Below are 112925 nucleotides of genomic sequence, written 5' to 3'. Positions count from 1 at the left end.
TCAACCCGGCGGTCGAGCACACCCTGTCCGTCGTGGACAAGAAGGACCCCAAGCCCACTGCGCAGGTGAACGCCGTGCCCGGCAGCGGCCGGACCGGTCACGCCGCGAGTGATCAAGATGTGGAGGCCGCGAAGTGAGTTCCGTGGCAAGTGTCCACAGCCTGTGGACAGCGGCGGCCGGAGCACCGGGCAAGATCCCGGGGCCGCACATCGAATACGCCCAGCTCTCGCCCACCCTGATCGTCCTCGGGGCCGCGGTGCTCGGCATCATGATCGAAGCCTTCGTCCCGCGCCGCGGCCGCTACTACTCCCAGCTGCTGCTGTCCCTGGTGGCGCTGGCCGCCGCGTTCGCCGCGGTGATCGGCCTGGCGGCCGCCGGATTCGGCTCGTCCAAGGCCCATGTCGCCGCGATGGGCGCCGTCGCCGTCGACGGCCCCGCGCTGTTCCTCCAGGGCACGATCCTGCTGGTCTCCCTGATCGCCGTCTTCACCTTCGCCGAACGCCGGCTCGACCCCGCGGCACACGGCAGACACGTCGACTCCTTCGCCGCCCAGCCCGCGGCCGTCCCGGGTGGCGAGGCCGAACAGGCCGCCGTGAAGGCCGGGTTCACCACCACCGAGGTCTTCCCGATCCTGCTCTTCGCGGTCGGCGGCATGCTGATCTTCCCGGCGGCCAACGACCTGCTGACGCTCTTCGTCGCGCTGGAGGTCTTCTCCCTCCCGCTGTACATCCTGTGCGCCCTCGCCCGCCGCCAGCGGCTGCTGTCCCAGGAGTCCGCGCTCAAGTACTTCCTCCTCGGCGCGTTCTCCTCCGCCTTCCTCCTGTTCGGCGTCGCCCTGCTCTACGGCTACGCGGGCACGGTGTCGTACGCAGGGATCGCCGAGGTCGTCTCGGACGGCGCCAAGCAGATCGACCCGGCCCTGGCCGGCACGATGAGCAACGACGCACTGCTGCTGATCGGCGGGGCGCTGGTGCTGATGGGCCTGCTGTTCAAGGTCGGCGCGGTCCCGTTCCACATGTGGACCCCGGACGTCTACCAGGGCGCCCCGACGCCGGTCACCGGCTTCATGGCGGCCGCCACCAAGGTCGCCGCGTTCGGTGCGCTGCTGCGGGTGCTGTACGTCGTCCTGCCCGGCATGCGCTGGGACTGGCGGCCGGTGATGTGGGGCGTCGCGATCATCACGATGCTGGGCGGCGCGATCGTCGCCATCACCCAGACCGACATCAAGCGGCTGCTGGCGTACTCCTCCATCGCACACGCCGGGTTCATCCTCGCCGGTGTCATCGCCACCAGTAAGGACGGCGTCTCCTCGGTGCTGTTCTACCTGGGCGCGTACTCCTTCGTGACGCTCGGCGCGTTCGCCGTCGTCACCCTGGTGCGGGACGCGGGCGGCGAGGCCACCCAGCTGTCCAAGTGGGCCGGTCTCGGCCGGCGTTCGCCGCTGGTCGCCGCGGTCTTCGCGGTGTTCCTGCTGGCCTTCGCCGGCATCCCGCTGACCTCCGGTTTCGCCGGGAAGTTCGCGGTCTTCAAGGCGGCCGCGCAGAGCGGCGCGGGCTGGCTTGTGGTGGTCGGTGTGATCTCCTCCGCCATCGCCGCGTTCTTCTACATCCGCGTCATCGTCCTGATGTTCTTCAACGAGCCCAAGGCCGAAGGCCCGACCGTGGCGGTGCCCAGCCCGCTGACCTCCACGGCCATCGCCATCGGCGTCACCGCCACCCTGGTCCTGGGCCTGGCGCCGCAGTACTTCCTCGACCTGGCCGGGCATGCGGGAGTCTTCGTGCGCTGAACGCCGGCCGGTCAGCGCCGGTCGGTCGGCCTCGGTTGGTGGGTCTCGGTTGGTCGGCCGGCCGTTGGACCGGTACTGCAGGGATGTACGCACGGTGCATCGCTCACTGCGTGCGGCAACGGCCGCCGTCCGGAGCCCTCGGGGGGTTCCGGACGGCGGCCGTTCGCCGTGCAGGGCTGGTCGCCGTGCAGGGCTGGTCGACCGTCCAGTGGTCGGTCCGGCGGGGCCGGTGGTCAGCTCTTGGGCATCCCGCTCGGCAGCTCGGGCATGTCGGGGATCTTCATGCTGCCGTCGCCGGTCTTGGTGTACTTCTCGGTGGGACCGTTCTTCCAGTCGACGGTCAGGGTCTTGCCGTCCGAACCGGCCTTGAGCGTGCCCATGGTGCGGGTGGTGTCCCCGTCGGTGCACTTGAGGGCGGCCATGGTCATCCCGGCCATCTCCTGGACCTTGCCCAGACACGCGGACTTGTGTCCGTTGCTGAACGCGACCGTGCCCTTGGTGATCACCAGGACCAGCGGGCTGCTGTCCGTACCGGCCTTCCAGGCGCCCTCGACCGCCTTGGGGCTCGCGGGCTTGTCCGCACCTCCCGGAGTTGACGTCGGAGCCTCCGGCGTCTTGCTCGGCTTGCTGTCGCTGCCGTTGTCGCCGTTGCTTCCGCAACCGCTGAGCAGCATCGCGGCGATGGCTGCCGCCCCGGCGATCTGTGCTGCCTTGCGCACGTACGTCTCCTCCGTTGTGGGTCAGGGACCGTGAGGCTAACAGCGCCCCCGCCCCACCGTCCGCCCCGTCATCGCTCTTGCATCAACGCCGGTACGCAGTTGGTGTGGGGCTGTGACGTAGCGGGTGGGCGGGTGGGCTGGGGAGGGGCGTGGGGGAGGGGTGCGTAGGGGGAGGGGTGGTGCGGAGGGCGGGGTGGGGTGCGGGCGGCTTCGTCTTCCTCGGGGGGCTCCCCCTCCCCCGCCCCCCTCCCACCCCACCCCTCCACCCCAGCCCCTAACCCCCCGCCGCGCTCTTGTCCTGCTGTACCGCGTGGTGGACGGCGCGGGACGTCCAGCACTCCTTGGCCAGGCCGCGCAGGGCGCGCCGGTGCGGGCGTCCGGCGGCGCCGGGCAGGAGCCTGGCGTCCAGGTCGCAGGCCGCCACCTGCGCGGCCAGCAGCCGGTCACGCCACCCGGGCAGCCCGGCCTCGACGGCTGCCGTGAAACGGGCCCGGGCCGGCCCGGTGAGGTCCACCGGCCCCACGGGGAACCGTTCGTAGGGGAACAGTCCCAGCGCCCGGTGGGTCTCCCTGCGCAGCGCCCCGCGCTTCTCCAGCACGCGCAGGCACAGCCCGTACAGGGAGCGGCCGGCGCCGTGGACCCAGCGGTGTGCCTTGACGCCCTTGCCGCCCTTGGCAGGGGCGGGCAGTGCCGCCAGTGCGCCGTCCCATATCGCGTTGCCCAGCGGCAGCGGATTGGTCACCGTGATGCGGTCACCGCGCTCCACGGTGATCCGCCCGGCCGCCTCCAGGTCCGCCAGCGCCGCGCCGGCCAGCCCGTAGTGCAGGTACTTCGGGTTGGTCAGTGGGCGGCCGCGCACCGGGTCGAGGCCGAGGAGGAGCAGTTCCTCGGGGAGGGTGAGCGGGGCGCCGGTCATGTCGCGTCGCGGCCCGGGAGCGTGGGTGCGGGCAGGATGCGGCCGGTGACCTCGCCCAGACCGATCCGGGCGCCGTCCGGGCCGGGTGCCCAGGCGGTGAGGGTGACCTCGTCGCCGTCCTGGAGGTAGGGGCCCTTGCCCTGGGTGAGTTCGAGCAGACAGCCGAGCTGGTCGGGTTCCGGGCCGGAGACCGTGCCGGAGGCGAACAGATCGCCGGTGCGCAGCGAGGCACCGTTGACCGTCATATGGGCCAGCTGCTGGGCGGCGGTCCAGTACATGGCGGAGAAGGGCGGGTGGGAGATCGTCTCGTCATTGATCCGCACCTCGATACGGATGTCGATGCCGCCCGGTTCCACGCTCGCGTCGTCGAGGTAGGGCAGCAGCGGGTGGTCGCGGGTGGGCGGGGGCGTACGGGCGTGGTCGAGGGCGTCGAGCGGGGTGATCCACGCGGAGACGGAGGTGGCGAAGGACTTGCCCAGGAACGGGCCGAGCGGGAGGTACTCCCAGGCCTGGATGTCGCGCGCGGACCAGTCGTTGACGAGGCAGACGCCGAAGACGTGGTCGCGGAAGGTGTCGAGGCCGACGGGTTCGTGGAGGACGGAGGGGGTGCCGACGACGAAGCCGACCTCGGCCTCGATGTCGAGGCGGGTGGACGGGCCGAAGACGGGGGCGTCGTCGGTGTCGGTCTTGCGCTGCCCGTTGGGCCGGACGACCGGGGTGCCGGTGGCGACGATGGTGCCCGCGCGGCCGTGGTAACCGATCGGCAGGTGCTTCCAGTTGGGCGGCAGGGCCGCGCCGTTGGGGCGGAAGATCCGGCCGACGTTGGTGGCGTGGTGCTCGCTGGAGTAGAAGTCGACGTAGTCGGCGACCTCGAAGGGGAGGTGCAGGGTGACCTCGGCCAGCGGGTGGAGCAGGGGGGCGACCTCGTCGCGGTGTGTGGGGTCGGTGACCGCGCTGTGGACGGCCGCGCGGATCTGCTGCCATACGGGCCGGCCGGCCGCCAGCAGCGGGTTGAGGGTGGGTGCGGTGAGCAGCTCGGCGTGCGGGTGGATGGCGGCGGGCAGGGCGCTGGGCAGTGCGCTCAGGTCGAGGACGTGACTGCCGTAGCGGACGCCGATCCGGTGTTGTCCGGGTGCGTCGGTGGTGCTGAAGACGCCGTAGGGGAGGTTGTGCGGGCCGAAGGGATCGCCTTCCGCCAGGTCGAACGGGCTCTGCTCGGGCATGGACAGCTCCTCGCGTTCGTCGTCGCCGGTGAGCGGCCGGTCCGGCCGGGGCGAGGGGCCCCGGGCCGGTGGCTCGGTGATCAGAGTACGGCTGGCGGCGGCGCGGCGAAGGAGCCTGTGGATAACTTCCGAAAGGCGTGGTCGGCGCGGTGAGCGGCGGGCGGGAAGACGGCTCTCGGACGGCTCAGGAAGGCCCGTTGGCCGGTCCCGGCGGGCGTGCCGGGCCGGCGGGGCGGGTGGGGGTGTGAGGGGGCCGGCGGGCCGGGACCGGCCCGAGTGGCGGGAGGAGGGAGGCGAGGCGGCGGCAGGGCGGCGGGGGGAGGCGTGGCGCGTCGGGTCGGCGGGGGTGTGAAGGGCGCGCGGCGTGGTGGGGTGGTGGACGGGCAGGTGATCGCGCACGCCCCAACTCCTGGCAATGTCCTGAAAAGCCTTGCCGCACTGCGCAATTCGGGCCTAGCTTCCTTTCCTGGCACGGGCCGGGGCGGGACCGTTCCGAGGGGGGACACGTGGCTCGCAGTGGCGCACGGCTCGCGGTCGACCGGAGCGTTCCGGGCCTGATCGTGAAGATCGGCGCCTACCCCCTGCATCACGGCGGTGTGGGCGCCATCCGCAGCCTGGGGCGGCTGGGCGTCCCCATGTATGCGGTGACGGAGGACCGTTTCACGCCTGCTGCGGCCTGCCGCTATCTGTGCGGCCGCTTCGTCTGGCCGACCACGGGCCGCGAGGAGCCGGAGCGGCTGGTCGCGGGGTTGCTGCGGATCGGGCGCCGGATCGGCCGGCCGGCGGTGCTGCTGCCCACCGACGACGAGGCGGCCGTGCTGATCGCCGAGCACGCCGAAGCGCTCACCGGGTCGTTTCTGTTCCCGCGGCCGGCCCCCGGCCTGCCACGCCGACTGGCCAGCAAGCAGGGGCTGCACGAAATGTGCGCCACGCACGGCGTCCCGTCGCCGGCCGCCGTCTTCCCCGCGTCGTACGCGGAGGTCGAGGCGTACGCCGGGCGGGCGCGCTTCCCCGTGGTGGCGAAGAACCGGGAGGCGTTCGTCCGGCGCAGCCGGCCCGCGGTCGCCGGTACCACCCGGATCACGGGGCGGGAGCACCTGCTCGATCTGGCCCGGGACTGGGGCCCGCGGCCCGCCGTGGTCCTGCAGGAGTACCTGCCGCGGGAGCAGGCCGAGGACTGGATCGTGCACGCCTGCTTCGCGGCGGACGGCGCGCCGCTGGCACTGTTCACCGGGGTCAAGGTGCGCTCGTGGCCGCCGCACGCGGGCATGACTGCCTGTGCGTGGGGGGTCGACAATCCCGAACTGGCGCGGCAGGCCGCGCGGTTCGCCCGCCGGATCGGGTTCGCCGGGACCGCCGACCTGGACTGGCGGTTCGACCGGCGCGACGGCCGGTACAAGCTGCTGGACTTCAACCCCCGTATGGGCGCGCAGTTCCGGCTGTTCGAAACCACGGCCGGTGTCGATGTCGTCCGCGCCCAGCATCTGCACCTCACGGGGCGCGCCGTTCCGGAGGGTGTCCAGCGGGCGGGGCGCCGCTTCGTCGTCGAGAACGTCGATCTGCCGGCCCGTCTCGCCTACGGGGGCGGCGGTGGCGGTGGGCCGCACGTACCGGCGCGCCCGCGCGGCACCGAGACGGCGTGGTTCGCCGCCGACGATCCGCTGCCGTTCCTCGCCATGCTGGCGCGGTCCGCCGTGCCGGGCGCCCGGCACCTGTGGCAACTGCACCGGGCGGCCCGCCGGGCGGCCACCACCCGGCCCCCGAGGAGCGACGCACCACCCGGTCAGGCCCCCGGGCGCGCCGCCCCGCCCCGGCAGGCACCCCCGAGGCGCGAGCCACCACCTGGGCACGAGGCACCACCGAGGCAAGGGGAGGAACCGCAGTGAGCACTCCGGTAGCGGTCATCGGGGCCGGTCCCTACGGCCTGTCGACGGCGACCCATCTGCGGGCGCAGGGCGTGCCGGTGCGGGTCTTCGGCCACCCGATGGCCAGCTGGCAGGAGCAGATGCCCGCGGGCATGCTGCTGAAGTCGACGCCCGCGGCGTCGAGCATCGACGTCCCGTTGGAGGGCCACACCCTCGCCGACTACTGCGCCGCGGCGGGCGAGCCGCGGTACGAGTCGGACTGGGACCTCCTGCCCGTCGAGACGTTCGTCCGTTACGGGCGGTGGTTGCAGCGGCGGCTGCTGCCCGATGTGGAGCCGGTCCGGGTGGTGTCGGTGGACAGGCGGGCGGACGGTTTCGAGCTCAAGCTGGACAGCGGCGACCAGGTGGGCGCCCGGGCCGTGGTCGTCGCCACCGGGCTGAGCGGGCTGGCGCATCTGCCCCGCCGCCTGGCTGCCGCGGTCCCGGACGGGCCGTCCGCCACCGGACCGGTCTCGCACAGCTCCCAGCACCACGACCTGGCCGCGCTGGCGGGCCGGGACGTGGTGGTGGTCGGTGCCGGGCAGTCGGCGCTGGAGAGCGCGGTCCTGCTCGCCGAGACGGGCGCGGCAGCCGTACGGGTCGTGGCGCGCGGGCCCGCCGCGGTGGGCTTCGGGGCGCCGCCGGACCGCCAGCCGCGGCTGCGGCCCGCCTCGCCGTTCGGCAACGCCTGGTCGCTGTACGCGCTGACGCAGCACGCCGGGGCGTTCCGGTTGCTGCCGCCGCCGGTGCGGCGCGCCCTGGTGCGGCGGGTGCTCGGTCCGCTCGGCGCCTGGTGGCTGCGGGACCGGTTCACCGGCCGGGTGCGGGTCACGCAGGGCCGGCGGATCGTACGGGCCACGGTCCGCGACGGCCGCCCCGTACTGGCGCTGCGCGGCGCCGACGGGCACGGGGGCGAGCTGGCCGCGGACCATGTGCTGGCGGCGACCGGCTACCGGATGGACCTGGCGGCGCTGGACTTCCTCGGGCCGGGGCTGCGCACCGGGATCGCCGCGCGGGCCGGCGGTCCTCTTCTGGACGGCGGGTTCGGCTCGTCGGTACCGGGGCTGTACTTCACGGGGCTGCCGGCCGCCGCGTCGTTCGGCCCGGTGATGCGGTTCGTGTGCGGGACGGCCTTCGCCGGGCCGCGGCTGGCCAGGGCGGTGGCGCGGGCATACGGCTGACGGCCCGTGGGGGCCGGTGGCGCCGCGTCGCCGGTGAGGCCGGCGGGTCGCGAAGATGGCTGAAGTACGTGTGGTCGGGGTGGATATCCGGCTCATCGGTAACCCCTGTGCCTGCTGGGATTCACGGGGTTCTGCCGGCCTCCGCCGGGCCCGCCCTCCGACGTCAAAGCCACGCCAAAACGTGATCAACGGTGATCAACAACGTGTCGGGCCGGGCGTTGCTGTGCTTCCCCGGTGGTTCGGGGGGCGGGCGCTCACGGTGATCGAACTGCGACCGGATACGCTGGCCAATGGTGGAGACAGCGACAGATCGACATTCAGTTTGATCGTCAGCAGACAGGAGTACCCCTCGTGACCGTCGTCGGGCCCTTCGGGCTGAGCGTGCGGGACCAGGCTCTTGAGGCCGATGTCCAGGCCGGGTTGGCGGCTGTCGAGGAGGGCCTGCTGGAGGCCACCAAGAGCGACGTGCCGTTCATCACCGAGGCCGCGCAGCATCTCGTGCGCGCGGGAGGCAAGCGGTTCCGGCCGCTGCTGGTGATGCTGGCCGCCCAATTCGGTGACCCCTACAGCCCGGGCGTGGTGCCCTCCGCCGTCGTCGTGGAGCTCACGCATCTGGCGACGCTCTACCACGACGACGTGATGGACGAGGCGGAAGTGCGCCGCGGGGTGGCCAGCGCCAACGCCCGCTGGGGCAACTCCGTCGCGGTGCTGACCGGCGACTTCCTCTTCGCCCGCGCCTCGCACATCCTCGCCGACCTCGGGCCCGAGGCCGTCCGGATCCAGGCCGAGGCGTTCGAGCGCCTGGTGACCGGCCAGATCCTGGAGACCGCCGGGCCGCGCGACGGCCGCGACCCCATCGACCACTACCTCGACGTCCTGGCGGGCAAGACCGGCTCGCTGGTGGCCGTCGCCTGCCGCTTCGGCGCCATGATGTCGGGCGCCGAGGAGTCCACGGCCAACATCCTCACCCAGTACGGCGAGCGGCTGGGGACCGCCTTCCAGCTGGCCGACGACGTCCTGGACATCGCCAGCGACTCGCACGAATCGGGCAAGACGCCCGGTACGGACCTCCGCGAGGGCATTGCGACGCTGCCGGTGCTGCGGCTGCGGGCCCGCGCCGAGAGCGATGCCGGCACGCCCGAGGACCGGGCGCTGTGCGAACTGCTCGCCGGCGACCTCACCGACGACGTCCGGCACGCCGAGGCGCTCGCCGGGCTGCGTGCCCACCCGGCCCTCGAAGAGGCCCGCCGGGACACCGTCCGCTACGCGGAGGAGGCCCGCGCGACGCTGGCGCCGCTCCCGGCCTGCACGTCCAAGGCGGCCCTGGAGGGCCTCTGCGACGCGGTGGTCCACCGGGCGGGCTGACACCCCTAAGGGTTCAATCCCCCTCTCCTCAGGGTTCGGTCAACCCCAGGTCGTACGGGTGGCGTCGTGCGGTGACCGGGCGTCATACCTCAGCAGTAGGACGAGTTGGACCCGCGGGCTGACGCGATGCGCCGCGCGAATTGGTGAGATGGAGAACACCACAGCGCGGCGGTCGGTCCACAATGAGCCCCAGGGGAGGGCGAGTGGACAGCTCGGCGGCCGCCGCAGACGACGGAGGTAGGCAGATGCCAGGGTTCGAACCGACAGAGGTCACCGGCGAGACGGACGGGGGGCGCTCCCCGAAGCGCCGGAAAGCGGTGCGGTACGCCGTACCGGTCGCGGTGGCGGGGGTGGCGGCGGCGACGATCGGGCTGGTCCCGGCATTCGCCGGATCGGGTTCCCCGGACCTGCCGAAGATCTCGGCCCAGGACCTCATAGCCAAGATCGCCAAGTCGGACGTCCAGCAGCTGTCCGGCACGGTCCGGGTCAGCACGGACCTCGGCCTGCCGTCCCTGCCCGGCGGTATGGCGGCCGGCGGCTTCGGCGGCGGCCAGGGCGGCGAGAAGGGCGGGCACGGCCAGGACGGCGCGTCCGCGGCACCCCAGAGCAAGCTGATGGAGCTGGCGTCCGGTGCGCACACGCTCCGCGTCGCCGCCGACGGGCCCGAGAAGCAGCGGGTGTCCATCGTCGACAAGGCCGCCGAGTACAGCCTCGTGCACAACGGCAAGGAGGTCTGGGCGTACGACAGCGGCAGCAACACCGCCGTGCACAGCACCGCACCCGACGCCGGCCGGCACGGCACGCACAAGCGGGCCCCCGAGGGCCTTCCGGGCGACCTGAAGAACGCCACCCCGCAGGACCTGGCGAAGAAGGTCCTCCAGGCCGCCGGTGACACCACCTCGGTCACCGTCGACGGCACCGCCCGGGTCGCCGGACGGGACGCCTACCAGCTGCTGATCAAGCCCAAGCAGGCCGCCTCGACGGTCGGCTCGATCCGGGTCGCGGTGGACGCCGCCAACGGCGTCCCGCTGAAGTTCACCCTGACTCCGAAGAGCGGCGGCGCGGCCGCCATCGACGTCGGCTACACCAACGTCGACTTCGCCAAGCCGGCCGCGGACCTCTTCTCCTTCACGCCGCCCAAGGGCGCCAAGGTCGTCGACGGCAACAAGCAGCGGGCGGCGGCCCAGCGCGAACACGGCAAGAAGTTCAAGGACTTCGGGTCCCGCAAGGACGCGAAGGACCTGCGGAAGGACTTCGGCGGGCTGAACGTCATCGGCAAGGGCTGGACGTCCATCGCCACGATCAAGGGCGCCGGCGGAGGACTGCCCTCCGGCAAGGACCAGGCCGCCGCCGGCGACGCCGGGAAGTTCCTGGACAGCCTCGGCGAGAAGGTCAACGGGTCGTTCGGCTCCGGCCGGATGTTCAGCACCCGCCTGGTCAACGCCCTGATAACGGACAACGGCACGGTCTACGTCGGTGCCGTCGACAAGCAGGCCCTGATCCACGCGGCCGACGCCGCGAAGTAACGGGCCCCTCAAGCACAGGACCGCCGTACCGCCCGTCCGGGCGGGGCGGTGGCCCAGCCGTACGACATGGGGGAGCCGATGCCACAGCAGCCCGCCACGGGACCCGACGGCGCGCCGCCCGCAGAGGAGCGGGCGATCGAGACGCGGGGGCTGACCAAGGCGTACCGAGGGGGTCAGCTCGCGGTCGACGGGCTCGACCTGATCGTGCCGCGCGGCAGCGTCTTCGGGTTCCTCGGGCCCAACGGCTCCGGCAAGACCACCACCATCCGGATGCTGATGGGCCTGATCGACGCGACCGCCGGCAGCGCCCGGGTGCTCGGGCAGCCGATGCCCGCCGCGGGCCGCCGGGTGCTGCCCAAGGTGGGAGCGCTCATCGAGGGCCCGGCGCTCTACGGCTTCCTCAGCGGCCGGGAGAACCTCCGGCGCTTCGACGCCGCCGACCCGGACGCCGATCCGCGCACCCGCGACGCGCGGGTGGACCGCGCCCTGGAGCGGGTCGGCCTCGGGGCGGCGGCCGGGAAGAAGGCACGGGCCTACTCCCTCGGCATGAAGCAGCGGCTCGGACTGGCCGCGGCGCTGCTGCAGCCCCGCGAGCTGCTGGTGCTGGACGAGCCGACCAACGGCCTGGACCCACAGGGCATGCGGGAGATCCGCGCGCTGGTCCGTGAGCTGGCCGCGGACGGCACCACGGTCTTCCTCTCCTCGCACCTCCTCGACGAGATCGAGCAGGTCTGCACCCACGCGGCGGTGATGGCCCGCGGCCGGCTGATCACCCAGGGCACGGTCGCCGACCTCTCCGCCACGGTCCTCGGCCCGCGCGGACCCGGCCGGCTGACGGTCACCACACCGGACCCGGCGGACGCGGTCCGGGTGCTGAAGGAGCACGGCCTGACCGGGCTTCGGACCACCGACGACCGGGTCACGGGCGAGCTGCCGGAAGCCGACGACGGGACCGGCCCGCCCGAGCTCGCCGACCTCAACGCCGCGCTGGTGCACGCCGGGGTCCGGGTGCGCGGCTTCGGCACCGAACGGGCCACGCTGGAGGACGTGTTCGTGCAGCTGACCGGGGAGGGCTTCGATGTCGCAGGCTGAGGGTGTGCTGCGCCGGCCCCGACCGCTGTGGTCGCTGGGCCTGCTGCGCAACGAGATCACCACGACCTTCCGGCGCTGGCGGACGCTCGCCCTGCTGGCGGTGCTCGCGGGCGTACCGGTGCTGGTCGGTGTCGCCGTCAAGATCGAGACGGCGGACGGCGGTCCGGGCGGCGGGGGCGGCCAGGGCGGCCCGGCGTTCATCTCCCAGGTCACCCACAACGGCCTGTTCCTGGTGTTCACCTCGCTCGCGGTGACGCTGCCGTTCTTCCTGCCGATGTCCATCGGCGTGATCGCCGGCGACTCCCTGGCCGGGGAGGCCCACGGCGGCACCCTGCGCTACCTCCTCGTCGCGCCCGCCGGCCGTAGCCGCCTGCTGCTGGTCAAATACGCCACCACCCTGACGTTCTGCCTGGTGGCCACCCTGGTCGTGGCGTTCTCCGCGCTGGCCACCGGGGCACTGCTCTTCCCGCTGGGCGAGGTCACTCTGCTGTCCGGGACGTCCATATCCTTCGGCGAGGGGCTGCTGCGGGCGCTGGCCATCGCCGTGGCGGTGGCGCTGTCCCTGATAGGCGTGGCCGCCGTGGGCCTGTTCATCTCGACGCTCACCAGCAGCGGTATCGCCGCGATGGCGACCACGGTCGGCCTGCTGATCACGGTGCAGATCCTGGACACCATCCCGCAGCTCAGCGCCGTCCAGCCGTATCTCTTCCCGCACTACTGGCTGTCGTTCGCGGACCTGCTCCGGGACCCGGTCTACTGGGACCAGCTGCAGAAGAACCTCGGCCTGCAGGCGCTCTACGCCGCGGTGTTCGGCTCGGCGGCCTGGGCGCGGTTCACCACCCGCGACATCACGGCGTAGGGCCGGTGGCGTCCGCCGGCCCGGTGGCCGCGGCCTCCGCCGCCGACGCCGGCGCGGCTCCGGTCGGCGCGGGTTCGGACACTGTGGCCTCAACCTGCGGGGCACCGGACTGCGGGGCGCCGGTCTGCAGTGCACCGGACTGCGCGGTCCCGGCCGCCCGGGCCTGCTCCGCGACCGCCTCGCCCGCGCGGGCGGCGGCATCGGCCAGCGCCACCCGGGCCCGCCGTGCCGTGCGCAGCGCGTCCCAGGTCAGCACCACCAGCGCGACCCACACCAGCCCGAAGCCGGCCCACCGCTCAGCCGGCATCTCCTCGTGGAAGACGGCGAGGCCCAGCGCGAACTGGAACGTCGGCGCCAGGTACTGCATCATCCCGATCACGGTCAGCGGCAGCCGGACCGCCGAGGCGCCGAAGCAGATCAGCGGCACCGCGGTCGCGACCCCGCAGCCGGCCAGCAGCAGCGCCTGGCCCACCCCGCCGCTGACGAAGGCCGACTCACCGCGCGCCCCCAGGTAGATCAGGAAGCCCAGCGCGGGCAGCAGCTGCATCGCCGTCTCGGCGCTGAAGCCCTCGATGCCGTCGAGCTTGATGCCCTTCTTGACCAGCCCGTACGTCGCGAACGTGAAGGCCAGGCCGAGCGCGATCCAGGGCATCTTGCCGTAGGCGACGGTCATCACGACGACGGCGAGGGCACCGACGCCCACCGCCGTCCACTGCAGCGGCCGCAGCCGCTCGCGCAGGAAGAGGACGCCGAAGGCGATGCTGACCAGCGGGTTGATGAAGTAGCCGAGCGAAGCCTCCAGGACATGACCGGAGTTGACCGCCCAGATGTAGAGGAACCAGTTCGTCGAGATCACCAGGGCGCAGACCAGCACCAGCGCCAGCCGCTTGGGCTGCCGCAGCAGCGGCCGTATCCAGGCCCAGCGGCGCATCGCGGCCAGGATGACGACCGCGACCGGCAGCGACCACGCCATGCGGTGCGCCAGGATCTCCGACGGCGAGGCGGCGTCCAGCAGATGCCAGTAGAGGGGCAGCAGGCCCCACATGGTGTAGGCGGCGATGCCGAAGACGAGGCCGGCGCGCTGATCGCTTCGAGACTGCAAGAGGCCCTCCTGGTTGTGCTGCGCCGGCTCGGGTGACGGTCGACCCTGTGAAGGTAGCGCCGGACCGGGCCGCGTGTCATGTGTGTATGCAAAAAACGGTGATGACAGGCGGCGCCGCAGGTCGGAGGCGGGTCGGACTCAGGTCACACGAGGGACGGGCATGGGGTGGGCACGAGAGGGCCGCGGGCCGCCCGGGCCCTTGCGTGACCGAACCCTTCCCGATCGCCCGCCCCTGGGCCCCCGCCCCGGGCCACGCAAGCCGCATCGCCCACGCAGCGCGCAAGCCGCATCGCTCCCGCCGCCGCGCAGCCCCGCTCAACGCTCCAGCCGCGCCAGTGCGTCCGCGATGGCCTCGGCGATCGGGGTGGTGGGGCGGCCGATGAGTCGGGAGAGGTCGCCGGGGGTGGCGGCCAGTTCGCCGCGGGCGATCCCGGCGTCCGACTCGGCGGCCGTCCGGGCGCCCAGCGCCGGCATGCCCGCCTCGATCATCCGCGCCACGTATTCCTTCTGCGGCAGGTCGCGGTACGGGATCCGGCGGTCGGTCTGCCGGGACACCTCGGCGGCGTACTCGGCCATCGACCAGGCGGTGTCGCCGCTCAGCTCGTAGACGGTGTTCTCGTGGCCGGTGCCGGTGAGCACCACGGCGGCCGCCTCGGCATAGTCCCGGCGGGCGGCGGTGGCCACCCGGCCCTCGCCGGCGCAGCCGAACACCGCGCCGTTCTTGAGCGTCGTGGCGAGCGCCCCGGTGTAGTTCTCGTGGTACCAGCCGTTGCGCAGCAGGCAGTACGGCACACCCGAGGCGAGCAGCGCCTGTTCGGTGGCGAGGTGTTCCTCGGCGAGGGAGAAGGTGGCGGTGGGGCCGCCCAGCACGCTGGTGTACGCCAGCAGCGCCACGCCGGCCTCCCGGGCGGCGTCGATCACCGTGCGGTGCTGGGTGACCCGTTGCCCGGCCTCGTTCCCGGAGATCAGCAGCACCCGGTCGCCGGCCGCGAAGACGTCCTCCAGGGTGTCGGGCCGGCCGTAGTCCGCGGGCCTGATAGCGACACCGCGCGCCTGAAGATCGGCGGCCCTGGACGGGTCCCGGGCGAGGCCGACGATGCCGGCCGGGGCGGTGCGGGTGAGCAGTTCCTCGATGACGAGCCGGCCGAGCGCTCCGGTGGCGCCGGTGACGACGATGCTCATGTTCTGCCCCCTGGTTCGGAGGCCGCCAGCATGGCACCCGTACCGGACGCGCAGAAGGGACGCGCGCCGGAAGCCGGAGCCGAGCCCCGGAACGGCGGGTGCCCGTGGAAACGGCGGGTGCCCGTAGGCGGGACGCCGTATGACGCCTCCCCTACGGGCACCCGCAAGAGGTCGCGAGCAGCTGCTGAGCAGCCCCTCAGGCCTCAGCAGTACCTCGGGTCCTCAGCAGCCCCTCAGGCCCCCTCAGGTCCTCAGCCGACGACCGTCCAGGTGTCGGTGCCGGTCAGCAGGGCGGACAGGTCGCCCTTGCCCTTCTGCTCCACGGCGGTGTCCAGCTGGTCCGCCATCAGCGTGTCGTAGACCGGCCGGTCGACGTTGCGCAGCACACCGATGGGGGTGTGGTGCAGGGTGTCGGGGTCGGCGAGCCGGGACAGGGCGAAGGCGGTGGTGGGGGAGGGGCTGTGGGCGTCGTGCACCAGCACGCTGTCGGCGCCCTCCTCGGTGACGTCGATGATCTTGAGATCGCCGGTGGCCGGGTCGCGGACCACGCCCTTGGAGCCGAGACCGTCCTCGGCCGGCGTGCCGAAGCGGATCGGCCGGCCGTGCTCCAGGCGGATGACGGCTTCCTGGGCCTGCTCCTTGTCCTTGAGTGCCTCGAAGGCGCCGTCGTTGAAGATGTTGCAGTTCTGGTAGATCTCGACCAGGGCGGTGCCGGGGTGGTCGGCGGCCGCGCGCAGCACCGAGGTGAGGTGCTTGCGGTCGGAGTCGACCGTGCGGGCCACGAAGGTCGCCTCGGCGCCCAGGGCCAGCGAGACCGGGTTGAACGGCGCGTCCAGGGAGCCCATCGGGGTCGACTTGGTGATCTTGCCGACCTCGGAGGTGGGGCTGTACTGGCCCTTGGTCAGGCCGTAGATCCGGTTGTTGAACAGCAGGATCTTGAGGTTGACGTTGCGCCGCAGGGCGTGGATGAGGTGGTTGCCGCCGATGGAGAGCGCATCGCCGTCACCCGTGACGACCCAGACGGACAGATCGCGCCGCGAGGAGGCCAGGCCGGTGGCGATGGCCGGGGCGCGGCCGTGGATGGAGTGCATCCCGTAGGTGTTCATGTAGTACGGGAAGCGGGAGGAGCAGCCGATGCCGGAGACGAAGACGATGTTCTCCTTCGCCAGGCCGAGCTCGGGCATGAAGCCCTGCACGGCGGCGAGGACGGCGTAGTCACCGCAACCGGGGCACCAGCGCACTTCCTGGTCGGACTTGAAGTCCTTCATGGACTGCTTGGCCTCGGCCTTGGGCACCAGGGAGAGCGCCTCGGGGTGTGAGGCCCGCTCCGAGATCGTCTCAGTCATTGATGGCCTCCTTAAAGACCTCCGCGAGCTGCTCGGCCTTGAACGGCATTCCGCTGACCTGGGTGTGCGAGCGCGCGTCGACGAGGTACTTGGCGCGCAGCAGGGTGGCGAGCTGTCCGAGGTTCATCTCCGGCACGATCACCTTGTCGTAACGCGCCAGCACCTCGCCGAGATTCCGCGGGAAGGGGTTGAGGTGGCGCAGATGGGCCTGCGCGATGCGCTCCCCTGCGCCCCGTACGCGCCGTACCGCGGCGGTGATCGGGCCGTACGTCGAGCCCCAGCCCACCACGAGGGTGCCGGCACCTTGGCCGCTGTCGTCGGTGGGGTCGTCGACCTCGATGTCGGGGACCTCGATGCCGTCCACCTTCGCCTGGCGGGTGCGCACCATGAAGTCGTGGTTGGCCGGGTCGTAGGAGATGTTGCCGGTGCCGTCCTGCTTCTCGATGCCGCCGATGCGGTGCTCCAGGCCCGGCGTGCCGGGGACGGCCCAGGGGCGCGCGAGGGTGTGCTCGTCGCGCTTGTAGGGCCAGAACACCTCGGTGCCGTCCACCGTCACGTGGTTGGGACCGGAGGCGAACTGCACGCGCAGGTCGGGGAGTTCGGTGACCTCGGGGATCCGCCAGGGCTCGGAGCCGTTGGCCAGGTAGCCGTCGGAGAGCAGGAAGACCGGGGTGCGGTAGGTCAGCGCGATGCGGGCCGCCTCCAGTGCCGCGTCGAAGCAGTCGGCGGGCGTCTTCGGCGCCACGATCGGCACCGGCGCCTCGCCGTTGCGCCCGTACATCGCCTGCAGCAGGTCGGCCTGCTCGGTCTTGGTCGGCAGACCGGTCGAGGGGCCGCCGCGCTGGATGTCGACGATCAGCAGCGGCAGTTCCAGGCTGACCGCGAGCCCGATGGTCTCGGACTTCAGCGCCACGCCCGGGCCGGAGGTGGTCGTCACCGCCAGCGAGCCGCCGAACGCCGCGCCCAGCGCCGCGCCGATACCGGCGATCTCGTCCTCCGCCTGGAACGTCCGCACACCGAAGTTCTTGTGCTTGGACAGCTCGTGCAGGATGTCGGAGGCAGGGGTGATCGGGTACGAGCCCAGGTACAGCGGCAGGTCGGCCTGCTGGGAGGCGGCGACCAGGCCGTAGGAGAGCGCGAGGTTGCCGGAGATGTTGCGGTAGGTGCCGGTCGGGAACGCCTTGGTGGCCGGCGCGACCTCGTAGGAGACCGCGAAGTCCTCGGTCGTCTCGCCGAAGTTCCAGCCCGCCCGGAAGGCCGTGACGTTCGCCTCGGCGATGTCCGGCTTCTTGGCGAACTTGTCCCGCAGGAACTTCTCGGTGCCCTCGGTCGGCCGGTGGTACATCCACGACAGCAGACCCAGCGCGAACATGTTCTTGCTGCGCTCGGCCTCCTTGCGGGAGAGCCCGAAATCCTTGAGCGCCTCGATGGTCAGCGTCGTCAGCGGCACCGGGTGGACGTTGTACGCCGACAGCGAGCCGTCCTCCAGCGGGCTGGTGTCGTAGCCGACCTTCGCCATCGGGCGCTTGGTGAACTCGTCGGTGTTGACGATGATCTCCGCGCCCCGCGGCACGTCCGCGAGGTTCGCCTTCAGCGCGGCCGGGTTCATCGCGACCAGCACGTTCGGAGCGTCACCGGGCGTGAGGATGTCGTGGTCGGCGAAGTGCAGCTGGAAGCTGGAGACACCGGGCAGGGTCCCGGCGGGGGCCCGGATCTCGGCGGGGAAGTTCGGCAGCGTCGACAGGTCGTTACCGAACGACGCCGTCTCCGATGTGAACCGGTCCCCGGTGAGCTGCATTCCGTCACCGGAGTCACCGGCGAACCGGATGATCACCCGGTCCAGGCGCCGGACTTCTTTGCCCTCGCCGCCACTGCCGGAGGAGCGCTGTCCCCCGACGAGCGCTGCGTCGGCCTGCTCGGCTGGGCTACTGACCTGGCTGGTCACTGCTTCGGACCTCCCTCTAAGGGGTGCGGCGTCCCCGCCGGAGGCAGGGCTCGGGACGTGTCGTACCGACCGGTTGTCCCATAACCATCGTACGTGGGTAAGGGTGCCCTTCCCTGGCTCGATCACATGGTGGACGTCACCATGAGACACCGATCTGGTGCGTTTTGTCATGAAATCACCGCCCCCGTGACCCCTTCTTCATGACGCTCCGGACTCCGCCCCCGGTTCTCCGTCCGGGGGCCCGGTCCGGCGGTGAACACCCCGTGAACTGGACGTCTGACAGCCTGTCAGGTCCTCAGGAATTGAGGTAGGTCAGGACGGCGAGCACTCTGCGGTGATCCCCGTCACTCTGCGCCAGGCCCAGCTTCAGGAAGATGTTGCTGACGTGCTTCTCGACCGCGCCGTCGCTGACCACCAGCGCACGGGCGACGGCGGAGTTCGTCCGGCCCTCGGCCATCAGCCCCAGCACCTCCCGCTCCCGCGGCGTCAGATGCGCCAGCACGTTCTGCTTGCGGCTGCGGCCCAGCAGCTGCGCCACCACCTCCGGGTCCAGGGCCGTACCGCCCCCGGCGACCCGCACCACCGCGTCGACGAACTCACGGACCTCGGCCACCCGGTCCTTCAGCAGATAGCCCACGCCCTGGGTCGACCCGGCCAGCAGCTCCGTGGCGTACTGCTCCTCGACGTACTGCGAGAGCACCAGAACGCCCAGGTCGGGGTGGTCCCGGCGGAGCCGGATCGCGGCCCGTACGCCCTCGTCGGTGTGCGTCGGCGGCATCCGTACGTCCGCCACGACCACGTCCGGCAGTGCGCCCTCGTCCGCCAGCTCCCCGATCACCTTGATCAGCGCCTCGGCGTCGCCCACCCCCGCCACGACCTCGTGCCCCCGGTCGGTGAGGAGCCGGGTCAGCCCCTCCCGGAGGAGCACCGAATCCTCGGCGATGACCACCCGCACCTTGTCGTCCTCCACGGATCCCCCATGCCTCGTACGCGCCCGCCCTGTCGGGCCCCAGCATCTCAGGATCCGGACGGGGCGGGGGAGGCGGGCGGGGAGTGCGAGGTGGGTGGGGCGTCCGGGGTGCCCGGGGGCGGGCGCGGTTTCGGGTCGGCGGGTCCGGGTCAGCCGCGCCAGGGCAGTTCGGCGGTGATGTGCGTCGGGCCGCCGACCGGCGAGTCGACGATCAGCAGGCCCTCGACGGCGGCGAGGCGTTCGGCGAGTCCGGCCAGCCCGGTCCCGTCGTCCGTATGGGCGCCGCCCCGGCCGTCGTCCGTCACCAGGACCATCAGCCGGTCCCCGGTGCGCCAGACGTCCAGCGTGGCGCCGGTGGCCCGGGCGTGCTTGGAGACGTTCTGCAGCAGCTCGGACGCGGTGAAGTACGCGATGCCCTCGATCGCCGCGGCCGGCCGGTGGTCCAGGTCCACGGTCACCGTCACCGGGACCGTGCAGCGCGCGGCCAGCGCCGACAGCGCCGGGCCCAGCCCCCGGTCGGTGAGGATCGCCGGGTGGATGCCGCGGGCCAGGTCACGCAGCTCCTGGAGGGCGATCTTCACCTCGCCGTGCGCCTCGTCGACCATCTTCGCGGCGGCCTGCGGATCCTCCGCCAGCTTCTCCTTGGCCAGGCCCAGGTCCATCGCCAGCGACACCAGCCGGGCCTGCGCCCCGTCGTGCAGATCCCGCTCGATGCGCCGCAGGTCGGCGGCCGCGGTGTCCACCACCACGCCGCGGTCCGACTCCAGCTGCGAGACCCGGGTGGCGAGGGACGAGGGCCCCAGCAGGCCGTGCACCAGGACCCGGTCCACCTGGGTCAGCCCGCGGATCACCCACGGCCCGGCCAGCACGAGCAGCAGCCCGGCCCCGCTGACGATCCCGACCTCCGCCGGGGTGTCGACGTAGAGGCCGTTGCCCAGGCCGTCGCCCCACAACTGGATGCCCGGCTGCCCCACGTACGCCGGGAAGACCCACCGCCACAACGGGTACGACAGCAGCGTCCAGCCGAGCGTCCAGAACGTCAGCGAGAAGATGAAGGCGAAGATCGCCCACGGGAAGCGCAGCAGGCAGTACAGGAGGTGCCGCCAGGACACCCCGCTCTTCAGGACGGCCCCGATCCACGCCATCAGACCCGGCTTCGCGGGACGCACCGGCTCCGGGGTGGCCACCTCCAGCCCCAACAGCGCCCGGGCCCGCGCCCGCTCCACGCCGCCCAGCCCCCGGGCCCCGGCCAGACCGCCGGCCAGCACCGGGATGCCGAGGAACGTGACCAGCAGGCCCGCGCCGACCGTGAGCACCCCGATCGCGTAGACGAACAGCACGCAGGCGATCGGGTAGCTGAGGAAGAGGTACAGGAACTCCCGCCAGGTGCGCCCGGAAAAGGGGGCGCGCAGCGCCACCGGCACCCGGGAGGGGTGGGGGTGGGGCTGCGGGGTGTATGCGGATTCCATCGTCTCGTCGTCCGTTCTGCCGGGTGGCCGGGTGGCCGGGTGCGGTGCGGGCCGTCTGCGGTGGGGGCCGTCTGCGGTGTGCGGCGCCGTGACCAGCGTCCGCGACCCGCCCTTCCCCGCACCATGAGGCTGCTCGCAGTCCGTTCCGGGGGTTTTCCCCACCCCGCACCGCGGGCCCGGCACGATCCGCTGGTCAGCGGCGCTTCCGCCGCCGCTCGGCCGGGGGACCGGATGCCGCCCGTCCGGTCGTGGCCGCGGGCTGTGCGCCCGCGCCCGGCCGGGCCCGCCACGGCAGTTCCGCGGTCACCCGGGTGGGCCCGCCGTCCGGCGAGCTCAGCAGGAACACCCCGTCCACCGCCCCCAGCCGTTCGGCCAGCCCGGCCAGCCCGCTGCCGCCGTCCAGCCGCGCCCCGCCCTTGCCGTCGTCCGCGACCTGGATCAGCAGCCGGTCCGCGGACCGCCACACCTCGACGGACGCCTGCCGGGCCGCGCTGTGCTTGGAGACGTTCTGCAGCAGCTCCGAGACGGTGAAGTACGCAATGCCCTCGATCGCCGGCGCGGGCCGCTCGTCCAGGTCCACCGCCACCGTCGCGGGCACCGTGCAGCGCCCGGCCAGCGAGGCCAGGGCCGGCCCCAGCCCGCGGTCGGTCAGGATCGCCGGGTGGATGCCCCGCGCCAGGTCCCGCAGCTCCTGCAGCGCCAGCTTCACCTCGCCGTGCGCCTCGTCCACCATCGCCGCCACGGTCTCGTCGGCCCGGCCCTCCAGCAGCTTCTCCTTCGCCAGGCCCAGACCCATCGCGAGCGCCACCAGCCGGGCCTGCGCACCGTCGTGGAGGTCCCGTTCGATCCGCCGCAGATCGGCGGCCGCGGTGTCGGTGACCGTCATCCGGTCCGCCTCCAGTTCGGCGATCCGCCGCTCCAGCTCGTCCGAGGGTGACAGCAGCCCGCGCACCATCGCCCGGTCCACGTTCGCCAGCCCGCGCGCCACCCAGGGCAGCACCGGCCAGCCCACGAAGAGCGAGACCAGCACGACCGCGAAGGTGAGCACGGACCACGGCAGCCGGACGAACGCGAACAGCGCGTGCCGCCAGGCGACCGGATCCGCAAGACTCGCCCGCAACCACGGGAAGAACCCCTTGTCGCGCGGGCGCAGCGGGCTCGGCTCGGCGACCCGCACCCCGAGCAGCGCCCGCGCCCGGGCCCGCTCCAGCCTCCCGTACCGGCGGCACGCCTTCAGGCCGAGAGCCAGCAGCGGCAGCCCGATGACGGTCACCGACAGCCCGGTGCCCAGCGTCAGCCACACCACCAGCACCACGAACGCCGCGATGCCCAGCGGCAAGTTGGCCAGCAGATGGCCGATCTCCCGCCAGGTCACGGTGTCGAACGGCGCTCGCGGCGGCGGAGGTGACATCTCGTCAAGGGCGTCGTCGGCGGCACGGGGTCGGGAACTCACGGTCATGCGCCCAGCCTGCCCGGCCGCGGTCCGCTGTGCCATGGGGTGGCCGGGGCGGCCGCGGTGGGGTTTTCCCCACCCCACGCGCCGCGCGCCGGGCCGGACGACGGACCATCCCCCCCCCGCCTCGCGCCGCGGACCTTCCCGCAGGTCATCGGCGCGGCGGCGGGGGCGAGGGGGAAGGCAACCTGATCCGCGACCGATCCGCGACCGGTCCGCGCCCCGATCCGCGAGCCGGTACGGGGCGTTGGTGCAGGTTGGTGCCGGTCTCGTTATCCACAGCGGTGGACACGGCGCGCCGGCGGGACCTTATTGTGTGGCGATGCACAACGGGAGGGGCGAGTGGCGATGGCGCGGGGCGACGACGGCCTGGTGGTGACGCCGGAATCCGCCGTACGGCAGCCGGCTGACGCGGCGCCGCATGCCACCGGCACGGTGGCCGCCTCCCTCGACGTCCGCGGCTGGGGCTGGGGCGACCGCAGCAGGACATGGACGGCGGCGACGGCGAGCGTGCTGCTCGCGGCGGTCGCCGGGGTCTGTGCGCACAGCTGGTTCGGGGACGGCGCCGCATCGGCGGCCGGTATCGCCGCCGTCGTCACCGTGGCCGGAGCGGCCGTCGGCGCGCTCGCCGGGAAGGACGCACAGGGTTCCCCGGGTGTCGTACGGGGCGGGCAACACGCCCCCGCAGGCGCCCTGTTGCTGCTCGGCGGCACCCTCGGGGTGGCCGCCGCCTGGCAGGCCACCTCCGGTGGCGGCGCCCGGCTCGCCGCCGTCGGCCTCACCGCCGCGGCCGTGCTCGCGCTCCTCGGACTCTGCACGACCGCGGGCCGCGCGGCCCTGATGGGCGCCGCGTCGGTGGTGCTCGCGGTCGGCGGGTGGGAGCTGGGGCTGGCGCTGACCACCCCTGCCCGTACGGGAGTTGCGCTCGCCTTCGTCTCCGTACTGGTCCTCGGGTACCTCCCCCGGCTCGCCCTGATGACGGCCGGCCTGACCCGGCTCGACGACCAGCGCTCCGGCGGCACCCCGGTCAGCCGCCACCAGGTGGGGGCCGCCCTCGGCGGCGCACACCGGGAGCTCTCCCTGGTCACGGTGGCGACGGCCGTCTCGGCGGGCGCGGGCGGGGTGCTCGCGGTGCAGACCCCCGGCCTGTGGACGGTGCTCTCGGCGCTGCTGCTGAGCATCGTCCTGTGCTCGCGGGCGCGGGCGTACCCGCTGGCGGTGGAGGTCGTCGCGCTGCTCGCGGCCGGCCTGGCGACAGCCGTCCGGCTGGTGCTGCTCTGGGCCACCGACGGCGGCGCCCCGGCGCCCGCACTGGCCGCCCTCGGAGTGCTGGCGGTGCTGCCCGTCGTGGTCCCGGCGATACGGACGCCCGAGCCGCTGCGGACCCGTCTGCGCCGCTGGCTGGACCTGGTCGAGTCGGTGAGCGTGGCAGCGCTGATCCCGGCGGCCCTGGGCGCCTTCGGGCTCTACGGCCTGCTGTCCGGCGCGTCCTGACCGGGAGGGGGCAGCATGTCGGCTTCGGGAGCGCCTATGGGTGCGCCTGCGGGTGGGTCTGCGGGGGTGCCTACGGGTGGGGCTGCCGGGGCGCCGGGGGGCGCGGGGGCGGGGGCGGATGAGTGGCCCCGGCCGGATGCGGAGGCGGTTGCGGGGGCGGGAGCGGGCCTGCGCGCGGATGCGGGACCGGGGGCGGATGCGGGCAGGTATGCGGGCACCTATCTGGAGATGGGGGCGCGGAGAGCCGAGGGAGCTGGGGGAGCGGGGGAGCACGGGGGTGGGACCGTACGGCAAGCAAGAGGGGACGTGGACGCGGTGACGACGAGGGACGGGGCTGCGGGAGCGAGTACCGGCGCCCTGCCGACGGCCGGGTCCGTGCCGGGGGCTGAGTCCGTACCGGTGGCCGGGGCGGCGCCAGTGGCCGGAGCCGTGCCGGTGGCTGAACAGCGAGCGGGTCATGGTCAGGCGGCTGCGGGCGGGCAGGTGCCGAGCGCCGGCCAGGAGTTGAACGGCGGGCAGGGGCTGTCCGGTGGCCAGCAGTCGGCCGGCGGGCAGGTTCCTGGTGCCGCGGGTGCCGGGCCGATGCCCGCCGCGGCGCAGCCTGCCGTAGCCCCGTCGGTGTCGTCCGAGGCATCCCCGCAGATGCCCACCACACCCCCACACGCGCCCACCGCACCCCTCCAGGCTCCTGCCCCTGGGCCGATGCCGGTGTCCGGGGCGATGGCGGCGCCCGGTCCCATGCCTGCTTCCGGGCCGGCGCACGCTTCCGGGCCGGCGTCTGCCGCCGGCCCGATGCCGGTGCAGCCGACCGCTGCCGCCACCCCTGCCCCCATCGCCGACCCCGGCACCGGCCCCGTCTACACCCCCACCCCCCTCTACAGCCCCACCCCCGTCCACAGCCCCGCCCCCACACCGACACCCACACCGGCCCCCACCCCCCACCAGCCCCAGATTTCAGCTCCTGCGTCTGCTCCTGCTCCTGCTCCCGGGCGGTATGGGCGGCCGGGGCCCGGGCTGCCGGCGCGGACGCCGGTCTCCGTTCCGCTCCTGCCGCCGGAACTGGCCGACGGCGGTCCGCGGCCGCGCCGTGGCGACCCGCTGTCCCGGCGTGCGGGCCGTGCGCTGCGCCGGGTGTTCGCCTCGTCGCCGGCCGCCGAGACGGCCGCTGTCACGCAGGCCGCGTACGCCATCCAGCAGCCGGTGACGACCGGCCGGCAGATAGCCGTGTCGAGCATCCGTGGGGGCGCCGGCAAGTCCACCATCGCCGCCCTCCTGGCGCTCACCTATGCCCACTACCGGCCCGACCCGGTGCTCGCCGTGGAGGCCGACCCGGCGCTCGGCACCCTGCCGCACCGCCTCGGCGCCCGCGAGGTGCGCTGGTCCGGGACGGACCTGGCACAGATCGTCGACCCATCGATGCTGATCACGGACCTGACCGGCTATCTGCTGCCGTTCGCGGGCGGCGGCTGGCTGCTGCCCGGCAGCCAGGGCTCCATCGGCGCCCGCCTGGACCTCGACACGTACCGCATCGTGATGACCTCCCTGCGACGGCACTTCGCGGCCACGGTGGTCGACTGCGAGACGCTGCCCGCCGAGGTGGCGCGTACGGCGCTGGTGACGACGCAGGCGCGGGTGCTGGTCACCCCGGCGACCCCGGAGGGCGTCGCGGCCACCCGTTCCGTACTGAACTGGGTCGGCGGGCTGCACCCCGGCCTGCTGCCCACCACGGTCGTGGTGCTCACCCACTCCTCGCCCGACAGCGGCGTCGACGTGCGCAAGGCCGCCGACCACCTCGGAGCCGGTGGGGCGGCGGTGCTGCCGCTGCCGTACGACCGCCATCTGGCGGCCGGCGGTGCCATCCGGACCGAACTGCTCGGGGAGCGGACCCGGGAGGCGGCGGCCCGGATCGCGGCCGAGGCGATGGACCGCGCGGTGTCCCGGGATCCGATCCGCCGCCAGCACCAGGCACGGCAGCCGGCCCACCAGCCGAGCCCATCGGCCCACCAGCAGGGCCAGCCGAACCAGTCGGCCCAGCAGCCACACCAGCCGGGCCAGTCGGCCCACCAGCCGAGTCAGCCGAACCAGCAGGCCCACCAGGCCCACCAGCCGAGTCAGCAGCCGCCTCAGCAGAACGGGCAGCCGCCGCAGCCATACCAGCCACACCCGCAGCAGCCACATCCGGCGCCGCCTCAGCCGCAACAAGCAGCTGCGCCCCACCAGCCGCCACCGGTGTACGCACCCCCTGCGGCCCCACCGGCCCCGGCCCCTGCTGCACCACCACCGGCCTCAGCCCCGGCGCCGGCCGCATCCCCGGCCCCCGCTCCGGCGCCCCCCGCCCCCGACCGGCGCAGCCCCTTCGACGGTGGCCCGATCCACTGATATGGATCATCGTCGGCAGGTTCGTCCTCCGGTGGGGATCACCGTCCGCTGATGGGGATCATCGTCCGCAGCTCCGCCGCCCTCCGCAGCGCGCTCGCCCCTTGGGCTGCCGCGGGCTGCCCGCGGCAGCCCGTTCGTCCGGTCCGTGAGACAGCTTCTGAGACAACCGGGTCCGCCGTCTACGCTGCCAGCCGCCCAGGTAGGGCGAAGTACGGACAAGCTCACCGTCGGCGACGACGCGGCTTCTCGGGGCGGGCCGACCAGGGCCTAGACTCCGGTTCGTACAGATCGCAGATCGTCGAAGTGGTTTCGTCGAAGTCGTTTCGGCGAAGTCGTTGAACAAACGCAGTCAGGGAGCGAGGGGCGGACGTGCCGGACGCGACCGTACGCACCACCGTCGCCGCGGACTACTTCCAGGGCTACTCGGTCGTCGGGCTCATCGCCGTAATCGGTGTGCTCTTCGTGGCCGTGGCCTTCGGGGCCGGGCGGCTGCTGCGGCCTGTCGTACCGACGCCCGAGAAGATGCTGACGTACGAGTGCGGCGTGGACCCGGTCGGCGAGGGCTGGGCGCACACCCAGGTCCGCTACTACGTGTACGCCTTCCTCTACGTCATCTTCGCCGTCGACTCGATCTTCCTGTTCCCCTGGGCGACGATCTTCGCCGCCCCCGGTTTCGGCGGCACGACGCTCGTGGAGATGTTCATCTTCCTCGGCTTCCTCACCGTCGGCCTGCTCTACGCATGGAAGAAGGGCGTCCTGGAATGGACGTGACCCCCGCCGCCAACGGCTCCGCGGCCGCGGCCGGGGGCGCCGCACCGGAATTCCTTCCGGAGCCGCGCCGCCTGGGCACCCTGGCCCGGCTCGCGCCCGAACCGATGAAGGTGGTCCTCAACTGGGGCCGCCGCTACAGCCTGTGGGTCTTCAACTTCGGGCTGGCCTGCTGCGCGATCGAGTTCATCGCCGCTTCCATGGCCCGCCACGACTTCATCCGGCTCGGGGTGATCCCGTTCGCGCCCGGCCCGCGCCAGGCCGACCTGATGGTCGTGTCCGGCACCGTGACGGACAAGATGGCCCCGGCCGTCAAGCGCCTCTACGAGCAGATGCCCGAGCCCAAGTACGTCATCTCCTTCGGCGCCTGCTCCAACTGCGGCGGCCCCTACTGGGACTCGTACTCGGTCACCAAGGGCGTCGACCAGATCATCCCGGTCGACGTGTACGTGCCGGGCTGCCCGCCGCGCCCGGAGGCGCTGCTCCAGGGCATCCTCAAGCTGCAGGAGAAGATCGCGCGCGAGTCCCTGGGCGAGCGGTACGCGAAGGGCGGCGCGGCCCGGCCTTCGGCTGCCGCCCTGCGCAGCGGCCTGGTGACGCCGCCCGCGCCGACGCCCGCGGGGGAGGAGCCCCGATGAGCGACCAGCCCCAGCAGCCGGATCAGTCCCAGCAGCCGGATCAGTCCCAGCAGCCCGATCAGTCCCAGCGGCCCGACCAGCCCCAGCCGGCTGACCGGCCCGAGCAGCAGCCTGAAGCCGTCGAGCCGGTCGAGCCGGTCGGGTCCGCCGAGCCCGCGGAGCCCGCCGAGCCGGTCGTCGGGTGGCTGCCGCGGCCCGCGAGCGAGATCTTCGGCGCCGGTGCCACCGCGGAGCTGGCCTACGACCTGCTGACCGTCGACGTCCCGGTGGACGGCTGGCTCACCGCGCTGACCGCCGCCCGGGACGACCTGGGCTGCCGCTACTTCGACTGGCTCAGCGCCGTGGACGAGCCCGGCACCGGCTTCCGTATCTGCGCCCACCTCGCGGACGTCGCCCGCCCGGGCACCGTCCACCGGCTGGTCGTCCGGACCACGGTGCCGCACGACGCGGCCGCGTTGCCCACCGCCGTCGGCGTGTACGCGGGCGCGGGCTGGCACGAGCGCGAGACGCACGAGATGTTCGGCGTCGACTTCACCGGCCATCCCCACCTCGTACCTCTGCTCCTCCCGGAGGGCTTCGAAGGGCACCCGCTGCGCAAGGACTTCGTGCTGGCGGCCCGGGTGGCCAAGGCGTGGCCGGGGGCCAAGGAGCCGGGGGAGTCCGAACACGGTGGGCCCAAGCGGCGTCAGATGCTGCCGCCGGGCGTCCCGGACCCGAACGAGTGGGGCCCGCTGAAGGGCCAGCTGCCGCCCGCGCCGGCACGTCCGGCGCGGGGTGCGCGGGCGGCCGGCGGCGCGGCGGGCGAGCGTCCGGTACGGCGTGCGCGGTCGGCGAGCGCGGGCTCGGCCAGCCAGCAGGCGGCGGAGACCACGTCGTCCGGAGCCACGGCGTCCGCGGCTCCGGCAACCCCGGAGGCCCCGGCGGCCCCGACGCGCGCCGAGCGGCCGGAGCGGCCGGCACGCCGTACCCGGTCCGCGAGCCAGGGTTCGGCCAGCCAGCAGCAGGCAGCGGAGAAGGCGGCGGAAAAGGCGGCACCCCCGGCGACCACCGAGCCTCCGGCGACCACCGAGCCTCCGGCGACCACCGAGCCTCCGGCCAAGGCCCAGCCCCGAGCGAACGCCGAGCCCCCCAAGGCTCCGGCGGCCGCCCCGCGTTCCTCCGACGCACCGTGGCACCACGCCCGCCCGGCCTTCGACGAGCCGCAGAAGCAGCCCGAGGCCGAGCCGAAGCCGAAGCCGGAGCCCGAGCCCGAGGCGAAGCCCGCCCCCGAGGCGAAGCCGCAGCCGGACGACCCCCAGACCCCGGACGACCCCCAGACCCCGGACGACCCCCAGGCCCCGCACGACCCCCAGGCCCCGCACGACCCCCAGACCCCGCACGACCCCCAGGCCCCACAGGAGCCCCACGACCCGGCAGGAGGCGACACCCCATGAGCGACGCGCTCGACATCGCGCTGCGCCTCATCGCCGTCTTCGTCGTGTTCCTGGTGTTCCCGCTGGTCATCGGGCAGACCGAGCACAAGGTCATGGCCCATATGCAGGGCCGGCTCGGGCCGATGTACGCGGGCGGGTTCCACGGCTGGGCGCAGCTGGTCGCCGACGGCGTGAAGTTCGCGCAGAAGGAAGACATCGTGCCGGCCGGCGCCGACCGGCGGATCTTCCAGCTCGCCCCGGCCGTCGCCCTGCTGCCGTACCTCCTGGTCCTGGTCGCCATCCCGATAGGGCCGCACAACGCCGTCGGGCAGGCCCTGGACGCGGGCATCTTCTTCGTGCTCGCCGTCATGGGCGTCGGCGTGCTCGGCTCGCTGATGGCCGGCTGGGCCTCCGCGAACAAGTTCTCGCTGCTCGGCGCCCTGCGGACGGCCGCGCAGCTGCTCGCGTACGAGCTGCCGATGCTGCTCGCCGCGGCCTCCGTCGCGATGGCGGCCGGCACGCTCTCGCTGCCCGGCATCGTCGAGGCGTTCCACTGGTGGTGGGTGCCGTGGCAGCTCGTCGGCGGCGTGGTGTTCTTCACCGCGGGCCTCGCCGAGCTGCAGCGGCCGCCGTTCGACATGCCGGTCGCCGACTCGGAGATCATCTTCGGTGCGTACACCGAGTACACCGGCCTGCGGTTCGCGCTCTTCCTGCTCGCCGAGTACGCGGGCATCGTCGTCCTCTGCGCGCTGACCTCGGTGCTCTTCCTGGGTGGCTGGCACGGCCCGTTCGGCGCCGACGGCCTGGGCTGGCTGTGGACGCTGCTGAAGACCGCGCTGCTCGCCTTCGGCGTCATCTGGCTGCGGGTCACCTACCCGCGGCTGCGCGAGGACCAGCTGCAGAAGCTCGCCTGGACGGGGCTCATCCCGCTCGCGCTGGCCCAGATCGCCCTCACCGGCGTCGTCAAGGTGGTGATCTCCTCATGAGCTTCCCCGGTTCCGGTCTCGCCAAGGGCCTGGCCGTCACCCTGCGGACGATGACGAAGCGTTCCGTCACCGCGCAGTACCCGGACGTCCAGCCCGATCTCGCGCCGCGCACCCGCGGCGTCATCGGGCTGTTCGAGGAGAACTGCACGGTCTGCATGCTGTGCGCCCGCGAGTGCCCGGACTGGTGCATCTACATCGACTCCCACAAGGAGACGGTGCCGCCGGCCGCGCCCGGAGGCCGTGAGCGCAGCCGGAACGTGCTCGACCGCTTCGCCATCGACTTCGCGCTGTGCATGTACTGCGGGATCTGCATCGAGGTCTGCCCCTTCGACGCGCTCTTCTGGTCACCGGAGTTCGAGTACGCCGAGACGGACATCCACGACCTCACCCACGAGCGCGACAAGCTCCGCGAGTGGATGTGGACGGTGCCCGAGCCGCCGGCGCTCGACCCGGCGGCCGAGGAGCCCAAGGAGATCGCCGCCGCCCGTAAGGCCGCGGACAAACTCGCCGCCCAGCAGGCGGCCGAGGCCGCGGCGCGGGACGAGAGCCAGAACCAGAACCCGGACACCGAGGAGGAGGGGACGTGACGCTCGCCGCCACGGCCGCCGGGCACGGCTTCCTGTCGCCCACCGGCGTCGAGATCGCGTTCCTGCTCGTCGGCATCGCCACCCTGGGCGCGGCCGTCATCACCGTCACCACCCGGCAGCTGGTGCACGCCGCCCTCTGGCTGGTCGTCGCGCTCGGCGGGGTCGCGGTCGAATACCTCCTGCTCACGGCCGAGTTCATCGCCTGGGTGCAGGTGCTCATCTACGTCGGGTCCGTGGTCGTCCTGCTGCTCTTCGGGCTGATGCTGACCAAGGCACCCATCGGACGTTCCCCGGATGCCGATTCCGGCAACCGCTGGGCGGCGCTCGTGGTCGCGCTCGCCGCGGCCGGCTCCCTGGTCTGGGTCGTCGTCGACGCCTTCCGTACCACCTGGATCAACTTCGAAGGGCCCGTCCAGGGCTCCACCGAGGCCTCCGGCCGCAGCCTCTTCCAGTACTGGGTGCTGCCCTTCGAGGCGCTGTCCGTGCTGCTGCTCGCCGCGCTCGTCGGGGCGATCGTGCTGTCCCGCCGGGGCGGTGAGGGCAGGGCACCGGCGGCCGCCCTGCCGGACGCCGCGGCCCGCGCCTCCGCGGCCCCCGCCACCGCCCCACGAGAGGAGCAGCGCTGATGCATCTCGCCTATCCGGCCGTCCTCGCCGTCCTCCTCTTCTGCACCGGCCTGTACGGCGTGCTCGCCCGCCGCAACGCGATCCTGGTGCTGATGTCCGTCGAGCTGATGCTCAACGCCGTCAACCTCAACCTCGTCGCCTTCGACGTCTGGCTGCGCGACACCCTGCACTCCGGCCAGGCGCTCACCCTCTTCACCATCGCCATCGCCGCCGCCGAGATCGGCATCGGCCTGGCGATCGTGCTGCTCGTCTACCGCAACCGCGGCAGCTCCGACATCGACCGGCTCCGTGACCTCGCCGAGCGGCCGGACGGCGCCGACGCCGACGGGACCCCGCAGCCGGACACCAAGGCGGAGGCCACCGCGTGACCCTCACGACCACCGCCGTTCTCGTTCCTCTCCTGCCCTTCCTCGGGGCCGTCGCCGGTCTCCTCCTGGGGCGGCGCACGCCCGGTTTCGTACGGCCGCTGGCCGTGCTGCCGACGCTCGCCGCGGCCGGGCTGACCGTCGCGGTCGCCGTCGGCCAGGGCGGCGGACCGGCCACCGACGTCGCCACCCGGCTCACCCCGACCGGATCGATCCCGATCGACCTGGCGCTGCACATCGACGGCTTCGCCGCGTTGATCGCCGTACTCGTCGGCGTCGTGGCGACCTGTGTGCAGATCTACTCCACCGGCTATCTGCGCGACGATCCGCGCTACCCGTCCTACGCGGCGCTGGTCTCGCTCTTCACCGCCGCGATGCTGCTGGTCGTCTACACCGGCGACCTGATGGTGCTGCTGGTCGGCTGGGAAGTCATGGGCATCTGCTCGTACTTCCTCGTCGGCCACTACTGGGAGACCGAGACCGCCCGGGCCGCCTCCCTCAAGGCCTTCCTGGTCACCAAGCTCGGCGACGTCCCCTTCCTCTTCGGCATCTTCGCGCTGGCCGCCGACACCGGCACCTTCCGGATCACCGGCATCCTCGGCTCGGTCGCCAACCGCGGCCTGGACCACCCGACGCTGATCGCGCTGCTGCTACTGGCCGGCGTCGCGGGCAAGTCCGCGCAGTTCCCGCTGCACACCTGGCTCCCGGACGCGATGGCCGGCCCGACGCCGGTCTCCGCGCTGATCCACGCCGCGACGATGGTGGCGGCCGGCATCTACGTCGTGGCCCGGCTCCTGCCGGTCTTCGCGGCCTCCGCGGCCGCCCTGGTCGTGATGGCCGTCATCGCCGCGATCACCATGGTCGGCTCCGGCCTCGCCGCGCTGGCCCAGGACGACATCAAGCGCGTACTGGCCTATTCGACGGTCGGCCAGCTCGGCTACATGCTGGGCGCACTCGCCGTCGGCGACCGCGGCGCCGCCTTCTTCCACCTCCTGGCGCACGGTGCGTTCAAGGCCCTCCTCTTCCTCGGCGCGGGCGTGATCATCCACGCCGCGGGCACCAACTCGCTCGCCGCCATGTCCCGGATGAGCGGCCTGTCCCGGCGCATCCCGGACGCCTACTGGACCGTGACCGTGGCGCTGCTCGCGCTCGCCGCGATCCCGCCGTTCGCCGGCTTCTTCTCCAAGGAAGCCGTCCTCGGCGCCGCCGAGCACGCCGCCACCGGCGCCGCCCACGGCATCCCCGGCGCGGCCGGCTGGACCGTCCTGGTCTCCGGCCTGCTCACCGCCCTCCTCACCGCGGCCTACGCCGCCCGCCTGTGGCTGCTCGCCTTCAAGGGCCGGGGCGTCGAGGCCCCCGACCACGGTCCCCAGCCGGTCGTCATGAACGCCGTCCTGTGGGTGCTCTTCGTCCCCACCGTCGCACTGGGCCTTTCCGCCCCCCTCCTGCCCGACTGGTTCGACGGGCGCTCGCTCGCTCCGACCCTGACCACCTCCGTCGTCGGCACCGGTATCGCGGTCGTCGGCGGCCTGGTCACCTACGCCGCCTGGCGCCACACCACCGCGCTCGCCGCCCGCACCCCCATCGGCGCGGTCGTCGTCGACCCGGACGCGGCCCCCGGGCTCGCCGAGGAGACGGCCCTCGCCACCCACGCCCCGGTCTACGGCGACGACGCGAGCGCCGCGGACCCGGCCGACCCGGGCCGCCTCCTCCTCGGCCCGCTGCACCGCCACGCGGCCGTCGGCTTCCACCTGGACGCCGTCTACTCCGCGCTGTTCGTACGGCCCGTACGCGCCGCCGCCACGCTCGTCCGCTTCCTGGACCGCGAGGTCGTCGACACCTACGTCCGCGGTGCGGGCACCGCCCCGCGCTGGCTGGGCGCCGCCGTCCGCCGCGCCCAGACCGGCAACGTGCAGACCTACCTCGGCGCGCTGCTGGCGGGCTCACTCGTCCTGGCGATCGCCGCCGTCCTCGTCGCCACGGGCACGGGAGCCTGACCGATGCACCTGACTCAGACCACCCTGCAGATCCTCCTCGTGGGCGTCGTCGCCCTGCCCCTCCTCGGCGCGCTCGCCGCGCTGCTGCCCGCACCGCCCGGACTGCAGGGCAAGAACCCCGACCAGGCCGTACTGCGCCACGGCGTGACCGTCACCGGTGTCGTGCTCGCCGCCAGCATCGCGCTGGCCGCCGGCTTCGACCACGCTCAGCCGGCGCGTATGCAGGCCACCACCGACATCAGCTGGATCCCGGCGCTCGGCATCCGCATCCACCTCGGCGTCGACGGCATCTCGCTCCCCCTCGTCGTCATGACCGCGCTGCTGACCTTCCTCTGCGCGCTCTACTCCTACTTCCACATGCCAACGGGCCCGTCTCCCAAGGCATTTGTGGCCCTGCTGCTCGTCCTGGAGGCCGGCACCCTCGCCACCTTCGCCGTCCTGGACCTGATGCTCTTCTTCCTCGCCTTCGAGATGGTCCTCATCCCGATGTACTTCCTCATCGCCCGCTGGGGCGGTGCGGGGAAGCAGGCGGCGGCGTGGAAGTTCATCCTCTACACGCTGCTCGGCTCCGTCGTGATGCTGCTCGGCCTCCTCCTCATCGGCGTGAAATCCGGCACGTTCGACATGGTCGCACTCGCCACTGACAACGGCCCGAAAGCCCAGCTCAGCCATACCGTCCAGCTCCTCGCGGTGCTCGCGATCGGGATCGGACTGGCCGTCAAGTCCCCGATGTGGCCGCTGCACAGCTGGCTGCCCGACGCGCACACCGCCGCCCCCACCGTCGGCTCGGTGCTGCTGGCCGGCGTCCTGCTGAAGATGGGCACCTACGGGTTCGTCCGGATCGCGCTGCCCATCACCCCGGAGGGCATGCACACCTACGCGCCCTACCTCGCCGCGTTTGCCGCCGTCGGCATCATCTACGGCTCGCTCGCCTGCCTCGCCCTCGTCCGCAAGGGCGCCAAGGGCGACCTCAAGCGCCTGATCGCCTACAGCTCGGTCGGCCACATGGGCTTCGTCCTGCTCGGCATCGCCAGCATGACCCCCACCGGCGTCAACGGCGCCCTGTTCGCCAACATCGCGCACGGCCTGATCACCGGCCTGCTGTTCTTCCTCGTCGGCGCCCTCAAGGACCGCACCGGCACCACCGACCTCGACGCCCTCGCCGGCACCACCGGCGCCGCCCTCTACGGCAAGGCCCCCCGCTTCGGCGGCCTGCTCGCCTTCGGGGCGGTCGCCTCGCTCGGCCTGCCCGGACTGGCCGGCTTCTGGGGCGAGATGCTCGCCATGTTCGGCGCCTTCCGGCCCGCCGCGGGACTGAGCCGCCCGGCCTTCCTGACGTTCATGGTGCTGGCCGGCCTCGGCACCCTGCTGACCGCCGCGTACCTCCTCCTCGTCGTCCGCCGGGTCTGCATGGGCGGCACCCCGCACCTCGCCCCCACCGCCCCGCTCGGCGGCGCCGACGGCGACCCGGAGCGGCCCGCGGCGGCCACCCCCGCCCCCGCCCCAGCCGTCCCCGACCTCGCGGGCTACGAGTACGCGTCCTGGTCGCCCCTGGCCGCCCTCACCGTCCTCGCCGGCCTGTGGCCCGCGGCCCTCCTCGGCCTCACCGACCCGGCCGTCCAGCAGCTCCTCGGAGGCGGTAAGTGATGAGCTCGATCACCTCTCTGGTCCAGTCCGTCGACTGGGTCGCCGTCGCCCCGCCCACGATCACCGCGGTCGTCGCCCTGGTGGTGCTGGTCGCCGACCTGTTCGTGCCCGCGGCCCGCAAGCCGCTCCTGGGCTGGGCCGCCACCGCCGGCCTCGTCCTCGCCGCGCTGTCCCTGCTGCCCCTCCTGGGCGGCGACCGCCGCACCTTCTGCCTCCCCGGGCACCCCGACGTGTGCAGCTACGTCGCCGACCCGTTCACCCTGGTCATCCAGTTCCTGGTGCTCGGCGGCGCGCTGCTGACCGCCCTGCTGTCCCTCGACACCATCAAGGACCACGACCTGCCCGCCGGCGAGTACTGGTTCCTGCTGCTGTCCTCGGCCGCCGGCGCCGCCCTGCTGCCCGCCTCCCGGGACCTGGCCACGCTCGTCATCGCCCTGGAGGTCGCCTCGCTGCCGGCCTTCGCCCTCGTGGGCCTGCGCCGCGGCGACCGGCTCTCCTCCGAGGCGGCGCTGAAGTTCTTCCTCTCCTCTGTGGCCGCCACCGCCGTGATGCTGCTCGGCGTCAGCTTCGTCTACGCGGCCACCCGCAGCCTCTACCTCTCCCGGGTGGCGCACGCCCTCACCGACCTCCCCGACGCCCGCCTCGCCACCCTGGCCAGCGCCGGCGTCGCGCTCACCCTGGTCGGCTTCGCCTTCAAGACGGCGGCCGCCCCGTTCCACTTCTGGGTGCCCGACACCTACGTCGGCGCGCCGCTGCCGATCGCCGGCTACCTCTCCGTGGTCGGCAAGGCCGTCGGCTTCTCCGGCCTGATCCTGGTCACCGTCCAGGGCTTCCCGGCGTACGCCGACGTCTGGGGCCCGGCGCTGGCCGTCCTCGCCGCGCTGACCATGACCGTCGGCAACGTCGCCGCCCTCCGCCAGGACCCGCGCCGGGAGCACAGCGCGGTCCGCCTGCTCGCCTGGTCGTCGGTCGGCCAGGCCGGCTACCTCCTGGTGCCGCTGGCCGCCGCGGGCTACACCCACCGGCCGGCGCATGCCATCGGCGCCACCGTCGCCTACGCCCTGATGTACGCGGCCGTGAACCTCGGCGCGTTCGCCGTCGCCGCCCTGGTGGCCCGTACGCGCCCCGCCAACCGCATCACCGACTACCGCGGCCTGTACGCCCGCCGGCCGCTCGTCGCGCTCGCCATGGGCTTCTTCCTGCTCTGCCTGGCCGGTCTGCCGCCGGGCATCATCGGGCTGTTCGCCAAGGTCACGGTGTTCTCCGCGGCCGTCGACGCCGGGCTGGCCTGGCTCGCCGTGCTCATGGCCGTCAACGTCGTGATCGCGCTCTACTACTACCTGCAGTGGACGGCGGTGCTCTTCCGGGGCGCCGAGGAAACCGCACCCGCACCCGCCGGGCCGCGGCCGCCCGCCCCCCGGATCCCGGCCCCGCTGGCCACCGCCATCGCCCTGGCCACCGTCCTCGGCCTCGCCCTCTCCGGCGCGCCCCAGCTCGTCCTGCGCTTCGCCTCCGGCGCGCTGCTCTGACCGGCCGCGGCGGGCCTCGGCCGCCCGTACGGCGGCAGCGGCGCCCAAGGCCCACGGACGGGTCCCTGACGCCCGTCCCGGCCCGTCGCCCGGCCAGCGGGAACCCGGCCCGTTCATCTCGCGTTGACCAGTGAGTAAGGGTCCACTGGAGAGTGGAGCAACGCAGCACAGGGTTCCCCTGCCGCACCGCTTGGAGGGCGTACCGTGCACCGCCGGCACAACGGGCTCAAAACCGCCGTACTCCTCGGGGGACTGTCCGCACTCATCATCCTCATCGGCAGTTTCTTCGGGCGTACTGGCCTGATCGTCGCCGTTCTCGTCGCCCTGGCGACCAACGCCTACGCGTACTGGAACAGCGACAAGCTCGCCCTGCGCGCCATGCGGGCCCGCCCGGTGAGCGAGTTCGAGGCGCCGCAGCTCTACCGCATGGTCCGCGAGCTGTCGACGGCCGCCCGCCAGCCCATGCCGCGGCTGTACATCTCCCCGACCCAGGCACCGAACGCCTTCGCCACCGGCCGCAACCCCCGCAACGCCGCGGTCTGCTGCACCGACGGCATCCTCCGCCTCCTCGACGAGCGCGAGCTGCGCGGCGTCATCGGCCATGAGCTCAGCCACGTCTACAACCGCGACATCCTCATCTCGTCCGTCGCGGGCGCGCTGGCCTCCGTCGTGATGTTCCTGGTCAACTTCGCCTGGCTGATCCCCATAGGCCGCTCCGAGGACGACGAGGGCCCCGGCCTGCTGGGCATGCTGCTGATCGCCATCCTCGGCCCGATCGCGGCCTCGCTCATCCAGCTGGCGGTCAGCCGCTCCCGTGAGTACCAGGCCGACGCCTCCGGCGCCCAGCTCACCGGCGACCCGCTCGCCCTGGCCTCGGCCCTGCGCAAGCTGGAGATCGGCACCCAGCAGCTGCCGCTGCCGCCCGAGCCGCGGCTGGAGACCGCCGGCCACATGATGATCGCCAACCCGTTCCGGGCCGGCGAGGGCATGTCCAAGCTGTTCTCCACCCACCCCCCGATGCGCGAACGCATCGCCCGCCTGGAGCAGATGGCCGGCCACCACCGCCCCTGACCCCCGCGGACACCGCTGGCCGACCCCTGGTCACCGGCGCATCATGAACGCAACGCTCCACCGGCCCCGGTGCGTCTAGCACGGCAGTTACCCCGTTCGCCGTGCCCGTGGAAGGCTGCCGATCATGAAGCTCATCCTCAACGTCCTCTGGCTGATCCTAAGCGGGTTCTGGCTGGCCCTCGGCTACCTCCTCGCGGGCGTCATCTGCTGCATCCTGATCATCACGATCCCGTTCGGCATCGCGTCCTTCCGGATCGCCGGCTACGCCCTGTGGCCCTTCGGCCGTACGACCGTCGTCCGGCGGGACGCCGGTGCCGGCTCCGCCATCGGCAACGTCATCTGGATCATCTTCGCGGGCTGGTGGCTGGCGCTCGGTCACATCGTCACCGGCCTGGCCCTGTGCGTGACGATCATCGGCATCCCGTTCGGCATCGCCAATTTCAAGATGATCCCGATCTCCCTGCTGCCGCTCGGCCGCGAGATCGTGCCCACGGACCAGCCTTTCGCGACCCGCTGAGCACGCCGGGCGGGTGCTCCGGTCACCTGCCCTGACCTGCGGATACGCCAGTAGGAGGTCGTGTCCTGAGCCGGTTCTTCCCGGCCGGGGCACCGCCCGCCGGGACCAGCAGCCCGTTCCTGGGCGCATACTGGCGACAATGACAAAGCCAGCCGCAGCCCGGCGTCATCTGTCGTCCAGTCCCTTCAAGCCCCCGGTCGCGCCGCCACTCAAGCACTTCGCGAGCGGTGATCGGGTCACTCACGATGAGCACGGCCTCGGCCGCGTGATCGCTATCGAGGACGAGGTCGCGGTACTTGTCGACTTCGGTTCGCTCCAGGCACGGATCGTGAGTCCGTACGCCAAGTTGACCAAACTCTGAGCCCTGGCGGCCGTCGGGGCGCGGCGGATGTTCCGCCCCGTCCCGGCGCCGCCACCACCTCTCCGCACGTTGCTGCGGGGCCCCCACCGAAAGGGAGACGACCCATCGACACCACGTCGCTGTTCTCCGCACCCGAAACGGTGCTCCCGCGGGTCACGACGCCGCCGCCACCGCCGGCGACGGACCCGTTCCGGAGCCCGGTCGACGAGGCTCCGGGCGGACCTCCCGCCGCCGCGGCCGTGCCTCCCGGCACCGCCGAGTAACTACGCAGCCGGCGGTCACACCCGCACCAGCCCCCGCGGCCCCACGTACCGCCGGAAGCCGAGCGGTTCCACACCGGCCAGGCCCGCGATGAAGGACATCACCGGCCCGCCGCGCCGGAGGCTCCCGGCGATCTCCCGCTCGTGGGCCTCGGCGGTCGTCCACTCGCTGTAGTTGACGACCCGGGTGCCGTCCTCGCTGATGTGGAAATGCGAGGCGATCCCGCCCCGGCCCGGCTGGACGTCACCGATCAGGTCCAGCAGCCCGTCGACGAGCTCCCTGGCCGCGTCGTGCCCCGTCGTACGGAAGGCGACCCGCACGATGCAGCCCGGGGTTTCCGGCTCACCCTGGGGCAGCAGACTGCGGTGGAGCCGGTAACGGGTGGGACCGGTGCGGCCGCCGTCCTCCACGGCGGCCGGCGCGCCGCCCGCGATCCGTTCCCGCGGTCCGGTGTTCCCGCCGCGCACGAACTCCTCGTACGCCGCATCGCTCGTCCACTGCGCGTAGCCGAGCACGCTGCGCCCGTCCGTCCCGGCGAACAGCACCCGCGACACAAAGCCCGCCGGCAGCGGCGTCCCCTCCCACGCCCGGGCCGCGCCGTCCAGGACGGCCCGCTGCCCCTCCGGGCTCCCGGCATCCCACTCACTGATCAGTACGGTCCCCACACCCGCCCTCCTGACCTGCGGAAACACATCGGTGCGCAAGCCCGCGCGGGGACCGGTCACGAGGCTCTTGCCGCTCTGCACGTTCTCCTGAGAAGTCATGCCGGAAGCCTGCTATCTCAACCAAACTTGAGGTCAAGAGAGATCCCTGAAAGGGGGTCGGAGGCCGGGCAGCAGGTGCCCGGAACGCCGGTGGGGCGGCACGCCCGTGGCGCGCCGCCCCATCCCGAAGGCCGAAGCCCTGCCCTACCGGCTACCGGTAGTTCACGAACTGCAGGGCGAAGTCCAGGTCCTTGCCCTTCAGCAGCTGCTGCACCGCCTGCAGGTCGTCCCGGCTCTTGGAGCTGACCCGCAGCTCGTCGCCCTGCACCTGCGCCTTGACGCCCTTCGGGCCCTCGTCGCGGATGATCTTGGCGACCTTCTTCGCGTTGTCCTGCGAGATCCCCTCCTGGAGGGAGGCGGAGATCCGGTACTCCTTGCCCGAGGCCTGCGGCTCACCGGCGTCCAGGGCCTTCAGTGAGATCCCGCGCTTGACCAGCTTGGACTGGAAGATGTCGAGCACGGCCTTGACCCGCTCCTCGGCGTTGGCGCGCATCTCGATCTTCTCGCCCGACCATGCGATCGAGGCGTCGACGCCCTTGAAGTCGTAGCGCGTCGAGATCTCCTTGGCGGCCTGGTTGAGTGCGTTGTCGACCTCCTGCCGCTCTACCTTCGAGACGATGTCGAAACTGGAGTCGGCCATGTTGAGTTGGCTCCTCGTGCGTAGATCCGTCAGGGGTGCGGACCGTCCCCGGACCGCTTGCCAAGCCTAGCCACCCCACCAAGATCCAGCGCTCGCGAATCGAGTGGCGAACCACCCCCAGCCATCGGGTATGGTTTACGTCGTTGCCACCGAGCACCGCCGAAAAGCGGCTCTCCCGGCAGCAAACCCCGGCGGTGTGCCCGAGCGGCCAAAGGGAGCAGACTGTAAATCTGCCGGCTCAGCCTTCCCAGGTTCGAATCCTGGCGCCGCCACAGTGAGGAACCCCCTCCACTGCGAATCAGCAGTGGAGGGGGTTTTCTCGTGCGTGGGGAGCTTTCGCGGGGGCGCGCCCCCGCCGCCCCTCAGTGCGCCGCGACCGTCCGCACCGCGTCCACCACCGGTACGTCGCCGCCGATCAGCTCCAGCGTGCGGCCGGTGGTGCGGGGCTCGTCGAGGAGTTCCACCAGGGTGGCGGCCACGTCGTCGCGGGGGACGTCGCCGCGGCCGGTGGCGTCGGCCAGGGTGACCAGGCCGGTGCCGGGGTCGTCCGTCAGGCGGCCCGGCCGCAGGATCGTCCAGTCCAGACCGGCCCGGGACCGTACGTCGGCGTCCGCGGCGCCCTTGGCCCGCAGGTACGCGGCGAAGACCGGATCGGTGCCCTCCGGGGGCTCGCGGTCGGCGCCCATCGACGAGATGACCAGGAAGCGGCGCACACCCGCCGCCTCGGCCGCGTCCGCGAAGAGCGCCGCCGCACCGCGGTCCACGGTGTCCTTGCGTTCGGTGCCGCTGCCCGGGCCGGCACCGGCCGCGAAGACGGCCGCGTCGGCGCCCTCCAGGTGCCGGGCGACGTCCTCGACCGACGCCGACTCCAGGTCGCAGACCACCGGTTCGGCGCCCGCGGCCAGCAGATCGCCGGCCTGTTCCGGCCGGCGGATGATGCCCGCGACCTCGTCCCCGCGCTTGGCGAGCAGCCGCTCCAGCCGCAGCGCGATCTGACCATGTCCACCTGCGATGACAATGCGCATGGTGCCGACCGTACGCCGAAGGTCCGCCGCGGCGCGGGGGACCCGGCCGGGGGAGCGGCGCTTCTCACCGCGTTCTGCGTTCTGCCGTGGGGCGGGCCGGCCCCGCGGCGTCAGCGCTGCGACTGCCGGGGAAGCTCCAGCGCCACCTCGGCCGCCGAGTCGCAGTACTCGCGCACCGCGCTGGTCCGGGCCACCACCCGCCCCCGGTGGACCACGATCCGGCTGTACGCCAGCGAGAGCACCCCCGCGATCCGCTCGCCGCGCACCGCCAGCAGCTCCGCCGGGAAGCCCGCCTCGACCCGCACCTCGGGCAGCCCCAGCGTGGTCCGCGCCGCCGAACTCACCGTCTCGTACGCCGCCTCCGGCGTGGCCTCCCCGAGGGACGCCAGGAGATACGCGGCCTCCAACGGGTCGCCGCGCCCCACCGGATTCGCCACGTCCCGCAGCGCCCCGCTGCCGGCCGCCACCCGCACCCCGGCCGCCCGCAGCAGCCGCACCGGAGCCGGCCGCGACACCCGGGAGCCGTAGCGCTCCAGGCCGGTGCAGTCGCCCTGCGGCAGACACACCACGGTGACGTCGGCCGCGGCCAGTTGCTCGGCGACCCGCGAGGCCACACTGCGCGGCATCCGGGCCATCCCGGCGCACGGACCCAGCGCGACGCCGGACCGCAGCCCGCCGGACATCGCCGCGAACCGGGCCAGCCGGGCCGGGTCGTCACCGTCCGTGTGCAGGTCCACCGGGCAGCCGTGCTCCCCGGCCAGCTCCAGGACCGTCTCGACGTACCCCGCCGGATCGGGGTCCAGGTCCGGGCAGCCGCCGATGACCGAGGCGCCCATCTTGACGGCGTCCCGCAGCATCGCCAGCCCGTCGGCCCCGGCGAGCCCGGTCAGCACCCGCGGCACCGCCACCGCCGCCAGGTCCGCCAGTCCGCGCAGCGACCGGCGGGCCTGCAGCACCGCCTCCAGCGAGCGCAGGCCCTGTACGTCGCCGATCCTGACGTGGCTCCGGGACGCGGTGGCCCCGTGCCCCAGCTGGAGCAGCGCGGCCTCCGTGGTGCGCCGCTGGACGTCCTCCGGGGAGCCGGAGGCCGGGCCGTCGGAGTCCGCGGTCAGGGCGGTGTCGCAGTGCGCGTGCGGCTCGGCGGGGGCGGGCAGCAGCAGATAGCCGGCCAGGTCGACGCGGGCCCCCTGGGGGGCGAGGCTGCCGGCCGTGCCCACGGCCTCGATGCGTCCGCCGCCGAGCCGTACGTCCACGGTGCGGCCGTCGGCGAGCCGGGCGCCGCACAGGACCAGCGCGCCACCGTCCGACCTGATGTACCGGCCGGGTCCGCCGGGCTTTCCCGGCTGGGGGTGCGGCTGCGGCGAACTGCTCTCGGACATCGCGCTCCTCGAAGCCACGGGCGTGCAAGATCACGCAGCGTTGACCCGAGCGTAGGGCGCCGCCGGGGGAGCTTCGCGCAGGCGCGAAATAGTCGTACCGGTGTGGTGCGCGGGGCCGTTGGGGCGCGGAGCGGATACGGATTTCACGTTTGGCGGCGGGCCGTGTAATGTCTTCATCGCTCGCCCCAATAGCTCAGTCGGCAGAGCGTCTCCATGGTAAGGAGAAGGTCTACGGTTCGATTCCGTATTGGGGCTCTGATGTGTGAGGTACCCGCCTTCGGGCGGGGGCCACTCGCATCGCAGCGGTGTAGCTCAGTCGGTAGAGCAAGCGGCTCATAATCGCTGTGTCACCGGTTCAAGTCCGGTCACCGCTACTGACAGTAGCCGATTGTGGGGTCGGTCCTTCGATCGGCTACTCTTTTCTGCGTTCATCCGTCCATCCGTCCGTCAAGGAGCACTCACGTGGCTGCCACCGACGTCCGCCCGAAGATCACGCTGGCCTGCGTGGAGTGCAAGGAGCGGAACTACATCACCAAGAAGAACCGGCGCAACGACCCGGACCGTCTTGAGATGAAGAAGCACTGCCCGCGCTGCAACTCGCACACCGCGCACCGCGAGACGCGATAACACAGGCTCGTCCGTGAGGCCGTCCCCATTCCTGGGGGCGGCCTCACGGCGTTAGCACCATCAGTACACGGAGGTTGCGAGCCCATGGCGCTCGACCAGTCTTTTGTCGGACGCACGTACCCGCCCACCGACCCGTACGAGGTCGGCCGCGAAAAGATCCGGGAATTCGCCGAGGCGATCGGGGACCCCAACCCCGCCTACACCGACGCGGATGCCGCCAAGGCGCTCGGGTATCCCGATGTGATCGCACCGCCGACTTTTGTGTTCGCGATCACATTCAAGGCCGCGGGGCAGGTTATCGAGGACCCGCAACTGGGCCTGGATTACAGCCGGGTGGTGCACGGCGACCAGAAGTTCGCCTACACCCGGCCGGTGCGCAGCGGCGACCGACTGGCCGTCACCTCCACCATCGAGGCGATCAAGACCATGGCGGGCAACGACATCATCGACATCCGCGGCGAGGTGCACGACGAGGCGGGCGAACACGTCGTGACCGCCTTCACCAAGCTGGTGGCCCGGCGCGCCGAGGAGGCCTGAGATGACCGCGAAGATCTCTTACGACGACGTCGAGGTCGGCACCGAACTCCCGGCGCAGACCTTCCCCGTGAACCGCGCCACACTCGTCCGCTACGCGGGCGCCTCCGGCGACTTCAACCCGATCCACTGGAACGAGAAGTTCGCCAAGGAGGTCGGCCTGCCCGACGTCATCGCCCACGGCATGTTCACCATGGCCGAGGCGATCCGGGTGGTCACCGACTGGGCCGGCGACCCCGGCGCGGTCGCCGAATACGGCGTGCGCTTCACCAAGCCCGTGATCGTCCCCAACGACGACCAGGGCGCGCTGATCGAGGTCAGCGCCAAGGTCGCGGCCAAGCTCGACGACGACGCCCGCACGGTCCGGGTCGACCTCACCGCGATGAGCGCGGGCCAGAAGGTGCTGGGCATGTCCCGCGCGGTCGTCCGCCTGGCCTGAGCCCGCCGGAGTAGCGGAGCCGGAGGCGGCAGAAGCGGAGCCGGGGGCGGCCGGACGGGATTGTCCGACCGCCCCCGTACCCTTGTGCGCGTGCAGGAACGCCACGGAGAAGCAAACGCCCCGCTCGCCCCGCTGACCACCTTCCGGCTCGGCGGACCGGCGAACCGCCTCGTCACGGCCACCACCGACGACGAGGTGATCGCCGCCGTCCGCGCCGCCGACGACGCCGGCACGCCACTGCTGATCATCGGCGGCGGCAGCAACCTCGTCATCAGCGACAAGGGCTTCGACGGCACGGCCCTGCGCATCGCCACCACCGGCTTCGAGCTGGCCGGCACCGCCCTCACCCTCGCCGCGGGCGAGAACTGGTCCGACGCGGTCGCCCGCACCGTCGCGGCCGGACTGGCCGGCGTCGAGTGCCTGGCCGGCATCCCCGGCTCGGCCGGCGCCACCCCGGTGCAGAACGTCGGCGCGTACGGCCAGGAGGTCGCCACCACGATCACCGAGGTCGTCGCCTACGACCGCCGCGCCGGCGAGACCGTCACCCTCACCAACGAGGAGTGCGGCTTCGCCTACCGCGACAGCCGCTTCAAGCAGGACCCCGACCGCTTCGTGGTCCTGCGGGTCCGCTTCGCCCTGGAGGACGCCGGCGGCCTCTCCGCGCCCCTGAAGTACGCCGAGACCGCCCGTGCCCTCGGCGTCGAGGTCGGCGACCGGGTCCCGCTGGACATCGCCCGCAAGACCGTCCTGGCCCTGCGTGCCGGCAAGGGCATGGTGCTGGACCCCGACGACCACGACACCTGGTCGGCCGGGTCGTTCTTCACCAACCCGATCCTCACCGAGGCCCAGCACGCCGCCTTCCTGGAGCGCGTCCGGGACCGCCTCGGCCCCGACACCGCCCCGCCCGCCTTCCCGGCCGGCGACGGCCTGGTGAAGACCTCGGCGGCCTGGCTCATCGACCGCGCCGGCTTCACCAAGGGCTACGGCAGCGGCCCGGCCCGCATCTCGACCAAGCACACCCTCGCGCTCACCAACCGCGGCGAGGCCACCACCGAGGACCTGCTCGCCCTGGCCCGCGAGGTCCGGGACGGCGTCCACGCGGCCTTCGGCATCACCCTGGTCAACGAACCCGTGACGGTCGGGGTCAGCCTCTAGACGGGCTCCAGGGGGCCGCCACGGGCCGCTGAGGCAGTACGAGCCCGCTGGGGCTCCTGTGGCGTCCGCCGGCGCCCTACGCGGCCAGCCAGGCGTCGATCTCCGCCAGCAGCCGCCGCTGCTCGTCCTCGGGCGCGCGCGAGCCCCGGACCGACTGCCGGGCCAGCTCGGCCAGCTCCGCGTCGCTGAAGCCGTGCGTGGTACGGGCGAGCTCGTACTGCGCGGCCAGCCGCGAGCCGAACAGCAGCGGATCGTCCGCCCCCAGCGCCATCGGCACCCCGGCGTCGAAGAGCGTCCGCAGCGGTACGTCCTCGGGCTTCTCGTAGACGCCCAGCGCCACGTTGGAGGCCGGACACACCTCGCAGGTCACCTGGCGCTCGGCCAGCCGCCGCAGCAGCGCGGGATCCTCCGCGGCCCGTACGCCGTGCCCCACCCGGCCGGCGTGCAGATCGTCCAGGCAGTCCCGGACGCTGGCCGGCCCGGACAGCTCACCGCCGTGCGGCGCCGCCAGCAGACCGCCCTCCCGGGCGATCGCGAACGCCCGGTCGAAGTCCCGGGCGAAACCCCGGCGTTCGTCGTTGGAGAGCCCGAAACCGATCACCCCTTGGTCCGCGTAGCGCACCGCCAGCCGCGCCAGCGTCCGGGCGTCCAGCGGGTGCTTCATGCGGTTCGCCGCGATCACTACGCGGAGACCGAGGCCGGTGTCCCTGGAGGCGGTGTGCACCGCGTCCAGGATGATCTCCAGGGCCGGGATCAGCCCGCCCAGCCGGGGCGCGTACGAGGTCGGGTCGACCTGGATCTCCAGCCAGCGCGAGCCGTCCCGGACGTCCTCCTCGGCGGCCTCGCGCACCAGCCGCTGGATGTCCTCGGGCGCGCGCAGGCACGAGCGCGCGATGTCGTACAACCGCTGGAAGCGGAACCAGCCCCGCTCGTCCGTGGCCCGCAGCCGGGGCGGCTCACCGCTGCGCAGGGCCTCGGGCAGATGGACGCCGTACTTGTCGGCGAGGTCCAGCAGGGTCGCGGACCGCATCGAACCGGTGAAGTGCAGGTGCAGATGGGCCTTCGGCAGCCGGCGCAGGTCTCGGGCGGCGGCCCCGTCGCGGTCACGAGAGCTCTCCATTCCAGGATCTTGCCGTATCAGGGCGGCACGCCGGTAGGCCCTTTCCCGAAGGGGTGTCCGGAAGAACGCACGAGCGGGCGGCCGGAACGCGTCCGGCCGCCCGCTCAGCCACCAAAACCGGTGGTCCCTACTTGGCCTCCGCCAGCAGCTTCTGGATCCGGGACACGCCCTCGACCAGGTCCTCGTCGCCCAGCGCGTAGGAAAGCCTCAGGTAGCCGGGGGTGCCGAAGGCCTCACCCGGAACGACGGCGACCTCCGCCTCCTCCAGGATGAGCTCGGCCAGCTCCACGCTGCTCTGCGGGCGCTTGCCGCGGATCTCCTTGCCCAGCAGCTCCTTCACCGACGGGTACGCGTAGAACGCGCCCTCGGGCTCCGGGCAGAGCACCCCGTCGATCTCGTTGAGCATCCGCACGATCGTCCTGCGCCGCCGGTCGAAGGCGACCTTCATCTCCTCGACGGCCGTCAGATCGCCGGAGACGGCCGCGATGGCCGCCACCTGCGCGACGTTGGAGACGTTGGAGGTGGCGTGCGACTGGAGGTTCGTCGCGGCCTTGATGACGTCCTTGGGCCCGATCGCCCAGCCCACCCGCCAGCCGGTCATCGCGTACGTCTTGGCCACGCCGTTGACGATGATGCACTTGTCGCGCAGCTCGGGCACGACCACCGGCAGCGACGCGAACTGCGCGTCGCCGTAGACCAGGTGCTCGTAGATCTCGTCGGTGAGGACCCACAGCCCGTGCTCCGCGGCCCAGCGCCCGACCGCCTCGACCTGCTCGCGGGAGTAGACCGCACCGGTCGGGTTCGACGGCGAGACGAACAGCAGCACCTTCGTGCGCTCCGTGCGCGCCGCCTCCAGCTGCTCGACGGTCACGCGGTAGCCGGTGGTCTCGTCCGCGACCACGTCGACCGGCACACCGCCCGCCAGCCGGATCGACTCCGGGTAGGTGGTCCAGTACGGAGCGGGCACGATGACCTCGTCGCCCGGGTCGAGGATCGCCGCGAACGCCTCGTAGATCGCCTGCTTGCCGCCGTTCGTCACCAGGACGTTCGCGGCCTCGACCTCGTAGCCCGAGTCGCGCAGCGTCTTCGCGGCAATCGCGGACTTCAGCTCGGGGAGGCCGCCGGCCGGGGTGTAGCGGTGGAACTTCGGGTTGCGGCAGGCCTCCACGGCGGCCTCGACGATGTAGTCGGGCGTGGGGAAGTCGGGCTCACCGGCGCCGAAGCCGATCACCGGGCGTCCGGCGGCCTTGAGGGCCTTCGCCTTGGCGTCGACGGCGAGGGTCGCGGACTCGGAGATCGAACCGACGCGGGCCGAGACCCGGCGGTCGGCGGGGGACGAAACGGAAGGGTTCGCAGCGCTCATACATGCATCGTTGCAGACCTCCGCCGGGCCCGGTACGCGGGTTTGTGGCCACCACCCGGAGGGATCCTGTTCGACGCCCGGCCCGGAAACACGTACACTCGCTGACCGTTGGCCCTCAACAGGCAGCCGCGGCGAACGCACTTAGTGCAGTCGCCCGCATGCGGTAGGTTGGGGGAACCACAAAGGGTCGTAGCTCAATTGGTAGAGCACTGGTCTCCAAAACCAGCGGTTGGGGGTTCAAGTCCCTCCGGCCCTGCTACACGCACTCTCACCGCAGTGCGTGCACGTGTACGTATGAAATGCACCGCCGTGCGGCAGGGCAGGGCGCGGCACGGCCACGAACCGGATTCAGGTGAGGACGAGTGACGGACGCCCTGGGCTCCATCGACATGCCTGAGCGCGGTCGCTCCGAGGACGAGGCCGCCGAGTCCCAGAAGAAGCCCCGGCGCGGCGGCAAGCGCGGCAAGAAGGGTCCCTTCGCGCGTCTCGCGCTTTTCTACCGCCAGGTCATCGCGGAGCTCCGCAAGGTCGTCTGGCCCACGCGCAACCAGCTCTCGACGTACACCAGTGTGGTGATCGTCTTCGTTGTCATCATCATCGGTCTCGTAACCGTGATTGACTTGGGAATCAACCGAGTCGTCGGGTACGTCTTCGGCTGATCCCGCGGAGGGCGCCTGCGCGGGCGCCATTTCGCATGTTCAACCCCTTGAAGCCAGGAAGAAGCAGCCACCGTGTCTGACCCGAACCTGAACGACGCCGCCGAATCCGCCGAGACGGCAGCGGCCGACGTTGACGCGGCTGCCTCGGCCGAGGTCGAGGGCGAAGACACCGCGCAGGAGATCGTCGAGGGCGCCGACACCGTCGACGAGCTCGACGCCGAGGAAGCCGCCGCCGGCGAGCCCGCCGAAGAGGCCGCGGTGCACGTCGAGGAGGACGCCGAGGCCACCGCCGAGGTCGCCGAGGACGAGTCGGCCGAGGAGCAGGAGCCGGTCGACCCGGTGGCCGCCCTCCGCGACGAACTGCGCGGTCTGCCCGGTGAGTGGTACGTCATCCACACCTACGCGGGCTACGAGAACCGCGTGAAGACCAACCTCGAACAGCGCGCCGTCTCGCTGAACGTCGAGGACTACATCTTCCAGGCCGAGGTGCCGCAGGAAGAGGTCGTCCAGATCAAGAACGGCGACCGCCGCACCGTCCGCCAGAACAAGCTCCCGGGCTACGTGCTCGTGCGCATGGACCTGACGAACGAGTCCTGGGGCGTGGTCCGCAACACCCCGGGCGTCACCGGCTTCGTCGGCAACGCCTACGACCCCTACCCGCTGACGCTGGACGAGATCGTCAAGATGCTCGCCCCGGAGGCCGAGGAGAAGGCCGCCAAGGAGGCCGCTGCGGCCGAGGGCAAGCCGGCGCCGTCCCGCAAGGTCGAGGTCCAGGTCCTGGACTTCGAGGTGGGCGACTCCGTCACGGTCACCGACGGTCCGTTCGCGACGCTCCAGGCGACGATCAACGAGATCAACGCCGACTCGAAGAAGGTCAAGGGCCTGGTCGAGATCTTCGGCCGGGAGACCCCGGTCGAGCTGTCCTTCGACCAGATCCAGAAGAACTGATCGAGTTCCCCTGATCCGGGAGGGCCGCAGGGCCTTTCCGGACCACCAGCCACCGGCCAGGTCAGACGGGCGCCAGCCTGTCTGACCTGTCGGTTTTTGGCCGCGCGACCATACCCGTTATCGTTGTGCGGTATGCCTCCATCCGGATGACCGGATGGATCGGCGAAACACCTCTCACTAGGACCCGGAGAGAGCATGCCTCCCAAGAAGAAGAAGGTCACGGGGCTCATCAAGCTCCAGATCCAGGCCGGTGCGGCCAACCCGGCTCCGCCGGTCGGCCCCGCGCTGGGTCAGCACGGCGTCAACATCATGGAGTTCTGCAAGGCCTACAACGCCGCGACCGAGTCGCAGCGTGGCATGGTCGTGCCGGTGGAGATCACGGTCTACGAGGACCGTTCCTTCACCTTCGTCACCAAGACCCCCCCGGCCGCGAAGCTCATCCTGAAGGCCGCGGGCGTGGAGAAGGGCTCCGGCGAGCCGCACAAGACCAAGGTCGCCAAGATCACCCGCGACCAGGTCCGTGACATCGCCACCACCAAGATGCCCGACCTGAACGCCAACGACCTGGACGCCGCCGAGAAGATCATCGCCGGCACCGCCCGTTCCATGGGCATCACGGTCGAGGGCTGATCCCAGCCCCTTTGGCACCCCGTGGCAGGACCACGCGCTGGTCCGGACCACGACTCCATCCCACTGCATCAGGAGCAGAAGTGAAGCGCAGCAAGACTCTTCGCAACGCGGACGCGAAGATCGACCGGGAGCGTCTGTACGCCCCGCTCGAGGCCGTCCGTCTCGCCAAGGACACCGCGTCCGTCAAGTTCGACGCGACCGTCGAGGTCGCCATGCGTCTGGGTGTCGACCCGCGCAAGGCCGACCAGATGGTCCGTGGCACCGTGAACCTCCCGCACGGCACCGGTAAGACCGCCCGGGTCCTGGTCTTCGCGACCGGTGACCGTGCTGCGGCCGCGGAAGCCGCCGGCGCCGACATCGTCGGCTCGGACGAACTGATCGACGAGGTCTCCAAGGGCCGTCTGGACTTCGACGCCGTCGTCGCCACCCCGGACCTGATGGGCAAGGTCGGCCGCCTCGGCCGCGTGCTCGGTCCGCGTGGTCTGATGCCGAACCCGAAGACCGGCACGGTCACCCCGGACGTCGCCAAGGCTGTCACCGACATCAAGGGCGGCAAGATCGAGTTCCGCGTGGACAAGCACGCGAACCTCCACTTCATCATCGGCAAGGTCTCCTTCGACGAGACCAAGCTGGTGGAGAACTACGCCGCGGCCCTTGAGGAGATCACCCGCCTCAAGCCGTCCGCCGCCAAGGGCCGGTACATCAAGAAGGCCACCATCACCACCACGATGGGCCCCGGCATCCCGGTGGACAGCAACCGCACCCGCAACCTCCTCGTCGAGGACGAGGCCGTCTGATCTCCCTGATCGACGCCTCACAGCGCGCGTAACGCCTTCAGGCCCCGCTCTCCCGCACGGAGGGCGGGGCCTGACGCATGCGGTGTCACCCGTCTGGTCTAAAGTCCTCCCGACGCCCAGTACGGGATTTCTAAGGGGGAGCCCAGTGCGCAGCACGCGTATGACCGCCGTGGTGGCGGGAGTTGTCATGATGGCCGGCCTGACCGCCTGTAACGGCGGCAAGAGCGACAACGCCGGTGGCAGCGGCGGATCGGGCTCCGGCCAGTCCCCGCTCCAGGTCGCGCTGGCGTCGCTGAAGACGGCGGCACAGCAGACGGGTGGCAAGAAGTCCGCCCAGGTCGACGGCACGCTCAAGAACGCCACCTCCACCCAGTCGATGAAGGGTGCGATGGACTGGTCCCAGGGCATGCGGATGAACCTCGACATCACGCAGTCCGCGGGGATGCTGGCCGGCCGGCCCACGAAGGCGGTCTACACGTCCGACGCGATGTACATGAACATGGGCACGCCGGTGGGCGGCAAGTCCTGGGTCAAGTACGACTACGACGTCCTGGCCAAGAAGATGGGCCCGGCCGGCGCCCTGATCAAGGACCAGATGAACAACAACAACCCGACCCGGGCGATGGAGCTGCTGATCGCCTCCGGCAAGGTCAAGGAGACCGGCAAGGAGGACGTCCGCGGCGTCCAGGCCACCCACTACACCGGCACCCTCTCGATCTCCGAGCTGACCCGCATGCAGTCGAAGAACGTCAGCGAGTCGGACATGCAGGCGCTGCAGCAGCAGCTCAAGGCGTCCGGTGCGGGCCAGGAGGCCATCGACCTGTGGATCGGCTCGGACAACCTGCTGGTCAAGAAGCGTGAGCACTTGGTCGGCGGCAAGGTTCCGTACGACTCCACGGTCTTCTACTCGAACTACGGCACCAAGGTCCCCGACCAGGTGCCGGCGGCCGGTGACACGGTGGACTTCGACAAGGTCGGCAAGCCGTAAGTGAGCCGCTGAACGGCGGGCAGGGGGCGCGGCCGGCGCCCCCTGTCGGCCGATTTGCCTGACGCAGGTCGCTCCCGTACCGTATGCGGGAAGCCAAAGACCGCTGGTTGTCGTCGTGCGTCCGAACCTCGGGCGTGTTGCGGCCGAAGGATCCGCTAGCTGCGGACGACCTGCGCAGGTGACTGGAAGAAAGCTCCCGGGCGTCAGCCTGGTCGAGTTCTCGCCCCGTGCGCCTGCGCCGGGGCGTTTGTTTTGCCCAGCCCCTTCTGCGCGGTCCTCATCACCCGGAAGGAGGCCGAGGCTCATGGCGACGTCCGACAAGATCGCAGCCGTTGAGGAGATCACGGAGAAGCTCCGTAACTCCAACGCAGCTGTTGTGACCTCTTACACCGGACTGACTGTGGCGCAGCTCAAGCAGCTGCGTCGTTCGCTCGGCGAGAACGCTCAGTACCGTGTGGTGAAGAACACGCTGACCAAGATCGCGGCCAATGAGGCCGGGATTCAGCTGGACGAGCACCTCAGTGGCTCGACGGCTGTCGCCTTTGTGACCGGTGACCCGGTCGAGGCGGCGAAGGGTCTTCGTGACTTCGCCAAGGACAACCCCGCTCTCGTCATCAAGGGCGGTGTCCTTGAAGGCAAGGCGCTGTCCGCCGACGAGATCAAGAAGCTTGCGGACCTCGAGTCCCGCGAGGTTCTGCTCAGCAAGCTGGCCGGTGCCATGAAGGGCAAGCAGTCGCAGGCTGCCGCGCTCTTCCAGGCGCTGCCGTCGAAGTTCGTCCGCACCGCGGAAGCGCTTCGCGCCAAGCAGGCCGAGCAGGGCGGTGCCGAGTAATTCGGCTCGCACATTGGCACCCCGCGCCCAGGTACGCCTAGGCCGGGAGGCCACAGCGGGCCCGAACGTACGCCCGCCTCACATGTACATCCGGCACCAGCCGAATTAGTGGAAGGACCGCCCATCATGGCGAAGCTCAGCCAGGAAGACCTGCTCGCGCAGTTCGAGGAGATGACCCTCATCGAGCTCTCCGAGTTCGTGAAGGCGTTCGAGGAGAAGTTCGACGTCACCGCCGCCGCCCCGGCCGCCGTCGTCGCCGCCGGTGCCCCGGGTGCCCCGGCCGCCGCCGCCGAGGAGGAGAAGGACGAGTTCGACGTCATCCTCACCGGTGCCGGCGACAAGAAGATCCAGGTCATCAAGGTCGTGCGTGAGCTGACCTCCCTGGGCCTGAAGGAGGCCAAGGACCTCGTGGACGGCACCCCGAAGCCGGTCCTCGAGAAGGTCGCCAAGGACGCCGCCGAGAAGGCCGCCGAGGCCCTCAAGGGCGCCGGTGCCTCCGTCGAGGTCAAGTGACCCCACTGAGTCTCCGACTCACGTCCGTGTCACCTGAGGTGTAACGGACACCCAGCCAAGGGCGATCACCCATACGGGTGGTCGCCCTTCGGCGTGCTCGCCCGGGCTGCGTTGTCTCCGGCCGGAGTGCGAGTATGGTGATCTTCGTTGCCCGGACGTGCTCCCATGTGACGATCTCGCAGAGGTGGGGGGCCTTGACGAACCGGACGCGGCGCGCAATTCTCGGGACGCGACGCTGAAGCGATCCAGGGTTCGAGGCATGGATCGCCGACGAAGAGGGAAGCATCGGTGTGCGCCACTGGCGCAGGGCTTTCGGCAGGCGCAGGGCATTGAGAAGAACAAACGAGGGGATCCTCCGGCGCGACGGAGGACGCGACTTCCCGGAGGGAGAAGATCGGTATCACGGTGCTGAACCGGTCTCCGGAAACTCGCCCTGGACATCAGTGGGCCTTGTGGCTACACTGACCCTTTGCGCTGCCTGTTAGCTGCTCCCTGCCCGTCACCAGGGGCATATCCGAGCCCGAGCAAAGCTGGATGATCCGCCCTGACCTGGGCTTTCCCTCAGTCTGCTCGATTCGGGACCGGTACGCGCGTAGTGAGTCCGAGCCCTCGGAAGGACCCCCTCTTGGCCGCCTCGCGCAACGCCTCGACTGCCAATACGAACAACGGCGACAGCACCGCCCCGCTGCGCATCTCTTTTGCGAAGATCAAGGAGCCCCTCGGGGTTCCGAACCTCCTTGCGCTGCAGACCGAAAGCTTCGACTGGCTGCTCGGCAATGCCGCATGGAAGGGTCGCGTCGAGGCTGCGCTGGAGAGTGGGCAGGAAGTTCCCACCAAGTCCGGTCTTGAAGAGATCTTCGAAGAGATCTCCCCGATCGAGGACTTCTCCGGGTCGATGTCGCTGACGTTCCGCGACCACCGCTTCGAGCCCCCGAAGAACTCCATCGACGAGTGCAAGGAGCGCGACTTCACGTACGCCGCCCCGCTCTTCGTCACGGCGGAGTTCACCAACAACGAGACCGGTGAGATCAAGTCCCAGACGGTCTTCATGGGCGACTTCCCGCTCATGACGAACAAGGGCACCTTCGTCATCAACGGCACCGAGCGTGTCGTGGTGTCGCAGCTGGTCCGCTCGCCGGGCGTGTACTTCGACAGCTCCATCGACAAGACGTCCGACAAGGACATCTTCTCCGCCAAGATCATCCCGTCCCGGGGTGCCTGGCTGGAGATGGAGATCGACAAGCGTGACATGGTCGGTGTGCGCATCGACCGCAAGCGCAAGCAGTCCGTCACCGTCCTGCTCAAGGCGCTCGGCTGGACCACCGAGCAGATCCTCGAGGAGTTCGGCGACTACGAGTCCATGCGCGCCACCCTGGAGAAGGACCACACCCAGGGCCAGGACGACGCGCTGCTGGACATCTACCGCAAGCTGCGTCCGGGCGAGCCGCCGACCCGCGAGGCCGCGCAGACGCTGCTGGAGAACCTCTACTTCAACCCGAAGCGCTACGACCTCGCCAAGGTCGGCCGCTACAAGGTCAACAAGAAGCTCGGTGGCGACGAGCCGCTGGACGCCGGTGTGCTCACCACCGACGACGTCATCGCCACGATCAAGTACCTGGTCAAGCTGCACGCCGGCGAGACCGAGACGATCGGCGAGAACGGCACCACGATCGTCGTCGAGACCGACGACATCGACCACTTCGGCAACCGTCGTCTGCGCAACGTCGGCGAGCTCATCCAGAACCAGGTCCGCACGGGTCTGGCCCGTATGGAGCGCGTCGTGCGCGAGCGCATGACCACCCAGGACGTCGAGGCGATCACGCCGCAGACGCTGATCAACATCCGGCCGGTCGTCGCCTCCATCAAGGAGTTCTTCGGCACCAGCCAGCTGTCCCAGTTCATGGACCAGACCAACCCGCTGTCGGGTCTGACCCACAAGCGCCGTCTGTCGGCGCTGGGCCCGGGTGGTCTCTCCCGTGAGCGGGCCGGCCTGGACGTCCGTGACGTGCACCCGTCGCACTACGGCCGCATGTGCCCGATCGAGACGCCGGAAGGCCCGAACATCGGTCTGATCGGCTCGCTCGCCTCGTACGGCCGGGTCAACGTCTTCGGCTTCATCGAGACCCCGTACCGCAAGGTCGTCGACGGTCAGGTCACCGAAGAGGTGGACTACCTCACCGCCGACGAGGAGGACCGCTTCCTCATCGCCCAGGCCAACGCGAAGCTGACCGACGACATGCGGTTCGCCGAGCAGCGTGTCCTGGTCCGCCGCCGCGGCGGCGAGGTCGACCTGGTCCCCGCCGACGAGGTGCACTTCATGGACGTCTCGCCGCGCCAGATGGTGTCGGCCGCGACCGCCATGATCCCGTTCCTCGAGCACGACGACGCCAACCGCGCGCTCATGGGATCGAACATGATGCGCCAGGCCGTTCCGCTGATCAAGGCGGAGTCGCCGCTGGTCGGCACCGGCATGGAGTACCGCTGCGCGGTCGACGCCGGCGACGTCATCAAGGCGGAGAAGGACGGTGTGGTCCAGGAGGTCTCCGCGGACTACATCACCGTCGCCAACGACGACGGCACGTACACCACGTACCGCGTCGCCAAGTTCACCCGCTCCAACCAGGGCACCTCCTTCAACCAGAAGGTCGTCGTGGACGAGGGCGCGCGGGTCATCGAGGGCCAGGTCCTCGCCGACGGTCCGTCCACGGACCAGGGCGAGATGGCGCTCGGCAAGAACCTGCTCGTCGCGTTCATGCCGTGGGAGGGCCACAACTACGAGGACGCGATCATCCTGTCGCAGCGCCTCGTGCAGGACGACGTCCTCTCCTCGATCCACATCGAGGAGCACGAGGTCGACGCCCGTGACACCAAGCTGGGCCCCGAGGAGATCACCCGGGACATCCCGAACGTCTCCGAGGAGGTCCTCTCCGACCTCGACGAGCGCGGCATCATCCGGATCGGTGCCGAGGTCGTCGCCGGCGACATCCTCGTCGGCAAGGTCACGCCCAAGGGTGAGACCGAGCTGACCCCCGAGGAGCGCCTGCTCCGCGCGATCTTCGGTGAGAAGGCGCGCGAGGTGCGCGACACCTCGCTGAAGGTGCCGCACGGTGAGATCGGCAAGGTCATCGGCGTCCGCGTCTTCGACCGCGAGGAGGGCGACGAGCTGCCCCCGGGCGTGAACCAGCTGGTCCGCGTCTACGTCGCGCAGAAGCGCAAGATCACCGACGGTGACAAGCTCGCCGGCCGCCACGGCAACAAGGGCGTCATCTCGAAGATCCTGCCGGTCGAGGACATGCCGTTCCTGGAGGACGGCACCCCGGTCGACATCATCCTCAACCCGCTGGGTGTCCCGTCCCGAATGAACCCGGGACAGGTCCTGGAGATCCACCTCGGCTGGCTCGCCAGCCAGGGCTGGAAGGTCGAGGGCGGCGAGGAGTGGCAGCAGCGACTCCAGGCGATCGGCGCCGACGACGTCGCGCCGCGCACCAACGTCGCGACCCCGGTCTTCGACGGTGCGCGCGAGGACGAGCTCGCCGGCCTCTTCGAGTCGACGCTCCCCAACCGTGACGGCGAGCGGATGGTCAAGAGCTCCGGCAAGGCCCAGCTCTTCGACGGCCGCTCCGGTGAGCCGTTCCCGGACCCGATCTCGGTCGGGTACATGTACATCCTCAAGCTCCACCACCTGGTCGACGACAAGCTGCACGCCCGCTCGACCGGTCCGTACTCGATGATCACCCAGCAGCCGCTGGGTGGTAAGGCCCAGTTCGGTGGCCAGCGCTTCGGTGAGATGGAGGTGTGGGCGCTGGAGGCTTACGGCGCCGCATACGCCCTCCAGGAGCTGCTGACGATCAAGTCCGACGACGTCACCGGCCGCGTGAAGGTCTACGAGGCCATCGTCAAGGGCGAGAACATCCCGGAGCCCGGCATCCCCGAGTCCTTCAAGGTCCTCATCAAGGAGATGCAGTCCCTGTGCCTCAACGTGGAGGTGCTGTCCTCGGACGGCATGTCCATCGAGATGCGCGACACCGACGAGGACGTCTTCCGCGCTGCGGAGGAGCTCGGCATCGACCTGTCCCGGCGCGAGCCGAGCAGCGTCGAAGAGGTCTGACGGGTCTGGCCGGGAGCTTCTGCCCAGGAGTTCCCGGCCGCTCCCCGGACCCCGTTCAGACCATCTAGATACGACCCTGAGAGGGATTGACGCATAGTGCTCGACGTCAACTTCTTCGACGAGCTGCGGATCGGCCTCGCCACCGCTGACGACATCCGTCAGTGGTCCCACGGTGAGGTCAAGAAGCCGGAGACCATCAACTACCGCACCCTCAAGCCCGAAAAGGACGGCCTCTTCTGCGAGAAGATCTTCGGCCCGACCCGGGACTGGGAGTGCTACTGCGGTAAGTACAAGCGCGTCCGCTTCAAGGGCATCATCTGCGAGCGCTGCGGCGTCGAGGTCACTCGCGCCAAGGTGCGCCGTGAGCGGATGGGCCACATCGAGCTGGCCGCTCCCGTCACCCACATCTGGTACTTCAAGGGCGTCCCGAGCCGGCTGGGTTACCTGCTGGACCTGGCCCCGAAGGACCTCGAGAAGGTCATCTACTTCGCCGCGTACATGATCACGTTCGTGGACGAGGAGCGCCGCACCCGCGACCTGCCCTCGCTGGAGGCCCACGTCTCCGTCGAGCGCCAGCAGATCGAGCAGCGCCGCGACTCCGACCTGGAGGCCCGCGCCAAGAAGCTCGAGACCGACCTGGCCGAGCTGGAGGCCGAGGGCGCCAAGGCCGACGTGCGCCGCAAGGTGCGCGAGGGTGCCGAGCGTGAGATGAAGCAGCTGCGCGACCGAGCGCAGCGCGAGATCGACCGCCTCGACGAGGTCTGGAACCGCTTCAAGAACCTCAAGGTCCAGGACCTGGAGGGCGACGAGCTGCTCTACCGCGAGCTGCGTGACCGCTTCGGCACGTACTTCGACGGTTCGATGGGTGCCGCGGCGCTGCAGAAGCGCCTCGAGACCTTCGACCTGGAGGAGGAGGCCGAGCGCCTCCGCGAGATCATCCGGACCGGCAAGGGCCAGAAGAAGACCCGTGCGCTCAAGCGCCTGAAGGTCGTCTCCGCCTTCCTGCAGACCCGCAACAGCCCCAAGGGCATGGTGCTGGACTGCATCCCGGTGATCCCGCCGGACCTGCGTCCGATGGTGCAGCTGGACGGTGGCCGCTTCGCGACCTCCGACCTGAACGACCTGTACCGCCGTGTCATCAACCGCAACAACCGCCTGAAGCGGCTTCTCGACCTCGGCGCGCCCGAGATCATCGTGAACAACGAGAAGCGCATGCTCCAGGAGGCCGTCGACGCGCTCTTCGACAACGGCCGCCGCGGCCGCCCGGTCACGGGCCCCGGCAACCGTCCGCTGAAGTCGCTGTCCGACATGCTCAAGGGCAAGCAGGGCCGCTTCCGTCAGAACCTGCTCGGTAAGCGCGTCGACTACTCGGCCCGTTCCGTCATCGTCGTCGGCCCGCAGCTGAAGCTGCACCAGTGCGGTCTGCCCAAGGCCATGGCGCTGGAGCTCTTCAAGCCGTTCGTGATGAAGCGCCTGGTGGACCTGAACCACGCGCAGAACATCAAGTCGGCCAAGCGCATGGTCGAGCGCGGCCGCACCGTCGTGTACGACGTCCTCGAAGAGGTCATCGCCGAGCACCCGGTGCTGCTGAACCGTGCGCCCACCCTGCACCGCCTCGGCATCCAGGCCTTCGAGCCGCAGCTGGTCGAGGGCAAGGCCATCCAGATCCACCCGCTCGTCTGCACCGCGTTCAACGCGGACTTCGACGGTGACCAGATGGCCGTCCACCTCCCGCTGTCCGCGGAGGCGCAGGCCGAGGCCCGCATCCTGATGCTGTCCTCGAACAACATCCTCAAGCCGGCCGACGGCCGTCCGGTCACCATGCCGACCCAGGACATGGTGCTCGGCCTCTTCTTCCTCACCACGGATGAAGAGGAGCGCGAGGTCAAGGGCGAGGGCCGGGCCTTCGGCTCGGTCGCCGAGGCGATCATGGCCTTCGACGCCCGCGAGCTCTCGCTGCAGGCGAAGGTCGACATCCGCTTCCCGATCGGCACGGTTCCGCCCCGCGGCTGGACCCCGCCGGTTCCGGAGGAGGGCGAGCCCGAGTGGCAGCAGGGTGACAGCTTCCGGCTGCGGACGACCCTGGGCCGTGCGCTCTTCAACGAGCTGCTGCCCGAGGACTACCCGTTCGTCGACTACTCGGTGGGCAAGAAGCAGCTCTCCGCGATCGTCAACGACCTGGCCGAGCGCTACCCGAAGGTCATCGTGGCGGCGACGCTCGACAACCTGAAGGCGGCCGGCTTCCACTGGGCGACCCGTTCCGGCGTCACCGTCGCCGTGTCGGACATCGTCGTGCCGGAGGCCAAGAAGGCCATCGTCGCGGGCTACGAGGCCCAGGACGAGAAGGTCCAGAAGCAGTACGAGCGCGGTCTGATCACCAAGGACGAGCGCACTCAGGAACTGATCAACATCTGGACCAAGGCGACCAACGAGGTCGCCGAGGCGATGAACGAGAACTTCCCCAAGACGAACCCCATCTTCATGATGGTTGACTCGGGTGCCCGAGGAAACATGATGCAGATGCGGCAGATCGCCGGTATGCGTGGTCTGGTGTCGAACGCGAAGAACGAGACCATCCCGCGTCCCATCAAGGCGTCGTTCCGCGAGGGTCTGTCCGTGCTGGAGTACTTCATCTCCACGCACGGTGCCCGTAAGGGTCTGGCGGACACCGCCCTTCGTACCGCCGACTCCGGTTACCTCACCCGTCGTCTGGTCGACGTCTCCCAGGACGTCATCATCCGCGAGGAGGACTGCGGCACCGAGCGCGGCCTCAAGCTGCGGATCGCCTCGAAGGACGCCGCCGGTGTCCTGCGCAAGGCGGACGACGTGGAGTCCAGCGTCTACGCCCGCATGCTGGCGGAAGACGTGGTCGTCGACGGCAAGGTCGTCGCCTCCGCGAACGTCGACCTCGGTGACGTGCTCATCGACCAGCTGGTCGCGCACGGCGTCGAGGAGGTCAAGACCCGCTCGGTCCTGACCTGTGAGTCCGCGGTCGGCACCTGCGCCTTCTGCTACGGCCGTTCGCTGGCCACCGGCAAGCTGGTCGACATCGGTGAGGCGGTCGGCATCATCGCCGCCCAGTCCATCGGTGAGCCCGGCACCCAGCTGACGATGCGTACCTTCCACACCGGTGGTGTGGCCGGTGACGACATCACCCTGGGTCTGCCGCGTGTCGTCGAGCTCTTCGAGGCCCGTACGCCCAAGGGTGTCGCCCCGATCTCGGAGGCGGCCGGCCGCGTCCGGATCGAGGAGACCGAGAAGACCAAGAAGGTCATCGTCACGCCGGACGACGGCAGCGACGAGACGGCCTACGGCGTCTCCAAGCGCGCCCGTCTGCTGGTGGGCGAGGGCGACCACGTCCAGGTCGGCCAGCCGCTGACCGTGGGTGCGATCAACCCGCACGACGTGCTGCGGATCCTCGGCCAGCGTGCCGTCCAGGTCCACCTGGTCGGCGAGGTCCAGAAGGTCTACAACAGCCAGGGCGTGGCGATCCACGACAAGCACATCGAGATCATCATCCGGCAGATGCTGCGCCGCGTGACGATCATCGAGTCCGGCGACGCGGAGCTGCTGCCGGGCGAGCTGGTGGAGCGCACGAAGTTCGAGAGCGAGAACCGTCGCGTCGTGGCGGAAGGCGGCCACCCGGCCTCCGGCCGTCCGCAGCTGATGGGTATCACCAAGGCTTCGCTGGCGACGGAATCCTGGCTGTCGGCCGCCTCCTTCCAGGAGACGACCCGAGTCCTGACGGACGCGGCGATCAACGCCAAGTCCGACAGCCTCATCGGCCTCAAGGAGAACGTCATCATCGGTAAGCTCATCCCGGCCGGTACGGGCCTGTCCCGTTACCGCAACATCCGGGTCGAGCCCACCGAGGAGGCCAAGGCCGCGATGTACTCGGCCGTCGGTTACGACGACATCGACTACTCGCCCTTCGGCACCGGCTCCGGCCAGGCGGTCCCGCTGGAGGACTACGACTACGGCCCGTACAACCAGTAATCCTGGTCCGTACACCGTCCACAGGGCGGCCACCCTCCGGGGTGGCCGCCCTGCGGCATTGGGGGCCGCGCGGGGGAACTTGTCCTCCCATCCCTGCGTCTCTGATGAGAAGATGGGGAGAACTGTCGAGCGGGGGGAGGGTCGCGACGTGGCATTCCAGCCGTGGCAGGGCGGGCAGCCCGCTCAGCCGTGGAATCAGGTGCCTGCCATGCGTGCCTCGCACGCCGATCGTGAGCGGACGGTCGATGTGCTCAAGGCGGGGTTCGCCGAGGGGCGGCTGTCGCAGCCGGAGTACGAGCAGCGGCTGACCCGGGCGTACAAGGCGCAGACCCACACCGAGTTGCAGATGCTGGTCTCGGACCTGCCGATGGGGCCGGTGCCGCAGGCCCAGTTCGTACCGCAGCGGCCGGTGCCGGCGACGTTCATGCCGATGCAGATGCCGCCGCCGCAGGCGACCAACGGTTCGGCGACCGGTGCGCTGGTCTGCGGGCTGATGACGCCGGTGACCTGGGGGCTGACCGCGATCCCGGCGGTGATCCTGGGCCACAAGGCGCGCGCCGAGATCCGCCGCACCGGGGAGCGCGGGGACGGGCAGGCGCTCACCGGACTGATCCTGGGCTGGCTGGCGATCGGTGGCTGGGCGCTGATGTTCCTGGTGTGGATCCTGCTCGCGGCGGTCAATCTCTGACGGTGTTGCGGGGCCGCCCGCGCCTTCTTCCGTACGCGCCGCTCGCGCACTACGGTGGCGGCAGCGCCGTGACGAGTCCGGCGTGTCCTTCGCGTGTGCATTTGTTTTGACCGCAGCCAATGCGGTAGGTACGCTCTGACCTTGTGCCTGGGGTGTCCCTGGGCTGCCGTGCGCGCAATCTCCCCAAGCCACCGGCCGGGAGGCCACCAGCACGGAAGCCGGGTCTCGACACCGCAATCTGCCGCCTTCTCGTTCCAGCGGGGACCGGACTGCAGTATTCGACACACCCGACCGCGTGGGTCGGGAGCGTTCCAGGTTAGCTTTACCGAGACTGGCACACAGAAACCGGAGAAACGGTGCCTACGATCCAGCAGCTGGTCCGCAAGGGCCGGCAGGACAAGGTCGAGAAGAACAAGACGCCCGCACTCGAGGGTTCCCCCCAGCGCCGCGGCGTCTGCACGCGTGTTTTCACCACCACCCCGAAGAAGCCGAACTCGGCCCTGCGTAAGGTCGCGCGTGTGCGTCTGACCAGCGGGATCGAGGTCACCGCTTACATTCCGGGTGAGGGCCACAACCTCCAGGAGCACTCGATCGTGCTCGTGCGTGGCGGCCGTGTGAAGGACCTGCCGGGTGTTCGGTACAAGATCATCCGCGGCTCCCTCGACACGCAGGGCGTCAAGAACCGCAAGCAGGCTCGCAGCCGCTACGGCGCCAAGAAGGAGAAGTAAGAATGCCTCGTAAGGGCCCCGCCCCGAAGCGCCCGGTCATCATCGACCCGGTCTACGGTTCTCCTCTGGTGACCTCCCTCATCAACAAGGTGCTGCTGAACGGAAAGCGCTCCACCGCTGAGCGCATCGTTTACGGCGCCATGGAGGGGCTGCGCGAGAAGACCGGCAACGACCCGGTCATCACCCTCAAGCGCGCGCTCGAGAACATCAAGCCGACCCTCGAGGTCAAGTCCCGCCGCGTCGGTGGCGCGACCTACCAGGTCCCGGTCGAGGTCAAGCCCGGCCGTGCCGCCACCCTCTCGCTCCGCTGGCTCGTGGGCTACTCGCGCGCCCGTCGCGAGAAGACCATGACCGAGCGCCTCATGAACGAACTGCTCGACGCCTCCAACGGCCTCGGCGCTTCGGTCAAGAAGCGTGAGGACACGCACAAGATGGCCGAGTCCAACAAGGCCTTCGCGCACTACCGCTGGTAGTCGCAACCCACATCGAGACCGAGAGAAGATTGAGCCACTATGGCTACCACTTCGCTTGACCTGGCCAAGGTCCGCAACATCGGGATCATGGCCCACATCGACGCGGGCAAGACGACCACCACCGAGCGGATCCTGTTCTACACCGGTGTTTCTTACAAGATCGGTGAGGTCCACGACGGCGCTGCCACGATGGACTGGATGGAGCAGGAGCAGGAGCGCGGCATCACGATCACGTCTGCCGCGACGACCTGCCACTGGCCGCTGGACAACGTCGACAACACCATCAACATCATCGACACCCCGGGCCACGTCGACTTCACCGTCGAGGTGGAGCGCTCGCTGCGCGTGCTCGACGGTGCGGTGACGGTGTTCGACGGTGTTGCCGGTGTGGAGCCCCAGTCCGAGACCGTTTGGCGTCAGGCGGACCGCTACGGCGTTCCGCGCATCTGCTTCGTCAACAAGCTCGACCGTACGGGCGCCGAGTTCCACCGCTGCGTCGACATGATCACGGACCGCCTCGGCGCGACCCCGATCGTGATGCAGCTGCCCATCGGTACCGAGATGGACTTCAAGGGTGTCGTCGACCTCGTCAAGATGAAGGCTCTCGTCTGGTCGGCCGAGGCCGCCAAGGGCGAGATGTACGACACCGTCGACATCCCGGACACGCACATCGAGGCCGCCGACGAATGGCGCGGCAAGCTCCTCGAGGTCGTCGCCGAGAACGACGAAGAGATCATGGAGCTGTACCTGGAGGGCCAGGAGCCCACCGAGGAGCAGCTCTACGCGGCGATCCGCCGGATCACCATCGCCTCCGGCAAGGCTGACGTCACCACCGTCACGCCGGTGTTCTGCGGTACCGCGTTCAAGAACAAGGGCGTCCAGCCCCTGCTCGACGCGGTCGTGCGCTACCTCCCCTCCCCGCTCGACGTCGAGGCCATCGAGGGCCACGCCGTCAACGACCCGGAGGAGGTCGTCAAGCGCAAGCCGTCCGAGGACGAGCCGCTGGCCGCCCTTGCGTTCAAGATTGCGAGCGACCCCCACCTGGGCAAGCTCACCTTCATCCGGGTGTACTCGGGCCGCCTCGAGGCCGGCTCGCAGGTGCAGAACTCGGTGAAGGGCAAGAAGGAGCGCATCGGCAAGATCTACCGGATGCACGCGAACAAGCGTGAGGAGATCGACTCGGTGGGTGCCGGTGACATCGTCGCCGTCATGGGTCTGAAGCAGACCACCACCGGTGAGACCCTCTGTGACTCCGCCAACCAGGTCATCCTGGAGTCGATGGAGTTCCCGGCCCCGGTCATCCAGGTCGCCATCGAGCCCAAGTCCAAGGGCGACCAGGAGAAGCTGGGTGTCGCCATCCAGCGTCTCGCCGAAGAGGACCCCTCGTTCCAGGTGCACACCGACGAGGAGACCGGCCAGACCATCATCGCGGGTATGGGCGAGCTGCACCTCGACGTGCTGGTCGACCGTATGAAGCGTGAGTTCCGGGTCGAGGCCAACGTCGGCAAGCCGCAGGTCGCCTACCGCGAGACCCTGCGCAAGGCGGTCGAGCGCCTGGACTACACGCACAAGAAGCAGACCGGTGGTTCCGGTCAGTTCGCGAAGGTCCAGATCGCGCTGGAGCCCCTCGAGGGCGACGGGTACGAGTTCGAGAACAAGGTCACCGGTGGCCGTATCCCGCGGGAGTACATCCCGTCCGTGGACGCGGGCTGCCAGGAGGCCATGGAGTTCGGTGTTCTCGCCGGCTACCCGCTGACCGGCGTCAAGGTCACGCTGCTTGACGGCGCGTTCCACGAGGTCGACTCGTCCGAGATGGCCTTCAAGATCGCCGGCTCGATGGCCTTCAAGGAGGCCGCCCGCAAGGCCTCCCCGGCCCTGCTCGAGCCGATGATGAAGGTCGAGGTCACCACGCCCGAGGACTACATGGGCGACGTGATCGGCGACATCAACTCCCGCCGTGGTCAGATCCAGTCCATGGAGGACCGCAGCGGTGCCAAGCTCGTCACGGGCCTGGTTCCCCTCTCGGAGATGTTCGGCTACGTCGGAGACCTCCGCAGCAAGACGTCGGGTCGCGCGAGCTACTCGATGCAGTTCGACTCCTACGCCGAGGTTCCGCGGAACGTCGCCGAGGAGATCATCGCGAAGGCCAAGGGCGAGTAACTCCGGTCCCGTAAGAACCGGAGCGCAACACGCTTTAGGCTTGACACCGTCTGATGGGGGTAATCCCCGCAAACCGTGAGGATTGCCCCCGTCAGCCGGCACCCCAGCAAAGATCACCTGGCGCCGATGAGTAAGGCGTACAGAACCACTCCACAGGAGGACCCCAGTGGCGAAGGCGAAGTTCGAGCGGACTAAGCCGCACGTCAACATCGGCACCATCGGTCACATCGACCACGGTAAGACGACCCTCACGGCCGCCATTACCAAGGTGCTGCACGACGCGTACCCGGACCTGAACGAGGCCTCGGCCTTCGACCAGATCGACAAGGCTCCTGAGGAGCGCCAGCGCGGTATCACCATCTCCATCGCGCACGTCGAGTACCAGACCGAGTCGCGTCACTACGCGCACGTCGACTGCCCCGGTCACGCGGACTACATCAAGAACATGATCACCGGTGCGGCGCAGATGGACGGCGCCATCCTCGTGGTCGCCGCGACCGACGGCCCGATGCCGCAGACCAAGGAGCACGTGCTCCTGGCCCGCCAGGTCGGCGTTCCGTACATCGTTGTCGCCCTGAACAAGGCCGACATGGTGGACGACGAGGAGATCCTGGAGCTCGTCGAGCTCGAGGTCCGTGAGCTCCTCTCCGAGTACGAGTTCCCCGGCGACGACGTTCCGGTCGTCAAGGTCTCGGCGCTCAAGGCGCTCGAGGGCGACGCCGAGTGGGGCAAGTCCGTCCTCGACCTGATGAAGGCCGTCGACGAGTCGATCCCGCAGCCCGAGCGTGACGTCGACAAGCCGTTCCTGATGCCGATCGAGGACGTCTTCACGATCACCGGTCGTGGCACCGTCGTCACCGGTCGTATCGAGCGCGGTGTCCTGAAGGTCAACGAGACCGTCGACATCATCGGCATCAAGACCGAGAAGACCACCACCACGGTCACCGGTATCGAGATGTTCCGCAAGCTGCTCGACGAGGGCCAGGCCGGTGAGAACGTCGGTCTGCTGCTCCGCGGCATCAAGCGCGAGGACGTCGAGCGCGGCCAGGTCATCATCAAGCCGGGCTCGGTCACCCCGCACACCGAGTTCGAGGCGCAGGCCTACATCCTGTCCAAGGACGAGGGTGGCCGCCACACGCCGTTCTTCAACAACTACCGTCCGCAGTTCTACTTCCGTACCACGGACGTGACGGGCGTTGTGACCCTCCCCGAGGGCACCGAGATGGTCATGCCGGGCGACAACACCGAGATGTCCGTCCAGCTGATCCAGCCGGTCGCCATGGAGGAGGGCCTGAAGTTCGCCATCCGTGAGGGTGGCCGGACCGTCGGCGCCGGCCAGGTCACCAAGATCGTCAAGTAAGACGGTCCGCTCGACCTGGTAGCTCCCCGGAGCACCCCAAGGAGCCCCGCACACCGCAAGGTGGGCGGGGCTCCTTGACAGTTGGGGATCGATTGGCCTTGGGTGCCGGGCGTATGGCACACTGTCCAGGTTGCTCGGTTGAGTGCCGATGCTGCGCGCCTCCCGCCGGGAGGACCGGAAGCGAGTCCCAGGTATTCGTCGTCCCTCTTCAGGGGCGGAAGTACGGGAATCTTCCGGGAAGCGTCAGCGGGGTGCCTCGGCCAGGCGCCCGGTGGGTGTCCTTCCCCCGCCTCCTCCTTCTTGAGGGATCTTCCGTGCGGAGATTTACGAGAAGGGGTGCGACACGCCCGACCGCGTGGGTCGGAGAAGGACGGTGCTTCTTCTGAGGCGCAGCACACCGGGTCCCAGAGCGTTACGAGAGACAGGACTACGAAGTAGCCATGGCGGGACAGAAGATCCGCATCCGGCTCAAGGCCTACGACCACGAGGTCATCGACTCCTCGGCGAAGAAGATCGTCGAGACGGTGACCCGCACTGGTGCGTCGGTCGCGGGCCCGGTGCCGCTGCCCACTGAAAAGAACGTGTACTGCGTCATCAAGTCGCCGCACAAGTACAAGGACTCGCGCGAGCACTTCGAGATGCGCACGCACAAGCGCCTGATCGACATCCTCGACCCGACGCCGAAGACCGTTGACTCCCTGATGCGACTCGACCTCCCGGCCGGTGTCGACATCGAGATCAAGCTCTGAGGGTCGGTGATCTGAGAGATGGCTAAGCAGATCAAGGGCATCCTGGGCGAGAAGCTCGGTATGACGCAGGTGTGGGACGAGAACAACCGCGTTGTTCCGGTCACCGTCGTCAAGGCCGGGCCCTGTGTCGTTACCCAGGTGCGCACCAATGACCAGGACGGCTACGACTCCGTCCAGATCGCCTTCGGCGAGATCGACCCGCGCAAGGTGAACAAGCCCCTCAAGGGCCACTTCGCGAAGGCCGACGTCACCCCCCGCCGTCACCTCGTCGAGGTCCGTACTCCCGACGCCGGTGAGTACACCCTCGGCCAGGAGCTGACCGCTGAGACCTTCGAGTCCGGCGTCAAGGTGGACGTGACCGGCAAGAGCAAGGGCAAGGGCTTCGCCGGTGTCATGAAGCGTCACGGCTTCGGCGGCGGCAAGGCCTCGCACGGTGCCCACCGCGTGCACCGCAAGCCGGGCTCCATCGGTGGCTGCGCCACCCCGGGCCGCGTGTTCAAGGGCATGCGGATGGCCGGCCGTATGGGCAATGAGCGGGTCACCACCCAGAACCTGACCGTCCACGCCGTTGACGCGGAGAAGGGTCTGCTGCTCATCAAGGGCGCAGTTCCTGGTCCGAACGGCGGCCTCGTCCTGGTCCGTACCGCGGCCAAGGGGGCCTGAGGTAACCGATGAGCACCATTGACATCCTTTCGCCTGCTGGCGACAAGGCCGGGTCCGTCGAGCTCCCTGCGGAGATCTTCGACGCCAAGGTCAGCATCCCGCTGATCCACCAGGTCGTTGTTGCGCAGCTGGCCGCGGCCCGTCAGGGCACGCACAAGACCAAGACCCGCGGCGAGGTCCGCGGCGGTGGCAAGAAGCCTTACCGCCAGAAGGGCACCGGCCGCGCGCGCCAGGGTTCGACCCGTGCGCCGCAGTTCGCCGGCGGTGGCATCGTCCACGGCCCCGTGCCGCGTGACTACAGCCAGCGGACCCCGAAGAAGATGAAGGCCGCCGCCCTGCGCGGTGCCCTCACCGACCGGGCCCGCAACAGCCGCATCCACGTCGTTTCCGGCGTGGTCGAGGGCGACATCTCCACCAAGGCCGCCAAGGCTCTCCTCGGCAAGGTCAGCGAGCGCAAGAACGTGCTCCTGGTCGCCGAGCGCAGCGACGAGGCCGCGTGGCTGTCCGCCCGCAACCTGCCCCAGGTTCACATCCTGGAGCCGGGCCAGCTGAACACGTACGACGTGCTCGTCTCCGACGACGTGGTCTTCACCAAGGCCGCCTTCGAGTCCTTCGTGTCCGGCCCCAAGGCCAACGCTGAGACCGAAGGGAGCGACGCCTGATGACTGAGGCCGTCGTCACCAGCAAGACCTTCACGGACCCGCGTGACATTCTCGTCAAGCCGGTGGTTTCCGAGAAGAGCTACGCGCTGCTGGACGAGAACAAGTACACGTTCGTCGTCGACCCGCGTGCCAACAAGACCCAGATCAAGCAGGCCGTCGAGGCGGTCTTCTCGGTCAAGGTCACCGGGGTCAACACGATCAACCGGCAGGGCAAGCGCAAGCGCACCCGCACCGGTTACGGCAAGCGCGCCAACACCAAGCGCGCCATCGTGACCCTCGCCGAGGGCGACCGTATCGACATCTTCGGCGGCCCGGTCTCCTAACGGAGTCCGAGTCGTCCGGAATCGGACGAGGACTGAGAAATGGGTATCCGCAAGTACAAGCCGACGACCCCGGGCCGTCGTGGCTCCAGCGTCGCCGACTTTGTCGAGATCACGCGGTCCACGCCGGAGAAGTCGCTGGTCCGCCCGCTGCACAGCAAGGGCGGCCGTAACAACGCCGGTCGTGTGACCGTTCGCCACCAGGGCGGTGGCCACAAGCGCGCCTACCGCGTGATCGACTTCCGTCGTCACGACAAGGACGGCGTGCCGGCCAAGGTCGCGCACATCGAGTACGACCCGAACCGCACCGCGCGCATCGCGCTGCTGCACTACGCAGACGGCGAGAAGCGCTACATCATCGCGCCCCGTGGCCTGGTCCAGGGTGCTCGGATTGAGAACGGCCCTGGCGCCGACATCAAGCCGGGCAACAACCTGCCGCTGCGCCACATCCCCGTGGGTACGACGATCCACGCGATCGAGCTGCGTCCGGGCGGCGGTGCGAAGTTCGCCCGCTCGGCCGGTGCCTCCGTGCAGCTGCTGGCGAAGGAGGGCGCGATGGCCCACCTTCGTATGCCGTCCGGTGAGATCCGCCTGGTCGACGTGCGCTGCCGCGCCACCGTCGGCGAGGTCGGCAACGCCGAGCAGTCGAACATCAACTGGGGCAAGGCCGGCCGCATGCGCTGGAAGGGCGTCCGCCCGACCGTGCGTGGTGTCGTGATGAACCCGGTCGACCACCCGCACGGTGGTGGTGAGGGCAAGACCTCCGGTGGTCGCCACCCGGTCTCGCCCTGGGGCCAGAAGGAGGGTCGTACTCGCTCGCCGAAGAAGGCCAGCAACAAGTACATCGTCCGCCGCCGCAAGACGAACAAGAAGCGCTAGGAGCGGGTTTAGATGCCGCGCAGTCTCAAGAAGGGGCCCTTCGTCGACGACCACCTCTCCAAGAAGGTGGACACGCAGAACGAAGCCGGCACCAAGAACGTCATCAAGACCTGGTCCCGCCGCTCCATGATCGTCCCGGCCATGCTCGGCCACACGATCGCGGTGCATGACGGCCGCAAGCACGTCCCGGTGTTCGTCACCGAGTCGATGGTCGGCCACAAGCTCGGCGAGTTTGCGCCGACCCGCACCTTCCGCGGCCACGAGAAGGACGACCGCAAGTCGCGTCGTCGCTGATCGACCGGAGTGCGAAGACTATGACTGACACCGAAGGGACAACCATGGAAGCCAGGGCCCAGGCGCGGTACATCCGCGTCACGCCCATGAAGGCCCGCCGCGTGGTGGACCTTATCCGTGGCATGGATGCCACGGAGGCTCAGGCGGTCCTGCGTTTCGCCCCGCAGGCCGCGAGCGTGCCGGTGGGCAAGGTGCTGGACAGCGCCATTGCCAACGCCGCGCACAACTACGACCACACGGACGCCTCTACGCTGGTCATCAGCGAGGCGTACGTCGACGAGGGCCCGACCCTGAAGCGGTTCCGTCCGCGTGCCCAGGGCCGTGCCTACCGGATCCGCAAGCGGACCAGCCACATCACCGTGGTCGTCAGCAGCAAGGAAGGAACCCGGTAATGGGCCAGAAGGTAAACCCGCACGGGTTCCGCCTCGGCGTGACGACGGACTTCAAGTCCCGCTGGTACGCCGACAAGCTGTACAAGGACTACGTCAAGGAAGACGTCGCCATTCGTCGCATGATGACGAAGGGCATGGAGCGCGCCGGTATCTCGAAGGTGGAGATCGAGCGCACCCGTGAGCGCGTCCGCGTTGACATCCACACCGCTCGCCCGGGCATCGTCATCGGCCGCCGCGGCGCCGAGGCCGACCGCATCCGCGGTGAGCTGGAGAAGCTGACCGGCAAGCAGGTCCAGCTGAACATCCTCGAGGTCAAGAACCCCGAGACCGATGCCCAGCTGGTGGCCCAGGCCGTCGCCGAGCAGCTGTCCTCCCGCGTCTCCTTCCGTCGCGCCATGCGTAAGAGCATGCAGTCGACGATGAAGGCCGGCGCCAAGGGCATCAAGATCCAGTGCGGTGGCCGTCTCGGCGGCGCCGAGATGTCCCGCTCGGAGTTCTACCGCGAGGGCCGTGTGCCCCTGCACACGCTCCGCGCGAACGTCGACTACGGCTTCTTCGAGGCCAAGACCACCTTCGGCCGCATCGGCGTGAAGGTCTGGATCTACAAGGGCGACGTCAAGAACATCGCCGAGGTGCGTGCCGAGAACGCCGCCGCCCGTGCGGGCAACCGCCCGGCCCGCGGTGGTGGCAACGACCGCCCGCGCCGCGGTGGCGAGCGTGGCGGCCGCGGCCGCAAGCCGCAGCAGCAGAGCGCCGCTGCCGAGGCCCCCAAGACGGAGTCGTCGGCGGCTGCTGCCTCTGCACCGGCTGAGACCCCCGGAACGGAGGCCTGACCGACATGCTGATCCCTCGCAGGGTCAAGCACCGCAAGCAGCACCACCCGAAGCGCAACGGCATGGCCAAGGGTGGCACCGAGCTGGCCTTCGGTGAGTACGGAATCCAGGCCGTCACCCCGGCCTACGTGACGAACCGGCAGATCGAGTCCGCTCGTATTGCCATGACCCGTCACATCAAGCGTGGCGGCAAGGTGTGGATCAACATCTACCCCGACCGTCCGCTGACGAAGAAGCCGGCCGAGACCCGCATGGGTTCCGGTAAGGGTTCTCCGGAGTGGTGGGTCGCGAACGTCAAGCCCGGTCGGGTGATGTTCGAGCTGTCCTTCCCGAACGAAAAGGTTGCCAAGGAGGCGCTGACCCGCGCCGCCCACAAGCTTCCGATGAAGTGCCGCATCGTGCGGCGCGAGGCAGGTGAGTCGTGATGGCGGCCGGTACCAAGGCGACCGAGCTGCGCGAGCTGAACAACGAGGACCTCGTTGCCAAGCTTCGTGAGGCCAAGGAGGAGCTGTTCAACCTCCGCTTCCAGGCGGCGACCGGACAGCTTGAGAACCACGGTCGGCTCAAGTCCGTCCGTAAGGACATCGCCCGGATCTACACCCTGATGCGGGAGCGCGAGCTCGGCATCGAGACGGTGGAGAGCGCCTGATGAGCGAGAAGAATGTGACTGAGACGAACGAGCGCGGTTTCCGCAAGACCCGTGAGGGTCTGGTCGTCAGCGACAAGATGGACAAGACCGTCGTCGTCGCCGTCGAGGACCGCGTCAAGCACGCGCTGTACGGCAAGGTCATCCGCCGTACCAACAAGCTCAAGGCGCACGACGAGCAGAACGCTGCCGGTGTCGGCGACCGCGTCCTCCTGATGGAGACCCGGCCGCTGTCCGCCACCAAGCGCTGGCGCATCGTCGAGATCCTCGAGAAGGCCAAGTAATCCCTCCTAGGGGGACCCCCTAGGAACAGTTCCGCCAGGCTCGGCGAGAAGCGCGAAGCACTCGCGCTTCTCGCCGGGAACCGGCAGACATTCAGGAGATAGACGTGATCCAGCAGGAGTCGCGACTGCGTGTCGCCGACAACACTGGTGCGAAGGAAATCCTTTGCATCCGTGTTCTCGGTGGTTCCGGTCGCCGCTACGCGGGCATCGGTGACGTCATCGTCGCCACCGTCAAGGATGCGATCCCCGGTGGCAACGTGAAGAAGGGTGACGTCGTCAAGGCCGTCATCGTTCGCACCGTCAAGGAGCGCCGCCGTCCGGACGGCTCGTACATCCGCTTCGACGAGAACGCGGCCGTCATCCTCAAGAACGATGGCGACCCCCGCGGCACCCGCATCTTCGGCCCCGTGGGCCGGGAACTGCGCGAGAAGAAGTTCATGAAGATCATCTCGCTCGCGCCGGAGGTGCTGTAACCGATGAAGATCAAGAAGGGCGACCTGGTCCAGGTCATCACCGGTAAGGACAAGGGCAAGCAGGGCAAGGTCATCCAGGCCTTCCCCCGCGAGGACCGCGTCCTGGTCGAGGGTGTCAACCGGGTCAAGAAGCACACCAAGGCCGGCCAGACCGCTCGTGGTTCGAAGACCGGCGGCATCGTGACGACCGAGGCCCCGATCCACGTGAGCAACGTTCAGCTCGTGGTGGAGAAGGACGGCCAGAAGGTTGTCACCCGCGTCGGATACCGCTTCGACGACGAGGGCAACAAGATCCGCGTTGCCAAGCGGACCGGTGAGGACATCTGATGACTGCCACCACCAACGCGCCGCGTCTCAAGACGCGCTACCGCGAAGAGATCGCCGGGAAGCTGAAGGACGAGTTCTCCTTCGAGAACGTCATGCAGATCCCCGGTCTGACCAAGATCGTGGTCAACATGGGTGTGGGCGACGCCGCCCGCGACTCCAAGCTGATCGAGGGCGCCATCCGCGACCTCACCACGATCACCGGCCAGAAGCCGGCCGTCACCAAGGCCCGTAAGTCCATCGCGCAGTTCAAGCTGCGTGAGGGCCAGCCGATCGGTGCCCACGTCACCCTCCGCGGTGACCGCATGTGGGAGTTCCTGGACCGTCTGCTGTCGCTCGCGCTCCCGCGCATCCGCGACTTCCGTGGTCTGTCCCCGAAGCAGTTCGACGGTCGGGGCAACTACACCTTCGGTCTCACGGAGCAGGTCATGTTCCACGAGATCGACCAGGACAAGATCGACCGTACCCGGGGTATGGACATCACCGTGGTCACCACGGCGACCAACGACGATGAGGGCCGCGCTCTCCTTCGTCACCTCGGCTTCCCGTTCAAGGAGGCGTGAGCGAGATGGCGAAGAAGGCTCTGATTGCCAAGGCTGCTCGCAAGCCGAAGTTCGGTGTGCGCGCGTACACCCGCTGCCAGCGCTGCGGCCGTCCGCACTCCGTGTACCGCAAGTTCGGCCTGTGCCGCGTGTGCCTTCGTGAGATGGCTCACCGTGGCGAGCTGCCGGGCGTGACCAAGAGCTCCTGGTAATCCCCCAGTTGGGATAACCCGGAGACTCTCGGTAAGCAGTCGGTCGGCGGGCACCTGCCCCCTTTTCCCGTAGGGTGGAGGGGTTTGGGTGTCCCGCCGCCCGAGACCGACCGCGGGCCGAGCCCGCATAACGTCGCTTACTACGCCGTAGGTCCCCGCGCCGCACCCGTCCCGACTCTGATCGGGGAGAGGGATGGCGCACATAGGAAACCCCGGCGAGAGAGGCCGAAGGCCAATTCATGACCATGACTGACCCCATCGCAGACATGCTGACCCGTCTGCGGAACGCGAACTCGGCGTACCACGACACCGTCGTGATGCCGCACAGCAAGATCAAGTCGCACATCGCGGAGATCCTCCAGCAGGAGGGTTACATCACCGGCTGGCGCGTCGAGGACGCCGAGGTCGGCAAGAACCTCGTCCTCGAGCTGAAGTTCGGCCCGAACCGCGAGCGCTCGATCGCCGGCATCAAGCGGATCTCGAAGCCGGGCCTGCGGGTCTACGCAAAGTCCACCAACCTGCCGAAGGTGCTCGGCGGCCTGGGCGTGGCGATCATCTCCACGTCGCACGGTCTCCTCACCGGCCAGCAGGCGCAGAAGAAGGGCGTGGGTGGGGAAGTCCTCGCCTACGTCTGGTAACCCGGGAACGGAGGAAGAGCTAATGTCGCGCATTGGCAAGCTGCCCATCCAGGTTCCCGCTGGCGTGGACGTCACCATCGAGGGCCGCACGGTCAACGTGAAGGGTCCCAAGGGTTCCCTTTCGCACACCGTCGCGGCTCCCATCGAGGTCGCCAAGGGTGAGGACGGCGTCATCAACGTCACCCGCCCGAACGACGAGCGTCAGAACAAGGCCCTGCACGGCCTGTCCCGCACGCTGGTGGCGAACATGATCACCGGCGTGACCCAGGGATACAGCAAGGCGCTCGAGATCAGCGGTGTCGGTTACCGCGTCCAGGCGAAGGGCTCCAACCTGGAGTTCTCCCTGGGCTACAGCCACCCGATCCTGATCGAGGCCCCCGAGGGCATCTCGTTCAAGGTCGAGTCCCCGACCAAGCTCAGCGTCGAGGGCATCGACAAGCAGAAGGTCGGCGAGGTGGCGGCGAACATCCGCAAGCTGCGCAAGCCTGACCCGTACAAGGCCAAGGGCGTCAAGTACGCCGGCGAGGTCATCCGCCGCAAGGTCGGAAAGGCTGGTAAGTAAGCCATGGCATACGGTGTGAAGATCGCTAAGGGCAACGCGTACAAGCGCGCCGCTGCCAAGCGTCGCCACATCCGCATCCGTAAGCGGATTTCGGGTACCCCGGAGCGTCCGCGTCTGGTCGTGACGCGGTCCAACCGCGGCATCACCGCTCAGGTCATCGACGACATCCAGGGCCACACCCTGGCTTCGGCGTCGACCCTGGACGCGTCCATCCGTGGTGGCGAGGGCGACAAGAGCGCCCAGGCCCAGAAGGTCGGCGCCCTGGTTGCCGAGCGTGCCAAGGCCGCCGGTGTCGAGGCCGTCGTGTTCGACCGCGGTGGCAAGCAGTACGCCGGGCGGATTGCCGCTCTGGCCGACGCCGCCCGCGAAGCCGGGCTGAAGTTCTAAGCCCCGGTTCCGGAGCTAGCGGACGTAACAGAGAGAGGTAAATCCAATGGCTGGACCCCAGCGCCGCGGCAGCGGTGCCGGTGGCGGCGAGCGGCGGGACCGGAAGGGTCGCGACGGTGGCGCTGCCGCCGAGAAGACCGCGTACGTTGAGCGCGTAGTCGCGATCAACCGCGTCGCCAAGGTTGTCAAGGGTGGTCGTCGCTTCAGCTTTACCGCGCTGGTCGTGGTGGGCGACGGTGACGGCACCGTGGGTGTCGGTTACGGCAAGGCCAAGGAAGTTCCGGCTGCCATCGCCAAGGGCGTGGAAGAGGCCAAGAAGAACTTCTTCAAGGTCCCCCGTATCCAGGGCACCATCCCGCACCCCATCCAGGGCGAGAAGGCTGCGGGCGTCGTCCTGCTCAAGCCGGCTTCCCCCGGTACCGGTGTGATCGCCGGTGGCCCGGTGCGCGCCGTTCTGGAGTGCGCGGGCATCCACGACGTGCTGAGCAAGTCGCTCGGTTCGTCGAACCCGATCAACATCGTGCACGCCACGGTGACCGCGCTTCAGGGCCTGCAGCGCCCCGAGGAGATCGCGGCCCGTCGTGGCCTGCCGCTGGAGGACGTGGCTCCCGCCGCTCTGCTGCGGGCGCGTGCAGGGGTGAGCGCGTAATGGCTCGCCTGGAGATCACGCAGACCAAGTCCTACATCGGCAGCAAGCAGAACCACCGCGACACGCTGCGTTCGCTCGGCCTGAAGCGGCTGGGTGACGTGGTTGTCAAGGAGGACCGCCCCGAGTTCCGCGGCATGGTGCACACCGTCCGCCACCTCGTGTCGGTCAAGGAGGTCGACTGACATGGCGGAGCAGAACCCGCTGAAGGTCCACAACCTCCGGCCCGCCCCGGGCGCCAAGACCGCCAAGACCCGTGTCGGTCGTGGTGAGGCGTCCAAGGGTAAGACCGCCGGTCGTGGTACCAAGGGCACCAAGGCCCGTTACCAGGTTCCGGAGCGCTTCGAGGGTGGGCAGATGCCCCTCCACATGCGCCTCCCGAAGCTGAAGGGCTTCAAGAACCCCGCCCACAAGCAGTTCCAGGTCGTGAACCTGGCCAAGCTGGCCGAGCTCTACCCGCAGGGTGGCGAGGTCACGGTGGCCGACCTGGTTGCCAAGGGCGCGGTGCGCAAGAACGAGCTCGTCAAGGTCCTGGGCCAGGGCGAGGTCTCCGTGGCGCTGCAGGTTTCGGTTGACGCCGTCTCCGGCTCCGCCAAGGAGAAGATCGCCGCCGCCGGCGGCACCGTCACCGAGCTCATCTGAGTTCGTTGGTTCAACTGACCGGGGATGCCCATCGATTGGGGCATCCCCGGTTGGTCGTTCCACGGGGGTACGGTCGCCGGTAAGGTGGCATGCACTGTTGTTTTCCGGGGCCAATGCCCCGGGCCCCCGCCGCATGGGCCGTGCCCGTGCGGTTTCCGGCCGTTACGTATTCGTCGATCCTCAAGACCGTTACCTCTCGCCCGCGGGGCGGGGGGCGCAGGAGGCACCGTGCTCACCGCGTTCGCCCGAGCGTTCAAGACGCCCGACCTGCGCAAGAAGCTGCTGTTCACGTTGGGCATCATCGTGCTCTACCGGATCGGAGCGCACGTCCCGGTCCCTGGGGTGAACTACGCGAACGTCGAGACCTGCATGAAGCAGGCCGGCGGCAACAGCGGGTTGTTCGCCCTGGTGAACATGTTCAGCGGTGGTGCGCTGCTGCAGATCACGATCTTCGCGCTGGGGATCATGCCGTACATCACGGCGAGCATCATCCTCCAGCTGCTCACCGTGGTCATCCCCCGGCTGGAGGCCCTCAAGAAAGAGGGGCAGTCGGGCCAGGGGAAGATCACCCAGTACACCCGCTATCTGACCGTGGCGCTCGCGGTCCTGCAGGGCACCGGCCTGGTGGCCACCGCCCGCAGCGGCGCGCTCTTCCAGAGCTGCCCGGTCGCCAGCGAGATCGTGCCCAGCGACTCGATCTTCACCACCATCACGATGGTCATCTGCATGACCGCCGGCACCTGCCTGATCATGTGGCTCGGTGAGCTCGTCACCGACCGCGGCATCGGCAACGGCATGTCCATCCTGATGTTCATCTCGATCGCCGCCGGATTCCCGGGCGCCCTGTGGCAGATCAAGCTCACCGGCAAGCTCGCGGACGGCTGGATCGAGTTCTTCTCGGTGATCGCGGTGGGTCTGGCGATGGTCGCCCTGGTGGTCTTCGTCGAGCAGGCCCAGCGGCGCATCCCGGTGCAGTACGCGAAGCGGATGATCGGCCGCCGGTCCTATGGCGGTACGTCCACGTACATCCCGCTCAAGGTGAATCAGGCGGGTGTGATTCCGGTCATCTTCGCGTCGTCGCTGCTCTACATTCCAGCCCTGGTTGCACAGTTCAGCGGGTCGAAGGCGGCATGGGCGACCTGGATCGCCACCAACTTCACCAAGGGAAATCACCCGGTTTACATCGTTACGTACTTCCTGCTGATCGTCTTCTTCGCCTTCTTCTACGTCGCCATCAGCTTCAACCCCGAAGAAGTTGCCGACAACATGAAGAAGTATGGTGGCTTCATCCCGGGTATCCGGGCTGGTCGCCCGACGGCCGAGTACCTCAGCTACGTGCTCAACCGGATCACGTGGCCGGGCTCGCTGTACCTGGGGCTGATCGCGCTCGTACCAACAGTGGCGTTGGTGCTGTTCAACGCGAACCAGAACTTCCCGTTCGGCGGGACGAGCATCCTCATCATCGTGGGTGTGGGTCTGGAGACCGTGAAGCAGATTGAGAGCCAGCTTCAGCAGCGCAACTACGAAGGGTTCCTCCGCTGATGCGAATCGTCCTCGTCGGGCCCCCGGGGGCCGGCAAGGGTACGCAGGCTGCGTACCTTGCCAAGAACCTCGTGATCCCGCACATCTCCACGGGGGACCTGTTCCGGGCCAACATCAGCCAGGGCACCGACCTCGGCAAGCAGGCCAAGGCGTTCATGGACGCCGGTGAACTCGTTCCCGACGAGGTCACCATCGGCATGGCCCGCGACCGGATGAACCAGCCGGACGCCGCCGGCGGCTTCCTGCTGGACGGCTTCCCCCGCAACGTCTCGCAGGCCGAGGCGCTCGACGAGGCCCTCAAGGAGGACGGCGTCACGCTCGACGCGGTCCTGGACCTGGAGGTCCCCGAGGAAGAGGTGGTCAAGCGCATCGCCGGCCGCCGCATCTGCCGCAAGGACTCCAGCCACGTCTTCCACGTGACCTACAGCGCGCCGGAGCGGGAGGGCGTCTGTGACGTCTGCGGCGGCGAGCTGTACCAGCGTGACGACGACAGCGAGGAGACCGTCCGCAAGCGGCTGGAGGTCTACCACACGCAGACCGAGCCGATCATCGACTACTACAAGGCCCAGGACCTGGTCGTGACCATCCCGGCACTCGGGAAGGTCGAAGAGGTCACGGAGCGCGCGATGGCCGCGCTCCAGGGCGGCAAGTAGCGGACAGCTCCGTACGGCCGCGGTGTCCAGCACGGGCACCGCGGCCGTACTGTTGGTCGGGTACGACGTCAGACAGCACGGATCGGAAGGGCGTAAGCCGCGATGGTGGAGATCAAGACCCCCGAGCAGATCGCGAAGATGCGCGAGGCGGGGCTGGTGGTCGCCGCCATCCACGCCGCGACCCGGGAGGTCGCGGTGCCGGGCGCCACGACCAAGGACCTGGACGACGCGGCGCGCAAGGTGCTCGCCGAGCACGGTGCGAAGTCCAACTTCCTCGGCTACGGCGGCTTCCCCGCGACGATCTGCACCTCGGTGAACGACGTCGTGGTCCACGGCATCCCGGACACCGACACCGTGCTGGCGGACGGCGACATCATCTCCATCGACTGCGGCGCGATCGTCGACGGCTGGCACGGCGACGCCGCGTACACCGCGTTCGTCGGCTCCGGTCACTCCGCGGAGCTGGTCGAGCTCAGCCGGGTCACCGAGGGCTCGATGTGGGCGGGCATCGCCGCGGTCGCCAAGGGCAACCGGCTCGTCGACATCTCCAAGGCGATCGAGGGCTACATCCGCCGCCAGCCCCGCCCGGCCGGCGGCAAGTACGGCATCGTCGAGGACTACGGCGGCCACGGCATCGGCTCGCAGATGCACATGGACCCGCACCTGCTGAACTACGTCGACCGCAAGCGCGGCCGCGGCCCCAAGCTGGTGCCCGGTTTCTGCATCGCGATCGAGCCGATGGTGAACCTCGGCACCCCGAAGACCCATGTCCTTGAGGACGACTGGACCGTGAAGTCGAACGACGGCAGCTGGTCCTCGCACTGGGAGCACTCGGTCGCGCTGACCGAGCAGGGCCCGCTGGTGCTGACCGCGCCCGACGGCGGCAAGGCCCGGCTCGCGGAGCTCGGGATCACCGCGGCGCCGGACCCGCTGGCGTAACGATCTCCCCGCATGGGCAATAATCCTGGATTCGTCTTTTCCCGGACCCTGACGTAGACTGACGCGTCGGCTCTCGTGCATCCGTATGCCTGTTAAAGGGTCCGGACGCATTGCAGGTGTTTCACCTGCGAATGACAGCCGCCAAAAGGTAGCCGATTCGAAGGGCGAAGCGTGGCCAAGAAGCAAGGTGCCATCGAGATCGAGGGCACCGTGATCGAGTCCCTCCCGAACGCGATGTTCAAGGTGGAGCTTCAGAACGGTCACAAGGTCCTCGCGCACATCAGCGGCAAGATGCGGATGCACTACATCCGTATCCTTCCGGATGACCGGGTCGTCGTGGAGCTCTCTCCCTACGACCTGACGCGTGGGCGGATCGTCTACCGCTACAAGTAGATCTTGTCGGCACCCCGCTCCCGTGGGGTGACGGCACTGACCCGGAGAACCTCACATCCCATGAAGGTCAAGCCGAGCGTCAAGAAGATCTGCGACAAGTGCAAGGTGATCCGCCGCCACGGCCGGGTCATGGTCATCTGCGACAACCTGCGCCACAAGCAGCGCCAGGGCTGACGCACGCCGACCACCTGCATTTCGCAGTTCGCGCGACGCAAGCACCACACGTTCATACGCAGTCACCCGACCCCCCGCACCAGCGGCGTGGGGACGACACCCCCGGCTCGGAGGCCGGGGACCCGGCTCGTAATTCTGCAGAGTCTTACGGGAACGGTGCTGCGGAAGACCTCCGAATAGCCATCAGGAGCCACATCAATGGCACGCCTCGCAGGCGTTGATCTCCCGCGCGAAAAGCGTGTGGAGGTCGCCCTCACCTACGTCTTCGGTATCGGGCGGACGCTCTCGCAGCAGACCCTCGCCGCCACCGGCGTGAACCCGAACACCCGGGTCCGCGATCTGGCCGAGGAAGACCTCGTCAAGATCCGCGAGTACGTCGACAACAACCTCAAGACCGAGGGTGACCTCCGTCGCGAGATCCAGGCCGACATCCGCCGCAAGGTCGAGATCGGCTGCTACCAGGGTCTGCGTCACCGTCGCGGTCTGCCGGTGCACGGTCAGCGCACCAGCACGAACGCCCGTACCCGCAAGGGTCCGCGTCGCGCGATCGCCGGCAAGAAGAAGCCGGGCAAGAAGTAGTCCTCAGCAGGACGCTCACCAGCGGTCTTCGCTGTAGGACCGACCACCTCCACGGGAGAAATTCATGCCTCCGAAGGGCCGTACGGCCGGCGCCAAGAAGGTGCGCCGCAAGGAGAAGAAGAACGTCGCCCACGGGCACGCTCACATCAAGAGCACGTTCAACAACACGATCGTCTCGATCACCGACCCGACCGGGAACGTGATCTCTTGGGCCTCGGCCGGCCACGTCGGCTTCAAGGGCTCGCGCAAGTCCACCCCCTTCGCCGCGCAGATGGCCGCCGAGTCGGCCGCCCGCCGCGCGCAGGAGCACGGCATGCGCAAGGTCGACGTCTTCGTCAAGGGTCCCGGCTCCGGCCGTGAGACCGCGATCCGCTCCCTCCAGGCCACCGGCCTCGAGGTCGGCTCGATCCAGGACGTCACCCCCACCCCGCACAACGGATGCCGCCCGCCCAAGCGCCGCCGCGTCTGACCATCTGAAGTAGGAGACAACTAGACAATGGCGCGTTACACCGGGGCCGACTGCAAGCGTTGCCGTCGGGAGAAGCAGAAGCTCTTCCTCAAGGGGAGCAAGTGCGAGAGCGCGAAGTGCCCGATCGAGATCCGTCCTTACCCCCCGGGTGAGCACGGTCGCGGGCGCACCAAGGACAGCGAGTACCTGCTCCAGCTTCGTGAGAAGCAGAAGTGCAGCCGCATCTACGGTGTCCTTGAGAAGCAGTTCGTGAACTACTACAAGGAAGCGAACCAGAAGACCGGCAAGACCGGTGAGAACCTTCTGCGCATCCTTGAGACCCGCCTCGACAACGTGGTCTACCGGGCCGGCTTCGCCAAGTCCCGCGACCACGCCCGTCAGCTGGTCCGTCACGGACACATCACCGTGAACGGCCGCAAGACCGACATCCCGTCGGCCCGTGTGGCAGTGAACGACATCGTCGAGGTCCGCGAGGGCTCTCGGAACCTGACCCCCTTCGAGGTGGCCAAGGCCGAGGCCGGCGAGAAGACCGTTCCGGCGTGGCTGGAGGCGATCCCCTCGCAGCTGCGGATCCTCGTGCACAGCCTGCCCGAGCGCCAGGTGATCGACACCCAGGTGCAGGAGCAGCTGATCGTCGAGCTCTACTCGAAGTAAGGCTCGTCGGCCCCCGTCACGTCGGGGGCCGCTGGGTGTGGGCGGTACGGAGCTTCGGCGTCGTACCGCCCGTACCCTTGTCGGTACAGCGGGCGTCAAATAGCGGGCGCCCACGACTGAAGGACCGAAAAACATGCTGATTGCTCAGCGTCCCTCCCTGACCGAAGAGGTCGTGGACGAATACCGCTCCCGGTTCGTGATCGAGCCGCTGGAGCCGGGCTTCGGCTACACCCTCGGCAACTCCCTGCGTCGTACGCTCCTCTCCTCGATCCCGGGTGCGGCGGTCACGTCCATCCGCATCGACGGTGTCCTGCACGAGTTCACCACCGTGCCGGGCGTCAAGGAGGACGTCACCGACCTCATCCTCAACATCAAGCAGCTGGTCGTCTCCTCGGAGCACGACGAGCCGGTCGTGATGTACCTGCGCAAGCAGGGCCCGGGCCTGGTGACCGCCGCGGACATCGCGCCGCCGGCCGGTGTCGAGGTGCACAACCCCGACCTGGTCCTCGCCACGCTCAACGGCAAGGGCAAGCTGGAGATGGAGCTGACCGTCGAGCGCGGTCGCGGCTACGTCTCCGCCGTGCAGAACAAGCAGGTGGGCCAGGAGATCGGCCGTATCCCGGTCGACTCCATCTACTCGCCGGTGCTCAAGGTCACGTACAAGGTCGAGGCGACCCGTGTCGAGCAGCGCACCGACTTCGACAAGCTGATCGTCGACGTCGAGACCAAGCAGGCGATGCGTCCGCGCGACGCCATGGCCTCCGCCGGTAAGACCCTGGTCGAGCTGTTCGGTCTCGCCCGCGAGCTGAACATCGACGCCGAGGGCATCGACATGGGCCCGTCCCCCACGGACGCCGCCCTGGCCGCCGACCTGGCGCTGCCGATCGAGGAGCTGGAGCTCACCGTCCGCTCCTACAACTGCCTCAAGCGCGAGGGCATCCACTCCGTGGGTGAGCTCGTCGCCCGCTCCGAGGCGGACCTGCTGGACATCCGCAACTTCGGTGCGAAGTCCATCGACGAGGTCAAGGCGAAGCTGGCCGGCATGGGCCTGGCCCTCAAGGACAGCCCGCCCGGATTCGACCCGACCGCCGCTGCCGACGCCTTCGGCGCCGACGACGACGCGGACGCCGGGTTCGTGGAGACCGAGCAGTACTGAGTTCGACCGGCAGGGGTCCGGGAGCCTTCCCGGGCCCCTGCCGTGTGATCTTCCGCGGGGCGGCCGCCTCGTGGGAACTGACACCGGTACCTGATACGGCCGGTGCAGCAATGAAGGAGATACACCATGCCGAAGCCCACCAAGGGTGCCCGTCTGGGCGGCAGCGCTGCGCACGAGCGTCTCATGCTGCGCAACCTGGCCACCGCGCTCTTCGAGCACGGCCGCATCACGACGACCGAGGCCAAGGCCCGCCGTCTGCGTCCGTACGCGGAGCGTCTGGTGACCAAGGCGAAGAAGGGCGACCTTCACAACCGCCGTCAGGTCATGCAGCTGATCTCGGACAAGAGCGTCGTGCACACGCTCTTCACGGAGATCGCGCCGCGGTTCGCGGAGCGTCCGGGTGGCTACACCCGTATCACCAAGATCGGCAACCGTCGTGGCGACAACGCCCCGATGGCCGTGATCGAGCTGGTCGAGGGCGAGATCGCCAAGAAGGCGACCGTCGCCGAGGCCGAGGCCGCGACCAAGCGCGCGGTGAAGGAAGCCGATGAGGCCGCGGCGACCGAGGCTCCGGCCGAGGCGCCCGCCGAGGAGTCCAAGGACGCCTGAGGTTGACCTCGCGTGAAGCGGGTCCGTCCGAGAGGGCGGGCCCGCTTTCGTGTCTTTCCCAAGGGATCTGCCCGGAGAGGATCTCCCCGTGAGTGACGAAGTACGGCCCGGACACGTCCGGATCCGCCTGGACCTGTCGTACGACGGCTCCGCCTTCCACGGCTGGGCCAAGCAGGCCGGCGGCCGGCGCACCGTGCAGGCCGAGATCGAGGACGCCCTGCGCACCGTGACGCGGTCGGGGGAGACGACGTACGAGCTGACGGTGGCCGGGCGGACGGACGCCGGGGTGCACGCGCGGGGCCAGGTGGCGCACGTCGACCTGCCCGGGGAGCTGTGGGCGGAGCACCGGGAGAAGCTGCTGAAGCGGCTCGCCGGGCGGCTTCCGAAGGACGTGCGGATCTGGCGCCTCACCGAGGCCCCCGAGGGCTTCAACGCGCGTTTCTCGGCGATCTGGCGGCGCTACGCCTACCGCGTCACCGACAACCCCGGCGGGGTCGACCCGCTGCTGCGCGGGCACGTCCTGTGGCACGACTGGCCGCTCGACGTGGACGCCATGAACGAGGCGGCCCGGCGGCTGCTCGGGGAGCACGACTTCGCGGCGTACTGCAAGAAGCGCGAGGGCGCGACGACCATCCGCACGCTCCAGGAGCTGAGCCTGGTGCGGGGCGAGGACGGGATCGTCACCGCCACGGTGCGGGCCGACGCCTTCTGCCACAACATGGTGCGCTCGCTGATCGGGGCGCTGCTGTTCGTGGGGGACGGGCACCGGCCGGCCGACTGGCCCCAGAAGGTGCTCGCGGCCGGCATACGCGACTCGGCCGTGCACGTGGTCCGGCCGCACGGGCTGACGCTCGAAGAGGTCGGGTACCCGGCGGACGGGCTGCTGGCGGCCCGCAACAAGGAGGCCCGGAACAAGCGGGCACTGCCGGCGGGCGGCTGCTGCTGAGCCGCCCGCCGGGGAGCCGGCCGGTCAGGACGACCGGCCGGCCTTCTTCCGGGCTTCCGCCAGCTGCCGTTCGGCGGCCTTGGCGGCCTGGTCCTTGCCCCGCTGGGTGATCTGGGTGAACGCGTAGGAGCCGCCGTCCCGGGCGATCTGCCGGGCCTTGGTCTCCGAGGTGGTGACGTCCTTGCCGTTGAGGTAGCCGGCGATCGTGAAGTAGGCGTAGCGGCCGGTGGCGTTGGTGGCCATCCGGCACTTGTGGCCCTGGCAGAAGTCCGAGGGGACGCCTCCGCCGGGCAGCGGCATGAGGTTGGTCCGGTTCTCGTTCATGACCTTGGTGGCCTTGGCGGGCGAGTCGAAGACCGCGATGCCGATGGTGACCGCCACTCCGCCCTTGGCGTAGGTGGCGCGCAGCAGCTGCTTGCAGCCGTTGTGGGACAGCGAGGAGACCAGCGCGCCCTGGGCTCCGGCGGTGCAGTCCTTGGTCGAGGCGGTGCTGGTGCGCGGGTAGCTGTGCTCGCCGACGACCATGGTCTTCTGCGGGAAGAGCGTGGCCGGGGTGAGCGGCGCGGTGTCCTTCTTGGGGTCGGAGATGTAGTCCTGCGGGTTGGGCGGCGGCGGTACGGAGACGTCCGGGAAGGACGGCTTGTCGTCCGGGGCCGCGGCCTGGCCGGACGAGGTGGGCGCGGCGGTCGGGTTGCCGCCGGGGGAGTCGCCGCCGGCCATCACCGCGGCGGCGACGATGCCGGCCACCGCGACGGTCGCCAGTGCTCCGCCGCCGATCCACATCCACCGCTTGCGGCGGGACTGCGCCTCGCTTTCCTCCGCGAGCGCGTCCCAGTCCGGCGTGGACGAGAAAGATCCCCCGGGGCCGTCGAAGGGCCCGCCTTGCCCAAAACTCATGGCGCGCATCCTAATGCGGTTGGTGGAACGCTTATAGGCCGGTCACAATCCCGCTCATGGGACATCTGGAAGCCGGGCACCTGGAGTACTACCTGCCGGACGGGAGGGTCCTGCTGGGGGACGTGTCCTTCCGGGTGGCGGAGGGCGCGACGGTCGCGCTGGTGGGGGCCAACGGCGCGGGCAAGACGACGCTGCTGCGGCTGCTCGCCGGTGAGCTGGCGCCGCACGGCGGAGCGGTGACGGTCAGCGGCGGGCTGGGCGTGATGCCGCAGTTCGTCGGCTCGGTGCGGGACGACCGGACGGTGCGGGACCTGCTGGTGTCGGTGGCCCAGCCGCGGATCCGGGAGGCGGCCGCGGCGGTGGACGCCGCGGAGCTGGCGCTCATGACCGAGGACGACGAGGCCGCGCAGATGGCGTACGCGCAGGCGCTCAGCGACTGGGCCGAGGCCCGGGGCTACGAGGCCGAGACGGTCTGGGACATCTGCACCACGGCCGCGCTCGGCGTCCCGTACGAGAAGGCGCAGTGGCGCCAGGCGCGCACGCTCAGCGGGGGCGAGCAGAAGCGGCTGGTGCTGGAGTCGCTGCTGCGCGGCACGGACGAGGTGCTGCTGCTGGACGAGCCGGACAACTATCTGGACGTCCCGGGCAAGCGCTGGCTGGAGGAGCAGCTGCGGCAGACCCGTAAGACGGTGCTGTTCGTCTCGCACGACCGGGAGCTGCTGGCCCGGGCCGCGGAGAAGATCGTCAGTGTGGAGCCGGGCCCGGCGGGCTCGGACGTCTGGGTGCACGGCGGTGGCTTCGACACGTACCACGAGGCGCGCCGGGAGCGGTTCGCCCGCTTCGAGGAGCTGCGGCGGCGCTGGGACGAGAAGCACGCCCAGCTCAAGAAGCTGGTGGTCACGTTGCGGCAGGCGGCCGCGGTGAGCCATGAGATGGCCTCGCGCTATGCGGCGGCGCAGACCCGGCTGCGGAAGTTCGAGGAGGCCGGGCCGCCGCCGGAGCCGCCGCGGGAGCAGGACATCACGATGCGGCTGCGCGGCGGCCGTACCGGCGTCCGGGCCGTGACCTGCGAGGACCTGGAGCTGACCGGCCTGATGAAGCCGTTCTCGCTGGAGGTCTTCTACGGCGAGCGGGTCGCGGTGCTGGGCTCCAACGGCTCCGGCAAGTCGCACTTCCTGCGCCTGCTGGCCGGGGACGCCGACGACCCGGTGGCGCACACCGGCAGCTGGAAACTGGGCGCCCGGGTCGTGCCCGGCCACTTCGCCCAGACCCACGCCCACCCCGAGCTGGTGGGCCGCCCCCTCCTCGACATCCTGTGGACCGAACACGCCAAGGACAAGGGCCAGGCGATGTCCGCGCTGCGCCGCTACGAACTGGAGAAGCAGGCCGAGCAGCCCTTCGACCGCCTCTCCGGCGGCCAGCAGGCACGCTTCCAGATCCTTCTCCTGGAGCTCTCCGGCACGACGGCCCTCCTCCTGGACGAGCCGACCGACAACCTGGACCTGGAGTCGGCGGAGGCGCTGCAGGAGGGCCTGGAGGCGTATGAGGGGACGGTGCTGGCGGTGACGCACGACCGGTGGTTCGCGCGCTCCTTCGACCGGTTCCTGGTGTTCGGGGCGGACGGGGTGGTGCGGGAGACGGCGGAGCCGGTGTGGGACGAGCGGAGGGTGGAGCGGGAGCGGTAGCCGGCAGGCCCGGGGAGGGGCCGGAGGGGGGTCGGGGAGGGGCGCCGGGAGGCGGTTCGGGGGGCGTTTTGACCCCGCCGGGGACGGCCCGGTATTCTGCTGGTTCGTTATGCGTATTGGCTTGCTCTATCTCACGTGAGGGGCCCTTACGCCGGTCCACCGGACCGATCACCAGCGGCAGACGATCGGGTTGCGTCACCCGTAGTGCCGCCCTGCTGCGTGATCGATCGTGGTGACCAGTACAGGACCCACCCCCGAGTCCTCACGGCCCGGGGGTCCCATCACTGAAGAAGCGAAGGCTACGACCGTGCGTACGTTCAGCCCCAAGCCCGGCGATGTCCAGCGCCAGTGGCACATCATTGACGCGCAGGACGTTGTCCTGGGCCGTCTGGCCAGCCAGGCCGCGTCCCTCCTGCGGGGTAAGCACAAGCCGGTGTATGCACCGCACGTTGACACCGGTGACTTCGTCATCATCATCAACGCCGACAAGGTGCACCTGTCCGGCAACAAGAAGACCCAGAAGATGGCCTACCGTCACTCCGGCTTCCCGGGTGGTCTGCGCTCCGTCCGTTACGACGAGCTGCTCGACAAGAACCCCGAGAAGGCCGTCGAGAAGGCCATCAAGGGCATGCTCCCCAAGAACACCCTCGGCCGTCAGATGCTCTCGAAGCTGAAGGTCTACGCGGGCGCCGAGCACCCGCACGCTGCGCAGCAGCCGGTGCCGTTCGAGATCACCCAGGTCGCGCAGTAAGTCCGGCCACCCCCTAAGACGACAGAGAATTCTTAAGGAGCATCGTGGCTGAGACCACCCCCGAGACCCCGCTGGACGAGGTCGAGGAGTACACCACCGAGACCGAGGTCGTGGAGTCGGAGTACACCTCCGAGTCCCTCGCGTCCCGCTTCGGCGACCCGCAGCCGGCCGCCGGCCTGGGCCGTCGCAAGAACGCCATCGCCCGCGTCCGGATCGTTCCGGGCTCCGGCCAGTGGAAGATCAACGGCCGCACCCTTGAGGGCTACTTCCCGAACAAGGTGCACCAGCAGGAAGTCAACGAGCCCTTCAAGGTGCTCGAGCTCGACAACCGCTACGACGTCATCGCCCGCATCGCCGGCGGCGGCATCTCCGGCCAGGCCGGTGCGCTGCGCCTGGGCGTGGCCCGTGCGCTGAACGAGGCGGACGTCGAGAACAACCGCCCCGCGCTGAAGAAGGCCGGGTTCCTCAAGCGTGACGACCGTGCGGTCGAGCGCAAGAAGGCCGGTCTGAAGAAGGCCCGCAAGGCGCCGCAGTACAGCAAGCGCTAATCACGCGCTGCATCATGCAGCTCGTGGCGTACGCCCCGGTGGCACTTCCCGTGCTGCCGGGGCGTTCGGCTATCCGGGACCGGGCGGCGTAGATCCACGTCCAGGGGCGTATACCTGGACGTGACGCTCTGGTCCAAGCTCAGAAACTCGGAGGACACCAGTGGGACGACTCTTCGGCACGGACGGTGTGCGCGGCGTCGCCAATGCGGACCTGACGGCGGAGCTGGCGCTCGGTCTCTCGGTCGCTGCGGCGCATGTGCTTGCGGAGGCGGGCACATTCGAGGGTCACCGGCCGGTGGCCGTGGTCGGGCGGGATCCGCGGGCGTCGGGGGAGTTCCTGGAGGCGGCGGTGGTGGCCGGGCTGGCCAGCGCCGGAGTGGACGTGCTGCGGGTGGGCGTGCTGCCGACCCCGGCGGTGGCGTACCTGACCGGCTCGCTGGGCGCGGACCTGGGTGTGATGCTCTCCGCCAGCCACAACCCGATGCCCGACAACGGCATCAAGTTCTTCGCCCGCGGCGGCCACAAGCTCGCCGACGAGCTGGAGGACCGGATCGAGGAGACCTACCGGGCGCACAGCTCCGGCGAGCCGTGGGAGCGCCCGACCGGCGGCGGCGTGGGCCGGGTCACCGTCTACGACGAGGGCTTCGACAACTACGTCGCGCACCTGGTCGGTGTCCTGCCGAACCGCCTGGACGGGCTGAAGGTCGTCATCGACGGTGCGCACGGCGCGGCGGCGCGGGTCTCGCCCGAGGCGTTCGCCCGGGCCGGTGCCGAGGTCGTCACCCTCGGCACCGACCCCGACGGCCTGAACATCAACGACGGCTGCGGCTCCACCCACCTCGCGCAGCTGCGCGCGGCCGTCGTCGAGCACGGCGCCGACCTCGGCGTCGCCCACGACGGGGACGCGGACCGCTGCCTGGCCGTGGACCGCGAGGGCAACGAGGTCGACGGGGACCAGATCCTGGCCGTGCTGGCGCTCGGCATGCGGGAGGCCGGGGCGCTGCGGAAGAACACCGTGGTCGCCACCGTCATGTCCAACCTGGGCTTCAAGCTGGCCATGGAGCGCGAGGGCATCGACCTGGTGCAGACCGCGGTCGGCGACCGGTACGTCCTGGAGGAGATGAAGGCGCACGGCTTCGCGCTGGGCGGCGAGCAGTCCGGGCACGTCATCGTGCTGGACCACGCCACCACCGGCGACGGCACGCTGACCGGGCTGATGCTGGCCGCCCGGGTCGCGGCGACCGGCCGTCCGCTCGGGGACCTGGCGGGCGTCATGGAGCGGCTGCCGCAGGTCCTGGTCAACGTCCCCGACGTCGACAGGTCGCGGGTGGCCACCTCGCCCGAGCTGACCCAGGCGGTCGCCGAGGCCGAGCGGGAGCTCGGCGGCACCGGGCGGGTGCTGCTGCGGCCGTCCGGCACCGAGCCGCTGGTCCGGGTGATGGTGGAGGCCGCGGACGAGGAGCAGGCGCGGGCGGTGGCCGGCCGGCTCGCGGACGTGGTCAAGTCCGCGCTGGGATAAGGCACTTGGGCCCCGCCCGCCCGGCGTGCCGTCAGTGGCGCAGCCGGCGGGCGGGGCCCGTGTCGTGCCGGGCCCACAGCAGTTTCTGGGCGACCAGGGTCAGGGTTCCGGCCACGATGATCCCCGCCAGGTTCAGCAGCAGCTGCTCCATGGAGTGCCAGGCCTGGCCGTACGCCCCGTAGGCGAGCGCGACCGCGGCGTTGGCGGCGGCCGGGACGGTCGTCACGGAGATCGCCACTCCTACCAGGGCGCCCGATTTCGCGGACGTCAAGGAAAGCACCCCGGCGATCCCGGCCAGCACGGCGACGACGAACGAGAACCAGTCCGGCCGGTAGATGAAGTTCGTGTTGGGCCGCTCCGCCGCCAGCGCCCCGGCGTGGAACAGGCCCATCGCGTCCATGAAGAGGCTGAAGCCCACCGTCAGGACCATGGCCGCGGCGAAGCCCACGACCAGTGCCGTCACCGAGCGCCAGGCCAGCCGCGGTGCCCGCTGCACCAGCGCGGTGCAGATACCGGCCAGTGGGCCGAACTCCGGGCCCACCGCCATCGCGCCGACGATCAGGATCGCGTTGTCGAGGACCACACCGCAGGCCGCGATCATCGTGGCGACCGTCAGGAACGCCAGGTAGGTGGCGGAGAGCGTGGACTCCTCGTGGGTGGCGTCGGTCAGCGACTCCCACAGCACCGCGTCGGCCCCCTCGCCGGGCGCCTCGTCCTCGGCCCGTTCGGCCCGTACGGACAGCGACAGGTCGATGTTCTCGATCGCGATCGAGCCGTCCTTGTGCAGGCCCAGCGCCCGCAGCCCGGCCAGCAGCCCGTCGGCGGCCTCCCGGGCGACGTCGCACAGCACCACGTCGCCCCGCGGGTCCCGGGCGGCCCCGGCCAGTACCGCCACATGGGCCGTACCGACCGTCGTCCCCAGCAGTTCCAGGGTCGCGTCGGTACGGTCCGCCGGCACGATCAGTCGCAGATGCAGCACGGTCCGCGCACCCTTCCTACAGCTTGCGCAGCGACAGCCGCTGCACCTTGTGGTCCGGCCCCTTGCGCAGCACCAGGCTGGCGCGGCCGCGGGTGGGGGCCACGTTCTGCTGCAGGTTGGGCCTGTTGATGGTGCGCCACATCATGCGGGCGTAGTCGAGGGCCTCGTCCTCGGAGACCTGGGTGTACTTGCGGAAGTACGAGAACGGGTTCTGGAAGGCGGTCTCGCGCAGTTTCCGGAACCGGCCGAGGTACCACTGCTCGATGTCCTCGGTGCGGGCGTCGACGTACACGGAGAAGTCGAAGAAGTCGGCAAGACCGAGGCGGGTGCGTCCGTCCTTGCCGGGCAGCGCCGGCTGCAGGACGTTGAGCCCCTCGACGATGAGGATGTCCGGACGGTGCACGGTGAGCCGCTCGCCGGGCACGATGTCGTAGATCAGGTGCGAGTAGACCGGCGCGGACACCTCCGCCTTGCCGGACTTCACGTCCGCGACGAAACGGGTCAGCGCGCGGCGGTCGTAGGACTCCGGGAAGCCCTTGCGGGACATCAGGCCGCGCCGGTGCAGCTCGGCGTTGGGGAACAGGAACCCGTCGGTGGTGACCAGCTCCACGCGCGGGTGCTCCGGCCAGCGGGCCAGCAGTGCCTGCAGCAGCCGGGCGGTGGTCGACTTGCCGACCGCGACGCTGCCCGCGACCCCTATGACGAACGGGGTGCCGGGCTGCGAGCCGTGGCCGTCGCCGGCGTCGCCCAGGAAGGTGTTCAGCGCGCCGCGCAGGTTGCTGGTCGCGCCGACGTAGAGGTTCAGCAGCCGGGACAGCGGGAGGTAGACGTCGCGGACCTCGTCCAGGTCGATGACGTCGCCCAGGCCGCGCAGCCGCTCCACCTCTTCGGCGGTCAGCGGCAGCGGGGTCTTCTCCCTGAGGGCGCTCCACTGGGCGCGCGTCAGATCGACGTAGGGGGAGCTGTCGGCGCGGCGGCGCGCGGGCGGATCGGTCGTCAGGGGCACGCGCCCATTGTGCGCAGCCGTCACACGCCGTTCATGCCGGGGTGTCATACGCCACCCCGGCCCGGCGTGTGGCCTTCGCCACCTGCCCCTCTGTACCGGACGGATCCGGCCCGGTACGGTCGGCCCGGGGGCGGCCCGCAATCCGGGCCGCGAAGAAGACACAGGGGGTGGCTGTGCGCACGCGCAAGCCAGCACTGCCGGGACTGCGGTACCGGCGCAGGAAGAACGGACCGGACGGCACGGCGACGGACCTCTTCGTCGCCCGGGTGCACGCCGAACTCGCCGAGGAACTCCCCGACGAGGACCTGGGCGAGGACCTCGCCGACTTCCTGGAACGGTACGAGCCGGCCGGCGGACCCGGAGCCGACGCGGAGGCCGACGAGGAGTTCCTGGAGACGGTGCGGGAGGCGCACCACCGGATAGCACGCGGGTATTGAGGGGCCGCGTCGTAGGCTGCCCCCATGTGCGGAATCGTGGGTTATGTGGGCGGGCAGAGCGCCCTGGACGTCGTCCTGGCCGGGCTGAAGCGGCTGGAGTACCGCGGCTACGACTCGGCGGGCGTCGCCGTGCTGGCCGACGGCGGGCTGGCCGCGGCCAAGAAGGCCGGCAAACTCGCCAACCTGGAGAAGGAGCTGGCGGACCGTCCGCTGCCGGCCGGCTCCACCGCCATCGGGCACACCCGGTGGGCCACCCACGGCGGGCCCACCGACGAGAACGCCCACCCGCACCTGGACAACGCCGGGCGGGTCTCGGTGGTGCACAACGGCATCATCGAGAACTTCGCCGCGCTGCGCACCGAACTCACCGAGCGCGGCCACACCTTGGCGTCCGAGACCGACACCGAGGTCGTGGCCCATCTGCTCGCCGAGTGCTACTCCTCGTGCGGTGAGCTCGCCGAGGCGATGCGGCAGGTGTGCCGGCGGCTGGAGGGCGCGTTCACGCTGGTCGCGGTGCACGCCGACGAGCCCGACGTGGTCGTCGGTGCGCGCCGCAACTCCCCGCTGGTGGTGGGCATCGGCGACGGCGAGGCATTCCTGGCCTCCGACGTCGCGGCGTTCATCGCGCACACCCGCGAGGCGATCGAGCTGGGCCAGGACCAGGTCGTCGAGGCCCGCCGGGAGGGGGTGACGGTCACCGACTTCGACGGTGCGCCCGCGGACGTCCGCGAGTACCACGTCGACTGGGACGCCTCGGCCGCCGAGAAGGGCGGCTACGACTACTTCATGCTCAAGGAGATCGCCGAGCAGCCCAAGGCCGTCGCGGACACCCTGCTGGGCCGGATCGACGGTTCGGGGGTGCTCTCCCTGGACGAGGTGCGGATCCCGCCGGAGGTGCTGCGCGAGGTCGACAAGGTCGTCATCGTGGCGTGCGGGACCGCGTACCACGCCGGCATGATCGCCAAGTACGCGATCGAGCACTGGACCCGCATCCCCTGCGAGACGGAGCTGGCCAGCGAGTTCCGCTACCGCGACCCGATCCTGGACCGGCGCACGCTGGTGATCGCGATCAGCCAGTCCGGCGAGACCATGGACACCCTGATGGCCCTCCGGCACGCCCGCGAACAGGGCGCGAAGGTGCTCGCCATCTGCAACACCAACGGCTCGACGATCCCCCGCGAGTCGGACGCGGTGCTCTACACGCACGCCGGTCCCGAGGTCGCCGTGGCGTCCACGAAGGCGTTCCTGACCCAGCTGGTCGCCTGCTACCTGGTCGCGCTGTACGTCGCGCAGGTACGGGGCACGAAGTGGGGCGACGAGATCCGGGCGGTGGTGCGCGAACTGGCCGCCATCGGCACCCAGGTCGACCAGGTGCTCGGAACGATGGAGCCGGTACGGGAGCTGGCCCGCAGCCTCGCCGACAAGGACACCGTGCTGTTCCTCGGCCGGCACGTCGGCTACCCGGTGGCGCTGGAGGGCGCGCTCAAGCTCAAGGAGCTGGCGTACATGCACGCCGAGGGCTTCGCCGCCGGTGAGCTCAAGCACGGCCCGATCGCGCTGATCGAGGACGATCTGCCGGTCGTCGTCGTGGTCCCGTCGCCGCGCGGCCGGTCCGTACTGCACGACAAGATCGTCTCCAACATCCAGGAGATCCGGGCCCGCGGCGCCCGCACGATCGTGATCGCCGAGGAGGGCGACGAGGCCGTGGTGCCCTACGCCGACCACCTGGTGCGCATCCCGCACACACCCGTGCTGCTGCAGCCGCTGGTCTCCACCGTCCCGCTGCAGGTCTTCGCCTGCGAGCTGGCCACCGCCCGCGGCAACGAGGTCGACCAGCCGCGCAACCTCGCCAAGTCGGTGACGGTGGAGTGATCATCGGGGTGGGGATCGACGTCGCCGAGATCGACCGGTTCGCCGCGGCGCTGGACCGCACGCCCGAGCTGGCCGACCGGCTGTTCGTCGCGTCGGAACTGCTGCTGCCGAGCGGAGAGCGGCGCGGCACGGCGTCGCTCGCGGCCCGGTTCGCCGCCAAGGAGGCGGTGGCCAAGGCGCTGGGCGCGCCGGCCGGGCTGCACTGGACCGACGCCGAGGTGTACGTCGAGGACAGCGGGCGGCCCCGGCTGCGGGTGCGCGGCACGGTCGAGGCGTGCGCGGCCCGGCTCGGCGTACGGTCGTGGCACCTCTCGCTGAGCCATGACGCGGGGGTCGCTTCGGCCGTGGTGATCGCCGAGGGGTGACACTGGGGCCATGAGGACTGCCTACAGCGTGTCGACCGTGCGGGCCGCCGAGCGGGACCTGATGGCCCGTCTGCCGGAAGGGGCCCTGATGCAGCGGGCGGCGGCCGGACTGGCCGCCGCCTGCCGGGAGTTGCTGGGCCGGGTCTACGGCAGCCGGGTCGTGCTGCTGGTCGGCAGCGGGGACAACGGCGGGGACGCGCTGTACGCCGGGGCCCGGCTGGCCCGGCGCGGGGCCGGCGTGGTCGCCGTCCTGCTCTCGCCGGAACGGGCCCACCCGGGCGGCCTCGGCGCCCTGCGGGCGGCCGGCGGCCGGGTGTCGGACGACGCGCTGCGGGACCTCGCCCGGTGCGATCTGGTCGTGGACGGGATCGTGGGCATCGGCGGCCGCGGCGGACTGCGGCCGGACGCCGCCGAACTCGCCCGCGTGGCCTGGGAGTCGGCGCCCGTCGTGGCGGTCGACCTGCCCAGCGGGGTGGACGCGGACAGCGGCGAGGTGCGCGGGGAGGCGGTACGGGCCGATGCGACGGTGACGTTCGGGGCGTACAAGCCGGGCCTGCTGATCGATCCGGCCCGGGAGCGGGCGGGGGCGCTGCGGCTGGTGGACATCGGCCTGACGCTGCCCGGGGAGGCCGAGTTCGAGGCGCTGCAGCACGCGGACGTGGCGGAACTGCTGCCGCGCCCGGCGGCGGAGAGCGACAAGTACCGGCGGGGCGTGGTCGGTGTGGTCGCCGGGTCGGCGCGCTATCCGGGGGCGGCGGTGCTGGCGGTGGCCGGTGCGCTGCGCGGCGGGGCGGGGGCGGTCCGGTACGTCGGCCCGGCCGCGGACGCGGTGCTGGCCCGCTTCCCCGAGACGTTGGTGCACGCCGGGCCGCCGCACAAGGCCGGCCGGGTGCAGTCCTGGGTGATCGGTCCCGGCATCGGCGACGAATCGGACGCCCTGGAGGACGTGCTGGCCTCCGACGTACCGGTCCTGGTGGACGCGGACGGGCTGCGCTTCCTGACGCCGGAACGGGTCCGGGCGCGCACCGCCGAGACGCTGCTGACGCCGCACGCCGGGGAGGCGGCGGCGCTGCTGGGCCGCGGCCGCGACGAGGTCGAGGCGGAACGGCTCGCGTCCGTACGGGAACTGGCGGCGCGTTATGCCGCGACGGTGCTGCTGAAGGGCTCGACGACGCTGGTCGCGCGGGAGAGCGGCCCGGTGCGGGTGAACCCCACCGGCACCGGCTGGCTGGCCACGGCCGGCAGCGGTGACGTCCTGTCGGGCGTCACCGGCTCACTCCTCGCCGCCGGCCTGCCCGCCCGCGACGCGGCATCCGTCGGCGCGTACCTCCACGGCCTGGCGGCCCGCCGGGCGGCCGGCCCCGAGGGCGCCCCCATCCTCGCCACGGAGGTGGCGGACCATCTGGGGGCGGCTTGGCGCGATGTGACGGGGTGACAGGTACGGGGCCGGTTCGGCGCGGGGCCGTCCGGGGGGGGCTGTTGGGAATACCTGTCCTCCGCGCAGCGTTGTGGCCCCGCAGGGGGCGCTCGTGACCCTTACGGGGTCTGTTCGACCACCCCGTAGGGGCCCAAGCCGCCCCGCCCCCTCCCCGAGCCCCAAGCCGCCCGCCCCCGCCCCGCGTTACCCCGCCACCCGCCCCCTCCGCGCCTGACGCCTCCCGCCGCCGCCCACCTTCCGCCCCGCGTGACGCCGTTACGCGTTACGCCCCGCGGGGGAATGCCGCGGGCAGCAGGGCGAACCTCGTGGCCGGGCGGGCGGGACGGGGGTCCGGCCACGGCATGCGTGAGGGCATGAAACGCACGCTTGTGGCGCTGCTGGCCGGCGCCTCGCTGTTCCCGCTCGCCGGGCCGCCCGCGGTGGCCGTCGCCCCGTCAGCCGCCCGGCCCGCGGCCCCTGCCCGGTACGCGCCCTCCGCCGGACACGCACCCGGACACGCACCCGGGTACCCGGCCCGCACCCGGACCGCGGCCGCCGACCTCGTCCCCGGTGTCCCGCGCGGCCCGCAGCGCCCGGCGCCCGGGGGGCGGCTGCACATCGAGTACGTCCCCCGGTCCGAGGCGGGCCACGCTGCCCGGTCGGCGCGCTGCACCCGCTTCACCGGGCCGTTCCAGCGGCAGGCCGAGCGCTATCTGCGGCGGAAGCCGGACGGGCGGCAGAGCCGGGGGGACTGCCGGGCGATCCGGCGGTTCCAGCAGGCGCACCGGATCGCCCCGGCGACCGGTTACGCGGGGCCGGTCACCGGCGCCGTGGTGCGGCTGCTGCGGGCCGGGAAGGACCCCAACCGGGCCGGTCACTGCCCGGTCCGCGCGGAGCGGACCGCGTGCGTCGACCTGGACCGGCAGCTGATGTGGGTGCAGCAGGCCGGACGGGTGATCTTCGATCCGGTGCCGATCCGTTCCGGGCAGCCGACGATGGAGACCCGTATCGGGACGTACCGGATCTATCTGCGGCGCAGGAACCACATTTCGAACCTGTACCACACGCCGATGCCGTTCGCGCAGTTCTTCGACCGTGGGGAGGCGTTCCACGGCGTCGAGGACGACATCTACGAGGGACCCGGCTCGCACGGGTGCATCAATCTGACCTGGTCGGACGCGCGCAACCTCTGGTACGTGCTCAGGAAGCACGACCTCGTGTACGTCTGGGGGCGGAAACCCAGCGGGTGAGCACGGTTTTCGTGCCGGTCCCCCGGGGCGCCGGGCGAGCGCCTGCGACACTGAGGGGGATGAACGAGACAGCGAACCGTGCCCGTGCCGTCGTCGACCTCGCCGCCGTGCGGGCGAACGTCCGTGCCCTGCGGGAACGCGCCCCCGGGGCAGAGCTGATGGCCGTGGTCAAGTCCGACGGCTACGGACACGGCGCGGTGCCGTGTGCCCGGGCGGCCCGGGCGGCCGGCGCGACCTGGCTGGGCACCGCGCTCCCCGAGGAGGCGCTCGCCCTGCGCGCGGCCGGTGACACCGGGCGGCTGATGTGCTGGCTGTGGACGCCGGGCGGGCCCTGGCGGCGCGCGGTGGAGCAGGACATCGATGTCTCGGTGAGCGGCCTGTGGGCCCTGCGTGAGGTGACCGACGCGGCGCGGGCGGCCGGCCGTACCGCCCGCGTCCAGCTCAAGATCGACACCGGGCTCGGCCGCAACGGCTGCCCGCCCGCCGACTGGCCGGAGCTGACCGCCGCGGCCCGCGCCGCCGAGGTCACGGGCGCCCTGCGGGTCACCGGCGTCTGGTCGCACTTCGCCTGCGCCGACGAGCCCGGCCACCCCTCCATCGCGGCTCAGCTCGACGTCTTCCACCAGGCGCTGCGGACGGCGGAGTCGGCCGGGCTGCGCCCCGAGGTGCGGCACATCGCCAACACCCCGGCGACGCTCACCCTCCCTGAAGCCCACTTCGACCTGGTCCGTACCGGTATCGGTATCTACGGCATCTCACCGAGCCCCGAAGTCGGCACCTCCGAGGACTTCGGGCTGCGGCCCGCGATGACCCTGGAGGCCGCGCTCGCGTCGGTCAAGCGGGTCCCGGGCGGCCACGGCGTGTCGTACGGGCACCGGTACCTCACCCCCGGCGAGACGACGCTCGCGCTGGTCCCGCTCGGCTACGCCGACGGCATCCCGCGGCACGCCTCGGGCACCGGCCCGGTGCTGGTCGCCGGGAAGTGGCGGACGGTCGCCGGGCGGATCGCCATGGACCAGTTCGTCGTCGACCTGGGCGGCGACAGCGCCGAGGTGGGCGACCTCGCGGTGCTCTTCGGGCCCGGCGACCGCGGCGAGCCGACCGCGGAGGACTGGGGTCGGGCGGCCGGAACCATCGGGTACGAAATCGTCACCCGGATCGGAACCCGCGTCCCGCGCGTCTATGTGGACAGCGAGATGGACGGCGGGGTGTTCGGGGCAGACGGGGCAGAAGAGGCACAGGCGCCACACGAAGAGAACGGAACGGCAGTCGGAACGGAAGCCGGCACGGAAGAGAGCGCAGCGGACAGCGCGATCAGCACCGTGACGACCACCGCACCGGCCACCGCAGCACACAAAGCACCGACCACCGCACCGACCACCGCAACGACCCAGGCAACCGGCACCGCGACAGCCGGAACGGCCGATGGAGACACCGCGCTCACGGGGGGTACGGCATGACCGACGGCACTGAAGCCGCCGTGCAGGCGGTCGAGACGGCCGCCGAGGTGGCGGCCGAGGCCGCGAACAACTGGGCCAAGGCGGGCCGCCACGCCGGCATCGCCGGAGCCGCGATCGGTGTGGTCGCGGCCGGGGCGGCGGCCGGTGTGGCCATAGAGCGGCTGACGGTCGGCCGCGGGATGCGCCGCCGGGCCCGGCTCGCCCTGGACGCGGCCGGCCCGTACGGCACGCTGCGCGGCACGCCCGGCGCGGCGATCTCCGAGGACGGCACGGAGCTGTACTTCGAGATCGACGAGGTGGGCGCGGAGCCCGCCCGCCTGGAGAAGGGCGACCGCCGGGGCGGCAAACACGGCCGCAACGACCCGTCGGCCCGGCCCGTCCGCGGCAAGCAGGCCCGGGCCGCCCAGGAGGCCCAGGGCGGACTGCGCAAGCGGCTGACGGCGGCGCTGGGCCGGCGCCCGTCGGCCGCCCCGACGGTCGTCTTCAGCCACGGTTACTGCCTGAACCAGGACTCCTGGCACTTCCAGCGGGCCGCGCTGCGCGGCACGGTGCGCACCGTCCACTGGGACCAGCGCAGCCACGGCCGCTCGGCCCGCGGCCACGGCCAGATCGACGGCACCGAGAACGTCACCATCGACCTGCTCGGCCGGGATCTGAAGGCGGTGCTGGACGCCGCGGTGCCCGAGGGGCCGATCGTGCTGGTCGGGCACTCGATGGGCGGGATGACGGTGATGGCGCTGGCCGACCAGTTCCCCGAGTACGTCGCGGAACGGGTGATCGGCGTGGCCCTGATCGGCACGTCCGCGGGCCGGCTCAGCGAGGTCACCTACGGGCTGCCGTCGATGGGCATGAAGGCGTTCCACGCGCTCGCACCGGGCGTGCTCAAGGCACTGGGCTGGCAGCCCGAGCTGGTCGAACGCGGCCGGCGGGCCACTGCCGATCTGTTCGCCGGGTTGGTCAAGCGGTATTCGTTCGGCACGCCGGAGGACGTCGACCCGGGCATCGCGCGGTTCGGCGAGCGGCTGATCGAGGGCACCCCGATCGATGTGGTCGCCGAGTTCTTCCCGGCGTTCGCGGTGCACGACAAGACCGAGGCGCTGGTGGCGTACGACGCGGTGCCCGCGCTGGTGCTCGCCGGTGAGAGCGATCTGATCACCCCCGCCGACCACAGCCGGACGATCGCGGAGGTGCTGCCGGACGCGGAGCTGGTGTGTGTGCCCGGCGCCGGCCACCTGGTGATGCTGGAGCGGCCCGAACTGGTCAACGAGCACCTGGTGGCCCTCGTGGAACGCGCGGCGGCAGCGGCCCGCAGTTCGGGCCACGCACGGGCGTGAGGCGAGGTTCTGCCAGGGCGTAGCGGGCCGGCCGGGGCGGCGGGAGGCCCTGCCACGGCGTGGCGGTGCCGGTCAGGGGTGCTGGCCGGGCGACGCGAGAGGCTTCCGCCGCGCAGCGGTGTCGGTCAGGGGTGGTGGTCGGGCGACGCGAGAGGCTTCCGCCGCGCAGCGGTGTCGGTCAGGGGTGCTGGCCGGGCGACGGGTGGGCCGTACCATTTGCGGCATGAGCACCACCGCCCCCGTTGCGCATGTCACTGTCAAGTCCCCCGACCAGATGCAGGAGTTGGGCCGCAGACTGGCCCCGCTGCTGCGCCCCGGCGACCTGGTGCTGCTCACCGGTGAGCTGGGCGCCGGCAAGACCACACTGACCCGCGGGCTGGGCGAGGGCCTGGGCGTGCGCGGCGCCGTGACCTCGCCCACGTTCGTCATCGCCCGGGTGCACCCCTCCCTGACCGGCGGGCCGGCGCTGGTGCACGTCGACGCCTACCGGCTCGGCGGCGGGCTGGACGAGATGGAGGACCTGGACCTCGACGTCTCGCTGCCGGAGTCGGTGGTGGTCGTCGAGTGGGGTGAGGGCAAGGTCGAGGAGCTCTCCGAGGACCGGCTGCACGTCGTCATCGGGCGGGCCGTGGGCGCCGATGCCCCGGGTGGCGCCCACGGGCACCCGGAGGACGACGTGGACGACGTCCGTGAGGTGACGGTCAGCGGTTTCGGCGCGCGCTGGGCGGACGCCGGCCTGGCCGACCTGGGTATCTGACCCGGTCGACGATCCGGCCGATGATCCGGGTCCGACCCGGCTGAGGATCCGGCCGGCCTGGGGCTCCGGCCCGGCTGACGATCCCGGCCGGCCCGATCGGGCCGGTGGTCCCCTTGGGCGGGCGGATATCCGGCCGTGGGTCCCGTAGTTTCCGACAAGCCGTCGGCAAGATGTTGCGTACCCGGTACCGGGCGTGGTCACATGGGATGTGACCCCAGTTAGGTCAGCCTAAGTAACGAGCTCGCCGAGCTCGGAGGCGGCCTAGCTTCTGTCGCTTGCCCCAGGAGCCCCGGGAGGCGTCCATGCCGGCCCACCAGCACGACGCGCGCGAGACGCCGACGATGAACGAACTGCTGGCGGCGTGCGCCGCTGCCAGCGCCGTTTCCACGCCCCCCGACGCCCCCGAGGAGTCCCGGAAGGAACGCCCGGAAGCCCGTAAGGACCGGCCGGCGGACCGGCCCGCCGCCGCGGAGGAATCGCCGGCGGACGGCGAGGACGCCCCGGCGTCCACTCCGGGCCGCACCGCGGCATAGCCCGTACGGGTCAAGAATCCGCTGGGGTCCGCCCAGGGGACGCCCTTAGGCCACCACCACGACCTTGGTGCCCTGGAGTGCGAAATCCCACATCGCCTTGCCGTCGGGCCGGGACTCCCGGATGCCGCCGGTCTTCTTCTTGGAGGCGGGGTCGGGCCGGGAGCCGTCGACGGCCGCGCTGAAGCCGACCGGGACGCCGCCGACGCCGCCGAACAGCACCACGTGCTCGATCGCGACCCCGTCCGAGCCGGTGATGCTCACCGACCGCGAGGTCACCGCGTACGCGCCGGGCGGCGGGCTCACCGTGCTGGGCGCGACCTGGTACGTCCGCAGCGCCTTGCCGTTCGCGCCGACCAGCCAGACCCGCTTGGCGGCGAGCGAGTACACCACCCGCTTACCGGTGCCGGAGGCCGCCGGGACCGGTGTCGGAGCGGGCTTGCGGTGCTTCTTCCCGGAGCCGTCCTCGTGGCCCTTGGCGGTGCCGTGGTGACCCTTACGGGCCGGCGCGAGGGAGTCCGGGGCGGAGGCCGCGGCCTGGTAGCCGAGCACCCCGACCACGACCACGGCGGCCGTGGTCAGCGCGGTGACGATCGTGCTGCTCTTAGCGGGCACCGCTGTGCCACCTTTCCGTACGGGCCTGGACCACGGGCCGACGGTAGCACCGCGACGGGCACCACCCGCCGCGCCGTAGTCTTAAAGACGTGCTGCTGCTAGCTCTTGACACCGCCACCCCCGCCGTCACCGTCGCGCTCCATGACGGCGAGCGGGTCCTCGCCGAGTCCCGCCAGGTGGACGCGCGCCGGCACGGCGAGCTGCTGCTGCCCGCCGTCGACCGGGTGCTGGCCGAGGCCGGCCGCAAGCTCGACGAGGTCAGCGCCATCATCGCCGGGGTGGGCCCGGGGCCGTACACCGGACTGCGGGTCGGTCTGGTGACCGCCGCCACGTTCGGCGCGGCGCTCGACGTCCCCGTCCACGGCCTGTGCTCGCTCGACGGCCTGGCCCACGCCTCCGGCCTCACCGAGCCGTTCGTGGTCGCCACCGACGCCCGCCGCAAAGAGGTCTACTGGGCCCGCTACGAGGACGCCCGTACGCGCCTGACCGAGCCCGCCGTGGACCGCCCCGCCGACATCGCCGAGCAGGTGGCCGGCGTCCCGGCCGTCGGTGCGGGCGCGCTGCTCTACGACTCCGTCTTCACCGGCGTACGGCGGGACGCCCCCGAGCACCAGTCCGCCGGCGCGCTCGCCGAACTGGCCGCCGCCAAGCTGGCCGCGGGCGAGGAGCTGCTGCCGCCGCAGCCGCTGTACCTGCGCCGCCCGGACGCCCAGGTGCCCGCCAACTACAAGGTGGTCACCCCCAAGTGACCGGGCCGGCCGCCGAGCTGCGCGAGATGCGCTGGTGGGACATAGCCCCGGTGCTGGAGCTGGAGCGCCAGCTGTTCCCCGAGGACGCCTGGTCGCGCGGCATGTTCTGGTCCGAGCTGGCACACGCCCGCGGCCCGCGGGCCACCCGCCGCTACCTGGTCGCCGAACTCGCGGGCCGGCTGGTCGGCTACGCCGGGCTCGCCGCCGTCGACGGCACCGGCGACGTCCAGACCATCGCCGCCGCCCGCGACCAGTGGGGCACCGGCCTCGGCGCCCGGCTGCTGACCGAACTCCTCGGCGCCGCAACGGACTTCGAATGCCACGAGGTGCTGCTGGAGGTACGGGTCGACAACCTCCGCGCCCAGCGTCTCTACGAACGCTTCGGCTTCGAGCCGATCGGCTTCCGGCGCGGCTACTACCAGCCCGGCAACGTCGACGCCCTGGTGATGCGCCGCACCACCCAGACCTCCTCCGAAGCACCCTCCGTACAAGGAACCTGACAACCATGGCTGACTCACGCGGCGGACCGCTCGTCCTCGGCATCGAGACCTCCTGCGACGAGACCGGTGTCGGTATCGTCCGCGGCCACACCCTCCTCGCCGACGCGGTCGCCTCCAGCGTCGACGAACACGCCCGTTTCGGCGGCGTGGTGCCGGAGGTGGCCTCCCGCGCCCATCTGGAGGCGATGGTCCCCACCATCCAGCGCGCCCTGAAGGACGCCGGCGTCGCGGCGAGCGACCTCGACGGCATCGCGGTCACCGCGGGCCCGGGCCTGGCCGGCGCCCTGCTGGTCGGCGTCTCGGCCGCCAAGGCGTACGCCTACGCGCTCGGCAAGCCGCTCTACGGCGTCAACCACCTCGCCTCGCACATCTGCGTCGACCAGCTCGAACACGGCCCGCTGCCGGAGCCGACGATGGCGCTGCTGGTGAGCGGCGGCCACTCCTCGCTGCTGCTGGCCCCGGACATCACCTCCGACGTGCGCCCGCTCGGCTCGACCATCGACGACGCGGCCGGCGAGGCGTTCGACAAGATCGCCCGGGTGCTGAACCTCGGCTTCCCGGGCGGCCCGGTCATCGACCGCTACGCCCGCGAGGGCGACCCGGACGCGATCCGCTTCCCGCGCGGGCTGACCGGCCCCCGCGACCCCGCCTACGACTTCTCCTTCTCCGGCCTGAAGACGGCGGTGGCCCGCTGGATCGAGGCCAAGCGGGCGGCCGGCGAGGAGGTGCCGGTGGCGGACGTCTCGGCGTCCTTCCAGGAGGCCGTGGTGGATGTGCTGACCCGCAAGGCGGTACGCGCCTGCAAGGACAACGGCGTCGAGCACCTGATGATCGGCGGCGGCGTCGCGGCCAACTCCCGGCTGCGGGCGATGGCCCAGCGCCGCTGCGAGGACGCCGGGATCACGCTGCGGGTGCCGCGGCCCAAGCTGTGCACGGACAACGGCGCGATGGTCGCGGCCCTCGGCGCCGAGATGGTGGCGCGCGGCCGCGCGGCCTCCGCCTGGGACCTGTCCGCGGACTCCTCGCTCCCGGTCACCGAACCGCACGTCCCGGCGGAGACGCCCGAGGACGACGGCCACCACGGTCACGACCACGACCACGGCCATGGTCACAGCCACGGTGACGGCCACGGCCACGACCACGTCCACGAGCTGAGCAAGCAGAACCTCTACTCGTGAGCCTGCTCGTCATCTCATCTCCCGGTAGCTGCTCCTCAATTCCCCCTCGTGACGGGGCGTCGGTCCGGAATGTCGGCCTCCGGACCGGCGACATCTGAGGATCGGTGACAACCGCCGCCTCCCCGGACTCCGCGACCGCCGCGAGGTCTTACCCTGGTGCAGCACCGGGCGTGTGGGGAGGCGGCAGGCTGTGGACTGGTTCTGGTGGGTGTTCATCTTCTTCATGGCGGGCGGCTTCGCGAAGGTCGCGGACACCGCCCGTACGGCGCTGCGCACCCGCCACGAGCGCAAGATGGAGCGGCTGGCGTCCGCCCGTCAGGAACGGCAGGCGCTGGAGGCCTCCCAGAAGCCGCCGGAGCCGGTGTGCGGCTGCACCCACCACCTTGCGAAGCATGACAAAAAGGGCAAGTGTCATGAGCGGGTGGAGATCCCGGTCGCCTGGGACGCCGACCACAAGCCGGTCCAGTACGAGGCCGGCCAGTGCACCTGCCAGCAGTACGTCGGCCCGCAGCCGCTCTCCCAGATCTACGCCGAGGACCTCACCGACCTGGCCTGACCACCCGTCAGAACCCGTTGGCCGGCTGTCCCAGCAGCATCGTCGGCGCCCCCGCCACCCGGGTGAGGAAGATCGTGCAGGAACTGCCGCCGCCACCCAGCTTCAGCTTCTTGCGCAGCTCCTCCGGCTCCACCGCGGAACCCCGCTTCTTGATGACCGCGACACCGACCCCGCGCTCCCGCAGCAGCGCCTTCAGCCGTTTCACGTTGAACGGCAGCACATCGGTGATCGCGTAGGCGGTCGCGAAGGGTGTGGGGCGCAGCGTGTCGGCGGTGACGTACGCGATCGTCGGGTCGATCAGCCGCCCGCCGAGCCCGGCGGCGACCTCCGCGACGAGGTGGGCACGGATGACGGCACCGTCCGGCTCGTACAGATAGCGCCCCACCGGCCCGGGCTCCGGATCCGGCAGACCGGCCCCGAGCAGCGAGTCCCCACCCGGCAGCAACGTCGCCCGACGCCCACCGGGCACCGGCGCGTCGCCCCCGCCGGCCACTGGCTTCCCGCTTCCGCCGGGCACCGGCGCGTCGCCCCCGCCGGGCACCGGCTTCTCGCCTCCGCCGGGCACCGGCTCGTCTTCCCGGTCGGGCACCGGCTTCTCGCCTCCGCCGGGCACCGGCTCTCCGCCCCCACCGGGCCGGGCGAACCACACCACCGCCTCCTTCACCTCGCCCCCGTAGGAGATCCACTCCGTCTCGGCGTCCTCGGGCAGCGCCTCGTGCGGCACCCCCGGAGCGATCTTCAGCGCCGCGAACGGAGCGGTACGGGCGGCCTCGACGGCCCATGACAGCGGCGGCGAGTACGCCTCCGGATCGAAGATCCGGCCCCCGCGGGCCTTGGTGCGGCGCGCCGGGTCGACGAACACCGCGTCGTACCCGGTGGTGTCCACCTCCGTCACGTCCGCGCAGCGCACCTCGATCAGTTCCGCGAGCCCCAGTGCCTCGGCGTTCGCCCGTGCCGCCGCGCAGGCCAGCGGGTCCCGGTCGACGGCCAGCACCCGGATCCCGGCCCGCGCCAGCGCCAGCGCGTCCCCGCCGATCCCGCAGCACAGATCGGCCAGCGTTCGCACGCCGAGCCCGGCCAGCCGTGCCGCGCGGTGCGCGGCGACCGAGGCGCGGGTGGACTGCTCGACCCCGTTCGGTGTGAAGTACATCCGCTGCGCGTCGGCCCCGAACTTCACGGCCGCCCGCTGCCGGAGCCGCGCTTGGGTGAGCGCGGCGGAAACGAGCGGTGCGGCGTGGTCCCGCCGCAGCCGGGTGGCTGCCGCCAGCTCGTCGGCGGGGTCGTGGTCCCGCAGCTCCCACAGCAGGGCCTGCCCCTCCGGGGCAAGGAGAGCAGCGAAGTCATCGAGGGCCTGGTCGTCCGTCACGAAACCATTGTCTCCCCCTTCCCCACGTACCTGTCTGCGGCGCCGCGGGGCGTCTCGCCGGTGCGCTTTGCGGCGCCTCCCACGTACTTGGCCGTCCCGCCGCGGTGGTTGCTCGCCGTTGCGCTTTGCGGCGCCCCGCACGTACCCGTCTGTCCCGCCGTTGTTGCTTCTCGCCGTTGCGCCTGCGGCGGGCTGGGTTGGTTGTGGGTGCGGTGACGGGCCTCCGGGGCCGGTTGTGTGGACTGCTGACGCTTTACGTCCACACAACCGGCCCCTCCGGCCCGTCCCCTCCCGATGGGGGAGGGGAATGCGGTGGGTGGGGGCGGGCGTTGGGGATGCAAGGGGTTTTGGGGACCCGTAGGGGACGGTCGAACAGATCCCGTAGGGGTCGCGAGCGCCCCTCGCAGAGCCTCAACTCGACGGGCGGTGGAGGTATTCCCGGCACCCTCGACGCGACGCACAGCCATGACGACGACGCCCGCCCCCACCGGCCTCTCCCCCCCACTCACGGGAGGGGCTGGACCGGAGGACGAAGTCTGGAGGGCCGGCACCGCACCCAAAACACAAACGCCCGCCGCCAGGCGCAACGGCGAACAAGCCCCGCGACGGGACCGACAACTACGTACGCGGCGCCGCAAAGCGTGCAATGGCGAGAAGCCTCGCGGCGGGACGGCCAGCTACGTACGCGGCGCCGCAAAGCGCAATGGCGAGAAGCCCCGCGGCGGGACGGCCAGCCACGTACGCGGCGCCGCAAAGCGCAACGGCGAGCAACAACCGCGGCGGGACAGACAACTACGTGCGCGGCGCCGCAAAGCGCGCAACGGCGAGCAACAACCGCGGCGGGAAAGCCAAGTACGTGGGAGGAGAAAAGTCACCGCACCGGCTCGCGTCGTTTTTGGGCGTGGTCGCTGATGCGTAGGAGTATCGCCACCATCACCCAGTTCGCGACCAGCGACGAGCCTCCCTTGGCGAGGAAGGGGAGGGCCTTGCCCGTGAGGGGGATGAGACCGGTGACGCCGCCGGAGACGACGAAGACCTGGAGCAGCAGTGCGCCGGCGAGGCCGACCGCGAGGAGTTTGCTGAAGGGGTCGCGGGCGGTCAGCCCCACCCGCAGGCCGCGCTGGGCGAGCAGGACGTAGAGCATCAGGACGGCCATCGTCCCGGCGAGGCCCAGTTCCTCCCCGACGGTGGTGAGGATGAAGTCGCTGTTGCCGGCGAAGCCGACCAGCTCGGGGTGGCCCTGGCCGAGGCCGGTGCCGCTGATGCCGCCGCTGCCGAAGCTGAACAGCGCATCGGCCAGCTGCTGGGACATGCCCTCGGCTCGGCCCTGTTTGGTGTACGCGCGCATCGGGTCCAGCCAGGCGGTGACCCGGCCGTGCACATGCGGTTCGAGGGAGCCGACGACGGCCGCGCCGGCGATGGCCATCAGCAGACCGCACACCACCCAGCTGGTGCGGTCGGTGGCCATGTAGAGCATGATCACGAAGACGCCGAAGAAGATCAGCGAGGTGCCCAGGTCCCGTTCGAAGATCAGCACCAGCAGGCTGATCGCCCAGATCGTGAAGATCGGGCCGAGCTGTCGCCCCGGGGGCAGCTGGATGCCCATGACGCGGCGGCCGGCCAGCGCCAGGGCGTCGCGGTTGACGGTGAGGTAGCCGGCGAAGAACACCGAGATCATGATCTTCACGAACTCGCCGGGCTGGAGCGACAGCGGCCCGAGCAGGATCCACCGCTTCGCGCCGTACATGTCCGCGCCGAAGAAGGCCGGCGCCATCAGGAGCACCAGCGCCACCGCCATCGTCAGATAGATGTAGCGCTGCAGGATGCGGTGGTCGCGCAGCACCAGCAGGATGGCGATGCAGACCGCCACCCCGATCACCGTCCACACCAGCTGCCCGCTGGCCGCCTCGGCGATCTTCGGGTGGCGGGTCTGGGCGTACGTGACGTCCAGGCGGTGCAGCAGGACCAGGCCGATCCCGGTCAGCAGCGTCGCCAGCGGCAGGATCAGCGGGTCGGCGCGCCGGGCGAAGCGGCGCAGGACCAGGTGCGGGACCAGTGCCACGAAGAGCATGCTGATCGCGAAGCCGGGCAGCCCGCCGGGCAGTCGGCCGGTCATCGACAGGCCGGTGTACGCGTAGCCGAAGACGGCGATCGCGACGACGAGGGCGAGCAGCCGGGCCTCGGTCCGCCGGCGGTTCGGTGCCTGGGCGAGCGCGGCGAACGTCATGGTGCGTTCGGCATCGCTCTCCGGCTCCCCGGCCGCCCGGGAAGCGCTGGTCAGTCCACGCACGGTTCCTCCGCCATCGATGGTCAGGGCCGCCGGCCCGGAACCGGGTCGCACATGTCGCAAGCACGTCGCCCACGCCCCACGCGTCGTCTGCGTGGTGCGCACGGCACCTCGCAAGGGTGGAGACGTCGCACGCGTGGCGCACACGGTTCACCGGCTCGGCAGTCGGGGAGGTAGACGAAGCAGCCGGTGGCGTGGTTGCGAGGGAAGGGGAAGGTGTGTCCGATTTGGCGGGGATCACCGCCGCCCGTCCACCTGGTACGGACCGGCGGTCAACCCGCGTCGCACGATGCACCCCCGCCGCGCTGGCACTCCGCTTGACCGAGTGCTAACCGCGTCATAGTCTCGGCGTTGGCACTCTCCGAGGGGGAGTGCCAGACACACAGCGACGGGCAGGTCCGGCACCCGCGACGACGGATCCACCTGGTCGCCACCTCAGACAGTTAACCCCGTGAGATCTCCGAAGGGGGAGGTCGGATCGTGACGACCGCCAGCTCCAAGGTTGCCATCAAGCCGCTCGAGGACCGCATTGTGGTCCAGCCGCTCGACGCCGAGCAGACCACGGCTTCGGGCCTGGTCATTCCGGACACCGCCAAGGAGAAGCCCCAGGAGGGCGTCGTCCTGGCCGTGGGCCCGGGCCGCTTCGAGGACGGCAAGCGCGTCGAGCTCGACGTCACCGTTGGCGACGTCGTGCTTTACAGCAAGTACGGCGGCACCGAGGTGAAGTACAACAACGAGGAGTACCTCGTTCTCTCGGCTCGCGACGTTCTCGCGATCGTCGAGAAGTAAGTCACCCGATTTGCCGTGATCTGCGCCCCTGGTTCCCGCGTCTAAACAACCCGGGGCAGGGGCGCAGTTCCGTTTGAGACAGCGGTCCCCACTGCGTGCCGAGGATCGCAATGAGAGGACTTGAAGCAACCCATGGCGAAGATCCTGAAGTTCGACGAGGACGCCCGTCGCGCCCTTGAGCGCGGCGTCAACAAGCTTGCCGACACGGTCAAGGTGACGATCGGCCCCAAGGGCCGCAACGTCGTCATCGACAAGAAGTTCGGCGCCCCCACCATCACCAACGACGGTGTCACCATCGCCCGTGAGGTCGAGGTCGACGACCCGTACGAGAACCTGGGCGCCCAGCTCGTCAAGGAGGTGGCGACCAAGACCAACGACATCGCGGGTGACGGCACCACCACCGCCACCGTGCTGGCCCAGGCGCTGGTCCGCGAGGGCCTCCGCAACGTCGCCGCGGGTGCTTCCCCGGCCGCCCTGAAGAAGGGCATCGACGCCGCCGTCAAGGCCGTGTCCGAGGAGCTCCTCGCGACCGCCCGGCCGATCGACGACAAGACCGACATCGCCGCCGTGGCCGGCCTGTCCGCGCAGGACAAGCAGGTCGGCGAGCTCATCGCCGAGGCGATGGACAAGGTCGGCAAGGACGGTGTGATCACCGTCGAGGAGTCCAACACCTTCGGCCTGGAGCTCGACTTCACCGAGGGCATGGCCTTCGACAAGGGCTACCTCTCGCCGTACATGGTCACCGACCAGGAGCGTATGGAGGCCGTCCTCGAGGACCCGTACATCCTGATCCACCAGGGCAAGATCGCCTCGATCCAGGACCTGCTGCCGCTGCTGGAGAAGGTCATCCAGGCGGGTGGCTCCAAGCCGCTGCTGATCATCGCCGAGGACGTCGAGGGCGAGGCCCTGTCGACCCTGGTCGTCAACAAGATCCGCGGCACCTTCAACGCGGTGGCCGTCAAGGCCCCCGGCTTCGGTGACCGCCGCAAGGCGATGCTCGGCGACATGGCCACCCTCACCGGTGCCACCGTCATCGCCGAGGAGGTCGGCCTCAAGCTCGACCAGGCCGGTCTGGACGTGCTGGGCTCCGCCCGCCGCGTGACCGTCACCAAGGACGACACCACCATCGTCGACGGCGGTGGCAAGGCCGAGGACGTCGCCGGCCGCGTCGCCCAGATCAAGGCCGAGATCGAGACCACCGACTCCGACTGGGACCGCGAGAAGCTCCAGGAGCGCCTCGCCAAGCTCGCCGGCGGCGTGTGCGTCATCCGTGTGGGTGCGGCCACCGAGGTCGAGCTCAAGGAGAAGAAGCACCGTCTGGAGGACGCCATCTCCGCGACCCGCGCCGCGGTCGAGGAGGGCATCGTCTCCGGTGGTGGCTCCGCGCTGGTCCACGCCGCCAAGGTGCTGGACGGCTCCCTCGGCAAGGAGGGCGACGAGGCCACCGGTGTCGCCGTCGTCCGCCGCGCCGTCGTCGAGCCGCTGCGCTGGATCGCGGAGAACGCCGGCCTCGAGGGCTACGTCATCACCGCGAAGGTCGCCGAGCAGGACAAGGGCCAGGGCTTCAACGCCGCCACCGGCGAGTACGGCGACCTGGTCAAGGCCGGCGTCATCGACCCGGTGAAGGTCACCCGCTCCGCCCTGGAGAACGCCGCCTCCATCGCCTCGCTGCTCCTGACGACCGAGACCCTCGTCGTCGAGAAGCCCGCCGAGGACGAGGCCGCCGAGGCCGGCCACGGCCACGGCCACGCACACTGACGCGCCGTACGGGCCGGGGGCGGCACCCCGCCGCCCCTCGCTGACCCACGGAACCCGGTCCCGCTTCGGCGGGGCCGGGTTTCGGGGTTGTGGGGCCGCGGTTTCCGGGGCTCTACGGCTCGGGCGGTGGTCCGGCCGGGGCGGGCGGGTCAGGCCGAGTGGTGCAGATGCTCCGGGCGGACCGGGTCGGTGAACGGGAGACCGCGGGCGTAGCGTTCCAGGGCGTCCAGCGCGTGGTCGGCCAGGCGGTGGAGCTCGGTGCCGAGGGAGCCGGCGACGTGCGGGGTGAGCAGCACGTTCGGCAGGTCGTACAACGGCGAGTCGGGGGGCGGGAGTTCGGGCTCGGTGACGTCCAGGACCGCGTTGAGGCGGCCGGTGAGCAACTCGGGCAGCAGGGCCGTCCCGTCGACGAGTGAGCCGCGGGCGGTGTTGATCAGCGTCGCCCCGTCGGGCATCAGGGCCAGTTCCCGTACGCCGAGCATATGGCGGGTGGCGGGCAGCTGCGGGGCGTGCACGGTGACCACGTCGCTGTCCGCGCACAGCGTGTCCAGCGGCACCGGCCGGGCGCCCAGACGGGCGGCCTCGGCGGCGTCGACGTACGGGTCGTGCAGCAGCACGCGCAGGTCGAAGGGGCGCAGCAGTTCGATGACGCGGCGCCCGATGCGGGAGGCGCCGATGACGCCGACGGTGCGGTGGTAGTTGCCGGCGCCGGCGAGTTCCCGCTGCCAGTCGTGCGGGCCGCGCACGGTGCGGTAACGGTGCGCGGAGTGCAGCACGCCCTTGTTGGCGAGCAGGATCGCGGCGAGCGTGTACTCGGCGACGGGCAGTGCGTTGGCGGCGGCGGCCGAGGTGACCGCGAGGCCGCGTTCCCAGCAGGCGTCGGTGAGGTGGTGTTTGACCGAACCGGCGGCGTGGATGACGGCACGCAGCCGGGGCGCCGCGTCCAGCACCCGCGCGGTGAGCGGCGGCGCGCCCCAGCAGGTGAGCAGGACCTCGGCGTCGGCGAGGGCGGCGGCGACCGCGGGGGGCGGGTCGGCCAGTTCGTGCGCGACGAGGTGGGGGTCGGTGCGGGCGAGCGCCGCGAGGCGGCTGCGGTGACGGGCGTCGAGCAGCCGGTCGGCGATGCCGGGCCCCATCGACAGCAGCAACGCGGGCCGCATCGGGGGCGTTTCCGCAGGTCCGTCGGGTTTGTCAGTGGTGGGGTGCATGGTGAGAAGGGTGCCTCGCACGTACCCGTCTCTCCCGCCGTTCCGCTGCGCTTTGCGGTGCCTCCCACGTAGTTGGCTGTCCCGCCGCGGGGCTCGCTCGCCGTGGCGCTTTGCGGCGTCCCGTACGTGGCTGTCTGCGGCGTCGCGGTGGTTTCTCGCCGTTGCGCCTGCGGCGGGCTGGGTGGGTGTTGGGTGCGGTGCCAGCCCTACAGACTTCGTCCTCCGGTCTGTCCCCTCCCGTTGGGGGA

General features: G+C 70.7%; 115 protein-coding genes and 4 tRNA genes (1 of these 119 running past the window's edge). 96 read left to right on the top strand and 23 right to left on the bottom strand.

The annotated features are described in order from the left end of the window. Both ACGF4C_RS21945 and nuoN read left to right on the top strand, forming a co-directional pair. Positions 1–137, top strand: partial view of an NADH-quinone oxidoreductase subunit M gene (locus ACGF4C_RS21945; RefSeq protein ID WP_393568427.1) — the 3' portion only. The gene continues 1522 nt to the left of window position 1, outside the view; only the last 137 of its 1659 coding nucleotides appear in the window; its start codon lies beyond the left edge, outside the window; the stop codon is at positions 135–137. Beyond that, on the top strand, positions 134–1786 hold the full coding sequence (gene nuoN / locus ACGF4C_RS21940) for an NADH-quinone oxidoreductase subunit NuoN (protein ID WP_393568425.1): 1653 nt from the start codon (positions 134–136) through the stop codon (positions 1784–1786). The genes ACGF4C_RS21945 and nuoN overlap by 4 nt, the downstream gene beginning before the upstream one ends. Before the next feature lie 233 nt (positions 1787–2019). Here the strand turns inward: nuoN and ACGF4C_RS21935 are convergent, their stop codons facing one another. The 3 genes from ACGF4C_RS21935 to fahA form a co-directional block, all read right to left on the bottom strand. Further along, positions 2020–2505, bottom strand: coding sequence for a hypothetical protein (locus ACGF4C_RS21935; protein WP_393568423.1), 486 nt, complete (start codon positions 2503–2505; stop codon positions 2020–2022). 274 nt (positions 2506–2779) lie between these two features. After that, positions 2780–3421 (bottom strand): GPP34 family phosphoprotein, encoded by a 642-nt coding sequence (locus tag ACGF4C_RS21930; RefSeq protein ID WP_393568422.1) that lies wholly within the window; start codon positions 3419–3421, stop codon positions 2780–2782. After that, positions 3418–4644 (bottom strand): fumarylacetoacetase, encoded by a 1227-nt coding sequence (gene fahA / locus ACGF4C_RS21925; RefSeq protein WP_393568420.1) that lies wholly within the window; start codon positions 4642–4644, stop codon positions 3418–3420. Before fahA ends, ACGF4C_RS21930 begins: the two co-directional genes overlap by 4 nt. Positions 4645–5150: 506 nt before the next feature. On the opposite strand from fahA, the gene ACGF4C_RS21920 reads away from it, so the two are divergent. The 6 genes from ACGF4C_RS21920 to ACGF4C_RS21895 all read left to right on the top strand — a co-directional run bounded on the left by ACGF4C_RS21920 (position 5151) and on the right by ACGF4C_RS21895 (position 12571). Further along, positions 5151–6530, top strand: a complete 1380-nt coding sequence (locus tag ACGF4C_RS21920; RefSeq protein ID WP_393568418.1) for an ATP-grasp domain-containing protein — start codon at positions 5151–5153, stop codon at positions 6528–6530. Further along, complete coding sequence (locus ACGF4C_RS21915; RefSeq protein WP_393568417.1) at positions 6527–7729, top strand: FAD-dependent oxidoreductase; 1203 nt, start codon at positions 6527–6529, stop codon at positions 7727–7729. Before ACGF4C_RS21920 ends, ACGF4C_RS21915 begins: the two co-directional genes overlap by 4 nt. Positions 7730–8080: 351 nt before the next feature. Continuing rightward, positions 8081–9094, top strand: a complete 1014-nt coding sequence (locus ACGF4C_RS21910; RefSeq protein ID WP_362142761.1) for a polyprenyl synthetase family protein — start codon at positions 8081–8083, stop codon at positions 9092–9094. A gap of 245 nt (positions 9095–9339) precedes the next feature. Then, positions 9340–10620, top strand: a complete 1281-nt coding sequence (locus ACGF4C_RS21905) for an outer membrane lipoprotein carrier protein LolA (RefSeq protein ID WP_393568414.1) — start codon at positions 9340–9342, stop codon at positions 10618–10620. Between the two features lie 78 nt (positions 10621–10698). Continuing rightward, entirely contained in the window at positions 10699–11712 is a 1014-nt protein-coding gene (locus ACGF4C_RS21900) for an ATP-binding cassette domain-containing protein (RefSeq protein ID WP_393568413.1), read from the top strand. Next, positions 11699–12571 (top strand): ABC transporter permease, encoded by an 873-nt coding sequence (locus tag ACGF4C_RS21895; protein WP_393568411.1) that lies wholly within the window; start codon positions 11699–11701, stop codon positions 12569–12571. The genes ACGF4C_RS21900 and ACGF4C_RS21895 overlap by 14 nt, the downstream gene beginning before the upstream one ends. On the opposite strand, the gene rarD is transcribed toward ACGF4C_RS21895, so the two are convergent. The 7 genes from rarD to ACGF4C_RS21860 form a co-directional block, all read right to left on the bottom strand. After that, a complete protein-coding gene (gene rarD / locus ACGF4C_RS21890; protein ID WP_393568410.1) occupies positions 12561–13673 on the bottom strand; it encodes an EamA family transporter RarD in 1113 nt (370 codons plus the stop codon). The two genes, ACGF4C_RS21895 and rarD, sit on opposite strands and share 11 nt — an antisense overlap. A gap of 315 nt (positions 13674–13988) precedes the next feature. Continuing rightward, positions 13989–14855, bottom strand: a complete 867-nt coding sequence (locus ACGF4C_RS21885; RefSeq protein WP_393568408.1) for an SDR family oxidoreductase — start codon at positions 14853–14855, stop codon at positions 13989–13991. 251 nt (positions 14856–15106) lie between these two features. After that, a complete protein-coding gene (locus ACGF4C_RS21880) occupies positions 15107–16201 on the bottom strand; it encodes a 2-oxoacid:ferredoxin oxidoreductase subunit beta (RefSeq protein WP_393568406.1) in 1095 nt (364 codons plus the stop codon). Beyond that, positions 16194–18146, bottom strand: a complete 1953-nt coding sequence (locus tag ACGF4C_RS21875) for a 2-oxoacid:acceptor oxidoreductase subunit alpha (protein ID WP_393568404.1) — start codon at positions 18144–18146, stop codon at positions 16194–16196. The genes ACGF4C_RS21880 and ACGF4C_RS21875 overlap by 8 nt, the downstream gene beginning before the upstream one ends. A gap of 295 nt (positions 18147–18441) precedes the next feature. Beyond that, positions 18442–19101: a response regulator transcription factor gene (locus ACGF4C_RS21870; RefSeq protein WP_030416562.1), complete on the bottom strand. Its 660-nt coding sequence runs from the start codon at positions 19099–19101 to the stop codon at positions 18442–18444. 164 nt (positions 19102–19265) lie between these two features. Beyond that, complete coding sequence (locus tag ACGF4C_RS21865; RefSeq protein WP_393568403.1) at positions 19266–20585, bottom strand: sensor histidine kinase; 1320 nt, start codon at positions 20583–20585, stop codon at positions 19266–19268. Between the two features lie 193 nt (positions 20586–20778). Next, positions 20779–22044 carry a sensor histidine kinase gene (locus ACGF4C_RS21860; RefSeq protein WP_393568401.1) on the bottom strand — a complete coding sequence of 422 codons (1266 nt, stop codon included), beginning with the start codon at positions 22042–22044 and terminating at the stop codon, positions 20779–20781. 342 nt (positions 22045–22386) lie between these two features. On the opposite strand from ACGF4C_RS21860, the gene ACGF4C_RS21855 reads away from it, so the two are divergent. From ACGF4C_RS21855 to ACGF4C_RS21785, 15 genes are all read left to right on the top strand, one after another. Next, positions 22387–23532, top strand: coding sequence for a secretion protein snm4 (locus tag ACGF4C_RS21855; RefSeq protein WP_393568519.1), 1146 nt, complete (start codon positions 22387–22389; stop codon positions 23530–23532). A 792-nt stretch (positions 23533–24324) separates the two neighbouring features. Beyond that, complete coding sequence (locus ACGF4C_RS21850) at positions 24325–25911, top strand: hypothetical protein (RefSeq protein ID WP_393568399.1); 1587 nt, start codon at positions 24325–24327, stop codon at positions 25909–25911. A 369-nt stretch (positions 25912–26280) separates the two neighbouring features. Continuing rightward, positions 26281–26682 carry an NADH-quinone oxidoreductase subunit A gene (locus tag ACGF4C_RS21845; protein WP_030412975.1) on the top strand — a complete coding sequence of 134 codons (402 nt, stop codon included), beginning with the start codon at positions 26281–26283 and terminating at the stop codon, positions 26680–26682. Further along, positions 26673–27317 (top strand): NADH-quinone oxidoreductase subunit B, encoded by a 645-nt coding sequence (locus tag ACGF4C_RS21840; protein ID WP_393568398.1) that lies wholly within the window; start codon positions 26673–26675, stop codon positions 27315–27317. Before ACGF4C_RS21845 ends, ACGF4C_RS21840 begins: the two co-directional genes overlap by 10 nt. Then, complete coding sequence (locus ACGF4C_RS21835) at positions 27314–28750, top strand: NADH-quinone oxidoreductase subunit C (RefSeq protein ID WP_393568396.1); 1437 nt, start codon at positions 27314–27316, stop codon at positions 28748–28750. The genes ACGF4C_RS21840 and ACGF4C_RS21835 overlap by 4 nt, the downstream gene beginning before the upstream one ends. Further along, complete coding sequence (locus ACGF4C_RS21830; protein WP_393568395.1) at positions 28747–29715, top strand: NADH-quinone oxidoreductase subunit H; 969 nt, start codon at positions 28747–28749, stop codon at positions 29713–29715. The genes ACGF4C_RS21835 and ACGF4C_RS21830 overlap by 4 nt, the downstream gene beginning before the upstream one ends. Further along, positions 29712–30302: a NuoI/complex I 23 kDa subunit family protein gene (locus tag ACGF4C_RS21825; RefSeq protein ID WP_393568393.1), complete on the top strand. Its 591-nt coding sequence runs from the start codon at positions 29712–29714 to the stop codon at positions 30300–30302. Before ACGF4C_RS21830 ends, ACGF4C_RS21825 begins: the two co-directional genes overlap by 4 nt. Beyond that, positions 30299–30928, top strand: coding sequence for an NADH-quinone oxidoreductase subunit J (locus ACGF4C_RS21820; protein ID WP_393568391.1), 630 nt, complete (start codon positions 30299–30301; stop codon positions 30926–30928). Before ACGF4C_RS21825 ends, ACGF4C_RS21820 begins: the two co-directional genes overlap by 4 nt. Continuing rightward, on the top strand, positions 30928–31296 hold the full coding sequence (gene nuoK, locus ACGF4C_RS21815; RefSeq protein ID WP_201803164.1) for an NADH-quinone oxidoreductase subunit NuoK: 369 nt from the start codon (positions 30928–30930) through the stop codon (positions 31294–31296). Before ACGF4C_RS21820 ends, nuoK begins: the two co-directional genes overlap by 1 nt. Continuing rightward, positions 31293–33290 carry an NADH-quinone oxidoreductase subunit L gene (locus ACGF4C_RS21810; RefSeq protein WP_393568389.1) on the top strand — a complete coding sequence of 666 codons (1998 nt, stop codon included), beginning with the start codon at positions 31293–31295 and terminating at the stop codon, positions 33288–33290. The genes nuoK and ACGF4C_RS21810 overlap by 4 nt, the downstream gene beginning before the upstream one ends. A gap of 3 nt (positions 33291–33293) precedes the next feature. Continuing rightward, entirely contained in the window at positions 33294–34937 is a 1644-nt protein-coding gene (locus ACGF4C_RS21805; RefSeq protein WP_393568387.1) for a NuoM family protein, read from the top strand. After that, a complete protein-coding gene (locus ACGF4C_RS21800; RefSeq protein WP_393568385.1) occupies positions 34937–36466 on the top strand; it encodes an NADH-quinone oxidoreductase subunit N in 1530 nt (509 codons plus the stop codon). The genes ACGF4C_RS21805 and ACGF4C_RS21800 overlap by 1 nt, the downstream gene beginning before the upstream one ends. Before the next feature lie 204 nt (positions 36467–36670). Then, complete coding sequence (htpX, locus tag ACGF4C_RS21795; RefSeq protein ID WP_393568383.1) at positions 36671–37537, top strand: zinc metalloprotease HtpX; 867 nt, start codon at positions 36671–36673, stop codon at positions 37535–37537. Positions 37538–37661: 124 nt separating this feature from the next. Then, the gene (locus ACGF4C_RS21790; RefSeq protein ID WP_030412986.1) at positions 37662–38054 is read left to right on the top strand and encodes a YccF domain-containing protein; all 393 of its coding nucleotides are present in this window, start codon (positions 37662–37664) and stop codon (positions 38052–38054) included. A 139-nt stretch (positions 38055–38193) separates the two neighbouring features. Further along, a complete protein-coding gene (locus ACGF4C_RS21785; RefSeq protein WP_393568381.1) occupies positions 38194–38415 on the top strand; it encodes a hypothetical protein in 222 nt (73 codons plus the stop codon). Positions 38416–38693: 278 nt separating this feature from the next. On the opposite strand, the gene ACGF4C_RS21780 is transcribed toward ACGF4C_RS21785, so the two are convergent. Continuing rightward, positions 38694–39440 (bottom strand): antibiotic biosynthesis monooxygenase, encoded by a 747-nt coding sequence (locus ACGF4C_RS21780; protein ID WP_393568379.1) that lies wholly within the window; start codon positions 39438–39440, stop codon positions 38694–38696. A 151-nt stretch (positions 39441–39591) separates the two neighbouring features. Next, positions 39592–40080, bottom strand: a complete 489-nt coding sequence (locus ACGF4C_RS21775) for a YajQ family cyclic di-GMP-binding protein (protein WP_030412989.1) — start codon at positions 40078–40080, stop codon at positions 39592–39594. A 190-nt stretch (positions 40081–40270) separates the two neighbouring features. On the opposite strand from ACGF4C_RS21775, the gene ACGF4C_RS21770 reads away from it, so the two are divergent. Continuing rightward, a tRNA-Tyr gene (locus ACGF4C_RS21770) sits at positions 40271–40352 on the top strand. 90 nt (positions 40353–40442) lie between these two features. On the opposite strand, the gene ACGF4C_RS21765 is transcribed toward ACGF4C_RS21770, so the two are convergent. After that, a complete protein-coding gene (locus tag ACGF4C_RS21765; RefSeq protein ID WP_393568377.1) occupies positions 40443–41105 on the bottom strand; it encodes an NAD(P)H-binding protein in 663 nt (220 codons plus the stop codon). A gap of 110 nt (positions 41106–41215) precedes the next feature. Continuing rightward, positions 41216–42484, bottom strand: coding sequence for an amidohydrolase family protein (locus ACGF4C_RS21760; protein ID WP_393568375.1), 1269 nt, complete (start codon positions 42482–42484; stop codon positions 41216–41218). 182 nt (positions 42485–42666) lie between these two features. On the opposite strand from ACGF4C_RS21760, the gene ACGF4C_RS21755 reads away from it, so the two are divergent. From ACGF4C_RS21755 to ACGF4C_RS21730, 6 genes are all read left to right on the top strand, one after another. Further along, a tRNA-Thr gene (locus tag ACGF4C_RS21755) sits at positions 42667–42739 on the top strand. A gap of 46 nt (positions 42740–42785) precedes the next feature. After that, positions 42786–42858, top strand: a tRNA-Met gene (locus ACGF4C_RS21750). A gap of 88 nt (positions 42859–42946) precedes the next feature. Next, on the top strand, positions 42947–43111 hold the full coding sequence (gene rpmG, locus ACGF4C_RS21745) for a 50S ribosomal protein L33 (RefSeq protein ID WP_006604855.1): 165 nt from the start codon (positions 42947–42949) through the stop codon (positions 43109–43111). Positions 43112–43195: 84 nt separating this feature from the next. Beyond that, positions 43196–43648 carry a MaoC family dehydratase N-terminal domain-containing protein gene (locus ACGF4C_RS21740; RefSeq protein ID WP_030412992.1) on the top strand — a complete coding sequence of 151 codons (453 nt, stop codon included), beginning with the start codon at positions 43196–43198 and terminating at the stop codon, positions 43646–43648. 1 nt (position 43649) lies between these two features. After that, positions 43650–44084: a MaoC family dehydratase gene (locus tag ACGF4C_RS21735; protein WP_030803088.1), complete on the top strand. Its 435-nt coding sequence runs from the start codon at positions 43650–43652 to the stop codon at positions 44082–44084. A 90-nt stretch (positions 44085–44174) separates the two neighbouring features. Beyond that, positions 44175–45239, top strand: a complete 1065-nt coding sequence (locus ACGF4C_RS21730) for a UDP-N-acetylmuramate dehydrogenase (RefSeq protein WP_393568371.1) — start codon at positions 44175–44177, stop codon at positions 45237–45239. Positions 45240–45315: 76 nt separating this feature from the next. On the opposite strand, the gene ACGF4C_RS21725 is transcribed toward ACGF4C_RS21730, so the two are convergent. After that, positions 45316–46359, bottom strand: coding sequence for an adenosine deaminase (locus ACGF4C_RS21725; protein WP_393568369.1), 1044 nt, complete (start codon positions 46357–46359; stop codon positions 45316–45318). Positions 46360–46486: 127 nt separating this feature from the next. Next, positions 46487–47722, bottom strand: coding sequence for a pyridoxal phosphate-dependent aminotransferase (locus tag ACGF4C_RS21720; RefSeq protein ID WP_201803180.1), 1236 nt, complete (start codon positions 47720–47722; stop codon positions 46487–46489). A gap of 183 nt (positions 47723–47905) precedes the next feature. Between ACGF4C_RS21720 and ACGF4C_RS21715 the strand changes: the two genes are divergently transcribed. From ACGF4C_RS21715 to truA, 47 genes are all read left to right on the top strand, one after another. After that, positions 47906–47978, top strand: a tRNA-Trp gene (locus ACGF4C_RS21715). 106 nt (positions 47979–48084) lie between these two features. Further along, complete coding sequence (secE, locus tag ACGF4C_RS21710) at positions 48085–48381, top strand: preprotein translocase subunit SecE (RefSeq protein WP_362142713.1); 297 nt, start codon at positions 48085–48087, stop codon at positions 48379–48381. A 72-nt stretch (positions 48382–48453) separates the two neighbouring features. Next, on the top strand, positions 48454–49329 hold the full coding sequence (gene nusG, locus ACGF4C_RS21705; protein WP_030412998.1) for a transcription termination/antitermination protein NusG: 876 nt from the start codon (positions 48454–48456) through the stop codon (positions 49327–49329). Positions 49330–49524: 195 nt separating this feature from the next. Further along, entirely contained in the window at positions 49525–49959 is a 435-nt protein-coding gene (gene rplK / locus ACGF4C_RS21700) for a 50S ribosomal protein L11 (protein WP_030412999.1), read from the top strand. Positions 49960–50039: 80 nt separating this feature from the next. Further along, a complete protein-coding gene (rplA, locus tag ACGF4C_RS21695) occupies positions 50040–50756 on the top strand; it encodes a 50S ribosomal protein L1 (RefSeq protein ID WP_393568365.1) in 717 nt (238 codons plus the stop codon). A 145-nt stretch (positions 50757–50901) separates the two neighbouring features. Further along, positions 50902–51744 carry a hypothetical protein gene (locus ACGF4C_RS21690; RefSeq protein ID WP_393568363.1) on the top strand — a complete coding sequence of 281 codons (843 nt, stop codon included), beginning with the start codon at positions 50902–50904 and terminating at the stop codon, positions 51742–51744. A gap of 304 nt (positions 51745–52048) precedes the next feature. Next, a complete protein-coding gene (gene rplJ / locus ACGF4C_RS21685) occupies positions 52049–52576 on the top strand; it encodes a 50S ribosomal protein L10 (RefSeq protein WP_030413003.1) in 528 nt (175 codons plus the stop codon). Between the two features lie 126 nt (positions 52577–52702). Further along, the gene (gene rplL, locus ACGF4C_RS21680) at positions 52703–53089 is read left to right on the top strand and encodes a 50S ribosomal protein L7/L12 (RefSeq protein ID WP_030413004.1); all 387 of its coding nucleotides are present in this window, start codon (positions 52703–52705) and stop codon (positions 53087–53089) included. Between the two features lie 625 nt (positions 53090–53714). Beyond that, a complete protein-coding gene (rpoB, locus tag ACGF4C_RS21675) occupies positions 53715–57197 on the top strand; it encodes a DNA-directed RNA polymerase subunit beta (RefSeq protein ID WP_030413005.1) in 3483 nt (1160 codons plus the stop codon). A gap of 96 nt (positions 57198–57293) precedes the next feature. Then, entirely contained in the window at positions 57294–61193 is a 3900-nt protein-coding gene (locus tag ACGF4C_RS21670; protein ID WP_030413006.1) for a DNA-directed RNA polymerase subunit beta', read from the top strand. Positions 61194–61401: 208 nt separating this feature from the next. After that, a complete protein-coding gene (locus ACGF4C_RS21665) occupies positions 61402–61881 on the top strand; it encodes a DUF1707 and DUF4190 domain-containing protein (RefSeq protein ID WP_393568359.1) in 480 nt (159 codons plus the stop codon). A gap of 356 nt (positions 61882–62237) precedes the next feature. After that, positions 62238–62609, top strand: coding sequence for a 30S ribosomal protein S12 (gene rpsL, locus ACGF4C_RS21660; RefSeq protein WP_003948652.1), 372 nt, complete (start codon positions 62238–62240; stop codon positions 62607–62609). A gap of 2 nt (positions 62610–62611) precedes the next feature. Then, on the top strand, positions 62612–63082 hold the full coding sequence (gene rpsG, locus ACGF4C_RS21655; RefSeq protein ID WP_004571813.1) for a 30S ribosomal protein S7: 471 nt from the start codon (positions 62612–62614) through the stop codon (positions 63080–63082). Positions 63083–63121: 39 nt separating this feature from the next. Continuing rightward, entirely contained in the window at positions 63122–65242 is a 2121-nt protein-coding gene (fusA, locus tag ACGF4C_RS21650; protein WP_310725983.1) for an elongation factor G, read from the top strand. A 166-nt stretch (positions 65243–65408) separates the two neighbouring features. Beyond that, on the top strand, positions 65409–66602 hold the full coding sequence (gene tuf, locus ACGF4C_RS21645) for an elongation factor Tu (protein WP_030413010.1): 1194 nt from the start codon (positions 65409–65411) through the stop codon (positions 66600–66602). Between the two features lie 440 nt (positions 66603–67042). Next, positions 67043–67351 (top strand): 30S ribosomal protein S10, encoded by a 309-nt coding sequence (gene rpsJ, locus ACGF4C_RS21640; RefSeq protein ID WP_003948644.1) that lies wholly within the window; start codon positions 67043–67045, stop codon positions 67349–67351. A gap of 18 nt (positions 67352–67369) precedes the next feature. Next, positions 67370–68014, top strand: a complete 645-nt coding sequence (gene rplC, locus ACGF4C_RS21635; RefSeq protein WP_030413011.1) for a 50S ribosomal protein L3 — start codon at positions 67370–67372, stop codon at positions 68012–68014. Between the two features lie 8 nt (positions 68015–68022). Beyond that, complete coding sequence (gene rplD / locus ACGF4C_RS21630; RefSeq protein ID WP_030413012.1) at positions 68023–68676, top strand: 50S ribosomal protein L4; 654 nt, start codon at positions 68023–68025, stop codon at positions 68674–68676. After that, positions 68676–68999 (top strand): 50S ribosomal protein L23, encoded by a 324-nt coding sequence (rplW, locus tag ACGF4C_RS21625; protein WP_030413013.1) that lies wholly within the window; start codon positions 68676–68678, stop codon positions 68997–68999. The genes rplD and rplW overlap by 1 nt, the downstream gene beginning before the upstream one ends. 39 nt (positions 69000–69038) lie before the next feature. Further along, the gene (rplB, locus tag ACGF4C_RS21620) at positions 69039–69875 is read left to right on the top strand and encodes a 50S ribosomal protein L2 (protein WP_030413014.1); all 837 of its coding nucleotides are present in this window, start codon (positions 69039–69041) and stop codon (positions 69873–69875) included. Positions 69876–69887: 12 nt separating this feature from the next. After that, positions 69888–70169 carry a 30S ribosomal protein S19 gene (rpsS, locus tag ACGF4C_RS21615; protein ID WP_030016988.1) on the top strand — a complete coding sequence of 94 codons (282 nt, stop codon included), beginning with the start codon at positions 69888–69890 and terminating at the stop codon, positions 70167–70169. 44 nt (positions 70170–70213) lie between these two features. Further along, a complete protein-coding gene (gene rplV, locus ACGF4C_RS21610; protein ID WP_009997296.1) occupies positions 70214–70561 on the top strand; it encodes a 50S ribosomal protein L22 in 348 nt (115 codons plus the stop codon). Next, positions 70561–71394 carry a 30S ribosomal protein S3 gene (gene rpsC / locus ACGF4C_RS21605; RefSeq protein WP_393568354.1) on the top strand — a complete coding sequence of 278 codons (834 nt, stop codon included), beginning with the start codon at positions 70561–70563 and terminating at the stop codon, positions 71392–71394. The genes rplV and rpsC overlap by 1 nt, the downstream gene beginning before the upstream one ends. Before the next feature lie 5 nt (positions 71395–71399). Next, positions 71400–71819, top strand: coding sequence for a 50S ribosomal protein L16 (gene rplP / locus ACGF4C_RS21600; RefSeq protein ID WP_004571829.1), 420 nt, complete (start codon positions 71400–71402; stop codon positions 71817–71819). Further along, the gene (rpmC, locus tag ACGF4C_RS21595) at positions 71819–72043 is read left to right on the top strand and encodes a 50S ribosomal protein L29 (RefSeq protein WP_030283449.1); all 225 of its coding nucleotides are present in this window, start codon (positions 71819–71821) and stop codon (positions 72041–72043) included. The genes rplP and rpmC overlap by 1 nt, the downstream gene beginning before the upstream one ends. Further along, on the top strand, positions 72043–72324 hold the full coding sequence (rpsQ, locus tag ACGF4C_RS21590) for a 30S ribosomal protein S17 (RefSeq protein WP_006604882.1): 282 nt from the start codon (positions 72043–72045) through the stop codon (positions 72322–72324). The genes rpmC and rpsQ overlap by 1 nt, the downstream gene beginning before the upstream one ends. 104 nt (positions 72325–72428) lie before the next feature. Beyond that, positions 72429–72797, top strand: a complete 369-nt coding sequence (rplN, locus tag ACGF4C_RS21585; RefSeq protein ID WP_003998823.1) for a 50S ribosomal protein L14 — start codon at positions 72429–72431, stop codon at positions 72795–72797. Between the two features lie 3 nt (positions 72798–72800). Beyond that, a complete protein-coding gene (gene rplX / locus ACGF4C_RS21580) occupies positions 72801–73124 on the top strand; it encodes a 50S ribosomal protein L24 (RefSeq protein WP_030413017.1) in 324 nt (107 codons plus the stop codon). Next, positions 73124–73684, top strand: coding sequence for a 50S ribosomal protein L5 (gene rplE / locus ACGF4C_RS21575; protein ID WP_030413018.1), 561 nt, complete (start codon positions 73124–73126; stop codon positions 73682–73684). The genes rplX and rplE overlap by 1 nt, the downstream gene beginning before the upstream one ends. Positions 73685–73689: 5 nt before the next feature. After that, on the top strand, positions 73690–73875 hold the full coding sequence (locus ACGF4C_RS21570) for a type Z 30S ribosomal protein S14 (RefSeq protein ID WP_003956452.1): 186 nt from the start codon (positions 73690–73692) through the stop codon (positions 73873–73875). Positions 73876–74114: 239 nt separating this feature from the next. Beyond that, entirely contained in the window at positions 74115–74513 is a 399-nt protein-coding gene (rpsH, locus tag ACGF4C_RS21565; protein ID WP_030413019.1) for a 30S ribosomal protein S8, read from the top strand. A 22-nt stretch (positions 74514–74535) separates the two neighbouring features. Continuing rightward, positions 74536–75075 carry a 50S ribosomal protein L6 gene (gene rplF, locus ACGF4C_RS21560; RefSeq protein WP_201803195.1) on the top strand — a complete coding sequence of 180 codons (540 nt, stop codon included), beginning with the start codon at positions 74536–74538 and terminating at the stop codon, positions 75073–75075. 3 nt (positions 75076–75078) lie between these two features. Further along, entirely contained in the window at positions 75079–75462 is a 384-nt protein-coding gene (gene rplR, locus ACGF4C_RS21555) for a 50S ribosomal protein L18 (RefSeq protein WP_030413021.1), read from the top strand. A 46-nt stretch (positions 75463–75508) separates the two neighbouring features. After that, complete coding sequence (gene rpsE, locus ACGF4C_RS21550; protein WP_030413022.1) at positions 75509–76111, top strand: 30S ribosomal protein S5; 603 nt, start codon at positions 75509–75511, stop codon at positions 76109–76111. Further along, a complete protein-coding gene (gene rpmD, locus ACGF4C_RS21545; RefSeq protein ID WP_030413023.1) occupies positions 76111–76293 on the top strand; it encodes a 50S ribosomal protein L30 in 183 nt (60 codons plus the stop codon). Before rpsE ends, rpmD begins: the two co-directional genes overlap by 1 nt. A gap of 1 nt (position 76294) precedes the next feature. Continuing rightward, the gene (gene rplO / locus ACGF4C_RS21540) at positions 76295–76750 is read left to right on the top strand and encodes a 50S ribosomal protein L15 (protein ID WP_030413024.1); all 456 of its coding nucleotides are present in this window, start codon (positions 76295–76297) and stop codon (positions 76748–76750) included. 228 nt (positions 76751–76978) lie between these two features. Then, positions 76979–78292: a preprotein translocase subunit SecY gene (gene secY / locus ACGF4C_RS21535; protein ID WP_030413025.1), complete on the top strand. Its 1314-nt coding sequence runs from the start codon at positions 76979–76981 to the stop codon at positions 78290–78292. Beyond that, entirely contained in the window at positions 78292–78945 is a 654-nt protein-coding gene (locus ACGF4C_RS21530; protein WP_393568346.1) for an adenylate kinase, read from the top strand. The genes secY and ACGF4C_RS21530 overlap by 1 nt, the downstream gene beginning before the upstream one ends. Positions 78946–79047: 102 nt before the next feature. Next, a complete protein-coding gene (gene map, locus ACGF4C_RS21525) occupies positions 79048–79884 on the top strand; it encodes a type I methionyl aminopeptidase (protein WP_030413027.1) in 837 nt (278 codons plus the stop codon). Positions 79885–80055: 171 nt separating this feature from the next. Further along, entirely contained in the window at positions 80056–80277 is a 222-nt protein-coding gene (gene infA / locus ACGF4C_RS21520; protein ID WP_003956442.1) for a translation initiation factor IF-1, read from the top strand. 60 nt (positions 80278–80337) lie between these two features. Further along, positions 80338–80451 (top strand): 50S ribosomal protein L36, encoded by a 114-nt coding sequence (gene rpmJ / locus ACGF4C_RS21515; protein WP_003956441.1) that lies wholly within the window; start codon positions 80338–80340, stop codon positions 80449–80451. Positions 80452–80649: 198 nt separating this feature from the next. Beyond that, on the top strand, positions 80650–81030 hold the full coding sequence (gene rpsM / locus ACGF4C_RS21510; protein ID WP_018090888.1) for a 30S ribosomal protein S13: 381 nt from the start codon (positions 80650–80652) through the stop codon (positions 81028–81030). A 64-nt stretch (positions 81031–81094) separates the two neighbouring features. Next, positions 81095–81499: a 30S ribosomal protein S11 gene (gene rpsK, locus ACGF4C_RS21505; protein WP_004571845.1), complete on the top strand. Its 405-nt coding sequence runs from the start codon at positions 81095–81097 to the stop codon at positions 81497–81499. A gap of 27 nt (positions 81500–81526) precedes the next feature. After that, on the top strand, positions 81527–82153 hold the full coding sequence (gene rpsD, locus ACGF4C_RS21500) for a 30S ribosomal protein S4 (protein WP_362142688.1): 627 nt from the start codon (positions 81527–81529) through the stop codon (positions 82151–82153). Positions 82154–82286: 133 nt separating this feature from the next. Further along, positions 82287–83309 carry a DNA-directed RNA polymerase subunit alpha gene (locus ACGF4C_RS21495; RefSeq protein ID WP_003956430.1) on the top strand — a complete coding sequence of 341 codons (1023 nt, stop codon included), beginning with the start codon at positions 82287–82289 and terminating at the stop codon, positions 83307–83309. Between the two features lie 126 nt (positions 83310–83435). Further along, positions 83436–83918: a 50S ribosomal protein L17 gene (gene rplQ / locus ACGF4C_RS21490; protein ID WP_393568342.1), complete on the top strand. Its 483-nt coding sequence runs from the start codon at positions 83436–83438 to the stop codon at positions 83916–83918. An 88-nt stretch (positions 83919–84006) separates the two neighbouring features. Beyond that, positions 84007–84864 carry a tRNA pseudouridine(38-40) synthase TruA gene (gene truA, locus ACGF4C_RS21485; RefSeq protein ID WP_393568340.1) on the top strand — a complete coding sequence of 286 codons (858 nt, stop codon included), beginning with the start codon at positions 84007–84009 and terminating at the stop codon, positions 84862–84864. Positions 84865–84888: 24 nt separating this feature from the next. Here truA and ACGF4C_RS21480 read toward each other — a convergent pair whose 3' ends face one another. Beyond that, entirely contained in the window at positions 84889–85761 is an 873-nt protein-coding gene (locus ACGF4C_RS21480) for a hypothetical protein (protein ID WP_393568338.1), read from the bottom strand. A gap of 56 nt (positions 85762–85817) precedes the next feature. On the opposite strand from ACGF4C_RS21480, the gene ACGF4C_RS21475 reads away from it, so the two are divergent. The 4 genes from ACGF4C_RS21475 (at position 85818) to glmM (ending at position 90264) form a co-directional block, all read left to right on the top strand. After that, a complete protein-coding gene (locus ACGF4C_RS21475) occupies positions 85818–87446 on the top strand; it encodes an ABC-F family ATP-binding cassette domain-containing protein (protein ID WP_393568336.1) in 1629 nt (542 codons plus the stop codon). A 307-nt stretch (positions 87447–87753) separates the two neighbouring features. Next, complete coding sequence (gene rplM, locus ACGF4C_RS21470; protein WP_030413033.1) at positions 87754–88197, top strand: 50S ribosomal protein L13; 444 nt, start codon at positions 87754–87756, stop codon at positions 88195–88197. 44 nt (positions 88198–88241) lie between these two features. Then, on the top strand, positions 88242–88745 hold the full coding sequence (gene rpsI / locus ACGF4C_RS21465; RefSeq protein ID WP_261957056.1) for a 30S ribosomal protein S9: 504 nt from the start codon (positions 88242–88244) through the stop codon (positions 88743–88745). A gap of 160 nt (positions 88746–88905) precedes the next feature. After that, positions 88906–90264 carry a phosphoglucosamine mutase gene (gene glmM, locus ACGF4C_RS21460; protein ID WP_393568333.1) on the top strand — a complete coding sequence of 453 codons (1359 nt, stop codon included), beginning with the start codon at positions 88906–88908 and terminating at the stop codon, positions 90262–90264. 31 nt (positions 90265–90295) lie between these two features. Here the strand turns inward: glmM and ACGF4C_RS21455 are convergent, their stop codons facing one another. Together ACGF4C_RS21455 and coaA are read right to left on the bottom strand one after the other, a co-directional pair. Continuing rightward, the gene (locus tag ACGF4C_RS21455; RefSeq protein ID WP_393568332.1) at positions 90296–91243 is read right to left on the bottom strand and encodes a DUF389 domain-containing protein; all 948 of its coding nucleotides are present in this window, start codon (positions 91241–91243) and stop codon (positions 90296–90298) included. 16 nt (positions 91244–91259) lie between these two features. Continuing rightward, positions 91260–92249 carry a type I pantothenate kinase gene (gene coaA / locus ACGF4C_RS21450; RefSeq protein WP_393568331.1) on the bottom strand — a complete coding sequence of 330 codons (990 nt, stop codon included), beginning with the start codon at positions 92247–92249 and terminating at the stop codon, positions 91260–91262. Positions 92250–92416: 167 nt separating this feature from the next. Here coaA and ACGF4C_RS21445 point away from each other — a divergent pair, with 167 nt between their 5' ends. From ACGF4C_RS21445 to ACGF4C_RS21405, 9 genes are all read left to right on the top strand, one after another. Beyond that, the gene (locus ACGF4C_RS21445; RefSeq protein WP_030413037.1) at positions 92417–92686 is read left to right on the top strand and encodes a hypothetical protein; all 270 of its coding nucleotides are present in this window, start codon (positions 92417–92419) and stop codon (positions 92684–92686) included. 24 nt (positions 92687–92710) lie between these two features. Further along, complete coding sequence (gene glmS / locus ACGF4C_RS21440) at positions 92711–94558, top strand: glutamine--fructose-6-phosphate transaminase (isomerizing) (RefSeq protein WP_393568329.1); 1848 nt, start codon at positions 92711–92713, stop codon at positions 94556–94558. Next, entirely contained in the window at positions 94555–94923 is a 369-nt protein-coding gene (locus tag ACGF4C_RS21435) for a holo-ACP synthase (RefSeq protein WP_030413039.1), read from the top strand. Before glmS ends, ACGF4C_RS21435 begins: the two co-directional genes overlap by 4 nt. Before the next feature lie 10 nt (positions 94924–94933). After that, positions 94934–96358: an NAD(P)H-hydrate dehydratase gene (locus ACGF4C_RS21430; protein WP_393568327.1), complete on the top strand. Its 1425-nt coding sequence runs from the start codon at positions 94934–94936 to the stop codon at positions 96356–96358. 356 nt (positions 96359–96714) lie between these two features. After that, positions 96715–97590: a L,D-transpeptidase family protein gene (locus ACGF4C_RS21425; protein WP_393568325.1), complete on the top strand. Its 876-nt coding sequence runs from the start codon at positions 96715–96717 to the stop codon at positions 97588–97590. Between the two features lie 59 nt (positions 97591–97649). Continuing rightward, positions 97650–99050 (top strand): alanine racemase, encoded by a 1401-nt coding sequence (gene alr, locus ACGF4C_RS21420; RefSeq protein ID WP_393568323.1) that lies wholly within the window; start codon positions 97650–97652, stop codon positions 99048–99050. Then, on the top strand, positions 99047–100384 hold the full coding sequence (locus ACGF4C_RS21415; protein WP_393568321.1) for an alpha/beta fold hydrolase: 1338 nt from the start codon (positions 99047–99049) through the stop codon (positions 100382–100384). Before alr ends, ACGF4C_RS21415 begins: the two co-directional genes overlap by 4 nt. 223 nt (positions 100385–100607) lie before the next feature. Continuing rightward, positions 100608–101141, top strand: a complete 534-nt coding sequence (tsaE, locus tag ACGF4C_RS21410) for a tRNA (adenosine(37)-N6)-threonylcarbamoyltransferase complex ATPase subunit type 1 TsaE (RefSeq protein WP_030417072.1) — start codon at positions 100608–100610, stop codon at positions 101139–101141. 302 nt (positions 101142–101443) lie between these two features. Continuing rightward, positions 101444–101674, top strand: coding sequence for a hypothetical protein (locus ACGF4C_RS21405; protein ID WP_393568319.1), 231 nt, complete (start codon positions 101444–101446; stop codon positions 101672–101674). A gap of 45 nt (positions 101675–101719) precedes the next feature. On the opposite strand, the gene ACGF4C_RS21400 is transcribed toward ACGF4C_RS21405, so the two are convergent. Then, positions 101720–102286: a hypothetical protein gene (locus tag ACGF4C_RS21400; protein ID WP_393568317.1), complete on the bottom strand. Its 567-nt coding sequence runs from the start codon at positions 102284–102286 to the stop codon at positions 101720–101722. Between the two features lie 89 nt (positions 102287–102375). Here ACGF4C_RS21400 and tsaB point away from each other — a divergent pair, with 89 nt between their 5' ends. The 4 genes from tsaB to ACGF4C_RS21380 all read left to right on the top strand — a co-directional run bounded on the left by tsaB (position 102376) and on the right by ACGF4C_RS21380 (position 105269). After that, the gene (gene tsaB / locus ACGF4C_RS21395) at positions 102376–103035 is read left to right on the top strand and encodes a tRNA (adenosine(37)-N6)-threonylcarbamoyltransferase complex dimerization subunit type 1 TsaB (protein ID WP_393568315.1); all 660 of its coding nucleotides are present in this window, start codon (positions 102376–102378) and stop codon (positions 103033–103035) included. Next, the gene (gene rimI, locus ACGF4C_RS21390) at positions 103032–103535 is read left to right on the top strand and encodes a ribosomal protein S18-alanine N-acetyltransferase (RefSeq protein WP_393568314.1); all 504 of its coding nucleotides are present in this window, start codon (positions 103032–103034) and stop codon (positions 103533–103535) included. Before tsaB ends, rimI begins: the two co-directional genes overlap by 4 nt. Before the next feature lie 5 nt (positions 103536–103540). Next, positions 103541–104713 (top strand): tRNA (adenosine(37)-N6)-threonylcarbamoyltransferase complex transferase subunit TsaD, encoded by a 1173-nt coding sequence (gene tsaD / locus ACGF4C_RS21385; protein WP_393568312.1) that lies wholly within the window; start codon positions 103541–103543, stop codon positions 104711–104713. A gap of 190 nt (positions 104714–104903) precedes the next feature. Then, on the top strand, positions 104904–105269 hold the full coding sequence (locus ACGF4C_RS21380) for a hypothetical protein (protein ID WP_030417077.1): 366 nt from the start codon (positions 104904–104906) through the stop codon (positions 105267–105269). A gap of 7 nt (positions 105270–105276) precedes the next feature. Here ACGF4C_RS21380 and ACGF4C_RS21375 read toward each other — a convergent pair whose 3' ends face one another. After that, a complete protein-coding gene (locus tag ACGF4C_RS21375; RefSeq protein WP_393568311.1) occupies positions 105277–106635 on the bottom strand; it encodes a methyltransferase domain-containing protein in 1359 nt (452 codons plus the stop codon). Between the two features lie 871 nt (positions 106636–107506). Further along, positions 107507–108862 (bottom strand): FtsW/RodA/SpoVE family cell cycle protein, encoded by a 1356-nt coding sequence (locus ACGF4C_RS21370; protein ID WP_393568518.1) that lies wholly within the window; start codon positions 108860–108862, stop codon positions 107507–107509. A gap of 540 nt (positions 108863–109402) precedes the next feature. Between ACGF4C_RS21370 and groES the strand changes: the two genes are divergently transcribed. Together groES and groL are read left to right on the top strand one after the other, a co-directional pair. After that, a complete protein-coding gene (groES, locus tag ACGF4C_RS21365; protein WP_030417080.1) occupies positions 109403–109711 on the top strand; it encodes a co-chaperone GroES in 309 nt (102 codons plus the stop codon). Between the two features lie 132 nt (positions 109712–109843). Then, the gene (gene groL, locus ACGF4C_RS21360; RefSeq protein ID WP_393568309.1) at positions 109844–111469 is read left to right on the top strand and encodes a chaperonin GroEL; all 1626 of its coding nucleotides are present in this window, start codon (positions 109844–109846) and stop codon (positions 111467–111469) included. Positions 111470–111618: 149 nt separating this feature from the next. On the opposite strand, the gene ACGF4C_RS21355 is transcribed toward groL, so the two are convergent. Then, positions 111619–112677 carry a hydroxyacid dehydrogenase gene (locus ACGF4C_RS21355; protein WP_393568307.1) on the bottom strand — a complete coding sequence of 353 codons (1059 nt, stop codon included), beginning with the start codon at positions 112675–112677 and terminating at the stop codon, positions 111619–111621. Between the last annotated feature and the right edge of the window lie 248 nt (positions 112678–112925).

The organism is Streptomyces sp. NPDC048197, from assembly GCF_043202395.1.
In the GTDB taxonomy this organism is placed as follows: Bacteria; Actinomycetota; Actinomycetes; order Streptomycetales; family Streptomycetaceae; genus Streptomyces; species Streptomyces siderophoricus.
The sequence above is the reverse complement of the archived record's forward strand: the minus strand, read 5'-3'. Positions and strand labels throughout refer to the sequence as shown.

Coding starts and splice junctions, on each gene's coding strand:
- ACGF4C_RS21405 (WP_393568319.1), top strand. CDS start 101,444: ATGCCGGCCCACCAGCACGACGCGCGCGAGACGCCGACGATGAACGAA.
- rplR (WP_030413021.1), top strand. CDS start 75,079: ATGGCATACGGTGTGAAGATCGCTAAGGGCAACGCGTACAAGCGCGCC.
- rplD (WP_030413012.1), top strand. CDS start 68,023: ATGAGCACCATTGACATCCTTTCGCCTGCTGGCGACAAGGCCGGGTCC.
- ACGF4C_RS21425 (WP_393568325.1), top strand. CDS start 96,715: ATGAAACGCACGCTTGTGGCGCTGCTGGCCGGCGCCTCGCTGTTCCCG.
- alr (WP_393568323.1), top strand. CDS start 97,650: ATGAACGAGACAGCGAACCGTGCCCGTGCCGTCGTCGACCTCGCCGCC.
- ACGF4C_RS21785 (WP_393568381.1), top strand. CDS start 38,194: ATGACAAAGCCAGCCGCAGCCCGGCGTCATCTGTCGTCCAGTCCCTTC.
- ACGF4C_RS21735 (WP_030803088.1), top strand. CDS start 43,650: ATGACCGCGAAGATCTCTTACGACGACGTCGAGGTCGGCACCGAACTC.
- ACGF4C_RS21530 (WP_393568346.1), top strand. CDS start 78,292: ATGCGAATCGTCCTCGTCGGGCCCCCGGGGGCCGGCAAGGGTACGCAG.
- ACGF4C_RS21475 (WP_393568336.1), top strand. CDS start 85,818: ATGGGACATCTGGAAGCCGGGCACCTGGAGTACTACCTGCCGGACGGG.
- ACGF4C_RS21720 (WP_201803180.1), bottom strand. CDS start 47,722: ATGAGCGCTGCGAACCCTTCCGTTTCGTCCCCCGCCGACCGCCGGGTC.
- rpsK (WP_004571845.1), top strand. CDS start 81,095: ATGCCTCCGAAGGGCCGTACGGCCGGCGCCAAGAAGGTGCGCCGCAAG.
- ACGF4C_RS21895 (WP_393568411.1), top strand. CDS start 11,699: ATGTCGCAGGCTGAGGGTGTGCTGCGCCGGCCCCGACCGCTGTGGTCG.
- map (WP_030413027.1), top strand. CDS start 79,048: ATGGTGGAGATCAAGACCCCCGAGCAGATCGCGAAGATGCGCGAGGCG.
- ACGF4C_RS21835 (WP_393568396.1), top strand. CDS start 27,314: ATGAGCGACCAGCCCCAGCAGCCGGATCAGTCCCAGCAGCCGGATCAG.
- ACGF4C_RS21885 (WP_393568408.1), bottom strand. CDS start 14,855: ATGAGCATCGTCGTCACCGGCGCCACCGGAGCGCTCGGCCGGCTCGTC.
- rplE (WP_030413018.1), top strand. CDS start 73,124: ATGACTGCCACCACCAACGCGCCGCGTCTCAAGACGCGCTACCGCGAA.
- rpsJ (WP_003948644.1), top strand. CDS start 67,043: ATGGCGGGACAGAAGATCCGCATCCGGCTCAAGGCCTACGACCACGAG.
- tsaD (WP_393568312.1), top strand. CDS start 103,541: ATGGCTGACTCACGCGGCGGACCGCTCGTCCTCGGCATCGAGACCTCC.
- ACGF4C_RS21480 (WP_393568338.1), bottom strand. CDS start 85,761: ATGAGTTTTGGGCAAGGCGGGCCCTTCGACGGCCCCGGGGGATCTTTC.
- ACGF4C_RS21665 (WP_393568359.1), top strand. CDS start 61,402: ATGCGTGCCTCGCACGCCGATCGTGAGCGGACGGTCGATGTGCTCAAG.
- ACGF4C_RS21930 (WP_393568422.1), bottom strand. CDS start 3,421: ATGACCGGCGCCCCGCTCACCCTCCCCGAGGAACTGCTCCTCCTCGGC.
- fusA (WP_310725983.1), top strand. CDS start 63,122: ATGGCTACCACTTCGCTTGACCTGGCCAAGGTCCGCAACATCGGGATC.
- ACGF4C_RS21370 (WP_393568518.1), bottom strand. CDS start 108,862: ATGACGTTCGCCGCGCTCGCCCAGGCACCGAACCGCCGGCGGACCGAG.
- ACGF4C_RS21725 (WP_393568369.1), bottom strand. CDS start 46,359: ATGGAGAGCTCTCGTGACCGCGACGGGGCCGCCGCCCGAGACCTGCGC.
- rpsM (WP_018090888.1), top strand. CDS start 80,650: ATGGCACGCCTCGCAGGCGTTGATCTCCCGCGCGAAAAGCGTGTGGAG.
- rplW (WP_030413013.1), top strand. CDS start 68,676: ATGACTGAGGCCGTCGTCACCAGCAAGACCTTCACGGACCCGCGTGAC.
- ACGF4C_RS21780 (WP_393568379.1), bottom strand. CDS start 39,440: ATGACTTCTCAGGAGAACGTGCAGAGCGGCAAGAGCCTCGTGACCGGT.
- ACGF4C_RS21495 (WP_003956430.1), top strand. CDS start 82,287: ATGCTGATTGCTCAGCGTCCCTCCCTGACCGAAGAGGTCGTGGACGAA.
- rpsQ (WP_006604882.1), top strand. CDS start 72,043: ATGAGCGAGAAGAATGTGACTGAGACGAACGAGCGCGGTTTCCGCAAG.
- rpsG (WP_004571813.1), top strand. CDS start 62,612: ATGCCTCGTAAGGGCCCCGCCCCGAAGCGCCCGGTCATCATCGACCCG.
- ACGF4C_RS21855 (WP_393568519.1), top strand. CDS start 22,387: ATGGCGCGGGGCGACGACGGCCTGGTGGTGACGCCGGAATCCGCCGTA.
- rplO (WP_030413024.1), top strand. CDS start 76,295: ATGGCGGAGCAGAACCCGCTGAAGGTCCACAACCTCCGGCCCGCCCCG.
- rplF (WP_201803195.1), top strand. CDS start 74,536: ATGTCGCGCATTGGCAAGCTGCCCATCCAGGTTCCCGCTGGCGTGGAC.
- rplJ (WP_030413003.1), top strand. CDS start 52,049: ATGGCGACGTCCGACAAGATCGCAGCCGTTGAGGAGATCACGGAGAAG.
- rpsC (WP_393568354.1), top strand. CDS start 70,561: ATGGGCCAGAAGGTAAACCCGCACGGGTTCCGCCTCGGCGTGACGACG.
- rplV (WP_009997296.1), top strand. CDS start 70,214: ATGGAAGCCAGGGCCCAGGCGCGGTACATCCGCGTCACGCCCATGAAG.
- ACGF4C_RS21740 (WP_030412992.1), top strand. CDS start 43,196: ATGGCGCTCGACCAGTCTTTTGTCGGACGCACGTACCCGCCCACCGAC.
- ACGF4C_RS21825 (WP_393568393.1), top strand. CDS start 29,712: ATGAGCTTCCCCGGTTCCGGTCTCGCCAAGGGCCTGGCCGTCACCCTG.
- ACGF4C_RS21905 (WP_393568414.1), top strand. CDS start 9,340: ATGCCAGGGTTCGAACCGACAGAGGTCACCGGCGAGACGGACGGGGGG.
- ACGF4C_RS21805 (WP_393568387.1), top strand. CDS start 33,294: ATGCACCTGACTCAGACCACCCTGCAGATCCTCCTCGTGGGCGTCGTC.
- rpmD (WP_030413023.1), top strand. CDS start 76,111: ATGGCTCGCCTGGAGATCACGCAGACCAAGTCCTACATCGGCAGCAAG.
- ACGF4C_RS21765 (WP_393568377.1), bottom strand. CDS start 41,105: ATGCGCATTGTCATCGCAGGTGGACATGGTCAGATCGCGCTGCGGCTG.
- ACGF4C_RS21355 (WP_393568307.1), bottom strand. CDS start 112,677: ATGCACCCCACCACTGACAAACCCGACGGACCTGCGGAAACGCCCCCG.
- rplX (WP_030413017.1), top strand. CDS start 72,801: ATGAAGATCAAGAAGGGCGACCTGGTCCAGGTCATCACCGGTAAGGAC.
- rpmJ (WP_003956441.1), top strand. CDS start 80,338: ATGAAGGTCAAGCCGAGCGTCAAGAAGATCTGCGACAAGTGCAAGGTG.
- rpsH (WP_030413019.1), top strand. CDS start 74,115: ATGACCATGACTGACCCCATCGCAGACATGCTGACCCGTCTGCGGAAC.
- ACGF4C_RS21570 (WP_003956452.1), top strand. CDS start 73,690: ATGGCGAAGAAGGCTCTGATTGCCAAGGCTGCTCGCAAGCCGAAGTTC.
- rplP (WP_004571829.1), top strand. CDS start 71,400: ATGCTGATCCCTCGCAGGGTCAAGCACCGCAAGCAGCACCACCCGAAG.
- ACGF4C_RS21800 (WP_393568385.1), top strand. CDS start 34,937: ATGAGCTCGATCACCTCTCTGGTCCAGTCCGTCGACTGGGTCGCCGTC.
- ACGF4C_RS21850 (WP_393568399.1), top strand. CDS start 24,325: ATGCCGGTGCAGCCGACCGCTGCCGCCACCCCTGCCCCCATCGCCGAC.
- ACGF4C_RS21840 (WP_393568398.1), top strand. CDS start 26,673: ATGGACGTGACCCCCGCCGCCAACGGCTCCGCGGCCGCGGCCGGGGGC.
- ACGF4C_RS21415 (WP_393568321.1), top strand. CDS start 99,047: ATGACCGACGGCACTGAAGCCGCCGTGCAGGCGGTCGAGACGGCCGCC.
- ACGF4C_RS21430 (WP_393568327.1), top strand. CDS start 94,934: ATGAGGACTGCCTACAGCGTGTCGACCGTGCGGGCCGCCGAGCGGGAC.
- fahA (WP_393568420.1), bottom strand. CDS start 4,644: ATGCCCGAGCAGAGCCCGTTCGACCTGGCGGAAGGCGATCCCTTCGGC.
- rplB (WP_030413014.1), top strand. CDS start 69,039: ATGGGTATCCGCAAGTACAAGCCGACGACCCCGGGCCGTCGTGGCTCC.
- ACGF4C_RS21830 (WP_393568395.1), top strand. CDS start 28,747: ATGAGCGACGCGCTCGACATCGCGCTGCGCCTCATCGCCGTCTTCGTC.
- ACGF4C_RS21775 (WP_030412989.1), bottom strand. CDS start 40,080: ATGGCCGACTCCAGTTTCGACATCGTCTCGAAGGTAGAGCGGCAGGAG.
- ACGF4C_RS21790 (WP_030412986.1), top strand. CDS start 37,662: ATGAAGCTCATCCTCAACGTCCTCTGGCTGATCCTAAGCGGGTTCTGG.
- ACGF4C_RS21880 (WP_393568406.1), bottom strand. CDS start 16,201: ATGACTGAGACGATCTCGGAGCGGGCCTCACACCCCGAGGCGCTCTCC.
- rplK (WP_030412999.1), top strand. CDS start 49,525: ATGCCTCCCAAGAAGAAGAAGGTCACGGGGCTCATCAAGCTCCAGATC.
- ACGF4C_RS21860 (WP_393568401.1), bottom strand. CDS start 22,044: ATGACCGTGAGTTCCCGACCCCGTGCCGCCGACGACGCCCTTGACGAG.
- tsaE (WP_030417072.1), top strand. CDS start 100,608: ATGAGCACCACCGCCCCCGTTGCGCATGTCACTGTCAAGTCCCCCGAC.
- rplC (WP_030413011.1), top strand. CDS start 67,370: ATGGCTAAGCAGATCAAGGGCATCCTGGGCGAGAAGCTCGGTATGACG.
- ACGF4C_RS21865 (WP_393568403.1), bottom strand. CDS start 20,585: ATGGAATCCGCATACACCCCGCAGCCCCACCCCCACCCCTCCCGGGTG.
- nuoK (WP_201803164.1), top strand. CDS start 30,928: ATGCATCTCGCCTATCCGGCCGTCCTCGCCGTCCTCCTCTTCTGCACC.
- rpmC (WP_030283449.1), top strand. CDS start 71,819: ATGGCGGCCGGTACCAAGGCGACCGAGCTGCGCGAGCTGAACAACGAG.
- rplL (WP_030413004.1), top strand. CDS start 52,703: ATGGCGAAGCTCAGCCAGGAAGACCTGCTCGCGCAGTTCGAGGAGATG.
- rpsS (WP_030016988.1), top strand. CDS start 69,888: ATGCCGCGCAGTCTCAAGAAGGGGCCCTTCGTCGACGACCACCTCTCC.
- rpsE (WP_030413022.1), top strand. CDS start 75,509: ATGGCTGGACCCCAGCGCCGCGGCAGCGGTGCCGGTGGCGGCGAGCGG.
- rplQ (WP_393568342.1), top strand. CDS start 83,436: ATGCCGAAGCCCACCAAGGGTGCCCGTCTGGGCGGCAGCGCTGCGCAC.
- ACGF4C_RS21760 (WP_393568375.1), bottom strand. CDS start 42,484: ATGTCCGAGAGCAGTTCGCCGCAGCCGCACCCCCAGCCGGGAAAGCCC.
- groL (WP_393568309.1), top strand. CDS start 109,844: ATGGCGAAGATCCTGAAGTTCGACGAGGACGCCCGTCGCGCCCTTGAG.
- rpsD (WP_362142688.1), top strand. CDS start 81,527: ATGGCGCGTTACACCGGGGCCGACTGCAAGCGTTGCCGTCGGGAGAAG.
- glmS (WP_393568329.1), top strand. CDS start 92,711: ATGTGCGGAATCGTGGGTTATGTGGGCGGGCAGAGCGCCCTGGACGTC.
- ACGF4C_RS21900 (WP_393568413.1), top strand. CDS start 10,699: ATGCCACAGCAGCCCGCCACGGGACCCGACGGCGCGCCGCCCGCAGAG.